Annotated in this window: 106 protein-coding genes, 1 tRNA gene, 1 other RNA gene and 2 pseudogenes (2 of these 110 only partly in view); 39 read left to right on the top strand and 71 right to left on the bottom strand. The window is 72.5% G+C overall.

Annotation, left to right across the window (positions count from 1 at the left end; translation table 11 throughout):
- Positions 1-631, bottom strand: the 5' portion of a protein-coding gene (locus ACFYM6_RS08905; RefSeq protein ID WP_387273650.1) for an MFS transporter. 791 nt of this gene lie to the left of the window's left edge; only the first 631 of its 1,422 coding nucleotides appear in the window; it begins with the start codon at positions 629-631; its stop codon lies off the left edge, out of view.
- A gap of 378 nt (positions 632-1,009) precedes the next feature.
- Between ACFYM6_RS08905 and ACFYM6_RS08900 the strand changes: the two genes are divergently transcribed.
- From ACFYM6_RS08900 to ACFYM6_RS08890, 3 genes are all read left to right on the top strand, one after another.
- Positions 1,010-1,336, top strand: a complete 327-nt coding sequence (locus ACFYM6_RS08900) for a YciI family protein (RefSeq protein WP_387273648.1) — start codon at positions 1,010-1,012, stop codon at positions 1,334-1,336.
- A 5-nt stretch (positions 1,337-1,341) separates the two neighbouring features.
- The gene (locus ACFYM6_RS08895; protein ID WP_387273646.1) at positions 1,342-2,544 is read left to right on the top strand and encodes an RNA polymerase sigma factor; all 1,203 of its coding nucleotides are present in this window, start codon (positions 1,342-1,344) and stop codon (positions 2,542-2,544) included.
- A gap of 108 nt (positions 2,545-2,652) precedes the next feature.
- Positions 2,653-2,802, top strand: coding sequence for a hypothetical protein (locus ACFYM6_RS08890; protein WP_387273644.1), 150 nt, complete (start codon positions 2,653-2,655; stop codon positions 2,800-2,802).
- A 95-nt stretch (positions 2,803-2,897) separates the two neighbouring features.
- Here the strand turns inward: ACFYM6_RS08890 and ACFYM6_RS08885 are convergent, their stop codons facing one another.
- From ACFYM6_RS08885 to ACFYM6_RS08875, 3 genes are all read right to left on the bottom strand, one after another.
- A complete protein-coding gene (locus ACFYM6_RS08885) occupies positions 2,898-3,803 on the bottom strand; it encodes a S1C family serine protease (RefSeq protein ID WP_387273642.1) in 906 nt (301 codons plus the stop codon).
- A gap of 185 nt (positions 3,804-3,988) precedes the next feature.
- A complete protein-coding gene (locus ACFYM6_RS08880; protein ID WP_387273640.1) occupies positions 3,989-5,194 on the bottom strand; it encodes an esterase-like activity of phytase family protein in 1,206 nt (401 codons plus the stop codon).
- Positions 5,195-5,457: 263 nt separating this feature from the next.
- A complete protein-coding gene (locus ACFYM6_RS08875) occupies positions 5,458-6,162 on the bottom strand; it encodes a hypothetical protein (protein ID WP_387273638.1) in 705 nt (234 codons plus the stop codon).
- A gap of 218 nt (positions 6,163-6,380) precedes the next feature.
- On the opposite strand from ACFYM6_RS08875, the gene ACFYM6_RS08870 reads away from it, so the two are divergent.
- From ACFYM6_RS08870 to ACFYM6_RS08860, 3 genes are all read left to right on the top strand, one after another.
- Positions 6,381-7,529 (top strand): sensor histidine kinase, encoded by a 1,149-nt coding sequence (locus ACFYM6_RS08870; RefSeq protein ID WP_387273637.1) that lies wholly within the window; start codon positions 6,381-6,383, stop codon positions 7,527-7,529.
- Positions 7,530-7,538: 9 nt separating this feature from the next.
- A complete protein-coding gene (locus ACFYM6_RS08865) occupies positions 7,539-8,198 on the top strand; it encodes a response regulator (RefSeq protein WP_387273635.1) in 660 nt (219 codons plus the stop codon).
- Between the two features lie 156 nt (positions 8,199-8,354).
- Positions 8,355-9,749 (top strand): hypothetical protein, encoded by a 1,395-nt coding sequence (locus tag ACFYM6_RS08860; protein ID WP_387273633.1) that lies wholly within the window; start codon positions 8,355-8,357, stop codon positions 9,747-9,749.
- A 69-nt stretch (positions 9,750-9,818) separates the two neighbouring features.
- On the opposite strand, the gene ACFYM6_RS08855 is transcribed toward ACFYM6_RS08860, so the two are convergent.
- From ACFYM6_RS08855 to ACFYM6_RS08840, 4 genes are all read right to left on the bottom strand, one after another.
- A complete protein-coding gene (locus ACFYM6_RS08855) occupies positions 9,819-10,679 on the bottom strand; it encodes an SRPBCC family protein (protein WP_387273632.1) in 861 nt (286 codons plus the stop codon).
- The gene (locus ACFYM6_RS08850; RefSeq protein ID WP_357436731.1) at positions 10,672-11,232 is read right to left on the bottom strand and encodes a helix-turn-helix domain-containing protein; all 561 of its coding nucleotides are present in this window, start codon (positions 11,230-11,232) and stop codon (positions 10,672-10,674) included. Before ACFYM6_RS08850 ends, ACFYM6_RS08855 begins: the two co-directional genes overlap by 8 nt.
- 92 nt (positions 11,233-11,324) lie before the next feature.
- On the bottom strand, positions 11,325-12,668 hold the full coding sequence (locus ACFYM6_RS08845) for a class I SAM-dependent methyltransferase (RefSeq protein ID WP_387273630.1): 1,344 nt from the start codon (positions 12,666-12,668) through the stop codon (positions 11,325-11,327).
- Positions 12,665-14,065, bottom strand: a complete 1,401-nt coding sequence (locus ACFYM6_RS08840; protein ID WP_387273628.1) for an FAD-binding oxidoreductase — start codon at positions 14,063-14,065, stop codon at positions 12,665-12,667. Before ACFYM6_RS08840 ends, ACFYM6_RS08845 begins: the two co-directional genes overlap by 4 nt.
- Positions 14,066-14,158: 93 nt before the next feature.
- Here ACFYM6_RS08840 and ACFYM6_RS08835 point away from each other — a divergent pair, with 93 nt between their 5' ends.
- The 3 genes from ACFYM6_RS08835 (at position 14,159) to ACFYM6_RS08825 (ending at position 15,786) form a co-directional block, all read left to right on the top strand.
- Positions 14,159-14,629, top strand: a complete 471-nt coding sequence (locus ACFYM6_RS08835; RefSeq protein ID WP_387273626.1) for an aminoacyl-tRNA deacylase — start codon at positions 14,159-14,161, stop codon at positions 14,627-14,629.
- 97 nt (positions 14,630-14,726) lie between these two features.
- The gene (locus ACFYM6_RS08830) at positions 14,727-15,011 is read left to right on the top strand and encodes a DUF427 domain-containing protein (RefSeq protein ID WP_357436717.1); all 285 of its coding nucleotides are present in this window, start codon (positions 14,727-14,729) and stop codon (positions 15,009-15,011) included.
- A 58-nt stretch (positions 15,012-15,069) separates the two neighbouring features.
- Positions 15,070-15,786, top strand: coding sequence for an RICIN domain-containing protein (locus ACFYM6_RS08825; RefSeq protein WP_387273624.1), 717 nt, complete (start codon positions 15,070-15,072; stop codon positions 15,784-15,786).
- 126 nt (positions 15,787-15,912) lie between these two features.
- Here ACFYM6_RS08825 and ACFYM6_RS08820 read toward each other — a convergent pair whose 3' ends face one another.
- Positions 15,913-17,214, bottom strand: coding sequence for an MFS transporter (locus ACFYM6_RS08820; protein ID WP_387273622.1), 1,302 nt, complete (start codon positions 17,212-17,214; stop codon positions 15,913-15,915).
- Positions 17,215-17,284: 70 nt separating this feature from the next.
- Between ACFYM6_RS08820 and ACFYM6_RS08815 the strand changes: the two genes are divergently transcribed.
- On the top strand, positions 17,285-18,259 hold the full coding sequence (locus ACFYM6_RS08815; RefSeq protein ID WP_387273620.1) for a GlxA family transcriptional regulator: 975 nt from the start codon (positions 17,285-17,287) through the stop codon (positions 18,257-18,259).
- Positions 18,260-18,348: 89 nt separating this feature from the next.
- On the opposite strand, the gene ACFYM6_RS08810 is transcribed toward ACFYM6_RS08815, so the two are convergent.
- Positions 18,349-18,825 carry a hypothetical protein gene (locus ACFYM6_RS08810; protein WP_387273764.1) on the bottom strand — a complete coding sequence of 159 codons (477 nt, stop codon included), beginning with the start codon at positions 18,823-18,825 and terminating at the stop codon, positions 18,349-18,351.
- Positions 18,826-18,969: 144 nt separating this feature from the next.
- On the opposite strand from ACFYM6_RS08810, the gene ACFYM6_RS08805 reads away from it, so the two are divergent.
- Both ACFYM6_RS08805 and ACFYM6_RS08800 read left to right on the top strand, forming a co-directional pair.
- On the top strand, positions 18,970-19,623 hold the full coding sequence (locus ACFYM6_RS08805) for an SRPBCC family protein (protein ID WP_387273618.1): 654 nt from the start codon (positions 18,970-18,972) through the stop codon (positions 19,621-19,623).
- Positions 19,623-20,027, top strand: coding sequence for an ArsR/SmtB family transcription factor (locus tag ACFYM6_RS08800; protein WP_387273616.1), 405 nt, complete (start codon positions 19,623-19,625; stop codon positions 20,025-20,027). The genes ACFYM6_RS08805 and ACFYM6_RS08800 overlap by 1 nt, the downstream gene beginning before the upstream one ends.
- 38 nt (positions 20,028-20,065) lie before the next feature.
- Here the strand turns inward: ACFYM6_RS08800 and ACFYM6_RS08795 are convergent, their stop codons facing one another.
- The 7 genes from ACFYM6_RS08795 to ACFYM6_RS08765 form a co-directional block, all read right to left on the bottom strand.
- Positions 20,066-22,018, bottom strand: a complete 1,953-nt coding sequence (locus ACFYM6_RS08795; protein WP_387273614.1) for a VWA domain-containing protein — start codon at positions 22,016-22,018, stop codon at positions 20,066-20,068.
- Between the two features lie 2 nt (positions 22,019-22,020).
- Positions 22,021-23,499: a magnesium chelatase gene (locus ACFYM6_RS08790; RefSeq protein WP_387273612.1), complete on the bottom strand. Its 1,479-nt coding sequence runs from the start codon at positions 23,497-23,499 to the stop codon at positions 22,021-22,023.
- Positions 23,500-23,605: 106 nt separating this feature from the next.
- A complete protein-coding gene (locus tag ACFYM6_RS08785; protein ID WP_387273610.1) occupies positions 23,606-24,706 on the bottom strand; it encodes a hypothetical protein in 1,101 nt (366 codons plus the stop codon).
- A 78-nt stretch (positions 24,707-24,784) separates the two neighbouring features.
- The gene (locus tag ACFYM6_RS08780) at positions 24,785-25,435 is read right to left on the bottom strand and encodes a response regulator (RefSeq protein ID WP_387273608.1); all 651 of its coding nucleotides are present in this window, start codon (positions 25,433-25,435) and stop codon (positions 24,785-24,787) included.
- Positions 25,432-26,679, bottom strand: coding sequence for a sensor histidine kinase (locus ACFYM6_RS08775; RefSeq protein ID WP_387273606.1), 1,248 nt, complete (start codon positions 26,677-26,679; stop codon positions 25,432-25,434). The genes ACFYM6_RS08780 and ACFYM6_RS08775 overlap by 4 nt, the downstream gene beginning before the upstream one ends.
- Positions 26,680-26,749: 70 nt before the next feature.
- Positions 26,750-27,247 (bottom strand): hemerythrin domain-containing protein, encoded by a 498-nt coding sequence (locus tag ACFYM6_RS08770; protein WP_387273763.1) that lies wholly within the window; start codon positions 27,245-27,247, stop codon positions 26,750-26,752.
- 5 nt (positions 27,248-27,252) lie between these two features.
- Positions 27,253-28,221 (bottom strand): aldo/keto reductase, encoded by a 969-nt coding sequence (locus ACFYM6_RS08765; RefSeq protein ID WP_387273604.1) that lies wholly within the window; start codon positions 28,219-28,221, stop codon positions 27,253-27,255.
- Positions 28,222-28,287: 66 nt separating this feature from the next.
- Between ACFYM6_RS08765 and ACFYM6_RS08760 the strand changes: the two genes are divergently transcribed.
- A complete protein-coding gene (locus ACFYM6_RS08760) occupies positions 28,288-28,740 on the top strand; it encodes a GNAT family N-acetyltransferase (protein ID WP_387273602.1) in 453 nt (150 codons plus the stop codon).
- Between the two features lie 36 nt (positions 28,741-28,776).
- On the top strand, positions 28,777-29,766 hold the full coding sequence (mgrA, locus tag ACFYM6_RS08755) for an L-glyceraldehyde 3-phosphate reductase (protein WP_387273600.1): 990 nt from the start codon (positions 28,777-28,779) through the stop codon (positions 29,764-29,766).
- 76 nt (positions 29,767-29,842) lie between these two features.
- Here the strand turns inward: mgrA and ACFYM6_RS08750 are convergent, their stop codons facing one another.
- Positions 29,843-30,097 carry a Txe/YoeB family addiction module toxin gene (locus ACFYM6_RS08750; RefSeq protein ID WP_387273598.1) on the bottom strand — a complete coding sequence of 85 codons (255 nt, stop codon included), beginning with the start codon at positions 30,095-30,097 and terminating at the stop codon, positions 29,843-29,845.
- Positions 30,094-30,369 carry a type II toxin-antitoxin system Phd/YefM family antitoxin gene (locus ACFYM6_RS08745; protein ID WP_387273596.1) on the bottom strand — a complete coding sequence of 92 codons (276 nt, stop codon included), beginning with the start codon at positions 30,367-30,369 and terminating at the stop codon, positions 30,094-30,096. The genes ACFYM6_RS08750 and ACFYM6_RS08745 overlap by 4 nt, the downstream gene beginning before the upstream one ends.
- Before the next feature lie 197 nt (positions 30,370-30,566).
- Here ACFYM6_RS08745 and ACFYM6_RS08740 point away from each other — a divergent pair, with 197 nt between their 5' ends.
- Entirely contained in the window at positions 30,567-32,831 is a 2,265-nt protein-coding gene (locus ACFYM6_RS08740; RefSeq protein WP_387273594.1) for a DUF4153 domain-containing protein, read from the top strand.
- 46 nt (positions 32,832-32,877) lie between these two features.
- Here ACFYM6_RS08740 and ACFYM6_RS08735 read toward each other — a convergent pair whose 3' ends face one another.
- The 3 genes from ACFYM6_RS08735 to ACFYM6_RS08725 form a co-directional block, all read right to left on the bottom strand.
- On the bottom strand, positions 32,878-33,777 hold the full coding sequence (locus ACFYM6_RS08735; RefSeq protein ID WP_387273592.1) for a carbohydrate ABC transporter permease: 900 nt from the start codon (positions 33,775-33,777) through the stop codon (positions 32,878-32,880).
- Entirely contained in the window at positions 33,774-34,763 is a 990-nt protein-coding gene (locus ACFYM6_RS08730) for a carbohydrate ABC transporter permease (protein WP_387273590.1), read from the bottom strand. The genes ACFYM6_RS08735 and ACFYM6_RS08730 overlap by 4 nt, the downstream gene beginning before the upstream one ends.
- A gap of 66 nt (positions 34,764-34,829) precedes the next feature.
- Entirely contained in the window at positions 34,830-36,113 is a 1,284-nt protein-coding gene (locus ACFYM6_RS08725; protein WP_387273588.1) for an ABC transporter substrate-binding protein, read from the bottom strand.
- 410 nt (positions 36,114-36,523) lie between these two features.
- On the opposite strand from ACFYM6_RS08725, the gene ACFYM6_RS08720 reads away from it, so the two are divergent.
- Together ACFYM6_RS08720 and ACFYM6_RS08715 are read left to right on the top strand one after the other, a co-directional pair.
- The gene (locus ACFYM6_RS08720; RefSeq protein WP_073832775.1) at positions 36,524-37,027 is read left to right on the top strand and encodes a hypothetical protein; all 504 of its coding nucleotides are present in this window, start codon (positions 36,524-36,526) and stop codon (positions 37,025-37,027) included.
- A 143-nt stretch (positions 37,028-37,170) separates the two neighbouring features.
- Positions 37,171-38,745 carry an MFS transporter gene (locus ACFYM6_RS08715; RefSeq protein WP_387273586.1) on the top strand — a complete coding sequence of 525 codons (1,575 nt, stop codon included), beginning with the start codon at positions 37,171-37,173 and terminating at the stop codon, positions 38,743-38,745.
- Positions 38,746-38,830: 85 nt separating this feature from the next.
- Here ACFYM6_RS08715 and ACFYM6_RS08710 read toward each other — a convergent pair whose 3' ends face one another.
- Positions 38,831-39,172: a VOC family protein gene (locus ACFYM6_RS08710; protein WP_387273584.1), complete on the bottom strand. Its 342-nt coding sequence runs from the start codon at positions 39,170-39,172 to the stop codon at positions 38,831-38,833.
- Positions 39,173-39,298: 126 nt separating this feature from the next.
- The gene (locus tag ACFYM6_RS08705; RefSeq protein ID WP_387273582.1) at positions 39,299-39,715 is read right to left on the bottom strand and encodes a hypothetical protein; all 417 of its coding nucleotides are present in this window, start codon (positions 39,713-39,715) and stop codon (positions 39,299-39,301) included.
- 89 nt (positions 39,716-39,804) lie between these two features.
- On the opposite strand from ACFYM6_RS08705, the gene ACFYM6_RS08700 reads away from it, so the two are divergent.
- A complete protein-coding gene (locus ACFYM6_RS08700; RefSeq protein ID WP_387273581.1) occupies positions 39,805-40,452 on the top strand; it encodes a MerR family transcriptional regulator in 648 nt (215 codons plus the stop codon).
- A gap of 241 nt (positions 40,453-40,693) precedes the next feature.
- Entirely contained in the window at positions 40,694-41,134 is a 441-nt protein-coding gene (locus tag ACFYM6_RS08695) for a VOC family protein (RefSeq protein ID WP_387273579.1), read from the top strand.
- Between the two features lie 124 nt (positions 41,135-41,258).
- Here the strand turns inward: ACFYM6_RS08695 and ACFYM6_RS08690 are convergent.
- Positions 41,259-41,331: transfer RNA gene (locus ACFYM6_RS08690), tRNA-Ala, on the bottom strand.
- A gap of 85 nt (positions 41,332-41,416) precedes the next feature.
- The gene (locus ACFYM6_RS08685) at positions 41,417-42,007 is read right to left on the bottom strand and encodes a YqgE/AlgH family protein (protein ID WP_387273577.1); all 591 of its coding nucleotides are present in this window, start codon (positions 42,005-42,007) and stop codon (positions 41,417-41,419) included.
- A gap of 152 nt (positions 42,008-42,159) precedes the next feature.
- On the opposite strand from ACFYM6_RS08685, the gene ACFYM6_RS08680 reads away from it, so the two are divergent.
- Positions 42,160-42,963: an S-methyl-5'-thioadenosine phosphorylase gene (locus ACFYM6_RS08680; RefSeq protein WP_387273575.1), complete on the top strand. Its 804-nt coding sequence runs from the start codon at positions 42,160-42,162 to the stop codon at positions 42,961-42,963.
- A gap of 141 nt (positions 42,964-43,104) precedes the next feature.
- A complete protein-coding gene (gene mdlC / locus ACFYM6_RS08675) occupies positions 43,105-44,700 on the top strand; it encodes a benzoylformate decarboxylase (protein WP_387273573.1) in 1,596 nt (531 codons plus the stop codon).
- A 3-nt stretch (positions 44,701-44,703) separates the two neighbouring features.
- On the opposite strand, the gene ACFYM6_RS08670 is transcribed toward mdlC, so the two are convergent.
- The 10 genes from ACFYM6_RS08670 to pruA form a co-directional block, all read right to left on the bottom strand.
- Positions 44,704-45,708, bottom strand: coding sequence for a hypothetical protein (locus ACFYM6_RS08670; RefSeq protein WP_387273571.1), 1,005 nt, complete (start codon positions 45,706-45,708; stop codon positions 44,704-44,706).
- Positions 45,709-45,747: 39 nt separating this feature from the next.
- On the bottom strand, positions 45,748-46,311 hold the full coding sequence (locus ACFYM6_RS08665) for a hypothetical protein (RefSeq protein ID WP_387273569.1): 564 nt from the start codon (positions 46,309-46,311) through the stop codon (positions 45,748-45,750).
- A gap of 32 nt (positions 46,312-46,343) precedes the next feature.
- A complete protein-coding gene (locus ACFYM6_RS08660) occupies positions 46,344-46,997 on the bottom strand; it encodes a hypothetical protein (protein ID WP_387273567.1) in 654 nt (217 codons plus the stop codon).
- Positions 46,998-47,083: 86 nt separating this feature from the next.
- Positions 47,084-47,459: a transfer-messenger RNA gene (ssrA, locus tag ACFYM6_RS08655) on the bottom strand.
- Between the two features lie 104 nt (positions 47,460-47,563).
- Positions 47,564-48,043, bottom strand: a complete 480-nt coding sequence (gene smpB, locus ACFYM6_RS08650) for an SsrA-binding protein SmpB (protein ID WP_357436629.1) — start codon at positions 48,041-48,043, stop codon at positions 47,564-47,566.
- A 129-nt stretch (positions 48,044-48,172) separates the two neighbouring features.
- Complete coding sequence (gene ftsX, locus ACFYM6_RS08645; protein WP_387273565.1) at positions 48,173-49,048, bottom strand: permease-like cell division protein FtsX; 876 nt, start codon at positions 49,046-49,048, stop codon at positions 48,173-48,175.
- A 73-nt stretch (positions 49,049-49,121) separates the two neighbouring features.
- Positions 49,122-49,802 carry a cell division ATP-binding protein FtsE gene (gene ftsE / locus ACFYM6_RS08640; RefSeq protein ID WP_073832794.1) on the bottom strand — a complete coding sequence of 227 codons (681 nt, stop codon included), beginning with the start codon at positions 49,800-49,802 and terminating at the stop codon, positions 49,122-49,124.
- 118 nt (positions 49,803-49,920) lie between these two features.
- Positions 49,921-51,042 carry a peptide chain release factor 2 gene (gene prfB / locus ACFYM6_RS08635; RefSeq protein ID WP_387273563.1) on the bottom strand — a complete coding sequence of 374 codons (1,122 nt, stop codon included), beginning with the start codon at positions 51,040-51,042 and terminating at the stop codon, positions 49,921-49,923.
- A gap of 62 nt (positions 51,043-51,104) precedes the next feature.
- Complete coding sequence (locus ACFYM6_RS08630; RefSeq protein WP_387273561.1) at positions 51,105-51,623, bottom strand: helix-turn-helix transcriptional regulator; 519 nt, start codon at positions 51,621-51,623, stop codon at positions 51,105-51,107.
- 175 nt (positions 51,624-51,798) lie between these two features.
- Complete coding sequence (gene pruA / locus ACFYM6_RS08625; protein WP_387273559.1) at positions 51,799-53,427, bottom strand: L-glutamate gamma-semialdehyde dehydrogenase; 1,629 nt, start codon at positions 53,425-53,427, stop codon at positions 51,799-51,801.
- A 527-nt stretch (positions 53,428-53,954) separates the two neighbouring features.
- Between pruA and ACFYM6_RS08620 the strand changes: the two genes are divergently transcribed.
- Complete coding sequence (locus tag ACFYM6_RS08620) at positions 53,955-54,989, top strand: hypothetical protein (RefSeq protein ID WP_387273557.1); 1,035 nt, start codon at positions 53,955-53,957, stop codon at positions 54,987-54,989.
- A gap of 14 nt (positions 54,990-55,003) precedes the next feature.
- Here ACFYM6_RS08620 and ACFYM6_RS08615 read toward each other — a convergent pair whose 3' ends face one another.
- Positions 55,004-55,513: a DUF6912 family protein gene (locus tag ACFYM6_RS08615; protein WP_387273555.1), complete on the bottom strand. Its 510-nt coding sequence runs from the start codon at positions 55,511-55,513 to the stop codon at positions 55,004-55,006.
- 205 nt (positions 55,514-55,718) lie between these two features.
- On the opposite strand from ACFYM6_RS08615, the gene ACFYM6_RS08610 reads away from it, so the two are divergent.
- Positions 55,719-55,946, top strand: a complete 228-nt coding sequence (locus ACFYM6_RS08610; RefSeq protein WP_357436609.1) for a helix-turn-helix domain-containing protein — start codon at positions 55,719-55,721, stop codon at positions 55,944-55,946.
- A 102-nt stretch (positions 55,947-56,048) separates the two neighbouring features.
- The gene (locus ACFYM6_RS08605) at positions 56,049-56,639 is read left to right on the top strand and encodes an Rv3235 family protein (RefSeq protein ID WP_387273761.1); all 591 of its coding nucleotides are present in this window, start codon (positions 56,049-56,051) and stop codon (positions 56,637-56,639) included.
- A gap of 314 nt (positions 56,640-56,953) precedes the next feature.
- Here ACFYM6_RS08605 and secA read toward each other — a convergent pair whose 3' ends face one another.
- Entirely contained in the window at positions 56,954-59,872 is a 2,919-nt protein-coding gene (gene secA, locus ACFYM6_RS08600; protein ID WP_387273553.1) for a preprotein translocase subunit SecA, read from the bottom strand.
- A gap of 169 nt (positions 59,873-60,041) precedes the next feature.
- Here secA and ACFYM6_RS08595 point away from each other — a divergent pair, with 169 nt between their 5' ends.
- Positions 60,042-61,199 carry a GNAT family N-acetyltransferase gene (locus ACFYM6_RS08595; RefSeq protein WP_387273551.1) on the top strand — a complete coding sequence of 386 codons (1,158 nt, stop codon included), beginning with the start codon at positions 60,042-60,044 and terminating at the stop codon, positions 61,197-61,199.
- Entirely contained in the window at positions 61,196-62,311 is a 1,116-nt protein-coding gene (locus ACFYM6_RS08590; RefSeq protein ID WP_387273550.1) for a GNAT family N-acetyltransferase, read from the top strand. Before ACFYM6_RS08595 ends, ACFYM6_RS08590 begins: the two co-directional genes overlap by 4 nt.
- Before the next feature lie 79 nt (positions 62,312-62,390).
- Here ACFYM6_RS08590 and hpf read toward each other — a convergent pair whose 3' ends face one another.
- From hpf to mtrA, 5 genes are all read right to left on the bottom strand, one after another.
- Entirely contained in the window at positions 62,391-63,041 is a 651-nt protein-coding gene (gene hpf, locus ACFYM6_RS08585; RefSeq protein WP_387273548.1) for a ribosome hibernation-promoting factor, HPF/YfiA family, read from the bottom strand.
- Between the two features lie 253 nt (positions 63,042-63,294).
- Positions 63,295-63,996, bottom strand: coding sequence for a ComF family protein (locus ACFYM6_RS08580; RefSeq protein WP_387273546.1), 702 nt, complete (start codon positions 63,994-63,996; stop codon positions 63,295-63,297).
- Positions 63,997-64,005: 9 nt separating this feature from the next.
- A complete protein-coding gene (locus ACFYM6_RS08575) occupies positions 64,006-65,787 on the bottom strand; it encodes an LpqB family beta-propeller domain-containing protein (RefSeq protein WP_387273544.1) in 1,782 nt (593 codons plus the stop codon).
- Positions 65,784-67,523 (bottom strand): MtrAB system histidine kinase MtrB, encoded by a 1,740-nt coding sequence (gene mtrB, locus ACFYM6_RS08570; RefSeq protein ID WP_387273542.1) that lies wholly within the window; start codon positions 67,521-67,523, stop codon positions 65,784-65,786. Before mtrB ends, ACFYM6_RS08575 begins: the two co-directional genes overlap by 4 nt.
- Before the next feature lie 13 nt (positions 67,524-67,536).
- The gene (gene mtrA / locus ACFYM6_RS08565) at positions 67,537-68,226 is read right to left on the bottom strand and encodes an MtrAB system response regulator MtrA (RefSeq protein WP_073832804.1); all 690 of its coding nucleotides are present in this window, start codon (positions 68,224-68,226) and stop codon (positions 67,537-67,539) included.
- 215 nt (positions 68,227-68,441) lie between these two features.
- Here mtrA and ACFYM6_RS08560 point away from each other — a divergent pair, with 215 nt between their 5' ends.
- The 5 genes from ACFYM6_RS08560 to ACFYM6_RS08540 are packed head-to-tail and all read left to right on the top strand — an operon-like array spanning position 68,442 to position 73,501.
- Positions 68,442-69,287, top strand: coding sequence for a hypothetical protein (locus ACFYM6_RS08560; RefSeq protein ID WP_387273534.1), 846 nt, complete (start codon positions 68,442-68,444; stop codon positions 69,285-69,287).
- Positions 69,284-69,919, top strand: coding sequence for a DUF4129 domain-containing protein (locus ACFYM6_RS08555; protein WP_387273532.1), 636 nt, complete (start codon positions 69,284-69,286; stop codon positions 69,917-69,919). Before ACFYM6_RS08560 ends, ACFYM6_RS08555 begins: the two co-directional genes overlap by 4 nt.
- Positions 69,916-71,208: a DUF4350 domain-containing protein gene (locus ACFYM6_RS08550; protein WP_387273530.1), complete on the top strand. Its 1,293-nt coding sequence runs from the start codon at positions 69,916-69,918 to the stop codon at positions 71,206-71,208. Before ACFYM6_RS08555 ends, ACFYM6_RS08550 begins: the two co-directional genes overlap by 4 nt.
- Complete coding sequence (locus ACFYM6_RS08545) at positions 71,205-72,194, top strand: AAA family ATPase (protein WP_387273528.1); 990 nt, start codon at positions 71,205-71,207, stop codon at positions 72,192-72,194. Before ACFYM6_RS08550 ends, ACFYM6_RS08545 begins: the two co-directional genes overlap by 4 nt.
- Entirely contained in the window at positions 72,191-73,501 is a 1,311-nt protein-coding gene (locus tag ACFYM6_RS08540) for a DUF58 domain-containing protein (protein WP_387273526.1), read from the top strand. The genes ACFYM6_RS08545 and ACFYM6_RS08540 overlap by 4 nt, the downstream gene beginning before the upstream one ends.
- A 25-nt stretch (positions 73,502-73,526) precedes the next feature.
- On the opposite strand, the gene ACFYM6_RS08535 is transcribed toward ACFYM6_RS08540, so the two are convergent.
- Positions 73,527-74,558 (bottom strand): stage II sporulation protein M, encoded by a 1,032-nt coding sequence (locus ACFYM6_RS08535; RefSeq protein WP_387273524.1) that lies wholly within the window; start codon positions 74,556-74,558, stop codon positions 73,527-73,529.
- A gap of 41 nt (positions 74,559-74,599) precedes the next feature.
- On the opposite strand from ACFYM6_RS08535, the gene ACFYM6_RS08530 reads away from it, so the two are divergent.
- Complete coding sequence (locus tag ACFYM6_RS08530) at positions 74,600-75,631, top strand: RDD family protein (RefSeq protein ID WP_387273522.1); 1,032 nt, start codon at positions 74,600-74,602, stop codon at positions 75,629-75,631.
- Between the two features lie 93 nt (positions 75,632-75,724).
- On the opposite strand, the gene efeB is transcribed toward ACFYM6_RS08530, so the two are convergent.
- From efeB to ACFYM6_RS08455, 15 genes are all read right to left on the bottom strand, one after another.
- Entirely contained in the window at positions 75,725-77,011 is a 1,287-nt protein-coding gene (gene efeB / locus ACFYM6_RS08525) for an iron uptake transporter deferrochelatase/peroxidase subunit (protein ID WP_387273520.1), read from the bottom strand.
- A gap of 94 nt (positions 77,012-77,105) precedes the next feature.
- Positions 77,106-78,239, bottom strand: coding sequence for an iron uptake system protein EfeO (efeO, locus tag ACFYM6_RS08520; RefSeq protein WP_387273518.1), 1,134 nt, complete (start codon positions 78,237-78,239; stop codon positions 77,106-77,108).
- Positions 78,240-78,269: 30 nt separating this feature from the next.
- Positions 78,270-79,151 carry an iron uptake transporter permease EfeU gene (efeU, locus tag ACFYM6_RS08515; RefSeq protein WP_387273516.1) on the bottom strand — a complete coding sequence of 294 codons (882 nt, stop codon included), beginning with the start codon at positions 79,149-79,151 and terminating at the stop codon, positions 78,270-78,272.
- A gap of 297 nt (positions 79,152-79,448) precedes the next feature.
- Complete coding sequence (ahcY, locus tag ACFYM6_RS08510; RefSeq protein ID WP_387273514.1) at positions 79,449-80,948, bottom strand: adenosylhomocysteinase; 1,500 nt, start codon at positions 80,946-80,948, stop codon at positions 79,449-79,451.
- A gap of 296 nt (positions 80,949-81,244) precedes the next feature.
- Positions 81,245-82,396, bottom strand: a complete 1,152-nt coding sequence (gene manA, locus ACFYM6_RS08505; protein ID WP_387273512.1) for a mannose-6-phosphate isomerase, class I — start codon at positions 82,394-82,396, stop codon at positions 81,245-81,247.
- Between the two features lie 2 nt (positions 82,397-82,398).
- On the bottom strand, positions 82,399-83,409 hold the full coding sequence (locus tag ACFYM6_RS08500; protein ID WP_387273510.1) for a cation diffusion facilitator family transporter: 1,011 nt from the start codon (positions 83,407-83,409) through the stop codon (positions 82,399-82,401).
- A 67-nt stretch (positions 83,410-83,476) separates the two neighbouring features.
- Positions 83,477-84,673 carry an SIS domain-containing protein gene (locus ACFYM6_RS08495; RefSeq protein WP_387273508.1) on the bottom strand — a complete coding sequence of 399 codons (1,197 nt, stop codon included), beginning with the start codon at positions 84,671-84,673 and terminating at the stop codon, positions 83,477-83,479.
- On the bottom strand, positions 84,670-84,882 hold the full coding sequence (locus tag ACFYM6_RS08490) for a Trm112 family protein (RefSeq protein ID WP_073832817.1): 213 nt from the start codon (positions 84,880-84,882) through the stop codon (positions 84,670-84,672). Before ACFYM6_RS08490 ends, ACFYM6_RS08495 begins: the two co-directional genes overlap by 4 nt.
- Before the next feature lie 268 nt (positions 84,883-85,150).
- A complete protein-coding gene (locus ACFYM6_RS08485) occupies positions 85,151-86,158 on the bottom strand; it encodes a hypothetical protein (protein ID WP_387273506.1) in 1,008 nt (335 codons plus the stop codon).
- A gap of 239 nt (positions 86,159-86,397) precedes the next feature.
- Positions 86,398-87,084, bottom strand: coding sequence for a deoxyribonuclease V (gene nfi, locus ACFYM6_RS08480; RefSeq protein ID WP_387273504.1), 687 nt, complete (start codon positions 87,082-87,084; stop codon positions 86,398-86,400).
- Complete coding sequence (locus ACFYM6_RS08475; protein ID WP_387273502.1) at positions 87,081-87,248, bottom strand: hypothetical protein; 168 nt, start codon at positions 87,246-87,248, stop codon at positions 87,081-87,083. The genes nfi and ACFYM6_RS08475 overlap by 4 nt, the downstream gene beginning before the upstream one ends.
- A 159-nt stretch (positions 87,249-87,407) precedes the next feature.
- The gene (locus ACFYM6_RS08470) at positions 87,408-87,851 is read right to left on the bottom strand and encodes a hypothetical protein (RefSeq protein ID WP_387273500.1); all 444 of its coding nucleotides are present in this window, start codon (positions 87,849-87,851) and stop codon (positions 87,408-87,410) included.
- Positions 87,848-92,128, bottom strand: coding sequence for a toxin glutamine deamidase domain-containing protein (locus ACFYM6_RS08465; protein ID WP_387273759.1), 4,281 nt, complete (start codon positions 92,126-92,128; stop codon positions 87,848-87,850). The genes ACFYM6_RS08470 and ACFYM6_RS08465 overlap by 4 nt, the downstream gene beginning before the upstream one ends.
- Positions 92,129-92,152: 24 nt before the next feature.
- On the bottom strand, positions 92,153-92,509 hold the full coding sequence (locus tag ACFYM6_RS08460) for a hypothetical protein (protein ID WP_387273498.1): 357 nt from the start codon (positions 92,507-92,509) through the stop codon (positions 92,153-92,155).
- A 1-nt stretch (position 92,510) separates the two neighbouring features.
- Positions 92,511-92,924 (bottom strand): YbaB/EbfC family nucleoid-associated protein, encoded by a 414-nt coding sequence (locus ACFYM6_RS08455; RefSeq protein ID WP_387273496.1) that lies wholly within the window; start codon positions 92,922-92,924, stop codon positions 92,511-92,513.
- An 80-nt stretch (positions 92,925-93,004) separates the two neighbouring features.
- Here ACFYM6_RS08455 and ACFYM6_RS08450 point away from each other — a divergent pair, with 80 nt between their 5' ends.
- Positions 93,005-94,237 (top strand): SUKH-3 domain-containing protein, encoded by a 1,233-nt coding sequence (locus tag ACFYM6_RS08450; RefSeq protein ID WP_387273494.1) that lies wholly within the window; start codon positions 93,005-93,007, stop codon positions 94,235-94,237.
- A gap of 17 nt (positions 94,238-94,254) precedes the next feature.
- Here the strand turns inward: ACFYM6_RS08450 and ACFYM6_RS08445 are convergent, their stop codons facing one another.
- Positions 94,255-95,694 (bottom strand): aldehyde dehydrogenase family protein, encoded by a 1,440-nt coding sequence (locus tag ACFYM6_RS08445; RefSeq protein WP_387273492.1) that lies wholly within the window; start codon positions 95,692-95,694, stop codon positions 94,255-94,257.
- A gap of 140 nt (positions 95,695-95,834) precedes the next feature.
- Between ACFYM6_RS08445 and ACFYM6_RS08440 the strand changes: the two genes are divergently transcribed.
- The 3 genes and pseudogenes from ACFYM6_RS08440 to ACFYM6_RS08430 form a co-directional block, all read left to right on the top strand.
- Positions 95,835-97,271: a gamma-aminobutyraldehyde dehydrogenase gene (locus ACFYM6_RS08440; RefSeq protein ID WP_387273490.1), complete on the top strand. Its 1,437-nt coding sequence runs from the start codon at positions 95,835-95,837 to the stop codon at positions 97,269-97,271.
- Between the two features lie 3 nt (positions 97,272-97,274).
- Positions 97,275-98,546 (top strand): 4-aminobutyrate--2-oxoglutarate transaminase, encoded by a 1,272-nt coding sequence (gene gabT, locus ACFYM6_RS08435; RefSeq protein ID WP_387273488.1) that lies wholly within the window; start codon positions 97,275-97,277, stop codon positions 98,544-98,546.
- 206 nt (positions 98,547-98,752) lie between these two features.
- A pseudogene (locus ACFYM6_RS08430) lies at positions 98,753-99,350 on the top strand (transcriptional regulator); the annotation flags it as partial.
- Positions 99,351-99,352: 2 nt separating this feature from the next.
- Here the strand turns inward: ACFYM6_RS08430 and ACFYM6_RS08425 are convergent.
- Positions 99,353-101,329 carry a zinc ribbon domain-containing protein gene (locus tag ACFYM6_RS08425; protein ID WP_387273486.1) on the bottom strand — a complete coding sequence of 659 codons (1,977 nt, stop codon included), beginning with the start codon at positions 101,327-101,329 and terminating at the stop codon, positions 99,353-99,355.
- Between the two features lie 192 nt (positions 101,330-101,521).
- Between ACFYM6_RS08425 and ACFYM6_RS08420 the strand changes: the two are divergent.
- The 3 genes and pseudogenes from ACFYM6_RS08420 to ACFYM6_RS08410 form a co-directional block, all read left to right on the top strand.
- Positions 101,522-102,215, top strand: a pseudogene (locus ACFYM6_RS08420) (transcriptional regulator); the annotation flags it as partial.
- A 41-nt stretch (positions 102,216-102,256) separates the two neighbouring features.
- Positions 102,257-103,762, top strand: a complete 1,506-nt coding sequence (gene adh, locus ACFYM6_RS08415; RefSeq protein WP_387273484.1) for an aldehyde dehydrogenase — start codon at positions 102,257-102,259, stop codon at positions 103,760-103,762.
- On the top strand, positions 103,762-104,106 hold the full coding sequence (locus ACFYM6_RS08410) for a DUF779 domain-containing protein (RefSeq protein ID WP_387273482.1): 345 nt from the start codon (positions 103,762-103,764) through the stop codon (positions 104,104-104,106). The genes adh and ACFYM6_RS08410 overlap by 1 nt, the downstream gene beginning before the upstream one ends.
- A gap of 35 nt (positions 104,107-104,141) precedes the next feature.
- On the opposite strand, the gene ACFYM6_RS08405 is transcribed toward ACFYM6_RS08410, so the two are convergent.
- The 10 genes from ACFYM6_RS08405 to ACFYM6_RS08360 all read right to left on the bottom strand — a co-directional run.
- The gene (locus ACFYM6_RS08405) at positions 104,142-106,157 is read right to left on the bottom strand and encodes a hypothetical protein (RefSeq protein ID WP_387273480.1); all 2,016 of its coding nucleotides are present in this window, start codon (positions 106,155-106,157) and stop codon (positions 104,142-104,144) included.
- Between the two features lie 75 nt (positions 106,158-106,232).
- Positions 106,233-106,544, bottom strand: a complete 312-nt coding sequence (locus tag ACFYM6_RS08400) for a helix-turn-helix domain-containing protein (protein ID WP_302768334.1) — start codon at positions 106,542-106,544, stop codon at positions 106,233-106,235.
- Positions 106,541-106,933: a type II toxin-antitoxin system RelE/ParE family toxin gene (locus ACFYM6_RS08395; RefSeq protein ID WP_387273478.1), complete on the bottom strand. Its 393-nt coding sequence runs from the start codon at positions 106,931-106,933 to the stop codon at positions 106,541-106,543. The genes ACFYM6_RS08400 and ACFYM6_RS08395 overlap by 4 nt, the downstream gene beginning before the upstream one ends.
- Positions 106,934-106,990: 57 nt before the next feature.
- Positions 106,991-107,875, bottom strand: a complete 885-nt coding sequence (locus ACFYM6_RS08390; protein WP_387273476.1) for an SDR family NAD(P)-dependent oxidoreductase — start codon at positions 107,873-107,875, stop codon at positions 106,991-106,993.
- A 147-nt stretch (positions 107,876-108,022) separates the two neighbouring features.
- Positions 108,023-109,036 (bottom strand): agmatinase, encoded by a 1,014-nt coding sequence (gene speB / locus ACFYM6_RS08385; RefSeq protein ID WP_387273474.1) that lies wholly within the window; start codon positions 109,034-109,036, stop codon positions 108,023-108,025.
- On the bottom strand, positions 109,033-110,235 hold the full coding sequence (locus ACFYM6_RS08380; protein ID WP_387273472.1) for a saccharopine dehydrogenase family protein: 1,203 nt from the start codon (positions 110,233-110,235) through the stop codon (positions 109,033-109,035). Before ACFYM6_RS08380 ends, speB begins: the two co-directional genes overlap by 4 nt.
- Entirely contained in the window at positions 110,235-111,656 is a 1,422-nt protein-coding gene (locus ACFYM6_RS08375; RefSeq protein WP_387273470.1) for an NAD(P)/FAD-dependent oxidoreductase, read from the bottom strand. Before ACFYM6_RS08375 ends, ACFYM6_RS08380 begins: the two co-directional genes overlap by 1 nt.
- Complete coding sequence (locus tag ACFYM6_RS08370) at positions 111,653-112,489, bottom strand: ABC transporter permease (RefSeq protein WP_387273468.1); 837 nt, start codon at positions 112,487-112,489, stop codon at positions 111,653-111,655. Before ACFYM6_RS08370 ends, ACFYM6_RS08375 begins: the two co-directional genes overlap by 4 nt.
- A gap of 58 nt (positions 112,490-112,547) precedes the next feature.
- The gene (locus tag ACFYM6_RS08365; protein ID WP_387273466.1) at positions 112,548-113,456 is read right to left on the bottom strand and encodes an ABC transporter permease; all 909 of its coding nucleotides are present in this window, start codon (positions 113,454-113,456) and stop codon (positions 112,548-112,550) included.
- On the bottom strand, positions 113,453-113,812 hold the 3' end of the coding sequence (locus ACFYM6_RS08360) for an ABC transporter ATP-binding protein (protein WP_387273757.1). Its footprint extends 795 nt past the window's final position; the window shows 360 of its 1,155 coding nt (coding positions 796-1,155); the start codon falls outside the window, past its right edge — the gene reads right to left on this strand; the stop codon is at positions 113,453-113,455. The genes ACFYM6_RS08365 and ACFYM6_RS08360 overlap by 4 nt, the downstream gene beginning before the upstream one ends.

The raw sequence follows: 113,812 nt of genomic DNA, 5'->3' as shown, positions 1-113,812 counted from the left end.
AACCGAAGATGAGCAGCAGCAGCGCGGCGGTGAACGACACGGTGCCGGGCCAGTCGACCCGCCCGGGGTGCGGCTGGCGGGACTCCGGCAGCAGCGGCACCAGCGCGAGCACCGCGCAGGCGGCCAGCGCCGGCGCGGCGAAGACGGCCCGCCAGCCGAAACCCTCGATGAGCAGCCCGGCGATCGACGGGCCGAAGGCGAGGCCGACGCCGATGGTCGTACCGAACACGCCGAAGGCGCGGGCCTGGGCCCGGCCCTGGAACGTCCCGGCGAGCAGAGCGGACGCGCTGGTCGCGGCGGCCGCCGCGCCGACCCCGGCGAGGGCGCGGGCGACGTCGAGCAGCACGATGCTGTCGGCGACCGACGCGAGCAGCCCGCCGGCCGCGAAGACCGCGACGCCGATGGCGTAGACCCGGCGGCGGCCGAACAGGTCGGCGAGCGCGCCGGTGGCGAGCATGAAACTGGCGAACGTGGCGTTGTAGCCGTTCACCACCCACTGGACGCCGGCCAGCCCGGCGTCCAGGTCCCGGCCGATGTCGGGCAGCGCGACGGATGCGCCGGTCAGCGAGACCGGCAGCGCGAGGGTGGACAGCAGGACGGCCACCAGCACGACAGCCGGATGATGGCGCAAGGATTCTCCCCGTTCGGACGACCGCCCCAGCGTATTCGCGCACCTGGGAACAGATCCCGCGACGGGGTGGAAGATCACAGCTCAGCGGCCAGCGGAGCGGTTCGCGGGCGAGCGGGGCGACCGGGCACCGGCGAGCGGCCGGCTGCGGCGCCGGTGCCGGCCGCCGGGCGTGCACGGCGGGCGGGTGACAATGTGGCAGCCGTCCGCGACAACGTCGGACCGGTCAACTCTGGTCTGGGGCGCGAAGATGAAGAACATCGCCCGGCAGTACCCCGGCTCGGCCCGGAAATCACCCACGAATTTCTTCGCCCGCGGCTGTCCGGATGCGCGGCCCGCGTTCGTCACGCTGGGTGGAAGCACGACCGGAGGAGAGAAACGATGAAGTACATGATGCTCGTCTGCACCGACACCGAGCCGGACCAGGACCCCAGCGCCGCGCCCGACATCGAGCAGTGGGTGGCCGAGCGGGACGCCAACGGCCAGCGCGTGACGGGCAGCCGGTTCGCGCCGCCGTCGGCGGCCACCACCGTCCGGGTCCGCGACGGTGAGCTGCTGCTCACCGACGGCCCGTTCGCCGAGACCAAGGAGGTGATCGTCGGCTTCGACCTGCTGGAGTGCGCCGACCTGGACGAGGCGGTCGAGGTGGCCCGCGCCCACCCGATGGCGTACGCGGGCCGGATCGAGCTGCGCCCGCTCGTGGACTGACGCCGGTGACCGACGCGGCCGGGGCGGTCGCCGCAGCGGGTGCCGAGGCGTACCCGCGGATCGTGGCCGCCCTGATCCGCGTGACCGGCGACTGGACCCTCGCCGAGGACTGCGCCCAGGAGGCGCTCGCCGCGGCGCTGGAACGGTGGCCGCGCGACGGCGTACCCGGGAATCCGGGCGGCTGGCTGATGACCACCGCCCGGAACCGGGCCATGGACGTGCTGCGCCGGGCCGCCGTGGAACGCCGCAAGCTGCGCGAGCTGGCGCTGCTCACCGACCCCGAGCCGACGCCACCGGAAGGGGACGTGGTGGACGACCGGTTGCGGCTCATCTTCACCTGCTGCCACCCCGCGCTGGCCCTGCCGGACCGGGTCGCGCTGACCCTGCGCACGATCGCCGGGGTGCCCACCGCCGACATCGCCCGCGCCTTCCTGGTCAGCGAGTCCGCCATGACCCGCCGGCTCACCCGGGCCAAGACCCGGATCGCGACGGCCGGCGTCCCGTACCGGGTGCCGACCGGGCCCGCGCTGGTCGAGCGGCTGCCGGGCGTCCTGGCCGTGCTCTACCTGCTGTTCACCCGGGGGTACGACGCCGACGGCGAACCGGCCTTCGCGGCTGAGGCCATCCGGCTGGCCCGGCTGCTGCACGAGTTGCTGCCGCAGGAGCCTGAGGTGGCCGGGCTGCTCGCCTTGTTCCTGCTGCACCACTCCCGCCGCGCCGCCCGCCGCGACCCGGCCGGCGACCTGCTCACCCTCGACGAGCAGGACCGGTCCCGGTGGGACCGGGACGCCATCGCCGAGGGCGTGGCGCTGCTGGACCGCGCCGGTCACGGCCCGTACGCCCTGCAGGCCCAGATCGCCGCCTGCCACGCCACCGCCCGCACCGCCGCCGACACCGACTGGCCCGCCATCGCCGGCTGGTACGACCACCTGGTCCAGCTCCGCCCCACCCCGGTGGTCCGGCTCAACCGGGCGGTCGCCCACGGCTACGCGTACGGTCCGGCGGCCGGGCTGGCGCTGCTCGCCGAGGCCCGCGCCGGCGGCGTGCTGGACAACTACCCGCCGGCGCTGGCCGCCGAGGCCGAGCTGACCGCCCGGCACGGCGACCGGGACCGCGCCGCGGCGCTGTTCCGAGCGGCAGCCGACGCGGTGCGCTCCGAGCCGGAACAGCGGGCGCTGCTGCGGCGCGCAGCCGACGTGAATCGGTGAGAAACCTCGACGGGTTCCGCCGAACCGGGCACGCCAGGAGGTGGGTGATTTCCGTGCACCCGTCCACCAGCCGGTTTGCGCAGGTCACACGTGGGTACGCAGCGCCCCATGATCGCACTGCTCGTCGCCCTGTTGCTGGTGTGGTTGGTTCTGGTGGTCGTCGGGCTCGTGGTGAAGGGCCTGTTCTGGCTCTTCGTGGTCGGGGTGATCCTGTTCGTCGCGACCGCCATCGTCGGCTGGGTTCGCAAGCGGGTGTGAGCCCACTGCCGGCCCGGGCCGGGCTTGAGCCGCTGACGATTGCATTGTCGGCTCTGTAGGGACAGTTCTGATGGGGCTGGCGGGTGCTGGACGGGTCAGTGCCCGGCGGTGAGCCGATCGACCACGGTGCGGACGGTGTCGATCGGGATGGCGAAGCCGAGCCCGATGCTGCCGGCGTCCTGGCCGGTGGTGGCGATGGCGACGTTGATGCCGACGACCCGCCCGGCGGTGTCGACCAGCGCGCCGCCGGAGTTGCCGTGGTTGATCGCCGCGTCGGTCTGGATGAGGCCGCTCATGTCGTCCACGGACCGGTTCAGCGCGGACACGATCCCCGAGGTCACCGTGTTCTGTAGGCCGAGTGGGCTGCCGAAGGCCAGCACCGGGTCGCCGACGGTCAGCGCGGAGTCGCTGCCGAGCGCCGCCGGGGTCAGCCCGGTGAGGCCGTCGGCCCGCAGCAGCGCGATGTCCGCGCTGGTGTCCTGGCCGACGAGGACAGCCGGGGCGGTACGCCCGTCGGACAGCTCAACGCTCAACTGACCGCCGGAGGCGATCACGTGGGAGTTCGTCAGAATCAGCCCGTCCGCGTCGAGGATGACACCGGAGCCGAGGCTGGTGCCGGTGTTCGCGGCGGCGGTGACGGTGACGATGCTCGGCGACACCGCGGCGACCACCCCGGCGAGGGAGTCGATCGCGGCGCCGGCCGGGGTCACGCGTAACGCGGTGGCGGTCGTGCCGTCGGCCAGCAGCCGGTCGGTGACCAGCGCGCCGGACGCGCCGCCGCCCAGCATGAGCACGAGCGCGACGCCGGTCGCCACGACCCGCCCACGCCGCCGGTACGGACGGGTACCCGTGGACGTGGTGTGCGGCGGTAGGGCCGGGGTTCCGGCGGACCGCGGTGGCTCGGTGGGCGGCCATCCGGAGCCGGGGGCGCCGTCCGAGCCGGGCCGGGTGGCCGTCGCGGGCGCCGGTAGATGGGTGGCGGTGTCGGCGACGCGCTGCATGACTTCTCCTCGGCTTGGTGATGCACCCACCGTCGCTCGGGGATCTGAAGCCGACTTGTGCCCTTCCTGTGCAAACCCGGTGTGCCGTGGCCGGGGGCGAACCGCGTCGGTCGCTTCGGCTCGCCCGTCCGGATCAGCAGAAAGGGTGGGCAGCGAACCGCCCACCCTTTCTCGCGAACGTGCGGTTACCGGACTACCCGCGGGTCGGCGTGCAGGCGGTCGGTCAGTCGGATGGTGATGAACTCGTTGTTGTCGGGCCGGCCGGGGCTACGGCCGGACGAGAACGGGAAGTTGTTGTCGTTGAGGACGGCGAGCGTCCGGTCGTCGAGGATCACCACGTCCTCGATGGTCGTGAACGGGAACCGGAACGTCTCACCGGAGCCGCCCAGCCGGCGCGGGTCGGCGATGTCGAGCAGGTCAGCCACGAGGGTCTTGTCCAGCCGTCCGTCACGGTCGCGGTCGCGCTTGTCGGCCAGGTAGATCTTCTTGACCTTGGCCGCGTCGCCCTCCGCGCCGTCCCGCTCGATGACGAGCAGGCGGTGCTGGTCGACGCTGATCGCGTCGCCGATGGCGTGGCCGGGCGCGTCGAGCTGGTAGATCCACCGCCGGCCGGTGTAGGCACCCGTCGCCAGGTCGAACTCGTTGAGCCGCAGCGCACCCGCCGGGTCACCGGCCACCGTTCCCTCGAGCAGCGGGAACAGCGTCCTGCCGTCGGGCGACAGGGACATGCCCTCGAAGCCCTTGCTGCTGCCGAGGTTGGGCGAGCCGGCGGGGTTCTCCGGGGCCCGCACGCCGGGCAGCGGGATCGGTGCCTGCAGCAGCCGACCGGCCCGATCCACGTGCAGCAGGTACGGCCCGAACTCGTCGCCGATCCAGTAGGACCCGTCGGCGACCCGCACCATCGACTCGATGTCGAAGTCGGCGCCGGTGAGTACCCGGTCGGCGCGGGTCAGCGGGAACGGCACCAGGCCGTCCGGGTCGGTAAGGTTGATCCCGCCGGCCACGTCGACCTTGCCGGTACGGAAGTCGGGCACGATGCGGTGGATGCGCAGGACGAAGTCGCCGCTGTTGGCCTTGTTGCCGTAGCCGTTGTCGGAGAGCGCGTCGAACGTCCCGTCAGCGTTGCGCAGGATTCCGCTGAATCCCTGCACCGGCTGGTCGGCGAAGGGCGGGGTGACCCCGTTGATCGGTGCGGTACCGAGCAGCGAGCCGGACGGCTCGCTGGCCGGAACGAACGTCTCGGCGGGCAGGGCGGCGAACCCGGTGAGGGTCGCCCGGCCGAACTGGTCGCGGGGAGCGGCACTGGCCACGGTGGACGAGGGCGCCACGACCGTGACCGCGAGCGCGCTGGCGGTCAGGCCGATGGCGGCGCGTCGTACGAGGGGTGTCATGGGCGGGACGGTAGGCCCCATCGTTGAACCCGGGTTGAACCCGGGACCAGCGCCAGACCAACCCGCGAATGCGCCGGGCCCCGGACAGACGAGCCACTCGTGGCGTCTGCTCAGGGCCTTCCGCTTTCCGGCTGGCCGCCCGCGTCGCGCCGCTCCTTCCCTGCGCTGAGCAGCAGTCTGGCTTGCCGAACGCGGGCGAGCGCCAGACGTGCCGGCCGTCCGGCGCCCGCTGCGCTCGCCGCCGACGTGCGCCGGGCCCGCGATCAGGCGACAGTCCCCCGTTCGCGTCCGGCGATGCGGACGCCGGCGACCACCAGGGGGAGCAACTGCAGGGAGAACACCGCACCCATGACGAGGGTCAGGTGCACCGGGATGAACATGACGGCTGCGAACGTGCCCACGAACGCGGACGTCAACCACCAGCCCACCACTCCGGCGCGGGCCAGGCCGACGCAGATCAGCAGCAGCCCGAGTTGGGCGAACATGCTCGTTCCGCGCCACAGCGGCATGAGGCTGGCGCCGTCGACGGCATCGGAGATGCGGACGGCGACCTCCAGCGGCAGGCGCTGGCCGATCTCCATCCGCCACCAGTCGTCCTTCACGGCGCCGGAGATGTTGAGCAGGCTGACGGCGGCGAGCAGCGTGCCGACCAGGGTGAATGCCCGTCCTCGCGCGCCGCGGACCAGTCCGGGCACCGCGAGCAGGCCCAGCGCGCTGATCAGCGTGCCGTAGTGCAGCAGGATCGCGGAGAGTTGGGTCTGCCCGCTGTCGTGGGCGAGCGAGGTCACGTAGTCGGCGGTCGATTCGCTGGCCTGCGGCGGGCAGGTGAGCATTCCGGCGAGGAAGAGGACCGGGCCGCCGATGAGCGCGCCCGCGCCGAGGCGGCGCAGTGCCGTCCGGCCGCGGGCATCGCCTCGGGTGTCCGTCGGGTCGGTGGTCAGGCCGGCGCTGTCGATGTTGCTGATCATCGTCACTCCCTGTCGCGGGCCGCCCTCGTGGCGGGCCGTGTCGGGTGATGACGATGCCGGGCAGCGGTGCTCGGGCGCGTCCGCCGCGGCGCACCGGTCGAGGGCGCCCACCAGCGGAGGTACGCCCGCACGGCACGCACCGAACGGTGGACCTGGAGCCGGTCGGGGTCCACCGCACGGCGGACGGCAGCGGCGGATCGGCGACCTACAGTGCCAACATGACGCTCGCCCGGCTGCGCGATCCCGGCCTCATCCCGTTCGTCCTGGGGCCGCTGATCGGCGTGCTCGCGGTCGTGGAGACCACCCTGGATCCGTTCTTCGGGGACGCCGCGGTCGCCACCTGGGTCTCGGGCGTGCTGCTCGGCGGCGGGATCGTCCTGGCGCGGTGGTTCCCGCTCACCGGCACGCTGCTCGCCGCCGGCTGCTACCCGGTCGGAGCGCTGCTCGGCGCGAAGGGCCCGGGCGGTGCGGCCATGATCGGGCTGATCGGTGTGGTCGGCTGGGTCGGCTGGCGGGAGCCGCCACGACGGTCGTCACTCGCCCTCGGCGCCGGGGCCGTCGCGCTCGCCCTCACCTCGGTGGTCACCGGCAAACCGTCCTGGGAGCTGCTGTTCGTCCCGGCGATCCTGCTGCCGGGCTGGTTCCTGGGGCTGCTCGCCCGCGCCAACGCCGCCCGCGCGGCCCAGCTCGCGGACCTGGCCGCGGCGTTGGAGGCCGAACGCGAGGCGAACGCGCAGGCAGCGGTGGTGCAGGAGCGGGCGCGCATCGCGCGGGAGGTCCACGACGCGGTCGCCCACTCGGTCAGCGTGATGACGTTGCAGTTGGGTGGGCTACGCCGGCAGCTCGCGGATCGCCCGGAACAGCAGGAGATCGTGCTGGGGCTCGAACGCCTCGGCCGGCAGTCCGTGGAGGAGATGCGCGGGCTGGTGGGCATCCTGCGCGAGAGCGGTACGGCCGAGGCCGCCGCCCCGCAGCCCACGCTGGAGCGGGCCGACGCCCTGCTGGCCGAGGTGGCGCGGGCGGGCCTGCCGGTGCGGCTGCGGGTGGAGGGCGAGACGGTGCCCCCTGCCCCGCACCCTGGACACCTCGGCCTACCGGGTGCTGCAGGAGGCGATGACGAACGTGCTGCGCCACGCCGGTTCCGTACCGACGGTGGTGACGATCTCCTACGCCCGGGACGGGGTCTCCGTGGCCGTGGTCAACGAGCGCGGCGAGGTTCGGCCGGCTCCGGCTCCCCGTGGCCGGGCGGGCACGGCCTGGTGGGGATGCGCGAGCGGGTGGCGCTGTTCGGCGGGTCGTTCGACGCGGGGCCGCTGCCGGACGGCGGGTACGCGGTGCGGGCCCACTTCGCGGTGCCGGGCCGGTAGGGGTCGATCATGAACATTTCGGTGGTCCTAGTCGACGATGAGGCGATGGTCCGGGTCGGCCTGCGGATGGTGCTCAGCGGCGAGCCCGACATCACGGTGGTGGGCGAGGCGTCCGACGGCGACCAGGCGGTCGACCTGGTCACCCGTACGCGGCCGGACGTGGTGCTGATGGACATCCGGATGCAGCGCGTCGACGGTCTGGAAGCCTCGCGTCGACTGCTCGCCGCGGCACCGGACATGAAGATCATCATCCTGACCACCTTCGACGAGGACGAGCACGTGGCGGCGGCGCTCCGGGCGGGCGTGAGCGGATTCCTGCTCAAAATCTCCCCGCCGGAGCAACTCGTCGACGCGGTCCGGTTGGTGGCGGCCGGGCGCGGGCTGCTCGATCCGGCGGTCACCCTGCGGGTGATCCGCGGCTTCGCCGCGCAGCCGGAACCGGTCCCCCGTTCCCGCGAGCTCGACCAGCTCACCGCTCGCGAGGTCGACGTGCTCCGCCTCGTCGCGGAGGGGCTCACCAACGCCGAGATCGGGGGTCGGCTGTTCCTCGGCGAGGCCACGGTCAAGACCCACCTCTCGCGGGTGCTCTTGAAGCTGAACCTGCGCACCCGGGTGCAGGCCGTGGTCTACGCGTACGAGCGTGGCCTGGTCCGACCGGGAGGGCGGTGAACTGGACAAACAGCCAGCAAGCCGCCCCCTGTTCGGGCGCGGCATCCGCGTTGTTCACCTGGACGTCGGCATTGACCGCCGATCGCTTCACCTCCTCCTCGTAGCGTCGCCGACGCGTCCGCGGATTGCGGACACTCCGCTGGGAGGAATGCAACGATGCCCATCTTTTCCAAGCGCCGGCTGTCGGCCGTCGCCATCGCCGGAGCGGCCGTCATGGCCGTCGGCAGCGCAGCGTCGGCGGCGCCGGGCGGGTCAACCGGCCCGAGCAGCAGCGACGCGCCGTACCTGGTCCGGCACACGCCGGGCGTCACGCTGACGTCGCTGCTGACCACCGGCGACTCGGTCGGCGGCTACCGGATGGCCGGCATCCCCGACGGCCTCGGCGCGTACGACAACGGTGACGGCACCTTCACCGTGCTGATGAACCACGAGCTCGCCAACACCGTCGGGGTCGCCCGGGCGCACGGCGGCAAGGGCGCTTTCGTCTCCAAGTGGGTGATCGACAAGAAGACCCTGCGGGTGCTGTCGGGCAGCGACCTGATCCGCAAGGTCTTCCTGTCCCGCAACGGGCAGTACGTCGACACGCCGGGCGCGGTGTTCAACCGGCTCTGCTCGGCTGACCTCGCCGCCCGGACCGCGTTCTTCAACCCGAGCACTGGCAAGGGTTACGACGGCCGGATCTTCACCAACGGCGAGGAGTCGACCGGCGGCCGCGCCTTCGGCCACGTCGTCGAGACCGGCGAGTCCTACGAGCTGCCCGGTTTCGGCACGGGGAGCTGGGAGAACATCGTCGCCAACCCGGCCAGCGGCGACAAGACCGTGGCGATGGGCACCAGCGACGGCGGGGCGGGCGAGGTCACGCTCTACGTGGGTGACAAGAAGTCCGTCGGGAACCCGGTGGAGAAGGCCGGCTTCACCGGCGGCAAGAGCTACACCATCTCCGTGCCGGGCATGGCGGTGGAGGACAGCACCACGGCGTGGACCAAGGGCGACCTGCCCTTCACGCTGTCGTCCACCGGCGGCACCTCGTTCGACCGGCCCGAGGACGGCGCCTGGGACCCGAACAACCCGAACGACTTCTACTTCGCCACCACGGCCAGCATGACCAAGCACAGCCGGCTGTGGCGGCTGTCGTTCGCCGACGTGACCGACCCGGCCAAGGGCGGCACCCTTACCATGGTGTTCGAGGGCCCGTCGGACCCGGCCAGCGGCCCGAAGATGATGGACAACATCACCATCAACGATCGCGGTCAGGTGCTCATGCAGGAGGACCCGGGCAACCAGGGCTACCTGGCCGGCGTCTACCAGTTCGACATCGCCTCGGGCGCGGTGCGCCGGATCGTCGACCACGACCCGCAGCGCTTCCTGCCCGGCGGCGCGTACTTCGACACCACTGACGAGGAGTCGTCGGGCATCATCCCGGCCCCGTTCCTCGGTGCGGGCAAGTACCTGCTGGACGTGCAGAACCACACCAAGTCCGCGGACCCGGAGCTGGTCGAGAAGGGCCAGCTGTTGGTCCTGAACGTGGCTCCGGGCCAGCCGGTCCGGTAGTAACCGCACCGGGGACCCGGGCAGACGTCCTCTGCCCGGGTCCCCGCGTTTTGCGGAGCTGGCCGGTGGTCAGCTGGCCGCGCTGCCCGCCGGCTGTTCCTCGCCGAGCCAGATCGGCTGCCAGTCCGGCACCTCGTGGAAGCGGCGCAGCTCCGACAGCCCGGACACCGACCCGCTCCACGCCGCGTACGGGGGGTTGCTCTCGTCGAAGCCGCTCTGCACGAAGGTCAGCTTGGTCTTCCCGCCGGACTCGGCCAGCTCCCAGGTGCTGACGCCGGTCGGTCCCCAGTCGACGGACATCTTGCGGCCCGGCGTCAGGTCGACCACCTTGGCCGCGTATCCGGCCTCGAAGCCGCCCATGGCGTAGCGGCCGCCGACCCAGGGCTCGATGCCGATCGGGAACCCGAACCAGGCGCTGGCCTGCTCGGAGTCGGTCAGCGAGGTCCACACCCGGTCCATCGGGGCGTCGATCATCAGTTCGCCGCGCAGGTCGGCCGAGGTGAAGTCGGTGCGGGGCAGCAGCGGCCGCCCCTCCAGGTGGGCGTTGAGGTTGGCCAGGGCCAGGCTCCACCAGGTCTGCAGCACGCCCCGGATGGTGCTGCCGTCGAGCGCCTCGCTGAAGACGAAGTGGCTCTGCCGCAGGGTCAGCTCGGTGTGCTCGCCCTGCGGCGCCAGCTCGATCTCGCTGGTGGTCTCGACGCCGCCGAGCAGCCAGGCGAAGCGCAGGCTGTGGTCGTCGGCGTGCAGCAGCCGCTGCTGCGGGGCGTCGCCTTCCGGCGTGAAGCGGCCCCAGAACGCGTACCGCTGCGGCAGCTCGACCTCGGCGTGCTCGGCGAACCAGACGCGCAGCTCGGCGGGGTCGGTCAGCGCGCGCCACACGCGCTCCGCCGGTGCGGCGAGCCGGACTCGGATGGTCAGCAGATCAGTCATTGTTGTCGCCCTTCGGGTAGCAGGCCACGGCGAGCTTGAAGGCATCTCCCTCGGTGCCGCCGTAACGAGTGAACAGGTCCTGCAGCGTCGACTGCAGGTCGTGCAGGAACTCCTGGCGCCGCTCGGCCGGCACCCGGATCTCGCCGGAGACGCCGATCGACGGCAGCTCGGGCGCGGTGCGGTCGAGGGCGGCGATGTCCGCCTGGACCTCCTCCATCAGGTCGAGCAGGTAGCCCAGGCTCAGCTCGTCCTGCGCCCGGCGCGTCCCACCGATGCGTCCGACGAGGCGAGGTGACAGCCAGTACGACCGGGCCACGGCCTGGTAGATGCCCTCGGTGATGCCGCGCACCCGGCGCTCGGACACCTGCTCGGCCAGCCCGGCCGCGACCAGTTGCTTGACGTGGTAGTAGACGCGCTGCGGCGTCTGGCCCAGCAGGCCCGCGACCTCGGTGCAGGTGCGGGGCTCGGCGAGGTGCCGCAGCACCTCGATGCGCTGCGGCTTGAGCAGGGCCTCGGCCTGCTCACGCTCTTCCAGGTACAGGACGTCTCTCATGGCAAAATCAGTTTGTACGTACAAAACTTCTTTGTCAATAGGTTCGACGAAAGGCCGCGCGAACCGCGCGGCCTTTCGCTGAACCGATGAGGTCAGGGCGTCCAGTCGGGGCGCAGCGGGTAGCCGTTCACGCCCTGCGGGCCGTTCTGGGTGGCCAGCACCTGGTGCAACTGGATCTCGTTCCGCTCGAAGGCCAGCCGGGAGCCGGCCATGTACAACCCCCACACCCGCGCGGTGCCCAGACCCACCTCCCCGACGCAGAAGTCCCAGTGCTCGACCAGATTGCGGCACCAGCCGGCCAGCGTCAGCGCGTAGTGCTGCCGCAGGTTCTCCTCGTGGTGCACCTCCAGCCCGGCGTCGTGGATCTCGCTGACCAACCGACCCGGCCCGGCCAGCTCACCGTCCGGGAAGACGTACCGGTCGATGAAGGCGCCGGAGCGGTGCGGGGCGCGGTTGTCCGCGCGGGTGATGCAGTGGTTGAGCAGCCGGCCCCCCGGCTTCAACCGGTCCTTGAGCGCCCCGAAGTACGCCGGGTAGTTGCGCACCCCGATGTGCTCGGTCAGCCCGATCGAGGAGACGGCGTCGAACTGCTCCCGCGGCGCGTCCCGGTAGTCCAGGTGCCGCACCTCGGCCAGCTCACCCAGCCCCTCCCGCTCGATCGCCGCCTGCGCCCAATCAGCCTGGGCCCTCGACAGGGTCACCCCGAGCGCCTTGACGCCGTACTCCCGGGCCGCGTGCCGGACCATGCCGCCCCAGCCGCACCCGACGTCGAGCAGCCGCATCCCCGGCTTGAGCGCCAGCTTCCCGGCGACTAGGTCGTACTTGGCGCGCTGCGCCTCCTCCAGCGTGTCGCCCGGGCTGCGGAAGACCGCGCAGGTGTACGTCATCGACGGGCCGAGCACCTTCTCATAGAAGGCGTTCGAGACGTCGTAGTGGTGCGAGATCGCATCGCTGTCCCGGCCGCGCGAGTGCCGCAGCCCGGACATCACCCGCTTCCAGCGCGGCGCGGCCTCCTGCGGCGGGGGCGGCGGCGGCATCAGCCGCTCCCAGCCCAGCCCCTTCACCAGGGCCAGCCCCTCGCCCACCGCCGGCAACCGCAGGCGCACCTCGTCCTTGAGCACCTTGAACGCCTCGTACGGGTCGCCCGGGTGCACACCCTCCAGCCCCAGGTCACCGCTCACGTACGCCCGGGCCATGCCCAGGTCACCGGGTGCGGTGAGCAGGTAGGACAACCCGCGCGGGGTGCGGATCGTCACGGTGATCCCGGCATCGGCCGGGCCGACGGCGCTGCCGTCGTAGCCGGTGATGCGGATCGGCAGGTCGCCGGTGGTGACCGTGCGGATCACGTCCGCCACGGTCGGTGCGCCGCGGCGGCCACCCGCCGGCGGGTTGCCCGGGGTGCTCGCCGCCCCCTGTTCACGGTCGGTCAGGCTCATTGTCTCGCTACCGCCTTCTCGTACAGTCCGGTCAGCCGGTGTTCCGGGTCGTAGCGGTCCTTCGCGGCGCGCCAGGTCTCCCCGCCGTAGAGCCGGTGGAACGCCTCCCGGTCGTAGTACGCGTCGGAGTAGAGCGACTTGTGCCCGCCCACCTCCGACACCTTGCTCTCGATCTCCCGGTTGACGTCGCCGTCGGCCGCGCCCTCGGCGATCGGCACGCTGCCCCAGAAGCCGATGTTCACGTAGGTCTCGCCCGGTTGAAGGGGATACAGCGGCCAGGCCCGGGCGGAGCCGGGGCCGGCCGGCTCGCGCAGCCGCAGCGGGCAGAGCCAGACCGGCGTCATCCTGACCGTCCCGGCGAACCAGCGCAGGAATTCGGCGGTGCGGTCGAGCGGGATCTCCACGTCCTGTACCACCCGCTCCCGGGCCGGGTTGCCCCGCCAGCGGTCGACCCGGGCGGCCACCTGGTAACGGTGCTCCAACCTCACGATCCGGTGATAGAAGTCGCTGCGGCGGTAACGCTGCGGCCACAGCCGACGGACCACCGGATGCTGCACCCCGAACGCCGCCGAACACCAGAACCAGTCGGTGTCCCAGCGCCACAGATAGTCGTACATGGTCAGCATGTCCCGGGTGCGCCGCTGCAACGACCGGTAGTAGATCTCCTGGCCGGTGTAGTCGCTGGGCCGTCCCCCCGGCTCGTCGGTGAACGTGGCGAGCACCAGGTACGCCTCGCCGGGGCTGAACATCACCGCATCCATCCCGTCGACCGGGTCGCCCTCCCAGGATCCCTTGGCGATCACCTCGCCGATCGCGTCGGTCAACTCCTCCAGCCGGGTGAACCGGATGTTGCGCAGGGCCACCCACCGGCGTACCGGCTGCAGCTCGATGCGCAGCCGGGTGGCGTAGCCGAGGCTGCCGAGCGAGTTGGGAAAGGCCCGGAACAGCTCGGCGTGCTCCCCCTCGGGCCGGGCGGTGACGATGTCGCCCGCGCCCGTGAGGATGTCCATCTCGTACACCGACTCGTGCGGCAGCCCGTTGCGGAACGAGGTGGACTCGATGCCCAGCCCGGTCACCGCCCCACCCAGGGTGATGGTGCGCAACTGCGGCACCACCAGCGGCATCAGCCTGTACGGAAGGGTGGCGTCGACCAGGTCCTCATAGGTGCACATGCCCTGCACGTCGGCCGTCCGGGCGGCCGGGTCGACGGCGATCACCCCGGTCAGGCCGCTCACGTCCAGGCCCGGAGCGCCGGGCGCCGATCTCGGCCGGAACAGGTTCGATGTGCGTTTGGCCAGCCGCACGGTCTCGCCGGGGGGCACCGCGGCGTACGACCGCCGCAGCGTGTCCACCGCTTGATCATGGTCAACCGGATGATCCACACGCTGAGCACGCATGAGATCACATTACGCCTGCTCCGCCAGCTTGGCGGGCTGTCCACCATGGCCTTTTCGCATCCACCGGTCGGCCGGCGGGTTACCGTGGCGGGCATGCCGTCCCCCGCGATCGCCGCCCTCGACGCCGCCGGACTGCCGTACCGGGTGATCCGGCACGGCCCGGTCCGCAGCCTCGCCGAGGCCGCCCAGGCGCGCGGCGTCGCGGTCCCCGACGTGGTCAAGACCATCGTGGTACGCCGGGGCGAGGACGACCATTTGTTCGTGCTCACCCCCGGCGACCGGGTCGTCTCCTGGCCCAAGCTGCGCGCCCTGCTCGGGGTGAGCCGGATGTCCATGCCTGACGCCGAGGCGGCCCGGGCGGCCACCGGCTACGAGCGCGGCACCATCACGCCGTTCGGCTCTACCACCGCCTGGCCGGTGGTCGCCGACGAGCGGCTGCGCGGCCGGGAGATCACCCTCGGTGCGGGCGAGCACGGGATGGCCGTGGCTGTCGACGCCGATGCCGCCCTCGCCACGCTCGACGCGACGGTCGCCGACGTGACCGACCCGGAACCGGCCCGCTGACCGGCAGCGTCAGGGCCTGCCGCGCAGCCGGGCCAGCCGCCCCGACTTCGCCTGCCTCGAAGTCGTCAAGGTCCGCCCGACGGCCTACGGTGGACACATGCCGAAAGCTGTCTGGAACGACCTCGTCATCGCGGAGAGCGACGACACCGTGGTGGTCGAAGGCAACCACTACTTTCCCCGCGCCGCGCTGCGCGAGGACCTGATCCGCGACTCGGCCACCCACACGTTCTGCCCGTGGAAGGGCACCGCGTCGTACTACACCCTCGAACACGCGGGCCGGACCAGCGCGGACGCCGTCTGGTACTACCCCGACCCGAAGCCGGAGGCGGAGATGGTGCGCGACCGGGTCGCATTCTGGAAGGACGTCCAGGTCGTCGACTGAGTCACGCCCGCACCGGGGCGGCTCGCCATCGACGCTCGCCGTGGGTCAGGATGCCCCCATGTCCGCGCCCCGCACCGACCCGCCCGGCACCGTCTACGGCGCCCGCCGCCTGGCCCGTCTCCGCCTGCCGCAGGACCCGCTGATGCGGATCGCGCTGGGCGTCGCCGTGGTCGGCGTACTCCTGGGGGCGTTCCTCGCCACCGGCGTGCTCGGCGGCGGCGACCAGCCGGTGTCCACGGCGGCCGTGCCGACGCCCACGGCGAGCGAGTCGAGTCCGGCCGCGCCCACCACGGAGGCCACGCCCACCACGGCCGCGCCCACCACGGCCGCCCCGCCGTCGCCGACGGCCGCACCGGCGCCCTCGGCCCCCGCGGCCGGACCGAAGGTGTTCCGTGGCGTCCCCTCCGGGCGCTGCGTCGGCGTGACCGGTGACGAACCGGAGGGTGCGCAGGCGGCGCTGGCCGACTGTACCGGCGGCCCGGAGCAGCAGTGGGTGGCGACTCCGGTCGCCGCCGACGTGTTCGCCCTGGTCAACGCGGCCAGCGGCAAGTGTCTGGACGTCTACGGGCAGAGCGCCGACGACGGCGCGAAGGTGGTGCAGTGGTCCTGCAACGGGCAGGCCAACCAGCAGTGGCGGCTCGCCCCGGCCGCCAGCGGCGCCGTGCTGCTGGTAGCCGTGCACAGCGGCAAGTGCGCGCAGGTCCACGACGCGGGCAACGCGCTGGAACAGGCGCCGTGCGGCGGCGTGCCCGAGCAGCAGTGGGCGATCGGGTAGGCCCGGGGGCGGGTCGCCGATGTGGCGGTGTCCGGCCGCCGCGGACACCGTCAGGTCGCCGATGACACGGGCCGGCCTCGGCGGCCCGGCCGGCGGCCGGATGTCCGCCCCGGGACACCGCCAGGTTCAGCCCCGGTAGCTCCACGCGCGGGGCGCGGCGGCCACCGGCACCGCGACCGGCACGGGCACCGGCTGCCGGCGGCGCAGCAGCAACGACAGCCCGGCCGCCCCGATCGACAGCGCGCCGGCCGCGTACCAGGCGAGGGCGTAGTCGCCGAGCTGGTCGCGGACCAGTCCGGCGCCGGTCGCCGCCACCGCGGCGCCGATCTGGTGGGCGGCGAACACCCAGCCGAACACGACCGCGCCGGACGCGCCGAAGTATTCCCGGCACAGCGCCACGGTCGGCGGCACGGTGGCCACCCAGTCCAGCCCGTAGAAGACGATGAAGACCAGCATGCTGGGCTGCGCGGTGTCGGCGAAGAGGCCCGGAAGCACCAGCAGCGACGCGCCGCGCAGCGCGTAGTAGGCGCCGAGCAGCAGCCGGCTGTCCATCCGGTCGGTGAGCCAGCCGGAGGCCACCGTGCCGGCGATGTCGAAGATCCCGACCAGGGCGAGCAGGCCGGCGGCGGTGGTCTCCGGCATGCCGTGGTCGTGCGCCGCCGGCACGAAGTGGGTGCCGACCAGGCCGTTGGTGGTCGCGCCGCAGATCGCGAAGCCGCCGGCGAGCAGCCAGAACGGCCGGGTCCGCGCGGCGGCGGTGAGCGCGCCGATCGCCCGGGCCGCCGCCCCGCGGGCCGGCGGGGCGGGCGGCAGCACCTCGGTGGCGCCGTAGGCGGGCAGGCCGAGATCCGCCGGGTGTTCGCGCAGCAGCCACACCACCAGGGGTACGACCGCCAGCGCCGCCCCGGCGACGACCAGCGCGGCCACCCGCCAGCCGTGGTCGCGGACCAGCACGGCGATCAGCGGGAGGAAGACCAGTTGCCCGGTCGCCCCGCCCGCGGTGAGTACGCCGGTGACCAGCCCTCGCCGGTGGACGAACCAGCGCCCGGTGACCGTGGCCACGAAGGCCAGCGCCATCGATCCGGTGCCCAGCCCGACCAGGACGCCCCAGCAGAGGATGAGCTGCCAGCTCGCACTCATCATGACGGTCAGCCCGCTGCCGAGGGCCACCAGCGCCAGCGCGCCGGCCACCACCCGGCGGATGCCGAACCGGTCCATCAGCGCGGCGGCGAACGGGGCGGTGAGCCCGTAGAGCATCAGGTTGACCGAGACGGCGGCGGAGATCGTCGCGAGGGGCCAGCCGAACTCGGCGTGCAGCGGGTGCAGCAGCACCCCGGGCGTGGCGCGGAAACCGGCCGCGCCGACCAGCGCCACGAAGACGACGGCGGCGACGGCCCAGGCCGGGTGGAGACGGCGGGAACGGGTCACGCTCCGAGTTTCGGGGCGGGCGGGCCGCACGACGAGTGGCCGGAAAGCCATCGTGCGCAATAATCGGGCCATGGTTGTCGTCCCGCACCGGATCGCCGTGCTCGCCCTCGACCAGGTGGTCGGCCTGGACCTGGGCACCCCGTCCCAGGTCTTCGGCACCGCCCGTACCGACGACTTCCAGCAGCTCTACACCGTCGACGCCTGCGCTCCCGGCGGTGGCCCGGTCCGCAGCACCGCCGGGTTCCAGGTCGTCCCCGATCACGGGCTGGAGCTGCTCGACGCCGCCGACACGGTGATCGTCCCCGGCATCCACGGCGGCCCGCCGCTGGCGGACGGGACGCTGGCCCCCGAGGTGACGGCGGCGCTGCGGGCCGCCCACGAGCGTGGCGCGCGCATCATGTCGATCTGCACCGGCGCGTTCGTGCTGGCCGCCACCGGCCTGCTCGACGGCCTCCGGGCCACCACCCACTGGGCGTACGCGGACCGCTTCCGCCGGCTGCACCCGGCCGTGGACCTCGACCCGGACGTGCTGTTCATCGACTCCGGCCGGGTGCTCACCTCGGCCGGGGTGGCCGCCGGCCTCGACCTGTGCCTGCACGTGATCCGCACCGACCACGGCAGCGAGGTGGCCAACCGGTCCGCCCGGCGCTGTGTGGTGCCGCCGTGGCGGGACGGCGGCCAGGCCCAGTACATCGAGCGTCCGGTCCCCCGGGCGGCGGAGACCGGCACCGCGGCCACCCGGGAGTGGGCCCGGCAACGGCTGCACGAGCCGGTGGCGCTGCGGGACCTGGCCGCGCACGCGCGGATGAGCGTACGCACGTTCACCCGGCACTTCCGCTCGGAGACCGGACTCAGCCCGGCGCAGTGGCTGCTCCAGCAGCGCACCGAGCACGCCCGGCTGCTGCTGGAGACCACCGAGCTGAGCGTCGACCAGATCGCCCGGCACGCCGGCTTCGGCACCACCGCCGCCCTGCGCCAGCACTTCCACCAGCGGGTCGGCGTCGCCCCCACGGCCTACCGCCGCACCTTCCACCGCGTCTCCTGATCCCCGCTGCCGGAGTGGCAGGGCTTCGGGGAGCGCGTCTCACCCAGGAGCTTCGCAGGGCATTGCCCACGCCACCGGCTCGTCTTCGCTCAGGCCAGGTGCGGTTGGCGGCGCAGGGCGCGGAGCTGGGCCAGGTGCATCGGCAGGTGGACGCGGGTGTGCAGGTCCAGGGTGCGGCCCCAGGGCAGCGAGTCGGCCACGTCCAGGTCGAAGCCCTCCCGCAGCACCGTCTCCACCGGGGTCTCCGTGGCCGGGCCGAGGCGTTCGGCGAGGGTGCACAACTTCTGGCTGGTCGCCCGGAGCAGCGCGGCCAGTCCGTCCAGCCCGCCGCACTCGGAGACCAGCGCGTCGAGCTGCGGGCGGTGGATGGTCTCCAGGTCGTAGTACGCGAACGGCGACCCGGCCAGCACCGCCTCGGTCGCCTCGCTCATCAGCTCGTCGTTGGCGGCCAGGTGGGCGACGATCTGCTCGGCGCTCAGCTCCCCGTCCTCGGGCGGCCCGAACCCGCCGGCGTCCACCTCCGCGAGCACCGTCTCGTACGCGCGCCGCAGCTCCGCGGCGTCCACGTCGTCCATGCCCGCATCCAACCCCGCCTACGGACGGCAGCGCCGCGGCTACCCCGCCGGGTTCACCCGGACGAGGCGGCGTGGCGGGGTTTACCCACCCGATCGACCGGGCTATTATAAGCCACAACTTATGAAGGAGGAGTCTTGACGCTCACCAGTGACCCTGTCCGCGCCGCCGGTCTGGTGGCCCGCGAGATCCGCGGCGGCACCCGCGGCGGCCGACCCACCAAGATCGCGATAGCCCGCCGCCGGTACGCCGCCGAACGCCCCGACGTGTGGGACGCGCTCACCAACGCCGAGCGGATCCCGCGCTGGTTCCTTCCGATCAGCGGCGACCTGGTCGTCGGCGGCCGCTACCAGCTCGAGGGCAACGCCAGCGGCGTGGTGGAGAGCTGCACCGAGCCGGAGAGCTTCGCGGTGACCTGGGAGTTCAACGGTCAGGTCTCGTGGGTGCAGGTCCACCTCGGCGAGGCCGACGGCGGCACGACGCTGGAACTGGTCCACGAGGCGCACGTCGACCCCGACCTGTGGGCGCAGTTCGGTCCGGGGGCGGTCGGCATCGGCTGGGACCTCGCGCTGCTGGGCCTCGGCCAGCACCTGGCCGGCGCCGCCCTCGACCCGGCCGAGGGGGCCGCCTGGCCGCTCAGCCCCGACGGCACCCGATTCGTCCGGCTCGCCGGCGACGGCTGGGCCCAGGCCGCGATCGGCGACGGCGACGACCCGGAGCAGGCCAGCGCCGCCGCGGCGCGTACCGTCGCGTTCTACACGACCGCGCCGGAGGAGGCACCGGAGGGCTGATGGCGGGTGCCGTCTTCGACGCGCTCGGCGATCCCGTGCGCCGCCGGATCCTCGAGCTGCTGAGCCTCGGCGAGCGGCCGGCGGGCGCGATCGCGGACGCGCTGCACGCACAGTTCGGGATCTCCCAGCCGGCCGCCTCCCAGCACCTCCGCGTCCTGCGCGAGGCCGGGCTGGTCACCGTACGCGCCGAGGGCACCCGCCGCATCTACGGCGTCGACAGCGCCGGAGTCGCCGTGGCCCAGGAGTGGCTCGCGCGCTTCGCGGACCCCTTCGCCCAGCCCCTCGACGCCCTGGAGACCGAGCTCGCCCGCGGTCGCCGGGCACGGCGACGGGCCGGCAACCCGGACCAGACCCGGGAGCCGGGCCCCACTACCGAGCGTCGACCACCCCGAGCCACCGCCTGAGGGGCCCGACGGCCGGCCCGACGGAAGCCGGCGACCGGTCAGCGGCGGCCGTGGCGGGCGCGCAGGTAGTCGGCGACCACGTACTCGCCGAGATCGTCGAGATCGGGGGTGAACATCCGGCCCCGGGACCGGCGGGCCACCGCGTCGACGAACCGGCGCAGACCCGGATCGCCGCCGAGCATGAACAGATTCAGCGTCGCGCCGTACCGGGTGAGCCGGTCCACCTCCCGGATGGTCGCCTCGATCGTCTCCGGCAGCGGCGGCCAGTGGAAGTACGCCTCCCCGTCGTCCGGATCGAGGTGGGCAGTCGGCTCACCGTCGGTCACCACCAGCACCACCGGCTCGGCACCGGGGTGCCGGCGCAGGTGCCGGGCGGCCAGCCGCAGCGCGTGCTGCAGGTTGGTGCCCTGCTGCAGATCCGGCTCCACCGCCGCCAGCTCCTGCTGGGTCAGCGGCAGCGCCTCCCGCCCGAACCCGATGATCTGCAGCGCGTCCTGCGGGAACCGGGTCGCCACCAGATGCGACAGCGCCAACGCCGTCTGCTTCATCGGCCCCCAACGCCCCTGGGAGATCATCGAGTACGACAGGTCGACGCAGAGCGCCACCGCCGCCGACGCCCGCCGCTCGGTCTCCACCACCTCGAAATCCTCGACCGCGAGCTGCACCGGCACGCCCGGACCGGCCCGGCGTACCGCACGGGTCAGCGTGCGCACCACGTCGAGGGGCTGCTCGTCGCCGTACTCCCAGAGCCGGGAGGCGCCGCTGACCTCGCCGGCCGCGCCCGCCGAGCGCAGGTCGTGCTGGCCGCGCGGCCCGGCCGTCAGATCGGCGAAGACCCGCCGCAGCGCGGTGCCGGCCAGCCGGCGCAACGCCTTCGGGCTCAGCGTCAACCCCTCCGCGTCCCGAGTCACCCAGCCCTGCCGACGCAGCTCCCGCTCCAGCTCCCCCAGCCGGCGTACGTCGTCGGCCGCGTCCCGGCCCAGCGTCCGGGCCACCGCGTCGACGTCGACGTCGTCCAGCGTGGCGCCCGGCTGGTCCTGGTCGAGGTGTTCCAGCAGCTCGTCCAGCTGGGCGAGCTCACCGAGCGCCCCGGTCGCCTCGCCGTAGCCGAGCGGCCGGTCGCCCCGGATCCGCTCGCCGCGCTGCCAGTTCAGGTCCGGGCGCAGCGCCCGCAGCTGCGCGTCCAGCTGCGCCAGCTCCCCGGCCAGCTGCCCGCCGAGGGACTGGCGCATCAGCCCGGCCAGCTCCTCCCGCTGCCGATCCGACAGCGACCGCATCAGCCGCTCCCCGGCCGCCGCCCGGCGGGCCAGCACGTCGATCAGCTCGTCGACGTCCTTCGGCCGTTCCGGGAAGAACTCGCCGTGCCGGCGCATGAACTCGGCGAACGCGTCGGTGGTGTCCTCGGACCGGGCGTGCCGGGCGAGCAGGTCGTTGAGGTCGCGCATCATCTCGGCGAGCTGCCGCTGGGCGGCCGGGTCCGCGGCGGCTCGCGCCGCGTCCCGCAGCCCGGCGAAGCGCTGCTCCAGCACCTCGCCGCGCAACCCGTCCAGGATCCGCTGGTACGTGGCCCGCGCCTCGTCGCTGGCCCAGTCGTACCCGGACAGCTCCTCCACGGCGCGGGCGGTCGAGCGGGGCAGGTTGTCCAGCACCGCCTCGGCGAAGCGGGCGTCGTCGCCGTCCCGGCCGCGCAGCTCCTCCCGCTCGGCTGCCAGGGCCTGGTCGAGCAGCGCCCGCGCCCGGGTCACCGCGCCGTCCAGGTCGCCCCGGCGCAGCGCCTCGCGGCGCAGCCGCCGGGCCCGGGCGGCCAGCTCGTCCAGGCCGCCGCGCCCCTGCGGGCCGCGCCGCAGCAGGTCCCGCAGCGCCTCCCGCAGGCTGCCGCCGCCCAGCACCTCCGCGCCGACCGCGTCCACCGCGGCCCGCACGTCGTACGGCGGGGCGAGCGGGTCGGGCCCGCCGCGCCACTGCCCGTACCGGAACCGGTTGCCGGCCATGCTCAGTCCCGGCCGCCGTAGACGGTGCGCCCGGAGTCGGTGACGTCCTTGCCCAGCCGGCGGGTCAGGTGCAGGCCTTCCAGCACGAACTCGATCCCGGCGGCCGCCTCCTCCGGGCTGGGCGCGTCGCCCAGGCCCAGCCGGTCGAGCACCTTGGCCAGCCCCGGCACGGTGCCGACCTGGCGCAGCAGCTCGGCGGAGGAGACCAGCTCGCCGGTCTCGATCACCTCGCCCTCGGCGACCAGCGCGGTGAACCCGGACAGGTCCAACCCGGCCAGGCGGCCCCGGAACGTCTCGGCGGTGGCGGTGCGCAGCAGGTGGGCCAGGATCTCGATCTCCCGCCCTTCTTCGCCGCTCTCGAACTCGACCTTGCCGCGCAGGGTGGAGGTCACCGAGACCGCGTCGCCGACCCGGGCCACCGGCGCTTCGGGGCGTACCACGGGGTCGCCGGCTCCGGGCGCGGCGCCGCCGGCCGCCGGTGCGGCGAGCAGGCTGGCGCGGCGCAGCGCGGCCGCCGCGACGGTCTCCGCGGCGGCGATGGCGAACCGCGCGGACACCCCGGAGCGCGGGTCCACCGACGGCGACTCCCGGACCGCGCGGGCGAACCGGGCGAGCACCTCCAGCACGTGCTCCGGCACCTCGGCGACCAGGTCGGCCTCCTGCCGGATCAGCGCCAGCTCCAGCTCCAGGTCGGCCGGGTAGTGGGTACGGATCTCCGCGCCGAACCGGTCCTTCAGCGGGGTGATGATCCGGCCCCGGTTGGTGTAATCCTCCGGGTTGGCGCTGGCCACCAGCAGCAGGTCGAGCGGCAGGCGCAGCTGGTAGCCGCGTACCTGGATGTCCCGCTCCTCCAGCACGTTCAGCAGCGCCACCTGGATCCGTTCGCCCAGGTCGGGCAGCTCGTTGACGGCGAAGATGCCCCGGTTGGTGCGCGGCACCAGTCCGAAGTGGATGGTCTCCGGGTCGCCGAGCGTACGTCCCTGGGCGATCCGGATCGGGTCGACGTCGCCGATCAGGTCGCCGACGCTGGTGTCCGGCGTGGCCAGCTTCTCGCCGTACCGCATCGAGCGGTGCAGCCAGCCGATCGGCAGCTCGTCGCCGCGCTGCGCGACGAGGGCGCGGGCGGCGGGGGTGAGCGGGTGCATCGGGTGCTCGTTGAGCACCGAGCCGGGGATGACCGGGGTCCACTCGTCGAGCAGGGCGCCGAGCGACCGGATCAGCCGGGTCTTGCCCTGGCCCCGCTCGCCGAGCAGCACCATGTCGTGGCCGGCGAGCAGGGCCCGCTCGACCTCCGGCAGCACCGTGTCCTGGTAGCCCACGATGCCCGGGAAGCGCTCCTCCCCGGAGCGCATCCGGGCAAGGAGGTTGTCGCGGATCTCCTGCTTGACCGTGCGGTAGTGGTGCCCGGCCGCCCGCAACGCGCCGAGCGTGCCGGGCAGGTCGGCGGGCGGGACCGGGGAAACCTGAGTTGGCGCAGTCACCCGCCCAACGCTAGCGCGGCCGGGTGACGATTCGCCCCTCTTCGCCGGTGCCGATGACCCGGACCCGGTCACCGACTGATCCCGAACCGCCACCGACCCGGCAGGGTCAGCGGCGGCGGGGGACCGGACCGGGCCACGGCCGTCGGCAGCGGCCACACGCGCCCCGCCGGCGCAGGTGGTACGCCACGGTCGCCGCCCCGAGCGCCATCCCCCACAGCGGCCAGAGCAGCATCGGCGCGGTGGTGAGGCTGAACCCGCCGCTCAGCTCCCAGAACTTGGGGAGGCTGATCAGCCCGAGGGTGGCAGCGGTCACCGAGATCGCGACCAGCGCCGCCGGTACGACCGCCAACGTGATCGGCACCCGCCGGCCTGCCAGCCCCACCATCCACCGGGGGAACCGCTCACCCCAGGGCCGTACCAGGCCGAGGGTGAGGATCGCGCCGATCGTGGCGAACGCGGCCAGGCCAGCACCCGCCCAGACCAACCCGGTCTCCCGCATCTCCCGCAGGAAGTCCGCGGAGATGCCGAACGGGATGCCGGCCGCCCAGGCGAACCGGACCACCGCGTAGGAGAGCGGGATGACCGCGGCCGTGTACGCGGCCCACCGCCCCCAGCGGGCGGCCGCCGCGGGCGAGGTCCAGCCCCGCTCGTCGTCGTCGCGACCGCAGGCCGGGCAGGCCCCGGCGGTACGCCGCTGCCAGACCAACAGCGCCCCGGCCAGCAGAACAGCGCCGACCAACGCGCAGCACCTCGCCAGCAGCGGCCAGTCGAAGACGTCGGCGTAGTCGACCGGCGGCCAGCCGAACGGCGCGCCGATGATCAGCATCGGCAGGTAGCCGAGGATGACCAGCACCCGGCCGTCCGGCACCACCACCGCCAGCCCGAAGGCGACCGCCCATCCGTAGCCGAGCAACAGCGCCCGGGGCAGACCGCGTACCGTGCCGGTGCGGCTCATCAGCAGCGCCGCGACCGCCGCGAGCAGCAGCACCCCGGCGAACAGCGGGGCGCCCAGGTGGACCGGGACCAGCCGGAGCAGGCTGGCCTCGCCGTGCGGATCGTTGGCGCCGAACGGGTAGCCGGACCCGGTCAGCGAGGAGACTCCGGCGAGCAGGCCCCAACCGCCGAGCCAGGCGGCGGCGAGCGGGGCGGCCAGGCGAAGCCGCGTCCCGGCGGCCCGGCGGGGTGGGGAATCGGTGATCGTCGTCATGGCTCCAGCCTCGGCCCGCCGGACCCCCCGCCCATCCCGTACGACGGTGAACCCGCTCCCCCGCCCGAGGGACCGGACTCAACCGGTCGGCACCACGAAGCCCGACTCGTACGCGGCGATCACCGCCTGCGTGCGGTCACGTACGCGCAGCTTGGTCAGCACGTTGCCGACGTGCGTCTTCACCGTCTCCACCCCGACCACCAGCCGCTCGGCGATCTCGGTGTTGGACAGCCCGGTGGCCATCAGCCGCAGCACCTCGGCCTCCCGGTCGGTGAGCCGCGCCGACCGCAGCCCGTCCCCGCCCCGGCTCCCGTACGCCCCGACGAGCTGCCGGATCGCCGCCGGGAAGAGCAGCGACTCACCGGCCGCCACCACCCGGATCGCCTCCACCACCTCGCTCGGTCGGGCCCGCTTGAGCAGGAAGCCGCTCGCCCCGGCGCGCAGCGCGTCGTAGACGTACTCGTCGTTGGCGAACGTGGTGATCACCAGGATGCGCGGCGGGTCGGCGGAGGTGGCGAGCAGCCGCCGGGTCGCCTGGATGCCGTCGATGGCGGGCATCCGGACGTCCATCAGCACCACCCGGGGGCGCAGCTTCGCCACTAGCGGCGGCACCTCCGCGCCGTCCGTCGCCTCACCGACCACCCGCAGGTCTGGCTGGGCGTCCACGATGGCCCGCAGCCCCACCCGGACCAGCTCGTCGTCGTCGACGATCAGCACGTCGATGCTCACCCGGTCTCCCCCCTCGGCACCGGCAGCGAGGCCCGGACCCGCCACCGGTCGTCCTCCGGGCCGGCGGTGAGCCGCCCGCCGAGCAGCAGCACCCGCTCCCGCATGCCGGCCAGCCCGCGTCCGCCGCGCCCCGCCCGCGCCGCGCCACGCAGGCCGTTGACCAGCTCGATCTCCAAACCACCGTTCGGTACGTCCACCCGCAGCGTCACCGGGCCTCGCCCGTGCCGGGCCGCGTTGGTCAGCCCCTCCTGCACGATCCGGTAGCCCTCCCGGGACACCGCCGCGGGCAGCTCCCCGACCGCCCCGCTGACCCGGGACTCCACCGCCAGGCCGGCGGCCCGGGTGTCGGCGACGAGCCGGTCCAGCCGGGCCAGGGTGGGCTGCGGTGCGGTGGCGGCGCGCCTCGGCCCGCCGTCGCTCTCCCGCAGCAGCCCGAGCACGTGGTCCAGGTCGTCCATCGCGTGCCGGCTGGTCTCCTCGATGGCCCGCAACGCCCGCCGGGTGAACTCCGGGTCGGCGTCGAGCAGCTCGCGGGCGGCACCGGCTTGGAGGGTGGCCACGGTCAGCGCGTGCCCGACCGAGTCGTGCAGTTCCCGGGCCAGCCGGTTCCGCTCGGCCAGCCGGGCGGCTCGGGCCTCCAGCGCGGCGATCCGCTCGCCCTGTGAGGGGCCGAGCAGCACCGGCGCCATCGACGCGGCGAGCGCGCCCAGCCCGGCCACCGCGTAGCCGAGCCCGACCAGCAGCACCACCCCGGTCAGCGTGGCGCCGACCGGGTTCGCGATCAGCGGCCCGAACCCGTTGGCCTGGCTCACGCCCGGGTCGAGGCCGATCGGCCCGGCCAGGAAGACCAGCGCCATCGGGAGGGCGCTGATCGCCGCGAACAGCACGAGACCGCCGGTGAGCAGGTGCAGGGCGATCCAGAGGGCGGCCCGTACCCGGGTCTCGCGGTCGATCCGGTGCTCCGCCGCCGGCTCAGGCAGGTCGACCGCGAGCAGCGCCCGGGCGGCGGCGATCTCCAGGGCCCGGCTGCCGGCGAGGAACACCGGCACCGCCGCGAGCAGCACGGCCACCAGCAGCAGCCCGAAGACCACCGGCCGGGGTGCGTCGTCGTTGGCCAGCATCTGGGCGAAGGCCGCCGCGAGCAGCGCGTACGGCAGCGCGAGCACCCCGCCGAGCAGCAGGAACACGGCCCGCCGCCAGGTGCTCCCGCGCACCAGCGGCCCCAGCACCCCCCGGAGACTCACCCACCCATTCTCGCGCCGCCCAGCACCCGGTCGACTCCCCCACGATGGGGAGATCCGCGCCGCCGGGGCGTCAGCGGTGCTCCTGGACGTACTTCTCGGGGTCCTTGTCCAGGAACGGCAGGTTCCGGCCGTTCTTGTGCTCGCCGTAGAACCGCAGCCAGCGCGCCCCCAGCTCGGCGCGCAGCTCCACGCCGGCGTGCCGGCGGAAGTCGGGCAGCGCCTCGTCCTCCTCCTCCGCGAGGTGCTCGCTGTTCTCCCGGCGGGCCTTCCACACCGCCGCCCACCAGGGGTCCGAGCCGACCTCGTGGCGCTTCGACTCGGCGATGGCGTCGCGGATCTTGTTGTGGTCGCCGATGGCGTCCTCGGTCTCCTCCTCGCCGTCGTCGCCGTGCTTGACCAGGTGCGGGTAGAGGATGGCCTCCTCCGCCTCGGCGTGGATGTCCAGGTGCAGGGCGAGCGCTTCCCAGATGGCCAGCAGCTCGGTCGGGTCGCGGGTGTCGTCGAGCCGGGCGAAGCCGCGGCGGAAGGCGGCGTGGTCGTCGAGGATGAGTGCGGTGATGTCGTCCATGGTGGTCACTTCCCGGTCCGGGCGCGGATCAGCTTGGGCACGGCGGCCAGGCCGGTGACCGGCCGGAACTGCCGGGCGGCGGTGGCCAGGGCGGCGTACTCGTCGTCGGCCAGGTCGATCTCGGCGGCGGCCGCGTTGCGTTCCATCTGCTCGACGCCGGAGGCGCCGGGGATGGCCACCACGTTCGGGGAGCGCAGCACGTACGCCAGGGCGATCTGGCTGGGCGTGGCGTCGTGCGCGGCGGCCACCTCGCGCAGCGTGGCGATCAGCGGGGTGCCGCGTTGCAGGTTCTCCGGCAGGAAGTACGCGTTGGCCCGGCGGACCGCCCCGCCGGGCAGGTTCCGCGCGTCATATCGGCCGGAGAGGAACCCCTGCGCGAGCGGGCTGTACGCGATGACGATCCGGCCGGCCTGCTCCGCGTACGGAATCAGGTCCTCCTCGGGGCCACGGTCGACCATGCTGTAGCGGACCTGGTTGCTCAGCACCCGGCGGCCGAGTGCGGCCTCGGCCGCCTGCCAGCGGCGCAGGCGGTAGTTGCTGACCCCGACCTCGCCGACCAGCCCGACGTCCTGCAGGCCGCGCATGCCCCGCATGGTGGTGGTGTCGGCGACCAACGGGTTGGGCTGGTGCACCTGGTAGAGGTCGATGCAGCTGACGCCGAGCCGGGCGGCGGAGGCGACCGCGCGCTGGTGCACCACCGGGGCGACCGGCAGCACCGGGAAGATCTTGCTGGCCACCACGACCTTGGCCCGGTCGGCGCCGAGCGCCGCGCCGAGGATGCGCTCGCTTCGGCCGAAGCCGTAGAGCTCGGCGGTGTCGAAAAGGGTGACGCCGAGGTCGAGCGCCCGCCGGACGATGTCCGCCGCCCGACGCTCGTAGTCGGCACCGTAGCCCCACTCCTTCGAGCCGAACTGCCACGTGCCGAGGCCGATCTTCGAGATCGGCTTGGGGGTGTCGAGCTGGACGAAACGCATGGCACCGAAGCTACCCGGACAAGCGGGACCCCACGCCTGTTCCGGCACCGGCGGCACAATAGGCGGGTGAATCTCCGCATCCGGGCCGCCCGCCCCGCCGAGGCGGCCGAGCTGACCGAGCTGGCGCTGCGTTCCAAGGGTCACTGGGGCTACGACGCCGAGTTCCTGGCCCGCTGCCGCAGCGAGCTGACGCTGACCCCGGCGGACGTGGCCACGCGGCAGGTGGCGGTAGCCGAACGGGACGGCGCGGCGGTCGGGCTGTTGGTGCTCGGCGGCACCCCGCCTGAGCTGGAGCTGGACATGCTCTTCGTGGACCCGCCGGCGATCGGCACCGGCGTCGGCCGGGCGCTGTTCGACCACGCCGTGGCCACGGCCCGCGCCGCCGGCGCCCATGCGCTGTGGCTCGACGCGGACCCGGGCGCGGAGCCGTTCTACCGGCACGTCGGCGCGGTCCCGGCCGGCACCGCCGTCTCCCCCTCCACCGGCCGCACCCTCCCCCGCCTGCGCTACGACCTCTGATCGCGGTCCCGTCACCGCCAGGGCTAGGGTCGCGTGGTGACCTACCTCGCCGCTGATCAGCGTTACGACTCGATGACCTACCGGCGCAGCGGACGCAGCGGGCTGCGCCTGCCCGCCATCTCCCTCGGGCTGTGGCACAACTTCGGGCCGGACCGGCCGTACGAGCGGCAGCGGGACATCGTCCGGCGCGCCTTCGACCTCGGCATCACCCACTTCGACCTGGCCAACAACTACGGCCCGCCGCCGGGCACCGCCGAGGAGAACTTCGGCCGGCTGCTCGCCACCGACCTCAAGCCCTACCGGGACGAGCTGGTCGTCTCCAGCAAGGCCGGCTACCTGATGTGGCCCGGCCCGTACGGCGAATGGGGCTCCCGCAAGTACCTGATCTCGTCGCTGGACCAGTCGCTGCGCCGGCTGGGGCTCGACTACGTGGACATCTTCTACTCGCACCGGTTCGACCCGGACACGCCGCTGGAGGAGACGATGGGCGCGCTGGACGCCATCGTCCGCTCCGGCAAGGCGCTGTACGTCGGCATCTCCAACTACAACTCCGAGCAGAGCGCCCGGGCCGCCGCGATCCTGCGTGACCTCGGTACGCCGCTGCTGATCAACCAGCCGGCGTACTCGATGTTCAACCGCTGGACCGAGACGGACGGCCTGCTGGACACGCTGGAGAAGGTCGGCGCGGGCTGCATCGCGTACAGCCCGCTGGCGCAGGGCCTGCTCACCGACCGCTACCTGGGCGGGATCCCGGCGGACTCCCGGGTGCGCACCAGCATGTTTCTCAACGAGAGCGACCTGACCGAGGAGCGGATGGCGACCATCCGGGCGCTCGGCGCGATCGCCGAGCGGCGCGGCCAGACCCTGGCCCAGCTCGCCCTGGCCTGGGCGCTGCGCGACCCGCGGATGACCAGCCTGATCATCGGGGCGAGCAGCGTGGCCCAGTTGGAGGGGAACGTGGCCGCGCTGGACAACCTCGACTTCACCGCGGAGGAACTGGCCGAGATCGAGCGGGCCCTGGGCTGATCCCTGGGTCTCGGACCGCGCCGCCAGGTTCCTTCGCCAGAGGGCCGCGGTGCGGTCCGAGACGAAGCGAGGGCGATCAGTCGCGGTAGTGGTAGCGGCAGGCCACAATCTGCAGGTCGTCCTTGCTGATCCGATACACGAGCCGGTGCTCCCGGTCGATCCGCCTCGACCAGAAGCCCGATAGCTCACCGCGCAGTGGCTCTGGCTTACCGATGCCCTCATAGCCATTACGCAGGCAATCCGCGATCAGGTCATTGATCCGCTTCACGAGCTTGCGATCGGTGTGACTTAGGTACTGCGACCACGCGGTCGGCGTGAAGACGATCCTCACGCCACATCCCCGAGGTCGGCCGGATCGACCAGCTCCCGCTCCCCGCCCTCACCCCGGTCCAGCTCCTCGATCGAGCGACGCAGGGCGGCAGCGTTCGCCGGGTTGCGGAGCAGGTATTCCGTCTCCCTCATCGACTGGTATTCGGCAAGAGGAATGATCACAACAGGTTCGTGACCCGAGCGGGTCACCACCAACTCCTCCGCGTCCTCGATCACGCTGTCCAGCTCAGCGGCGAGATTCTGCCGAAGCTGAGTGAAGTTGACCGTCCGCATGGCACCTCCTCGACGCGGCCTGTACTGAAAACTGTACATCCCATCCCGGTTCCGACGGCAAGGCAGCCCAGCGGCACGGGCGGTTCACCGGGCCGGCCCGGGTGTGCTGACCGAACAGGCCGTCGGGGCGGCGCGGGGCGGCGGCGGACCGGGGTCGGGCCCTACAGTGTCGGGACCAAGCGATCAAGGAGCGTGTCGTGTCCGAGTCGCCATCGGCGCCAGATTCCCCCCGGACCGCCCCGGCGACCGGACCGAGCGGTGGTGACGTCCCCGCCGACGTCACGCCGTACCTGCTCGTCATGCCCACGGTGGACGGCGCGCCGCCCGGCATGGTGTGGCCCGGCCAGGAGGGCCAGCCGGCCTGGGCGATCCCGGTGACCGTGCCGCCCGGCACTCGCGGCTACGCGCTGTTCGTACCGCTGGTGTCGCCCGGCGTGGACCAGCCGATGCCCACGCAGGCGGCGGCGTCGCGGGTCATGGTGCCCGCGCCGGGCGTGCCGGCCCAGGCGAACCCGCCGGCCGTCGAGGCCACGGCGAGCGCGCCGGCCCCGGCCGGCACCGGAACCACGAGCGGCACCGCACCGGCGTCGAGGCCGACCACCTCGGCCGAAGCGGTCCCTGCGGCACCCCCGTCAACCGAGGTGGGCGCAGCGGAGCGCCCGCCCACCGGCCCGGACCCGGCCGCCACGACGACCAGCGAAACGGCGGCCGGGGGAACGCCGGCCGACCGGAGCGCCACCGGCGGACCGGCGGCTGACGAGGACGCAGCCGACGCACCGGAGCCCCAGGGCACCCTGGCAGCGGGCACGACGCCGTCGCCGACCGGTATCGCCCCGCAGTCCTCGGCCACGCCGGCGGCGGCTCCTCCGCCCCCGGGCTATCCACCGCCGTACGTCGTGGCGCAGCCTGTGCTGCACCCCGGGGGCGGCTGGGCGCCGCGCCCGCCCGTGCCCCGGACATCGTTGCTCGGCGCGCGCTGGCCCGGGCCGAAGCCGGCCACCGGGCGGGCCGTCCCGCTCGCGGTGCTGGCCGGCGCGCTCGGCACCGCGTTCTTCGTGCCGCTGAGCCGGGTCGGCATCGGCTGGTTCCTCGGCTGGCTCACGCTGACCGTGGGGGTGCTGCTGGCCGTACGGCGGCGTACGGCCGGCCTGCCCCGCACCGAGCGGCTGATCCGGGGCGGCTGGGCGGCGGCCGCCCTGGTCCTGCTGGCCGTGCTCGCCTTCCGCAACGCCTGGTGGCTGGTGACGTTCTGTGTCCTCGGCGCGCTGGGCTGCGCGACCCTGGCCATCGTCGGCGGGCGGTTGGTCCGGTCGATCCTGTTCGGCCTGCTCGCGGCGCCGTTCGCGGCGTTCCGCGGCCTGCCCTGGGTACGGCGGCACATCACCGCCTCCCCGGACGCCGGGAAGGTCCGCAAGGTCGCCGGGTCGCTGATCGCCACGGTGCTGGTGCTGCTGGTGTTCGGGAGTCTGCTCGCCTCGGCCGACGCGGCGTTCTCCGAACTCATCGGCGCGACCGTCCCGAACACCGACGTCGGGGCGATGTTCCGCGGGATCTTCCTGGCCGTCGTCGGCGGGCTGATCGCGGTCGCGGCGGTCTATACCCTGGCCGCCCCGCCCGACCTGTCCACGGTGGACAAGCCAAGCAACCGCCGGCTCGGCCTGCTGGAGTGGGCCCCGGCCATCGGGGCGCTGACGCTACTCTTCGTCGGTTTCGTGGTCGTGCAGTTCACCGTGCTCTTCGGTGGGCAGCGGCACGTGCAGAAGGTCGCCGGGCTGAGCTACTCCGAGTACGCCCGTAGCGGCTTCTGGCAGCTGCTCTTCGTCACCCTGCTGACCCTGGCCGTGCTGGGCGGGGTGAGCCGCTGGGCCAGCCGGGAGCGTCCGGCCGAACGGACCGCGCTGCGGGTCCTGCTGGGCCTGCTCAGCGTGCTCAGCGTGGTGATCGTGGTGTCCGCGCTGTCCCGGATGTGGGCGTACCAGAAGGTCTACAGCTTCACCGGCGAGCGGATCTTCGTGATGGCGTTCGAGCTGCTGCTTGGGGCGGTCTTCCTGATGATCCTGGCGGCGGGCGTCCGGTGGCAGGGTCGCTGGATTCCCGGCACGACCGTGGCGCTGGCCGTGGCGATGCTGCTCGGCCTGGCGGTGCTCAACCCGGAGGACTACGCCGCACGGCGCAACATTCTGCGGTACGAGCAGACCGGGAAGATCGACGCGTGGTATCTGCGGGCGCTCTCCGCGGACGCCACCCCCGCGCTGGCCAAGCTCCCCGATCCGGTACGCCGCTGCACGCTGAGCTGGGTCGCCGACGACCTGGCCGGTCCCGACCCCTGGTACGCGTGGAACCTGGGCCGGTACCGGGCCCGGCAGGAGCTCGACCGGCTGGGCCCGAACGCGATCGGCGGGCCGAAGGACTGCCGCAAGGCCGACCAGTTCGACCTGCCCAAGAGGCGCGGCACCCGCTGACGCCCGGGCGGGGCCGGAGTCGAGTTCGGCCCCGGCCCCGCCCGGGTCAGCCCTTGACCGCGCCGCCCACGATGCCGCGGACGAAGTAGCGCTGCAGGCCGAAGAAGACCGCCAATGGCAGGGCCATCGACACGAACGCCGCCGCGCCGAGGAGGTACCAGCCGCCGCCGAGGGAGTTGACCAGGTTCGCGATCGCCGCGGTCATCGGCAGGTTGTCCGAGTTCGCGAGCCCGATGTAGATCAGCGCGACGAGCAGGTCGTTCCACACGAACAGGAACTGGAAGATCGCTAGTGCGGCGAAGGCCGGCACGCTCATCGGCACCGCGATTCGGAAGAACGCCGTCACGTGGGAGGCGCCGTCCATGTAGGCCGACTCGAACACCGCCCGCGGCAGGGACCCCATGAAGTTGCGCAGCAGGTAGACCGCGAACGGCAGGCCGTAGCCGGTGTGGGCCAGCCACACGGCCAGGAACTGGCCGGTGAGCTCCCACTCGGCGAACAGCTTCAGCACGGGAATGAGGGTGGTCTGCAGCGGGACGACCAGCAGCCCGACGATCACCACGAAGAGCACGTCACGGCCGGGGAACTGCATCCAACTGAACGCGTACGCGGCGAACGCCGCGACGAAGAGCGGGATGATGGTGGCCGGGATGGCGATGAACAGGCTGTTGACGAACGCGTCCCCGATGCCGCTCTGCTGGAAGACGTCGCGGTAGTTCTCCATGGTGAACTGGTACGGCGGGGCGAACGCCGTCCACCAGCCGGCGGTGGACAGCTCCGACTGCGGACGAAACGAGCTCACCAGCAGCCCGACCGTCGGCACCGCCCAGACGACCATCAGGGCGACGACCGCCAGGTGCAGCACCAGGCGGCGGCGAGGCCGGGCGGGCTTGCGGGTGGCTGCGGCCCGGGTGCCGGGCGCCTTGGGCGTTGCGACCGTGGTCATCTGATCGACTCCTGGGCACGGAACTTACGGATGTTGAAGCCCATGATCGGGACGATCGCCAGCAGGAGGACGACCGCGACGGCGCTGGCTCGGCCGAAGTCGCCGAACACGAACATCTCCTTGATCATGAGGTTGGCGATGACCTCGGTGTCGTAGTTGCCGTTCGTCAGCGTGTAGACGATGTCGAACGTCTTCAACGAGGTGATGATCATCGTGGTGGAGACGACCGCCAAGGTCGGGCCCAGCAGCGGGAGGGTCACCCGCCGGAAGACCTGCCACTCGTTGGCGCCGTCGATTCGGGCCGCCTCCAGCAGCTCGGGGTCGATCCCCTTGAGCGCGGCAGAGATGATGACCATCGCGAAGCCGGTCCACATCCAGACCATGATGGCGATGAGCGCGAACGTGCTGAGCCGGAAACCGGGCGACTGCAACCAGCCGACAGGTCCCAACCCGACCGCCCCGAGCAACGCGTTCAACGTGCCGGTCTGGGCGCTCCCCGCCGGCTTGTAGTCGTACATGAACTTCCAGATGACACCGGCCGCGACCATGCTGATGGCCAGTGGCAGGAAGATGATGCTCTTGGCCAGCGCCTCATACCGGACCCGGTCCACCAGCACGGCGATGACCAGGCCCATCCCGACCGTGAAGCCGGCGAAGAACAGCAGCCACAGGACATTGTTGAGGAGCGTGCCGATGGCGTCACTGTTGGTGAAGAACCACGTGTAGTTGTCCAGCCCGACGAACGTCGGCGTGAGCTCATTCTTGCCGTAGAAACTCCGGATGATCGTCCGGATCGTCGGATAGATCAGGAAGAAGGCGAGGAACCCGAGCGCCGGCGCGATCCAGAGCCACGGCCGGATGCGCTGCTGCCACTGGTTGTTGCGCGCGGCGACGGCGAGCACGCGCTCGGTTCCCCAGACGTACAGGATCAGGATGGCCGGAATGCCGACAACCACCTGGAGTGCCGTGGCCAGGCGTGAATCCACTGTTGCCTCCGGGAATCGCACCACGGGATGAGGCGGGGGAGCGGCCAGGCCACTCCCCCGCCCGGACTAGGACTGGTACGCGTCCTTCTGCGCCGCATCAAGGTCGGCGAGGACCTGGTCGAGGGACGTGGTGCCGTTGGTCAGCGCCACCATCCCCTTCCAGAACGCGTCGTTCATGGCGGTCGGCATCAGGTCCGACGCGTCGAAGGCGAAGGACTTCGCGTTGGCCAGGATCTCCGCGGAACGCTTGCTGACGTCATCCGGGTAGCTCTTGGCGTTCTTGTTCGCCGACAGGGCCCCGCCAGCCTTGACCCAGATGTCCTGCGCCTCGGCCGTGACCAGGTACTTCATCAGCGACTTGGCGGCCGGCGTGTCCTTGAACATGCCGAACAGGTCGCCCGCGCCCTCGACCGCGCCCGCGTACTGGGCCTCGATGTCCGGGAACGGCAGGAAGTTGTAGTCGGTGCCCGCCTTGGCCTGCTTGAACTTCCCCAACCCGGTGATGAAGCTCCCCTGGTGGTGCAGCTGGCAGCCGGGCGGGGTCGCGAACAGCGGGTCGCCACCGGCCTCGAAGTTCGTCGCCACGGCGGCCTTGCCGCCGCCGTAGGTGTTGGCGACGACGTCCTTGACGTAGATCTCGAACGCCTTCCTGATGGCCGCGTCGGACCACTTGACCTTGCCCTGATACCACTGGCTGTAGACACCCGGGCCCGCGGTCCGCAGCACCAGGTCCTCGATCCAGTCGGTGCCCGGCCAACCGGACGCCGCGCCGGACTCCAGGCCGACGCACCAGATCGCCTTCGCCTTGCTCTGGTTCGCCTTCGCCTGGGTCATCAGGTCGTTCCACGTCTTGGGCGGGTTCGCCCCGTAGTCGTTGACCTTCGGGTCGTACCAGATGAGGCCCTTGACGGCGGCCTTGATGAAGACGCCGTGCACCTTGCCGTCGACCTTGCCCAACTCGACCAGCGCCGGGGCGGTCTCGCTCTCGTACGTTTTGATGTCCAGCACGTCGTCCAGTGGCAGCAGCTTGCCCGCCTTGGCGTACTCGGCCATCTGCCCGGGGCCGGGCAGTCCGGCCACGTCCGGCAGCACGCCGGAGGCGACACCGGTGGTCAGGACAGTGTTGATGTCCCGGGTGCCGGTGTACTTCACCTTGGCGCCGGTCTGCTTCTCCCAGGGCTCGACCATCTTGAGGAACGCGGCCTGTTCGTCACCGCCCCAGGTGCCGATCACGTTGACGGTCTTGCCCTTGAGATCATTCTCGTTCGAGGACGAGCCGTCGGTGGAGCAGGCGGTCGTCGCGAGCGCGAGCACGGCCAGCGGGACCATCCGCCGCAGCCACCGGTTCATGGGCACTCCTTCTCAGTCACTCGGTACGTCGACTCCGCACAGCCCGCCGGACACCCGATGCGCCTGCTGTCCGCGTCACCGCGGAGCGCGCGGTCGTCGGTCACCGTCCGCTCCGCCCGCAGGCCAGCGGGTCGACTCTTCCACAGGCGACGGTCGATGCCGGTGGCTTGACGCCGCATGCGGCGTCGAGCGTCCTGAACGCCGCTCGAGACCCGGTCGAGGGCAACTCGAGCCGGTCGACCGGCACGGGATTTGAGGGGAAGTTTCCGCTGGTCCGATCGAGTTGGACGACCTCGCGTGAGGTGCCCGACGACTCACACATCTATTCATAGAGGTCGATGCATGGTAGAAATTTCACGGGCCGGCCTCCACTTCGCAAATATCTTCCCTACCGCGATTCAGGAGATGCCATGTCAACGACCCGTCGTGTAGTGCGCCGCCGCATGCTCACCCTGCTCCTCGCAGGCGTCGCGGCCATCGGCACCGCCCTCGGCTTCAGCACCCCCGCCTTCGCGATCAGCCACGCCAGCGCCACCTCCCAGCTGCGCGCCGCCGGCATCAGCTGGGTCTCCAGCGGCAACTGCAGCGACCGCAACAACCCGACCTGCACCTCGTTCGAGGGCATCCGGCAGGCCACGATCGACGGCATCATCACGTTCAAGCGGGCCAGTGGCTGCGCCATCACCATCACCGGCGGCACCGAGACCGGGCACGCCGGCGGCACCTACAGCCACTGGAACGGCTACAAGGTCGACATCGCCAAGACGACCTGCGTCTACAACTACATCTCCCGCTCCTACACATACGTGGGCTACATATCGGGCTGGGGTTACCAGTGGCGAGCCCCGTCGGGCAACCTCTACACCGACGAGGGCAACCACTGGGACATCCTGTACTACACCTGTGGCTGCTGACGCCTGAGAAGTGACAGACACCCTGGTGGGGGCCTTGTCCCGCACCAGGGTGTCTCGCTTGGCCCGGCGTCGGGAGGCAACCCCACCAGCACATATGCCCCAAACGTGAATTTGGGTACGAAGCCGTCGGTAGCATCCGGGCTATGACCGAGCCGAGCCGGCCCGGCACCGCCAGCTCAGGTGCCCACGGGGCCTCTCCGTCAAGGGCCGACCCGAAATGGTGGGCCCTCACCGCCGTCTGTCTGGGCACGTTCATGCTGCTGCTCGACCTGACGATCGTGAACGTCGCGCTGCCCGACATCCAGGCGTCGCTGGGGGCGTCCTTCTCCGACGTGCAGTGGGTCGTCGACGCCTACGCGCTGACCCTGGCCGCACTCCTGCTGACCGCGGGGTCGCTGGCAGACCTGTTCGGCCGCCGCCGGCTCTACGTGATCGGCCTGGTCGTCTTCACCGCCGCATCGGCGCTGTGCGGCGTCGCGCAGTCCCCGCTCATGCTCGAACTGTCCCGCGGCCTGCAGGGCATCGGCGGGGCCATCATGTTCTCCGTCTCGCTGGCCCTGCTGGCCAACGCGTTCCGCGGCGCCGAACGCGGCACGGCCTTCGGTATCTGGGGTGCCCTGGCTGGCGTCGCCGTCGCCGTCGGGCCCATCGTGGGTGGCGCGCTGGTGTCGGGCCTGTCCTGGCGGTGGATCTTCTTCGTCAACGTGCCCATCGGTGTCGTCGCGCTGGTCCTGACCCTGCGCAAGGTGGTCGAGTCGCGCGACGAGCAGGGCGCGCGGCCGGACTGGCCGGGCTTCGTGATCTTCTCCGCGGCACTCGCCTGCCTGGTCTACGCCCTCATCGAAGCGGGACGCAGCAGTTTCACCGCGACACCGGTGATCGCCTGCTTCGCCGTGGCCGCCGTGCTGCTCGTGGCCTTCCTGCTGATCGAGGCCCGCACCGCGGACCCGATGTTCGATCTACGGCTGTTCCGGGTGCCCACCTTCGTCGGTGGCGACATCGCCGCGTTCGGCCTCTCCTTCAGCATCTTCTCGATGCTGCTCTACCTGGTCCTCTACCTGCAGAACGTGCTCGGCTACACCGCCCTGCAGACCGGCCTGCGGCTGCTCATCCTCTCCATCGGCGTACTGGTCGCCAGCGGCGCGGCGGGACGGCTGAGCGCGAAGATGCCGATCCGCGCCCTCGTCGGCCCGGGACTGGTGCTGGTCGGCATCGGGTTGCTGCTCATGCGCGGCCTCACCGCCACCTCGTCGTGGACCCACCTGATCCCGGGACTGATCGCGACGGGCATCGGCATCGGGTTCGTCAACCCGCCGCTGGCCTCCACGGCGGTCGGGGTCGTGCCGCCACGCCGGTCGGGGATGGCGTCCGGGATCAACCTGACGTTCCGGCAGGTCGGCATCGCCACCGGCGTCGCACTGCTGGGCACCCTGCTCGCCAACCGACTGACCGCCATGGTGCAGACCCGAGCTGCCGACACCCCGTTGGCCCCGCACAGCGCCGAGATCGCGACAGCACTACGCAACGGCAGCGTGAGCCGACTGTTCGCGACCGTCCCGCCGCAGCAGCGCGACCTGCTCGTCGAGATCGCCCGCGGCAGCTTCGCCAGCGCGCTGAACGAGGTCCTGCTGTTCGCGGCGATCGTCAGCATCGTCGCCGGGATCCTGTCCTTCGTCCTGATCCGCGCAAAGGACTTCGTCTCACCCCCGCAGGGGTGAGGCGCCCCGGACACCGGCCCGGGCGGTAGGGGATCAACGGTCGCGCCCGGATCAGCACGGACTTCCCGGCCAGGTCGGCCCACACTCAGGCCGGCGCGCCGCCGAAGCCGATCTCGTTGCCGTCCGGGTCGCGGAAGATCGCCTTGCGGACGCCGTTGGCGTAGGTCTCACGCTCGGCCGGCTCCAGACCGCGCTCGGCGATCTGGGCGATGCGGGCGTCGAAGTCGCCGACGAAGACCGTGTGCATGGCGTGCCCGGCACGCTCGGGCCGCACCTCGATGAACACGTACCGGTGGTCGGCGAGCTCCCACACCGCCTCGGTGTCGTTGGGCAGGAACGACGGCGGGGCGCCGAGGAGCCGCTCGTACCAGGCCGCCGCCGTGGTGTACTCGCGGACCGGGATGCCTGCGAAAAGATCTACGGTCATCAGCTCATGCTAGGGCTCTCTGACAGCGGCCGAGCAATCAGAAAGTTAGTGCTGACCTTGAAGGCGCGTGTCGTCTCCTCGTAGTCCGGCCGGCACCGGGTGGGTGCCGGCCGGCTCCGCAGCGGTTCAGGCGGTCAGCAGCCCGACGCCGAGGCTCACCACCCCCGTCGCAAGACTGAGTGCACCTACCCACAGCACCCAGACGAACCGGTTCGGTGCCGTGACGTTCCTGCCGGCGGACGACGCGAAGAATCCCGCCGACATCAGAATCGCGGCGACCGGCACTCCGAGCCGGGCGGTCCACAGGAAGGCTCCGCTGAGACCGGTGGCGTCCACATAGAGCAGTGCGACCAGGCTCAGCAGAACCAGCACGCCGGCGTGACCATGGCCGGCGCGCGCGAAGGACTTCTGGAAGTCGGTCATCGGCACCTCGCCGCGGGCGATGCGGGTCATGAACCAGCCGCCCACCTGGATGGTGACGATCGTGAGCAGCACCGCTCCGGCGATGATCCGCGACTCGGTGCTGAGGGCCAGGGTCTGCACGAGGTCTCCTTCGGGTCGGGTAGTGACGGATAGCGACGCTGTCCGGTTACGGATACTGATACTATCCATGAAGACGAAGGGGACGGCAAATGCGTATCGCGGAACTGAGTCGCCGGTCGGGGGTGGCCGTGCCGACGATCAAGTACTACCTACGGGAAGGCCTACTCCCGCCGGGCGAGCTGACCAGCCCCAACCAGGCCAGGTACGGGGAGCGGCACCTGCGCCGGCTGCGCCTGATTCGCGCCCTGATCGAGTTGGCCCAGGTCCCCGTGGCCAGCGTGAAGGTCGTCCTGCAGGCGTTCGACTCCGAAACCATGTCGCTGCACGAACGGATCGGGACGGTGCACCGCGCCATCACGCCCCACCGTCAGGTGACCGCCGACGACGACGAACGCGCCGCAGCCACCGCACAGGTGCGGGAACTCGTAGCGCGGCGCGACTGGGCCGTCGAGCCGGACGCGCCCGCCATCGCAACACTCGTCGAGACCATCACCGCCCTGCGCGCGCTCGGCCAGGACAGCCTCACCGGTCACCTCGACGCGTACGCGGAAGCCGTGGAACGGTTCACCGAGCTCGAACTCGCGGCGGTCACGTCGCACGCCGACCCTGACCAGATCGCCGAGAGCGTCGTGATCGGCACCGTCCTCGGCGAGACACTCGTCGCGGCGCTGCGCCTACTGGCCCAGGAAAGCATCTCCGCCCGCCTGCTGGGCCCGGCGTCCGCGTCCGGTCGATAGCGAGCGGGCCGGCCATGAACATTCGCCGAGCCACCAGTCGCCACCCCGGATCACAATCAGGCCATCGCCGCCGGCCGGGCGGCGCGCCCCCCGAGGAGGCAGAGCAGATACGCGGCCAGGTCGCGGCCGCGCCGACACGTTCCCGACGAAGATGTTGCAAAGGATGTCGAGAACGGCCTGGCGGCTCCGTCACCGGGGCGGACGCGGCCACCGTGGCCGTACCACATCGAGGAGACCCAGCATGACGATCCAGCGGATGGACAACGTCCTCATCGTTGTCGACGACCTTGACGCTGTTATTTCGTTCTTCGTCGAACTTGGCATGGAGCTGGAGGGCAAGGCGCCAGTCGAGGGACGCTGGGTGGAGCGGGTCATCGGGATCGACGACGTCCGACAGGACATCGCGATGCTGCGGACCCCGGACGGCCACGGCCGAATCGAGCTCGCGATGTTCCACACGCCGAAGGCGATCAGCGCCGATCCGAAGGACGCGCCGGCGAACACGCTGGGCATTCGTCGCATCATGTTCGCCGTCGACGACATCGAGGACGTCGTTGCCCGCCTGCGCACCCACGGCGCCGAACTCGTCGGCGAGGTGGTGCAGTACGAGGACATCTATCGGCTCTGCTACGTCCGCGGCCCCGAGGGCATCGTCGTCGGGCTGGCCGAACAGCTCAGCTGAAGCCAGCGAAGGGACCCTGCACCCGAGGAACCCGGGCACGCCGGGCGCGCACGCACCGAGAGCAGCAGAAACGAGAAAAGCCCTGGTGAGGGATTGTGTCCCCCACCAGGGCTTTTTGCTTGGGTGGAGCCGAGGGGACTCGAACCCCTGACCCCCACACTGCCAGTGTGGTGCGCTACCAGCTGCGCCACGGCCCCTTGCGGTCGTCCCCGGTCGCCCGGGCACGCAGAGAACTATACACACGCCGGCCGGCATGGTCATCTCGCGGGGTACCCCCGCCGCTCAGTTCAGCGCCACGTCCGGCGGGAAGTGGGCCACCGCCGCCATCATGCCGCCCTGCCGGCGCAGCACCATGGGCCAGAGGTCGTCGGGCCGGTCGACGAACGCGTCCCCGGGCAGGGCGTCGAGGACGAACCAGGACCCCTCCTCGATCTCACGCTCGAGCTGGCCGGCGCCCCAGCCGGCGTACCCGGCGAAGACCCGGATCCCGCCGATGGCCTCGCGCAGCCGCTCGGGGTCGACGGAGAGGTCGATGGTGCCCACCGCGCCGGACACCCGGTGGAAGCCCTTCACCGGCTTGACCGGGTGGCGCATCCGGGCCAGGCAGATGGCCGAGTCGGGCTGCACCGGGCCGCCCTCGAAGAGCACCGCCGGGTCCCGGGCCAGGTCGCTCCAGTCGCCGAGGACATCGGCGACCGGCACCTCGGTGGCCCGGTTCAGCACCACGCCGAGGGCGCCGCCGGCCTCGTGAGCGACCAGCAGCACTACGGTACGGTCGAAGTTCGGGTCCTTCAGCGCCGGAGTCGCGACCAGCAGCCGCCCGGTCATGGACTCCATGGCTCGGCCACCGATCGCCTGTCCCTCACCCTGCATGTCCGACACCCGTCAGCCGTACGCCCGTGTGGCGCATCCGACGTCGTCGACCATCCACCCGGTCAACACCATGCCACGCACATTAGCCTGCAGCTCGCCCGCTGACTAAGGTCTGACGGGCGGGTGATCGCGACAGGATCGAGGGAGCACCGATGGGTCCAACGGCCGAGCTGGCGGTGATCGGTGGGTCGGGCCTCTACGCCCTGCTCGACGGCGCCACCGAACACGTCCTGCAGACGCCGTACGGAGCACCGTCGGACGCGGTCACCATCGCCGAGGTGGGCGGGCGCCGGGTGGCGTTCCTGCCCCGGCACGGACGCGACCACCGCTACCCGCCACACCTGATCCCGTACCGGGCGAACCTCTGGGCGCTGCGCTCCCTCGGCGTACGCCAGGTCCTCGCCCCCTGCGCGGTCGGCGGGCTGCGCCCCGAGCTGGGCCCGGGCACCTTCGTGGTGCCGGACCAGCTCGTCGACCGCACCAGCGGGCGCTCCCAGACCTACTACGACCAGGGCGCCGTGCACGTCTCGTTCGCCGACCCCTACTGCCCGGTGGGCCGGCGGACGCTGCTCGACGCGGCGGCCGGGCGGGACGTGCCGGCGGTGGACGGCGGGACGGTGGTGGTGGTCGAGGGGCCACGCTTCTCCACCCGGGCCGAGTCGCGCTGGTTCGCCTCGATCGGCGGCACGGTCGTCAACATGACCGGCCACCCGGAGGCCGTGCTCGCCCGCGAGCTGGCCCTCTGCTACACGTCGATCGCGCTGGTCACCGACCTGGACGCGGGCGTGACGGCCGGTGAGTCGGTCACCCAGGAGGAGGTGTTCCGGGTCTTCGCCGAGAACACCGACCGGCTGCGCGGAGTGCTGCTGGACGCGGTCGCCGCGTTGCCGTCCGAGCGGGACTGCCCGTGCGGGGACGCCCTCGACGGGATCAAACTGCCGTTCCCGCTGCCCTGACCGGTGGCCGGGCCGGCCACCGCCGCCACGAGACTCGGGAAGCGCCCGAAAAGCAGGCAACCGCCGGATAGATTCGGTTCGTCGGGGAACTGATCATCGAGCCGTCTCCCCGCACCGTTGGGGGACGGGGGGCAGTCGGCGATGGCAACGGTCCGCGACACCACGTACGACCTGCTGCGCGCCCTGGGGCTGACCACCGTCTTCGGCAACCCCGGCTCCACCGAGGAGCCCTTCCTCCGCGACTTCCCCGCCGACTTCCGCTACGTGCACGCGCTGCAGGAGGCGGCGGCGGTGGCCATGGCCGACGGGTACGCCCAGGCCACCGGCCGGCCCGCGCACGTCAACCTGCACACCGCCCCGGGCACCGGCAACGGGATGGGCAACCTGGTCACCGCCTGGCACAACAAGACCCCGTTGATCGTCAGCGCCGGCCAGCAGACCCGGGAGATGCTACTGCTCGAACCCCGGCTGGCCAGTCGGCGGGCGGCGGAGCTGACCCAGCCGTACGTCAAGTGGGCCCACGAGCCGGCCCGCGCGCAGGACGTCCCAGCGGCCTTCATGCGCGCGTACGCCACGGCGCTGCAGCCCCCCGCCGGGCCGGTGTTCCTCTCCGTGCCGATGGACGACTGGAACCAGCCCACCGATCCGCCCCCGCAGGTCCGGACGGTGGCCACCCGGACCGCCCCGGACCCGGACCGGCTGCGCGGCTTCGCCGCCACCCTCGCGGCCAGCCGCGCCCCGGTGCTCGTGCTCGGCGCGGCGGTGGACCGGGCCGACGCCTGGCCGGCGGCCGTGGCGCTCGCCGAGCGGCTGGCCGCCCCGGTCTGGGCCGCCCCGGCCCCGGAGCGGGCCGTCTTCCCCGAGGACCACCCGCACTTTCGGGGGGTCCTGCCGTACGCGATCGGCCCACTCGCCGGGGCACTGCGCGGACACGACACGGTGCTGGTGGTCGGCGCGCCGGTGTTCCGCTACTACCCGCACGTGCCGGGCGACTACCTGCCCGACGACGCCCGGCTGCTGCACGTCACCGACGACCCGGACGAGTCGGCCCGCGCCCCGGTCGGGGAGAGCCTGCTCGGCGACGCCGGGCTGGCCCTGGCGGGCCTGCTGGAGCTGCTGCCGCCGACCGACCGGCCAGCCCCAACGGTCCGGTCGGAGCCGGAGACGCCCGAGGCGACCAGCCCGCCGAGCGCCGACGCGCTCTTCGCCGCGCTGGCCCGGCACTGGCCGGCCGACGGGGTGCTGGTGCAGGAGTCACCGTCCAACCTGGCCGCGCTGCGCCGCCGGCTGCGGATCAACCGGCCCCGGTCGTACTTCACCATGGCCAGCGGCGGCCTCGGGTTCGGGCTGCCGGCAGCGGTCGGGATCGCCCTGGCCGAGCGGGACACCGGCCGCGGCCGGCCGGTCGTGGCCGTGGTCGGCGACGGCTCCTTCCACTACTCGGTGCAGGCGCTGTGGACCGCCGCGCAGCTGCGCCTGCCGCTCGCCGTCGTGGTCCCGGTCAACCACCAGTACGCCATCCTCAAGGCGTTCGCCGAGCTGAAGCACACCCCCGGGGTGCCCGCGCTGGACCTGCCCGGGCTGGACGTCGCCGCGATCGCCCACGGCTACGGCTGCGCGTCCGCCGTGGTGGACCCGCTGGACCGGCTCGGGGAGGCGCTCGACGCGGCGCTGGCCGCCGACCGGCCGACGGTGCTGCCGGCGCCGATCAGCACCGAGCTGCCCCGGATCCTGTGAGCGTCACCGCCGTACCAGGGTGAGGGCGGTGCCGCTGCCCACGTCGAGCACCGTCCGGGCACCCAGCGGCGCCTTCAGGGTGACGCTCACCGGTTTCAGCTCCAGCTGCGCCGTGCAGATCCCGGTCGACCGGACCACCCCGGCGCCGAGCACCACCACGTCGTCCCGCTCCAGCACCAGCGGGGTGACGCCGCTGTCGCACGCGCCCACCCCGACCCGGTAGTCCAGCCGGGCACCGTCCACGGCGTCGAGGGTCTGCACGGCCACCACCCCGTCGGGCAGCGGCCGGGTGGACGCCACAGCCTCCGGCTTGGCGCCGACCGCGCGCGGCGCGACCGCCAGCCGGGCCACCGGCACCCGCAGTTCCGCCACGGTGAACAGCCAGGCCGGCACCTCGGCCACGCCCCGGCTGGTCCGCACCGAGGCGCTGCCCAGCTTCACCCCGGTGACCGTCAGCGGAATGCAGGGGGTGTCCACGTGGGTGGCGACCGGGCTGTCCGGCCCCGGGCGGGTGGGCAGCAGGCCGTCCGGTCCCGGCTCGATGGTCGGCCCGCCGTCCTTGAGCTGCCCCGGCCCGGCGGTGGGCGGCGCCATCGGCCGCCCGTCGCACGTCGGCGGGTCCCCCTGGTGGAGCTGTGCGTACGCGTCGGCGGCGCTGATCAGCGGCGCCCGCAGGGTGCCGTCGGGGAACCGGATCGTCCCGTCGGCCGGCGTGGCGGTGGGCAGGGCGATCTGGTCCCGGTACCAGCCGAGGAGGAACGCCTGCTTGGTGTCGCCGGTGAAGCCCGGCTCGCCGGTCAGCACGGTGGCGTCCTCGAGCGGCACGTAGCCGCTGCGCCACACCTCGCCCGGTCGCCAGGCGTCGGCCACCTCCCCGGCGCGCTGGTGGAACGGCTCCCAGCGGTGGTCGGGGGGATCGACCGACGGCCCGGCAGGAGCGGAGCCGGGCGCGGCGCAGCCGGCGAGGAGCAGAAGCGGCAACCCCAGCAGAGCGATCGTGCGACGCATGCCGGTTGGACGGCGCGCCCCTGCCCGCGGTTCCGCTGGTCAGGTCTCCCCGCCCAGGTCCGTCTGGTACGCCTCCCAGAGCAGGTCCGCGCCCCGCTGCCGGTGCCGGTCGAGGGCCCGCAGCAGGTGCCCGACCCGTTCCCGCAGCTCCTCGGCGGGCACGCCAGGCAACTCGACGGCGCGTTGGAGGGCGAGAAGCGCCGCGGCGATGGCGGCGTGCTCGTGGGTCAGCCGGCGTACCCCCCGGTCCAGCCGGGGCGCCTGGAGGAGCAGTTCGGCGTAGAGGCCGCTGGGGCCCTCGGTGAGCCGGACGTGCTCGGCGAAACCGCGCCGGACCGGGCCGAGCTGGACGACGAGGTGCTCCCGCCAGCGCGGCTTCTCGGCCGGCCCGGCGAGCACCCGGGCGAGGGCGTGCAGGTCGCCGGGGAGCGCGGGTCCCGGCTGGCGCGCGGCGGGCGGTCGGCCCGCCGCGGCGACGGTGGGCGGCTGCTGGATCGGACCGGTGACCATGGGCACCTCCCGCTGCTGCGCTTCCGGCGTACAGCGATGGTGGACCTGGTCGGGCGGGCTGTCCAGGGCCATCCGGTGCCTCATCTGTCCCATTCGCCCCACCGGCCCCAGCTGTCCCAAAAGCCTCACCGACCCAGCGGATTGCCCGCCATGCTGCGGAGCTGACCGGCCAGGACGTGCGCGTCGGCGTCCCGGCCCTGGTCGGGCCGGCCGGCGGTGATCGCGTCGGCGAGCGCCCGCAGCTCGTACGGCGGCAGGGTGGCCAGCCCCATACCCTGCAACGGGATGGTGACCTGTCGGCCGGTCTCCCGGTCGCGGGCGATCACGGTCGGCACCCGCAGCACCGCGTCGTTGCCGCCCCGGTAGGCGACCGCCCCGCCCCCCACCTCGGCGGTGGCCAGGTCGACGGTGCGGGTGGCGAGCGCGCCGCGTACGGAGGCCCGGGTCCCCTCCAGCCAGGCGGCGGTACGCAGCACCCGCAGCAGCAGGTAGAGGCCGAGCAGCACGATCGGCAGGCCGCAGAGCCCGACGAACCGGACCGGCCCTGCCGGAGCGCTGTCGTTCAGCGCCGGTGGGAGCATGTCGGGCGGCAGGTCCCGCGCCTCGTCGTACGACGGGAACGGGTCGCCGACGCCGGTCAGCCGGCTCAGCAGGCGGTCGGCGAAGACCGGCAGCAGCACGAACACCGCCCCGAAGGCGGTGCACAGGACACCCACCACCGCCGCGAAGGCGCGCTGGCCGGGCGCGGCGCCCACGGAGAGCCGGACCTTCTCGTTCATCACAGGCGCAGCCTAGATGCTGGTGGCAACGGGGCCGGAGACGACTGTGCGCCCCGGTCCGGGTGGACCGGGGCGCACAGGTCAGGTGGTGGAGGTGCCGGGAATCGAACCCGGGTCCTTCGCCGCCTTGTCAGGGCTTCTCCGAGCGCAGCTCGCTGTGCCTCTACTCGGCCCCTCCGATCACGCGAGCGAGTCGGTGTGACGGGCCCAGTCGCTGATTGATCTCGCCGCACGGACCCCGCGACCGGGTCCGATTGGCCAGCCTTCTAGCTGATGCCGGCTAACTGGGTCGAAGGCGCTCCCAGGCCGACAGACTTGCTACTCGCCTCAGGCGGCGAGAGCGAAGTCAGCGCGATTGTTCTTGGCGCTTATTGGTTTCCGACGACCGATTCACGAGACGACGTCGGCTTCCTCGGCTCGCTTCCCCTGCCGCAACGCACGAAGTCGAAACCAGTCACCCCCTCGAAGGGCTGCCCCTGTCGGCAGCACCACCAAGCCTAACGCCTGCCGCAACCGGATTCATCCCGAGGCCCGCCCGATCATGGATCGGGACATCGGGGGAGGAATCAGTCGTCCATGCCCTTGCCGCGCCGGCCGACCACCCGGGCGATCTCCCGGTCGGCGTCCCGCTTGGCAAGGTCCTGGCGCTTGTCGTACGACTTCTTACCCCGGGCCAGGCCGATCTCCACCTTCGCCCAGCCGTCGGAGAAGTAGACCTGCAACGGCACCATGGTGAGACCGCTCTCCCGGGTCTTGCCGATCAGCCGGTCGATCTCCAGCCGCTTGAGCAGCAGCTTCCGGGTACGCCGGGGCTCGTGGTTGGTCCAGGTGCCCTGGGTGTACTCCGGGATGTGCATGCCGTGCAGGTAGAGCTCGCCGTCACGCTCCTGGGCGAACGCGTCGACCAGCGACGCCCGGCCGGCCCGCAGCGACTTGACCTCGGTGCCGGTCAGCGCCATGCCCGCCTCGTACGTGTCGAGGATGGCGTAGTCGTGCCGCGCCTTCTTGTTGGAGGCGACCACCTTGCGGCCCTTTTCCCGTGGCATCGGCGCCACCTCCCTTCCACTCGTCCGCGACCACCGGCCGCGGAGCGGGATCATGCTACCCGAATGACAAGGACCCTCCCGCGCCGTTTATTCCGGCGCGGGAGGGCCCTCGGAGAGCCGTCGCGCTGACTAGACCCGCAGGTAGAAGCGGAGCGTGACCCAGGCGGTGACCGCGCTGACCAGGCCGCCGACGCCGGCCATCAGCGGGAACATCAGGAAGATCTCGGACCAGGAGACCGGCGTGATCAGGCCCTCCACGGCCGCCATCGACCCGCCGGCGGCCACGACCTTCAGGCCGATCAGGGCCAGCAGGCCGAGGACCGAACCGATCAGGCCGGCGACGATGGCCTCCAGCACGAACGGGGCCTGGATGAACCAGTTGGAGGCACCGACCAGTTTCATGACCGCGACCTCGCGCCGCTTGCTGTACGCGGCGACCTGGATGGTGTTCGCGACCAGCAGCAACGCGGCGACCGCCATCACCACCGCGATGGCCAGCGCGAAGTTCTGGATGCCGCTGAGGACGTTGAAGACCTTGTCGAGGAGCTTGCTCTGGTCGACGATCGTGTCGATCCCCTCGGCGGTCTTGTACTCGTCGTAGATGCTCTTGTACTGCTCCGGGTTGTTCAGCTTGATCCGGAACGACGGCGGGAGGCTGTCCTCCTTGACCGCGCTGATCAGGTCGGGCGCGTCCTGGAACATCTCCTGGAAGCGCTTGTACGCCTCCGTCTTGTCGACGTAGGTGACCTCCTTGACCAGCGGGTCGGACTTCAGCTTGGCCTCGAGGTCGCCTCGCTGCTGGTCGTTGACGTCGGTCTTCAGGAAGATCGAGACCTGGACGTTCTCGTAGTAGAGGTCCTTCATGTCGCCGACCTTCTGGTAGAGAAGGCCGCTACCGCCCAGCATGAACAGCGACACACCCATCGTGATGATCATCGCGATGGTCATGGTGACGTTGCGCCACAGTCCGACCAGTACCTCGGAAAGGACGTATTTCATCCGCATCGGGAAATTCCTCCGGCTCTCCGGCGTGAGGTGTTCGTCGTCAGGATCTACGGATCGTCAGCGGGGCGACGGCTCAGCCGTAGACGCCGCGAGCCTGGTCGCGCACGATGCGGCCGCTCTCGATCTCGATGACGCGACGGCGCATCTGGTTCACGATGTTGGAGTCGTGCGTGACCATCACGACGGTCGTGCCGGTGCGGTTGATCCGGTCCAGCAGGCGCATGATCTCGATCGACGTGTCCGGGTCCAGGTTTCCGGTAGGCTCGTCCGCCAGCAGGATCAGCGGCCGGTTCACGAACGCTCGGGCCACCGCGACCCGCTGCTGCTCACCACCGGAGAGCTCGTGGGGGTAGCGGTGCTCCTTCCCACCGAGGCCGACCAGCTCCAGCACCTCCGGAACGACCCGGCGGGCGACCGCCTTGGTCTTGCCGATCACCTCCAGCGCGAACGCCACGTTCTCGTAGGCGGTGCGGTTCGGCAGCAGGCGGAAGTCCTGGAAGACGCAGCCGATGGAGCGCCGGAAGTGGGGTCGCTTCCAGGAGCGCATCGACGTGACGTCCTTGCCGTTGACGACGACCCGCCCCTTGTTGGGGGTGACCTCGTGCAGCAGCATCTTGATGATCGTGGACTTGCCGGAGCCGGATGGACCGATGAAGAAGACGAACTCGCCCTTCTCGATCGAGACGGACACGTTGTCGAGCGAAGGCCGGGACGCCTTCGGGTACGTCTTCGTCACTTGCTCAAGCTGAATCACGGGTCGAGAGTCTACGCGGTGTAACCGGAGAGCCAAGCCCCACGCCCCGCCGAAGCGAGTCGCGTCATCGATTCAGCCGGTCACCCAGAGATCGACGACGCGTTCCGTCGGAGCGGGATCACGCACCGTCAGCGCTGAGCTGCTGCTGCTTACGCCACCGGATGCCGGCCTCGATGAAGCTGTCCAGCTCACCGTCGAACACCGAGGACGGATTGCCCGTCTCCTGCTCGGTACGCAGATCCTTCACCATCTGATACGGGTGCAGGACGTACGAGCGCATCTGGTCGCCCCACGAGCCGGCGGCGTCGGTCTTCAGGCCCTGGAGCTTGGCCTGCTCCTCCTGGCGCTTGCGCTCCAGCAGCCGGGCCTGGAGCACCCGCAGCGCGGACGCCTTGTTCTGCAGCTGCGACTTCTCGTTCTGGCAGGTGACCACGATGCCGGTCGGGATGTGCGTGATCCGCACCGCCGAGTCGGTGGTGTTGACGCTCTGCCCGCCCGGGCCGGAGGAACGGTAGACGTCGATCCGCATCTCGTTCTCGGGGATCTCGATGTGGTCGGTCTGCTCGACGACCGGCAGCACCTCGACGCCGGCGAAGCTGGTCTGCCGCCGCCCCTGATTGTCGAACGGGCTGATCCGGACCAGCCTGTGGGTGCCGGACTCGACGCTCAGCGTGCCGTACGCGTAGGGCACCTTGACCGTGAAGGTGGCCGACTTGAGACCCGCCTCCTCGGCGTACGAGGTCTCGTAGACCTCGGTCGGGTAGCCGTGCCGCTCGGCCCAGCGCAGGTACATCCGCAGCAGCATCTCGGCGAAGTCCGCGGCGTCCACACCACCCGCGCCGGCCCGGATGGCGACCAGCGCCTCCCGGGAGTCGTACTCCCCGGAGAGCAGGGTGCGGACCTCCATCTCCTGGATGGCCTTGGTCAGCCCGGTGATCTCCGTCTCGACCTCGGCGAGCGTGCCCGGGTCGGACTCAGCCTGGGCCAGCTCCAGCAGCACGCCGGCGTCGTCCAGCCGGGCGCGGAGGTCGGAGAGCTTGTTGATCTCGCCGTTGACGTACGACAGCTGCGACGTCACCTGCTGCGCCTTGGCCTGGTCGTCCCAGAGGTCGGGCGCGGAGGCCTCCTGCTCCAGGCGGCCCTTCCGCTCGCGCAGCTTGTCGAGATCGAGGACGGCCTCGATGTTGCGCAGGGTGGCGTCGAGTTCCTTGAGCTGTTCGGCGTAGTCGGCAGCAGTCACGACAGACAAGCGTACTTGGCCGCTCGGCGTCCGCTCACCTCAGATGCCTCTACCCGCGCTGGTCATCCGCCGACCGGGGCGGACTTGAGCCAGGACAGCGCCGCCTTGTGGTACGCGACGGCGAACTCCAGCGCGCTGGCGTCGTACGCCTCGCCTTCCTTCTTGGCGTTCTTGGCCTGCTCACGCGCTGCCGCAAGGGCCTCGGAGTGGTACTCGTTCGCCGAGGCGTAGAGGTTCTTGAGCTGACTCGGCGAGTGAAGGTCGCCGAACGCGATCCGCAACGCGGTCGGGTTACGGATCGTGTCCCGCCCGGGGTCCTCCGCCAGCCAGCGGGAGAACGTCCGCTTCCCGGCCGCCGTGAGCGCGTACGGCTGGCTCATCCGCGGCCCGGGCTTGCCGAGCCGCACCAGCCCCTTCTCAGCCAGCACCGGAAGCTCCCGGTAGACCTGGCTGCGGGTCATCGACCAGTACGGCGCCAGCCGCCGCTCGGCGGCGGCCATCAGCTGGCCGCCTGTCATCGGTCCTTCGTGCAGCAGACCCAGCAGGGCTGCGGCCGTCGGGTTGACTCCGGATTCCGCCATGCCCTCTAAGCTGCCACTTCGCCCGACCCGGCGTCCAGGATTTCCGGTTTTCGCCACCCGTTGGGTCGTCCGATGTGCACTGTCGGCCGACGACAGTCCGCCGGGGATGTCCACGCCCTCCCCGGCCGGCCGGCCGCCGGTGACGCTCCGTGCGTCACCGGCGACCATCAGCAGGTCAGGCCATGTGCGGGTACCCATGGTCGGTCGGCGGGACGAAGGTCTCCTTGATCGTCCGCGGCGACATCCAGCGGACCAGGTTGTGCCAGGAGCCCGCCTTGTCGTTGGTGCCGCTGGCCCGGGCGCCGCCGAACGGCTGCTGCCCGACCACCGCCCCGGTCGGCTTGTCGTTGATGTAGAAGTTGCCGGCCGCGTACCGCATCTTCTCCGCCACCTGGTCGACCACCCGACGGTCGGTCGCGAAGATCGACCCGGTCAGCGCGTACGGGGCGATCGCCTCGGCCTGGGCCACCACCTCGTCGAAGCGGGCGTCCTCGAAGACGTGCACGCCCAGGATCGGCCCGAAGTATTCGGTGGTGAAGGTCTCGTGTGCGGGGTCGGAGCACTCGAACAGCGTCGGCCGGACAAAGTAGCCGACCGAGTCGTCGGCGGTGCCGCCGGCCAGGACCCGGCAGGTGTCGTCGCCGCTGATCAGCTCCAGCGCGGCCTGGTGCCGGCCGAACGCCTTGTCGTCGATGACCGCGCCGCCGAAGTTGCGGAAGTCGGTGACGTCGCCGTACGCCAGCGAGTCGGCGGTGGCGGCGAGCCGGTCCCGCAGCCCGCCCTCCCACATAGACCGGGGGATGTACGCCCGCGACGCGGCCGAGCACTTCTGGCCCTGGTACTCGTAGGCGCCCCGGATCAGCGCGGTGTGCAGGGCGTCCACGTCCGCGCTGGCGTGCGCGACCACGAAGTCCTTGCCGCCGGTCTCGCCGACCAGCCGCGGGTAGCCCCGGTAGCGGGCGATGTTCTCGCCGACCGTCCGCCACAGGTGCTGGAACACCTTGGTCGACCCGGTGAAGTGGATGCCGGCCAGGTCCGGGTCGGCGAGCACCACATCGGAGACCTCCTCGCCGCGCCCGGTGACCATGTTGATCACGCCGGGCGGCAGCCCGGCCGCCTCGAACAGCCGCATGGTGAAGTGCGCGGCGAACTGCTGGGTCGGGCCCGGCTTCCAGACCACCGTGTTGCCGAGCAGGGCCGGCGCCGACGGCAGGTTGCCGGCGATCGCGGTGAAGTTGAACGGGGTGACCGCGTAGACGAAGCCCTCCAGCGGCCGGTGGTCGAAGCGGTTCCACACCCCCGGCGAGGACATCGGCTGCTCCGCCAGCAGCTTCCGGGCGAAGTGCACGTTGAACCGGAGGAAGTCGATGAACTCGCAGGCCGAGTCGATCTCGGCCTGGACCACCGTCTTGGACTGGCCGAGCATGGTGGCCGCGTTGAGCGTGTCCCGCCACGGGCCGGAGAGCAGGTCGGCGGCGCGCAGGAAGATCGCGGCCCGCTCCTCGAACGGCAGCGCCCGCCACATCGGGGCCGCGTCCTTGGCGGCCTTGACCGCGGCGCGGGCGTCGTCGTGGGTGGCGTGCCCGGTGATGCCGAGCACGTGGGCGTGCTTGTGCGGCTGGACCACCTTGATCGGGTCACCGCCGGCCATCCGCTGCTCACCGGCGATGGTCATCGGCAGCTCGATCTGCGCGGCGGCCAGCTCGGTCAGCCGCCGCTGGAGCCGCTCCCGGTCGGCGCTGCCGGCCTCGTAGGTGTGGACCGGCTCGTTGCGCGGCTCGGGTACGGAGAACACGGCGTCCATCACGGCTCCTGTGCGATCTCGACGGCGGTGGCGAAATCGGACCCGCGGGCACCGACCGGGCGGCCGGGTGCCGAGCACCGCGCGGCGGACCGGTGCGGCGGCGGGACCTCGGCCAATTCTTCCATGCGGCACCCCCCGCCCCACCCCCGCCGCCCCCGGCGAACCCCGCCCGCAGCCGACACCCGGACGCACCGGCACACACCGGACCGTAGGCAGCAACCGCCTCCGCCCCGACGATCCCTCAGCCCGCAACCACTCTCGCCTACGATCCGTCACCAGCGATCCGCATCGTCGGCCGGGTGGTGGGGAGGCTGCGGATCCCGTCGGCACCGCCCCGGCGCCAGGCCCACCCGCCCGTCTCAGGCGCCGTCGAGCGTCCGGCCGCCACCCGCTGGCGGGCGCCGGCCCGGGTCGGCACCGACCGGCGGGCGGGTCCCGAAGGGCGCACGGGACGCCGCGTACCCTGGATGACCGGTGACCTGCCCGGCCCGTCGCGGCCGATCCGGCGTCCGTCGAAGGGGAACACGATGAGCAACCAGCCCGGCAGCTCCACGGCTGCGGAGCCGGACCAGCCCGTGGTCGACCCGGCCGACGAGCCGGAGCAGTCGAGCGCCGACCCGGCCGACGAGCCGGCCACCCTGGAGGGCACCGGACGACCGGCGTACGCCCCCGGCGCGGTGGTGCTGGCGCTGCTGGCGGTCGGCTGGCTCGCCGCGATGCTCTGGTCCACCCGGGCCGCGATCAGCTCGGCCGCGGCCGGCGTCACCGCGATCAGCCTCTCCGCGTACGCACTGCCCGGCGTGATCTGCGCCGCGCTGGTCGCCGGCGCGGCGGTCGCCCTGGCGGTGACCAACCCGCTCGGCCGGGCCACCCTGCGCTTCCTCGCCGCCGTCGGCACCGGCCTGTTGGTCGGATTCGCCGCCGCGGTCGCGATCAACCTCACCTACGCCGACAACGCGACCACCAACACCATCGCCGGCACCACCGCGGCGGCGGCGATCATCGGCGGCGCGCTGGCCGGCGCCCGCAACGCCCGGGTGGTGGGCGGGCTCGCCAGCGCCACGCTGGCCGCGCAGGTCTTCGTGGTGCTGTTCAGCCGCGCCCGGGACCCGCTGTCCGACCTGTTCGGTGCCGGCGACACCCAGCAGTCGATGCTCGACGCCGCGAAGTGGGTGTCCCGCACCGAGTCGCTGCTCGCCGGGCTGATCGCCGGCCTGGTGGCGTTCGGCTACCTCACCTGGGCCCGCCGCCGCGCCGCCCGCCGGGACGAATCCGTGCAGCTGCGCTGGCCCGCGTACCTGGTCGCCGGGGCCGGGCCGGGCCTCCTCCTGCTGCTCACCGAGGTGATCATCCGGATCGGCGGGCGCGACCTGCTCAACCTGGCCGCCGCGCTCAGCGAGGCGGACCAGGTGGCCCAGACCTCCCTCGGCACCTCCCGCCTCGACAACGGCATCTGGGTGCTCTTCGTCGGGGCACTCACCACGCTCATCGCGTTCGGCCGCACCCTCGGCCCACGGACCGTCGAGGAGGACGAGCCGGCCGACGAGCAGGTCGCCGCCTGACCCTCGGGTGCGGGTCAGGAGACCGCGCGCAGCAGCAGGTCCAGCTCGGTCACGTCGTACCACTCCAGCTCGTGGTCCTCGGCGCCGTCGACGGTGAACTGGGCGTCCGGGTCACCGGCCTGCGCCTCGGCCACCACCTCGGCGGCGGCCGCCACGTCGTCGACCGCCTCCGCGCCGTCCACGTGGATCGCGGCGACCGCCTTGACGGGCACCGGCCCGACGAGCCGGACCAGGCTGGACCCCAGCTCACCGCCGACCCGGCCGACCGCGCGGGCCGGCAGGTCCACTGAGACCACCACCCGCCGGCGGGGCGCGCCCGGGTCGGCCCGGAGCAGCAGCAGCGCGTCCTGGGCGGCCCGGGTGAAGGCGACGTACTCCAACTCCTCCTCGTCGCCCTCGGCGTACCACTCGCGCAGCTCCGGGGTGACCGCGTGCGCCTCACCGACCGCGAGCCCCTGCTCACGCAGTTGCGCCAGCAGCGGGACGGTCGCCGGCACGTACACCCGGACAAGCTCGTCGGTCACCGGTCTCTCCCCTGCTCAGGCCTGGCCGGCGGACGCCGACCCCGGGCGCCGATCATGCCGTACGCCGTGACCGTCATACACCCCGCACCCGCCCGGGAGAAGTTCCTCGCCGGTGTGTCCGCCGACCGGATCGCCGCACCGCGCTGGGGCGGAACGGCTGCTGGTGGCAAACTGAGGCAAACGAAAGCCAACCCCGGGAGTCACCGTGGAGCCCAGGTTCCTGCTGCTGTCCGACGTGGCCGCCGAACTCAACGTCTCGGACTCGCAGGTCTACCACATGGTGCGCAGCGGCGAGCTGCCCGCCATCAAGATCGGCGGCCGCGGGCAGTGGCGGGTGGAACGCGCCCGGCTGGAGGAGTACATCCAGCACAAGTACGCCGAGACCGCCGAGTGGGTACGCGGCAACCCGCTCGTCGAACGCGACCCCGAGTGACCGCGCGACCCCGTAGCGGCATTGACGGGCGACGCTGCCCTGTCCGACAATGAAGCCCTGTCGGAGGCAAACGGAAGCAAACGCAAGGAACAGGGGTTGAGGATGGTCGACACCCGCCGCCCGTTGGCACCGCGTCCCCCGGTCCGGCTCCGACCCGCCCCACCGATCGACCCGCCCTGCACCGACGAGGGCTTGCCCTGGGCCGACGTCGACCAACTCACCCTCGACCTGTTCGACCCGCGCCGCCGGGATCCCGACCGGCCCGACGGGCGCGCCCCCGACGTCCGACCGGTGCCCACCGGCCCGGGCCGCCGCACCGGGGGGCCACCCGCCGCCGCGCTGGCCACCGCCACCCCCGAGGCCACCCGGGCGGCGCACCGGTTCGTCCGCACCTTCCTGGAGATCGTCAACGGCTACCGGCCACCCGGTCAGCTCCGGCCGCTCTGCCTGCCCGACGCCACGACCCGGGTGGCCACGGAGCTGACCCGGGCGGCCCGACGCGTGGGCCCGGTACGCCGCCGCGCCACCCGGCCGGCCCTCCAGCTCCGCCGGCTGCGGGTCTGCGAGCCGCGGGCCGGGGCCGCCGAGGCCGCCGCCGTGCTCGCCGGAGCCGGCGGCGCCAGCTGGGCGATCGCCCTGCGCGTCGAGCACCGACGCGGCACCTGGCTCTGCACCACCCTCGAGGTGCTCTGACCCGCCGCCGCCGGCTGCGCCCCGGCCTGCGCGAATCCGCTCGGGACGACGTCCGCCCGACAGGCGCGATCGACTCGAGATGCCGCACATCGCGTGGTCCAGCAGCGCGAACACCGCCACCCGCCGCAAGGCGCGTCGATCAACTCGGCCCGGCCCCCGGACGTCCGTGACCGACTTGGGATGCCGCACATCGCGCGGTCCAGCAGCGCGGATAGCACGACCTGCCGCAAGGCGAGTCGATCAGCTGGGCCTCGGACAGGGACGGGCCCCGGCCGTGTTCGGCCGGGGCCCGTCGTCGCTGGTTGCGGGCGGGCTCAGTTGCCGCCGTTGGGGGCGCCGTGGCACCGCTTGTACTTGCGGCCGGAGCCGCACGGGCAGGGCGCGTTGCGGGACGGACCCTCGCCGGCATCCACCTGGCCGGGGGCGGCCCGGCGGGCGGTGCTGGCGGCGACCCCCTGGCCGTTCATCCCCGCGGCCGCCGGGCGCCGGGGCTTGCCCGAGGCGGACGGCGCGGCGGGCCGGGCGGTGCTGTCCGGGTTGCCGATGCCCAGGGCCGGCGCCTGCTCGTCGGCCCGCTCGATGGCCGGCGCGCCGCGGCCGGCCTCGCCGTCGATGGCGGGCGCGGAGTATTGCAGGCCCTGCTGCTGCGGCGCGCGGTTGAGGCCCTTGGCGCGGATCTCGACCGGCTTCTCCAGCAGCTGCACCTCCTCGGCCTCCGGCTCGGGCTCCTCGACCTGCACCTCCAGGTTGTAGAGGAAGCCGACCGTCTCCTCCTTGATGCCGTCCATCATGGTGGCGAACATGTCGAAGCCCTCGCGCTGGTACTCGATGACCGGGTCGCGCTGGGCGTACGCCCGCAGGCTGATGCCCTCCTGCAGGTAGTCCATCTCGTAGAGGTGCTCGCGCCACTTGCGGTCGATCACCTGGAGCAGGACCATCCGCTCGAGCTGGCGTACCGCGTCCTCGCCGAGCTGCTCCTCGCGCCGGTCGTACGCGCCGTGGGCGTCCTCCTTGAGGCGGGCGAGCAGGAAGTCCTGGTCGAGGCCTGCCCGGGAGCCCACCTCCTCCTCCAGCTCGTCGACGGTGACGCCCACCGGGTAGAGCTGCTTGAGGCTGGCCCAGAGCTGGTCGAGGTCCCAGTCCTCGGCATAGCCCTCGCTGGTGGCGCCCGTGACGTACGCGCTGACCACGTCGTCGATCATGTTGCGGACCTGGTCGGAGAGGTCCTCGCCGTTGAGCACCCGCAGCCGCTCGGCGTAGACCACCTGGCGCTGCTTGTTCATCACCTCGTCGTACTTGAGGACGTTCTTCCGGATCTCGGCGTTCTGGCCCTCGATCTGGGCCTGCGCGCTCTTGATCTGGCGGGTGACCATCTTCGACTCGATGGGCACGTCCTCAGGGATGTTGAAGCGCTCCATCACCGCCTCGACGGCACCGGCCCGGAATCGCTTCATCAGCTCGTCCTGCAGCGAGAGGTAGAAGCGGGACTCGCCCGGGTCGCCCTGCCGGCCGGCCCGACCGCGCAGCTGGTTGTCGATCCGGCGGGACTCGTGCCGCTCGGTGCCCAGCACGTAGAGGCCGCCGGCGGCAGCCACCTCCTCGGCCTCGGCGTCGCAGGCCTGCTTCCACTCGGGCAGGACCTCCTCCATCGCCTTGGCGTACTCCTCCGGCTGCTCGACCGGGTCGAGGCCGCGCTGGCGCAGCTCGTTGGCGGCGAGGAACTCGGCGTTGCCGCCGAGCAGGATGTCCGTACCGCGGCCGGCCATGTTGGTGGCCACGGTGACCGCGCCCTTGCGCCCGGCCTGGGCGACGATCTCCGCCTCCTTGGCGTGGAACTTGGCGTTCAGCACGGAGTGCGGGATGCCCCGGCGGCGCAGCAGCTGGGAGATGATCTCGGAATTCTCCACCGAGACCGTGCCGACGAGCACCGGCTGGCCCTGCTCGTGCCGCTCGGCGATGTCCTCGACCACGGCGTTGAACTTGGCCTTCTCGGTCTTGTAGATGACGTCCGGCCGGTCCTGCCGGACCATCGGCCGGTGCGTCGGGATGGTCACGACGCCGACCTTGTAGACCTTGTTGAACTCACCCGCCTCGGTCTGGGCGGTACCGGTCATGCCGGAGAGCTTCTCGTAGAGGCGGAAGTAGTTCTGGAGGGTGATGGTGGCCAGGGTCTGGTTCTCCTGCTTGATCTCCACCCCCTCCTTGGCCTCGATCGCCTGGTGCATGCCCTCGTTGTAGCGACGGCCGTGCAGGATGCGCCCGGTGAACTCGTCGACGATCAGGACCTCGCCCTCGCTGACGATGTAGTCCTTGTCGCGCTTGTAGAGCTCCTTGGCCTTGATCGCGTTGTTGAGGTAGCCGACCAGCGGAGTGTTGACCGACTCGTAGAGGTTGTCGATGCCGAGCCGGTCCTCGACCTTGGCCACGCCCCGCTCGGTGATGGCGATGGTGCGCTTGGCGTAATCGACCTCGTAGTCGCCCTCGCCGTCGGTGCCCGGCTGCAGGCGGGCCACCACGGTGGCGAACTCCTGGTACCAGCGGGCGGAGTGCTCGGCCGGACCGGAGATGATCAGCGGGGTCCGGGCCTCGTCGATGAGGATCGAGTCGACCTCGTCGACCACCGAGAAGAAGTGGCCGCGCTGCACCAGCTCATCCCTCGACCAGGCCATGTTGTCGCGCAGGTAGTCGAAGCCGAACTCGTTGTTGGTGCCGTAGGTGATGTCGCACTCGTAGGCGGCCCGGTGCTCGCTGGCCGGCCGGTTGGGCAGCACCACGCCGACGGTGAGGCCGAGGAACTCGTGCACCCGGCCCATCCAGGCGGCGTCGCGCTGGGCCAGGTAGTCGTTCACCGTGACCACGTGCACGCCCTTGCCGGCCAGCGCGTTCAGGTAGACCGGCATGACCGAGGTCAGGGTCTTGCCCTCACCGGTCTTCATCTCGGCGATGTTGCCGAAGTGCAGCGCCGCGCCGCCCATCACCTGGACGTCGTAGGGCCGCTGGCCGAGCACCCGGGCGGCCGCCTCGCGGCACACCGCGAACGCCTCGGGCAGCAGGTCGTCGAGGGTCTCCCCGTCGTCGAGCCGCTCCTTGAACTGGTCGGTCATCGCGCGCAGCTCGTCGTCGGTGAGGTTGACGTAGTCGTCCTCGATCGAGTTGACGGCGGCCGCGATCGCCTTGAGTCGACGCACCATGCGGCCCTCGCCCGCGCGAAGGACCTTTTCCAGAATCGACACGGATCAACGCTCCCCTTGACAGTCTCGAACCATCGTAGGCGCTCCATCGCGGCGATGGTCACTGGTGGCGACGGTCCAGGGCCGCGAACCGGACATACCGCCTGGCCGGCACGCTGACCCGGCGCAAATCGGGTTACGCCGAACGCGAACGATCCGGCACGATGGCCCGGTGGAGCCCGTGGAGATCGTCGAGGACGGCCTGCTGCTGCGACCCTGGCGGGCGGAGGACGCCGATGCGGTGTACCGCGCCTGCCAGGATTCGGACATCCAGCGCTGGACCACCGTACCTCGCCCGTACCGGCCCGAACACGCGCTCGATTTCGTCGCCCGGCGCAGCGCGGCGGCCTGGGCCGACGGCAGCGGTGCCGAGTTCGCGGTGTGCGACGCCGCCACCGGCGAGTTGCTCGCCTCCTGCGGCCTGGTCTCGATCGACCGTGGCCTGGGCAGCGCCGAGGTCGGCTACTGGACCGCGCCGTGGGCGCGGGGCCGGGGCGTCGCGGTCCGGGCCACCCGGGCGGTCGCCCACTGGGCCTTCGACGCAGGCAAGCTGCGCCGGCTGATCTGGCAGGCCGAGATCGGCAACCACGCCTCCCGACTGGTGGCGCTGCGGGCCGGCTTCCGGATCGAGGGCGAGTTGCGGCTCGCCCAGCCGGCGGTGGACGGGCGCCCGGAGGGCTGGCTCGGCTCGCTGCTCCCCGGCGAGGTGCCCGCCCCGGGCGAGCCCGGCCCGGCCGGCCCGGACACTCTCGCGGCCCGACGGGCCGCCGTCTTCGGCCGCCCGCAGCCGGTCCTGTTCGCCACCGCGGGCGCCACCGAGCTGCGGCTGCGCCCGCTGGAGGAACGCGATCTGGAGGCGGTCACGGCGACCTGCCAGGACGCGGAGACCGTCCGCTGGACCAGCGTCCCGCACCCCTACCAGCGAGAGCACGCCGACGGCTACCTGCGCGACGTCGCCCGGGCGGCGTGGGCCCGCGGCACCGGGGCCAACTACGCCGTCGCCGACGCCGAGGACCGGTACGCCGGCTCGATCGACCTGCGGATCTCCCCCGCCGACCCGCTCGTCGCCGACGTCGGCTTCATGGCCGCCCCGCACGCCCGCGGCCGGGGATACCTGCCCGCCGCGCTGGCCGCACTGTGTGCCTGGGGATTCACCACGCTCGGCCTGGCCCGGATCGAGTGGCGGGCCAACGTGGGCAACACCGCCTCCCGTCGGGTCGCCGAGAAGGCGGGCTTCGCCTTCGAGGGCACCGCCCGCAGCGGCATCCAGCAGCGAGGCGAACGGCCGGATGTCTGGGTGGCCGCGCTGCTCCCGCAGGACCTGGCGTGACGCCGGAGACGATCGAGGCGAACGGGGTACGACTGCGACCGTCCCGCCTCGACGACGTGGCGGACACCGTTGCCGGCTGCGCCGATCCGGTCACCCAGCGAGGCATCTCCGGGCTCCCGGACCCGTACACGGAGGAGAGCGCCCGGTGGTGGATCACCGAGGGCGCGCCCGCGGCCTGGGCCACCGGCGGCGCCGCGTACGCGATCGCCGACCCGGCCACCGACCGGCTGCTCGGCAGCATCGGCCTGAGCCAACCGGTGCCGACCCGCGGCCAGTGGGAGATCGGCTACTGGGTCGCGCCCTGGGCCCGCGGGCGCGGCGTCGCCACGGCCGCCACCCGAGCGCTGGCCGAGTCGGCCTTCGCCGCCGGCTGCGCCCGCCTGGAACTGCTCACCAGCGAGGAGAACACCGCCAGCCAGCGGGTCGCGCTGGCCGCCGGATTCCGCCACGAGGGGGTACGCCGGGCGGCGAACCCGAGCCGAGGGGGAGGCCGACACGACCTGCTCGCCTGGGTACGCCTCGCCGACGACCCGCCCGGTCCGGCCGCCCGGCTCCTGCCCGACCTGCCCGACGGTCGGCTCACCGACGGCCTGGTGACCCTGCGCCGACTCGGCCCCGACGACGCCGACGTGATGTTCCGGCTGCACACGCGGCCGGAGGTGGTGGCCAACCAGGCACCGCCGGTGCCGCCGACCCGGGCCGCGATCGAACGGCGCTGCCGGCTGGCGGAGAGCGCCTGGCTCACCGGCAGCCTGGCCCGGCTGCTGATCCTCGACGCGGCCACCGGCGAACCGGCGGGCAGCTGCGGGCTGTCCTACAGCGACCGGGCGGCTGGCGAGGCGAGCGTCGGCTACGCGCTGCTGCCCGCCTGGCGTGGGCGTGGCTACGCCACCCGGGCGGTACGCCTGCTGGCCGGCTGGGCGTTCGGCGTCCCCGGGATCGCCCGGCTCACCGCGGGGACCCTGCCCGAGAACACCGCGTCGCACCGGGTGCTGGAGAAGGTGGGCTTCCGCCGGGAGGGGCTGTTGCGCGGCCGGCTGCCCGGACTGGACGGCGGCCGGACCGACGACCTGGTCTTCGGCATGCTCGCGTCGGACCGCCCGACGCACTGAGCGTCACGGCCGACGCAGGGACGCGAGGAGCCGCGATGGCTGTCCACCGCGGCTCCTCGGCCGGTGTCACAGGGGGTGGTCAGAGTCCGGTGTCGAGGGAGATGATCCCGTAGTCGTAGGCGTGCCGACGGTAGACGACGCTGGGGCGCCCGGACTCCTTGTCCTGGAACAGGTAGAAGTCGTGGCCGACCAGTTCCATCTGGAACAGGGCGTCGTCGACGGTCATCGGTTCGGCGGGATGCACCTTCTCCCGCGCGATGTGCCACGGCTGGTTGTCATACTCCCCGTAGCCGTCCTCGTCGGGCCGTTCGGCGACCGCGGTGGCGGTCCCGGTACCGTTCAGCGCCGCCAGCCCCGGCCCGTTGAGGTCGGCGACCGGCAGGTCCGCGGTGGCGGCGGCGACGGAGAGCGGCGCGTGCCGCCCCCGGTGCACCCGGCGCCGGTCGGCCGCCCGGCGGAACCGGGTGTCCAACTTGGCGATGGCCGCGTCCAGCGCGCTGTAGAAGTCATTCGTGCAGGCCTCGGCCCGGATCACCGGGCCCCGCGTGACGCAGGTGATCTCCACCCGTTGGCAGTGATCGGCCTGGCGCGGATTGCGCTCGTGGAACAACTCGACGTCCACGCGAATGAGCTTGTGGTCGTAGCGTTCGATCTTCGCGAGCTTTTCGGCTACGTGTACCCGGTAATGGTCCGGCACTTCGACGTTACGGCCCTTGACCACGATGTCCACGTGACCTCCCTTGTTCGGACGGTCGTTCGGTCCGGTTTTCCCGGTCAACGCGCCCTGGGAGGGTCCCCGCTCGGCGTCGACCGGTCGCGTACGGCTACGCCTCCTTTCACCGCCGGGGGCGGATGGGAAGACCTCCTACCCCCGACACGAAAACGCTAACCCGTGTTCGCGTGGCAGTCACCCCTCGCTGTCAAAAGCTGCCTGGGAATTCTCACAGCTCATACACCAAGGGGTGAAAAGGAAACACGAAGCGTCACCCGCGGCGTCGCTTTTGCGTTGCGGCGAGCACCGCGGCCGCCTTTGGCGTCATTCCCGCCCTGTGCAAGATCCGGCTCACCGCCGCCAGCGTGGACCCGGTGGTGACGATGTCGTCGAGCAGCACCACCGGACCGTCGACCCGGACCCCGCCGGCCCGGCGCAGCCGGAACGCCGCCTCGGCCGCGGCGGCCCGTCCGGCGCTGTCCAGGGCGACCGAGTCCGGCCGGGGCAGCGCCCGCACCGGCCGGAGCACGCGTACCGGCCAGCCGGCGGCGCGCAGCCGATCCGCCGCGTGGCGGGTCAACCGGTCCAGATGGTCGCCGTAGCGGGCCCGGGCCGCCCCCGCGGTGTCCGGCACCGGCACCAGGGTCACCGGCCCGGCGGGGCCCACCGCCGCGGCCACCACCTCGGCGAGCAGCGCGCCCAGCGGGCGGGCCAGCCCATGCCGGCCCCGCTCCTTGTACGCCAGCAACCCCTCCCGCAGCGCGCCCGCGTACGGACCCAGGGCGACGCACGGCGGCAGGTCGGGCGGCGCCGGATCGGGGCGGGTCGGCGCCGGGCGCAGCGCCGTCAACTCGCCGACACAGCGGGGGCAGAACCCCTGCCGCAGGCCGGGGATCCGCTCGCCGCAACCGGCGCACCCGGCCGGCAGCACCAGGTCGGTCAGGTCCGCCCAGAGCCCGCCCAGGTCCCGCACCGGCACCTCTCAGTAGAGGAAGAAGGGGGCGGTCGGATCCGACGCCTTGGCGTTGGCCGCCACCTCCCGCACCTGCTCCCGCTCGATCTTTTCGAACGGGTTGTTCCGGTAGGCCAGGGTGGCCTGGTACATGAAGGACATGGCCGGCAGCGGACCGACCGCGCCGCCCGGGAAGGCGGCGAGGTGGGACACCGGCGCGCCGGTGTCCCGCTTGAGCGCGTACTCCACGGCCCCGTCCACCGTGGTCTGGTAGATCGCCGGCTGGCGCCCGTCGCTGCCGGCGAAGACCAGCTGGTTCTCCGCGTACCAGTCGACGGCGGTGATGTTTGTGAGCCGGGTGACCAGTTGGCGGGGCTGACCCACGCTGACCAGGCCGCCATCGACGCTCACCGGCACGACGTAGAGCGCGCCATTGATGATCAGTGCGATCCGGTGACCGTCGAGCGACGCGGCCACCGCCGTGACCGGGCCGGGAACGAGGATTTCACTCATCCCGGCGCCGCTGTCGAACCGGTAGAGCTTGCCGTCGGCCACCACCAGGCCGAACGGGTGGTCCGCGTCGAGGGAACGCAGCCAGATCGGGCGGCCGATCGACCGGAACGGCTTCGCGCTGCTGTGGAACTCGGTCACCGGGGCAGGGCCGGTACCGACCATGAGCAGCTGCTTCCGATCCGGCCGGGTCACCACCAGCGCCGCCAGCACCCTGTCACCGGCGCGGCTGAGTCCCGCCGACACCACGTTCCGGTTGGCGGCGGGCGCCACCGGCACCGAGCCGACGGGCTCGCTGCCGATGGCGAGCGGATGGATCGCCGCATCGTAGACACAGAACCGCTCCGGGGCCCGCAGGGGCGGGTAGACGGGGTTCGCCGCCCGCTCCTGCCTCAGGTCGACCGTGAGCCGCTTCTGGTTCTGGATCTTCAGGTCGAGCTGGCCGGTCAATTTCTCCAGCGACCAGGCGAGCTGGATGGCCAGGCGGGACAGCCGGTCGTCGTTCGCGGCCGGCATGGTCAGGTTGACCTCCCAGCGCCCGTCGGACCCGGTGGCGTTGTTGATCGGGGCGGTGCCGGGGGGAACCTTGTTCACCCCCGGGGCGAGCCATTCGGACGGGCCGCTGGTCAGCCACTTCACGACCTCGGTGACCCGCCGCTCGGCCGGCAACGTCGAGGGCAGGTACCGCCAGTCGGGCACCAACCGGCTCTGGTCGGTGTTCCAGAAGTAGATGGTGTGCGTGCTGTAGTAGCGCCCCAGGGCCGAGTCGCTGAGCAGCAGTACGTCCGGCAGCTCGGTGATCCACAGCCCCTGATCGGCCGGCTCCGCGGGGCCAAGCTTGAACACGTACTGGGTCTGCTCGGCCACCGGGGCCGCGAGCGTGCCGTCGGCCCGCAGCACGCCGACCTGCTGCACCCGAACCGTGACCTGTTTGACGTCCTCGGCCAGCACCATGGTGTCCAGGGGCTGCAGGGGCCGGACCACCGTCAGCTCCATATCGCTGCTCAGCTGCTTCTTCTTCAGCTGGCTCTGCGCCTCGGGCGCGATGAACTTCCTGACCCGGTCGTACGCCCCGTCCCGCTCCCCTGCGGCGGCGGCGAGGTAGTCGTTGATGAATTCCCTGGCGTCGGTGGTCGTGCTGCGGGTGGGCGGTTGGCTGCCGCTGCCGTTGACCGAGCCGGCTCCGGCCGCCGGGCCCCGGCCGTCGACCAGGACCTCGGTCCGGTCCGGTATGCCGCAGCCGACCAGCCCGGCGGGCAGCAGCATGCCGGCCAGCAGCACGGTCAGCAGCCGCCGCCTCACGAGGTCACCTGGGCCCGGTCACCGCTCTCGGCCGGCCCGATCGCCAGCGCCCCGTCGCTGCCTGGGCCGATGGCCAGCAGGCCGCCGTCGCGGGGGCCGCCGAACGGCAGCGGGGCGTCGGCCGGCACCAGCCGCAGCGGGGACGTGGTCAGCCGGTCGCCGGCGCGGGCGGGCAGCGTCAGCCGGAACTGGGCGCCCTTACCGGGCGCGCCCCACGCCTCCAACCAACCGCCGTGCAGCCGGGCGTCCTCCAGGCTGATGGACAGGCCGAGGCCGGTGCCGCCGGTCTGCCGGGCCCGGGACGGGTCGGCCCGCCAGAAGCGGTTGAAGACCAGCTTCTCCTCACCCGGCTTGAGCCCCACGCCGTGGTCCCGCACGGTGATCGCCACCGCGTTCTGGTCCACGCCGAGGGTGATCAGGACCGGTTTGGCCTCGCCGTGCTCGACCGCGTTGCCGACCAGGTTGCGCAGCACCCGTTCGACCCGGCGCGGGTCCACCTCGGCGATCACCGGCGGGTCCGGCAGGTCCAGCTCGATGGTCACCCCGACCCGCTCGGCCAGCCCGGCCAGCCGCTCGGTCACCCGGTGCACCACCGGCACCAGGTCGGTCGGCTCGGCGTCCAGCATGGCGAAGCCGGCGTCGAAGCGGCTGATCTCCAGCAGGTCGGTGAGCAGTTCCTCGAACCGGTCCAGCTCGGCCTGGAGCAGCTCGGCGCTGCGGGCCACCGCCGGGTCGAACCCGTCCCGCTCGGCGAAGATCAGGTCGGCGGCCATCCGGACCGTGGTCAGCGGCGTACGCAGCTCGTGTGAGACGTCCGAGGTGAAGCGGCGCTGCAACCGGGACATCTCCTCCAGCCGGAGAATCTGCCGCTGGAGGTTCGTCGCCATCTGGTTGAACGAGGCGGCGAGCAGGGCCAGGTCGTCCTCGCCGTTGACCACCATGCGCTGGTCTAGCAGGCCGGCGGAGAGCCGCTGGGCGGTCCGGGCGGCCACCCGTACCGGGGTCACCACGAGCCGGGTGACCAGGGCGGCGAGCAGGCCGAGCAGGAGCACCAGCGCCACGCCTGTGGCGACCACGGTGGCCCGGGCGTCTCGGGCCGCGGCGTCCTGCCGGTCCAGCGGTACGACGTAGTAGAGCTCCACCTGCCCGAAGTTGGTCGGCACCGGCGAGCCGTACACGAGGTACTTGGTGCGCCGACCGCCGAGCGTCCCGGTGTCGATCTGGTGGGCGACGTTGCCGGCGGCGACGGAGGCCCGCAACTGCGGGCTGATCAGGGGCCCGACGTCGGTAGCCGGGGACGTCCGGGCGATGATGCCCGTCCCGGTGATGGCCACCACCACGCCGTTGGTCTGCGTCGGGTCACCCCCGGCAAGGTAGTTGACCGTGCCGTCCAGGGTGTCCTGGAACTGGGCCTCCTGCGGCTGGTTAAAGGTCCGGAACTGCTTGCCCGCGTAGTCGCTGCCGTGTTGCAGTCGCAGCCGGACGTCGGTCTCTGCGCTCTCCAGCAGAATACTGGTGATCTTGTCGGCGATCAGGTAGGCGAACCCGCCGACCAGCAGGCTGGAGGCGACCAGGGTGATGGTCACCACGCGCAGCTGCAACGACCGCCGCCAGGTCTGGTGGGCGCTGGCGGCCAGCCGGCCCGCCCGGGCGGCGAGGACACGCCAGAGCGCCCGCGCGGCGTGGAGCCGGCGGGACGCGACGGTCGGCGAGTCGGGGGGCAGGGCGGTCACCACAGTGATGACCAGGCTATCCGGTACCCGCCTTGTAGCCCACGCCCCGCACTGTGAGGATGATTTCCGGCCGCTCCGGATCCGGCTCGATCTTGGCCCGCAGCCGCTGGACGTGCACGTTGACCAGGCGGGTGTCGGCGGCGTGCCGGTAGCCCCAGACCTGCTCCAGCAGCACCTCGCGGGTGAAGACCTGACGCGGTTTGCGGGCGAGCGCGACCAGCAGGTCAAACTCCAGCGGCGTCAGCTTCACCTCCTCGCCGTCCCGGGTGACCGTGTGCGCCGGCACGTCGATGGTGATCTGGTTGCCGGGCGGGCCGATGGTGAGCAGCTCTGGTGCGACGTCCTCGCCCCGGCGCAGCCGGGCCCGCATCCGGGCCACCAGCTCCTTGGGCTTGAACGGCTTGACCACGTAGTCGTCGGCCCCGGACTCCAGCCCGAGCACCACGTCCACGGTGTCGCTCTTGGCGGTCAGCATGACGATCGGCACGCCCGACTCGGCCCGGATCGCCCGGGCCACGTCGATACCGCTCATACCGGGCAGCATCAGGTCGAGCAGGACGATATCGGGCCGACTGTCGCGGAATGCGGCCAATGCCCGTTCCCCGTCCGCGACGAAGGAGGGCACGAAACCCTCGCTGCGCAGGACGATGCCGAGCATCTCGGCGAGCGCGGGGTCGTCGTCGACCACCAGTACCCGGGCTCTCATGGGGTTTATCGTTCCATCCCCGTTCGGTTAGGAGGGTTCGGCGTCATCACGGCACGGTACTGCCGGGAACGGCCCGACACCACCGCTGACCGCGCGGATGCCCAGCGTGGCGCGCCCGCGGTGGACGGGTCCACCGGAATCGGACCTGCCGTGCAACCATGATCCCTCGGGCGTGTCGCCGCCCGCCACCCGTCGCCCGTCCGCCAGGAGTACGCGTGCCCGACGTCGGCCCGACCGCGGTGCTCCCGCGCCGCCCGCTGACGGTGGGTGAACTGCTGGACTCGGCCGTCCTGCTGCTGCGCGGCCAGGCCCGGCTGCTGGTCCCGCTCGCCGTCCTGCTGGCCCTCGCCGAGCAGGCCCTGCTGCACCCGCTGCGGGTGCTGGCCGACGCGCGCCCGCCGGCGTACTGGCTCGATCCCGACCGGCTCGGCTGGTTCTGGCTGCTGCTCGCGCTCGGCGCCGGGACCGAGGCGCTGATCATCGCGCTGCTCGGCAACCCGGCCGCCCGGGGCGCCGGGGCCGCGCTGCTCGGCCGCCGGGCCGGCCCGCGGGAGCTGCTGCGCCCTGGCGGCGCCCGGTGGGGCGCCACCCTGCTCGCCGCCGCGGGGGTCGGCCTCGGCGTCGGCCTCGCCGGGCTGACCGGGCCGGCCTGGTTCGTCGCGTACGGGCTGCTCGGCGCGGTCGTCCCGGCGCTGGTGGTGGACCGGCTGCCCGCGTACCGGGCGCCAGGGCGGGCGCTCACGCTCGCGTTCCGCGCCGGCGGGCGGGCCGCCGGCATCCGGCTCCTCGGCTACCTGGGCTGGTGGCTGATCCGGCTCGGCATCGGCCTCGGCGTCTACCACGGCCTCGGGCTGCTGGGCCTGTTCGACCTCGACGCGTACGCGCTGCCGGTCGCCACGGCCGCCTGGGTCGCCGTCAACGCGCTCGCGTACCCCGCACTGGCCTGCCTCGACGCGGTCCTGCACCTGGAGACCCGGATGCGCACCGAGGGTCTGGACATCCGCCTCTCCCGCGCCCCGGCCGGCACCCCGGAACCCGTCCTGCTGGCGGTCCAGCGGTGAGCCGGTGGTGGACCGAGGCCGTCGCCGCGCTCGGGGACGTCGTACCGCTGCCGCTGGCCGCCCTGCTCCTGCTGCTCGCCGCGCTGCTGGCCGCCCTGGCCTGGTACTTCTTCCCGGCCTGGGTGCCACGCCGGCTCCCCCGGCCGCGGCTGCGCCGGCCGCGGCTGCGGATCCCCCGGCTACGCCGACCGCGGCTGCGACTACCCAGATTGCGGCTGCCCCGGCTCCGGCTGCCGCGCCGACGGCGGGCGACCCGACCGGCGGACCCGGCCGTCCCGGTGCCCGCGCCCCGCGCCCCCGAGCCGGCGGCGCCCGGACTCGCCAGCCTCGCCGACCGGCTCGCCGCCGAGGGCCGGTACGCCGAAGCCGTCCGGGAGCGGCTGCGCGACATGGTCCGCGCACTGGTCGACCGGCGGGTCGTGGAACCGCGCCCCGGGATGACCGTCACCGAGCTGACCACGGCTGCCGCCCACGTCCGGCCCGGGGTGCGGCCCACCCTGCACGCCGCCGGCACGATCTTCTCCGACCTCTGGTACGCGCAACTCCCGGCCACGCCCGAGCACGACCACCGAATGCGCGACCTCGCCACCGACCTGCACCGCGAGCTGGCCCGGGACGGTGAGCCCCGGTGACCACCACCCTCGACCCGACCCACCCGGTCGCCCCGCCGCGACCCCGACGACCCCGGCACCGGCTACTGATCCCGCTCGGGCTGGCGGTGCTGCTGATCGTGGCCACCCTGGTGTTCCACGCCGTCGACCAGCCCGACCCGACCGACCAGGGTTTCCTCTCCCCGGTCACCACCGCCGACGACGGCGGCAGCCGGCTGGCCGAGGCGCTGCGCGAGCAGGGCGTGACCGTACGCCGGGAGACCGACACCAGCCAGGCGCTGCTGGCCACCAGGCCGGGCCCGGCCACGCTCTTCGTACCGGCCCCGGAACTGGTGCACCCGGCCACCGTCGCCGCCCTGGCCGACCTGCCCACCGGCAGCCGGCTGGTGCTGGTCGACCCGCCCCGCCGGATGCTGGAACAGCTGGACCTGCCGCTGCGGCCCACCGACGGCCGCTGGGCCACCCGGGCCACCTCCCCGGACGCCGACGGCCACCCCTGCCGGCTGGCCGAGGCCGCCCGCGCCGGCACCGCCGCCGCCGACCGCCAGCGGTACGCCGCCCGCAGCGCCGCGCCGGTCGACCGCTGCTACTCCGGCGGGCTGGTCCGGGTGCCGGGGCGTACCGAGGTGGTGGTGATCGGGGCCAGCGACCCGTTTCGCAACGACCGCATCGACGAGTGGGGCAACCGGACTCTCGCCACCGGCCTGCTCGGCGGCCCCCGACCGCTGATCTGGCTCGACCTGCCCGGCCCGGCGCCCACGCCCAGCGGATCCGGCTGGTCGCCGAGCCCCACCGCCGGCGACGGCGTCCCACCCCGCCGCGGGGACTTCGACGACGACCACGCGGACCGCCCACCGGCGCGGCAGAACCCGCTCTGGGACGCCTTCCCGGCCTGGTTCTGGGCACTGCTGGTGCAGCTCTCGCTGGCCGGGTTGCTGGTGGTGCTCTGGCGCGCCCGACGGCTCGGCCCGCCCGTGCCCGAGCCACTGCCGGTGACCGTCCACTCCGCCGAGACGGTGCTCGGCCGGGCCCGGCTCTACCGCCGGGCCGGTGCCCGGGGCCCGGCCGCCGAGACCCTGCGCGCCGCCGCGCTGGACCGGCTGCTGCCCCGGCTCAACCTGCCGCCCGACACGCCACCGGCCGAGGTGGCCGCCCGGGTCGCCGCGTACGCCGGGGCCGATCCCGAGCGGGTGGCGGAGCTGCTGCACGGCGCCGAGCCGACCACCGACCAGGAACTGCTGGACCTGGCCCGCGACCTGGACACCCTGACCCGTACCGTCGCCCACCCGACCGAAGGAGACCCCCGGTGACCGGACCTGTCATCGCCGCCGCACCGGCCGCCCCGCAGCCCGACGCCCGGGCCGCCCTGCACCGGCTGCGGGCCGAGGTGGCCAAGGCCGTCGTCGGCCAGGACGCGGTGGTCACCGGGCTGGTGATCGCGCTGCTCTGCCGGGGGCACGTGCTGCTGGAGGGCGTACCCGGGGTGGCCAAGACCCTGCTGATCCGGACCGTGGCCACCGCCCTCGACCTGGACTCCAAGCGGGTGCAGTTCACCCCGGACCTGATGCCCGGCGACGTCACCGGGTCGCTGATCTTCGACCCGCACACCGCCGCGTTCACCTTCCGGGAGGGGCCGGTCTTCACCAACCTGCTCCTCGCCGACGAGATCAACCGGACGCCGCCGAAGACCCAGTCGGCACTGCTGGAGGTGATGGAGGAACGGCAGGTCTCCGTCGAGGGCGAGCGGCGGGCGCTGCCCGACCCGTTCATCGTCGCCGCCACCCAGAACCCCGTCGAGTACGAGGGCACCTACCCGCTGCCCGAGGCGCAGCTCGACCGGTTCCTGCTCAAGCTGACCGTGCCGCTGCCCAGCCGCGACGAGGAACTGGGCGTGCTCCGCGCGCACCACGCCGGCTTCGACCCGCGCGACCTGGCCGCGGCCGGCGTACGCCCGGTGGCCACCGCGGCCGACCTGGCCGCCGCCCGGGAGGCGGTCGGTCGCGTACACGTGGCCGAGCCGCTCTTCGGGTACCTCGTGGACCTGTGCCGGGCCACCCGGGCCACCCCGGCGCTGGAGCTGGGCGCCTCGCCCCGGGGCGCCACCGCGCTGCTCAACACCGCCAAGGCGTGGTCCTGGCTGGCCGGACGCGGCCACGTCACCCCGGACGACGTGAAGGCGGTGGCCCGGCCGACCCTGCGGCACCGGCTCCGGCTGCGCCCCGAGGTGGAGCTGGAGGGCGTGACGGTCGACGCGGTGCTGGACACGGTGCTGGCCACCGTGCCGACCCCACGATGACCTGGCGAGCGGGGCTGCTGCTCGCCATCGGCGCGGCGACCCTGCCGGCCTGGCCGGCGCCGTTCCTCGGCGTCGCCGTGATGACCGGTGCCGTGCTGCTGCTCGTCGCGATCGACTGGGCCCTCGCGGCGCCGCTGCACGCGCTCACCGCCACCCGCACCGGGGACCGGGCGATCCGGCTGGGCGGCACCGCCACGGTCACCCTGCACCTGGCCAACGCCGCCGACCGTACGCTGCGTGCCCAGGTGCGCGATGCCTGGCTGCCGTCGGCGGGGGCCCGGCCGGACGTACCGCCGGGACGGGTGCTGACCGTCGAGCCGGGCGGGACGAGCGCGCTGCCCGTCCGCCTCACCCCGGCCCGGCGTGGCGACCGGCCCGCCGCGACGCTGACCGTACGCTCGCTCGGGCCGCTGCGGCTGGCGTTCCGGCAGCGCGCCGGCCACCCGGCCACGCCACCGTGGACGCTGCGCGTGCTGCCCCGCTTCGACTCGCGGCGGCACCTGCCCGAGAAACTGGCGAAGCTGCGGGTCATCGACGGCGTCCAGGTGACCCGGGGACGCGGCCACGGCACCGAGTTCGACACCCTGCGCGAATACGTCGTCGGCGACGACGTGCGCTCGATCGACTGGCGGGCCAGCGCGCGCCGCTCCGACGTGCTGGTGCGTACCTGGCGGCCGGAGCGGGACCGTCGGCTGGTCTGCGTCCTGGACACCGGCCGCACCTCGGCGGTACGCATCGGCGACGAGCCCCGGCTGGACACCGCGATCGATGCGGCGCTGCTGCTCACCGCGCTGGCCGCCCGGGCCGGTGACCGGGTCGACCTGCTCGCCGCCGACGCCTCCGTCCGCGCCACGGTCACCGGCAGCGGCCGGCCCGCGCTGCTGGCCCGCCTGGTGGACGCGGTCGCCTCGCTCCAGCCGGCGCTGGTGGAGACCGACTTCGAACTGATCGCCGGTGAGGTGCTGCGCCGGGAGCGGCAGCGCAGCCTGGTGGTGCTCTTCACCGCGTTGGAGGCGGGCGCGCTCGGCGAAGGGCTGCTGCCGGTGCTGCCCCGGCTGGCCGCCCGGCACCGGGTGGTGATCGCGGCGACCCACGACCCGGTGCTGACCGGGCTCACCGTCGCCCCGCCGACCGGCCCGGACGACGCGTACGCGGCGGCGGCGGCCTGGCGGGCGCTGGCCGAACGGGACCGGGTGCGGGCCGCCCTGGGCGGGCACGGGGTGACCGTGGTGGACGCTCCCGCCGACCGGCTCGCCCCGGCGGTCGCTGACACCTACCTCCGCCTCAAATCCCTCGGCCAACTCTGACCGTCCGCTCAAGGCCCGGCCAGGTTCACGGAACGCGCGGCTGTTCCGCGCCGGATGGCCACTCATTCTCGGAAAGCCGGGCCGCCGGGGCAGCGCCGCCGGGGACGCGGGGTGCCCGGCGAGTGGCGGCGTGGCGGCCGAGCAGCAGGGCGTACGCCAGGAAGGCCAGCCAGACGGTGGCGCCGACGGCCACCCGGACGGCGACCGGCAGCGGCGCCGGGGTCACGAACGCTTCCAGCAGCGCGGAGACCGCGAAGAGCCCGACCAGCCCGGCGGCCACTACGATCGCCGAGCGGCCGGCCTCGGCGACCGCCCGGCCGCGGCTCAGGTGCGCGGGCGGCGCGATCCACGCCCAGCCGGTACGCAGCCCGACCCCGGCCGCCACGAAGATCCCGGTCAGTTCGAGCAGCCCGTGCGGGGTGATCAGCCCGAAGAAGACGTCGCCCCGGCCGTACGAGATCATCACGCCGCCGACCACGCCGATGTTCAGCGCGTTCTGCCACAGCAGGTAGAACACCGGCACCACCAGCACCCCGGCGGCGAGGCACTGCGCGGCGAGCCAGGCGTTGTGCGTCCAGAGCTGGAATGCGAAGGTCGGCGCGGCGAACTCGGTGTAGTAGCCGGCGAAGCCCGAGTCGACCAGCTGCCCGGCGGCCTCCTCGCCGATGAACGCGGCGGCGGTGTCCGGGTGGCCGGCGACGAACCAGATGAGGAAGAAGCTGAGCGCGCTGAACCCGGTCGCCACCCCGCACCACCAGGGCCAGGCCCGGTAGAGGGCGGCCGGCAGGTCGGCGAGGAGGAAGCGGCGGACCGCCGCCCAGGACGGCCGGGGCCGGCCGGTGATCCGCGCCCGGGCCGCCAGCACCAGCTGGGAGAGGCGGTTGACCAGCAACGGGTCGGGGGCGCGGCTGCGCAGCGCGGACAGGTGGGTGGCGGCCCGCTGGTAGAGCACGACCAGCTCGTCGACCTCGGCCGCGTCGAGCCGGCGCCGCCCGGTCAACTGCTCCAGCCGCCGCCACTCGGCGCCGTGCGCCGCCACGTACGCGTCGACGTCCACTCTGCCTCCCCCGTCCGGCGCTCATAGTGTTCACTGTCCGGGTGAGAGCGCAACCTTCCTCCCCGGCGCGCTCGACCGACGCCGGTCTGGTCAGCGGCGAGGCGGTGGAGCTGGACGTCCGGGCGGCCCGGCTGGGCTCCCGGGTGCTGGCCCTGCTGATCGACCTGCTGGCCCAGCTGGCGGTGGCGCTGCTGCTGGCCGTCGGGCTGTCGGTGGTGCTGTTCAGCCTGCCGTGGGACATCGTGGACGCCGCGCTGTCCGGCGCGTTGCAGACGGTGCTGGTGGTCGTTGTGCTGGTCGGCTACCCGGTGCTGATGGAACGCTTCGTCGGCGGCCGGACGCTCGGCAAGCTGGCCGTGGGGCTGCGGGTGGTCCGCGCCGACGGCGGCCCGGTGGGGATCGGCCAGTCGCTGACCCGGGCCTTGGTGGGCGTCGCGGTGGAGTGGCCGGGCCTGGTGCTGCCGCTGCTGAGCTGGGTGGCGAGCGTGACGGTGATGCTGACCGACCCGCGTGGGCGACGGCTGGGCGACCTGGTGGCCGGCACGCTGGTGGTGCACACCCGGGGCGCGGGCAGCTGGCGCCCGGCTCCGCCGGCCGTGCTGCCGCTGCTCGGCTGGGCGCGGAGCCTCGACCTGACCCGGTTGGACGACGGGTTGGCCCTGGCCGTGCGGCAGTATCTCGGCCGGGTGCACCAGCTCGCCGAGCCGGACCGCAGCCGGCTGGGCCGGCAGCTCTGGGCCGAGGTCGCCGCGGTCATCTCGCCGCCTCCGCCGTGGGCCGCGCCCGAGCCGGCGTACCTGGCCGCCGTGCTGGCCGAGCGTGGCCGGCGCGCCGCCTACCGGCTGGGGCGTACCCGAATGGTCACCGCCGCCCTCTGGCCGGAGCTGGCCCCGCCGTCGGCAGCCGCGGCCCCGCCCGCAAGCCCGCCGCCCGCGGCCCCGCTACGGCCCGCCGCGCCGGCACGCGCCGTCCCCACCCAGCCCGATCCGGTACGCGGACAGCCCACCCCGGTCGAGGCGGAGCGCTCACCCACCTGGTCCCGGCCGGCCGGGACGGATCTCGTTGATCGCTGACGGGTGACCGGCCTGACCCGCCGCCGGGCGGGTGGCTGAGGCGTCAGCGATCGACCGGTCGGGTCAGGCCGCGCCGTGCCCCGGGTGCGGCGGTCAGGAGAAGAGGGCGCGACCCCACCAGTCGGCGGCGTCGCGGACGCCCGGCGGGCAGGCGAAGAGCCCGCTGGAGACGTGCCGCAGGTACTCGTTCATCGCGTCGTTCCGGGCGAGCCGGGTCTGGATCGGCACGAACTGCCGGCGCGGGTCCCGCTGGTACGCCATGAAGAAGAGCCCGGCGTCGAGCCGGCCCAGACCGTCCGAGCCGTCCACAAAGTTGTAGCCGCGACGCAGCAGGTGCGCCCCGTTGTTCAGCGAGGGGTGGGCGAGCCGGACGTGCGCGGTCTCGGCGATCACCGGCTGCCCGTCGTCGCCCTTGGCGGCGAGGTCCGGCTCGTCGAACTCGCCGGCCCGGCCCAGCGGGGCGCCGCTGCCCTTGGTCCGGCCGACGATCTGCTCCTGCTCGGTCAGCGAGCTGCGGTCCCACGTCTCGATCAGCATCCGGATCTTGCGGGTGACCAGGTACGACCCGCCGGTCATCCAGTCCGGCCCGTCGCCGGGCTGCGCCCAGAGCTGCTCCCGAAGCAGGGTGGCGTCCTCGGCCTTCAGGTTGGCGGTGCCGTCCTTGAAACCGAACAGATTGCGCGGGGTGGCCTGGTCCCGCGAGGTCGACGAGGTACGCCCGAAGCCGAGCTGGGACCAGCGGACGCTGACCACACCCATGCCGATCCGGGCCAGGTTGCGGATGGCGTGCACCGCCACCTGCGGGTCGCTGGCGCAGGCCTGGACGCAGATGTCCCCGCCGGAGATCTCCGGCCGGAGCGCGTCCCCGGCGAAGTGCGGCAGGTCGGCGAGGGCGGCCGGACGCTTGTCGGCGATGCCGAACCGGTCCTTGCCCTGGGCGTCGCGGAACAGCGTCGGGCCGAAGCCCACGGTGAGGGTGAGCTGCGACGGGGGCAGGCCGAGCGCCTCGCCGGTGTCGTCCGGCGGAGCCTCCGGGACGCCGCCGACCGCACCGACCAGGCCGGCGTCCTTGCCCGCGGTCATCCGGGCCGCGGCGGCGGTCCACTCCTGCAGGAGCGCGACGAGCTTCGCCCGGTCCTTGGTGATCACGTCGAACGCGACGAAGTGCAGCCGGTCCTGGGCCGGGGTGGTGATGCCGGCCTGGTGCTCGCCGTGGAACGGCACCGCCCCGGCGGCCTTGTCGGTGGCCGCCGCGTGGTCGCCGCCGCCGAGCAGCGCGCCCGCTCCGCCCGCGACTCCGGCCACGCCGGCCACGCCGACCCCGGCCAGGGTGATGGCCCGCCGCCGCGACAGGGTGGTCCCGGTGCTCTGCTCGCTCATGCCGTCGCCTCCCGCCGGTCGGCGTCGCCATGGGGCCGATCCGCACTGCGCCCGATGATTCGCTTGCTCATGGCGTCACCTCCGGACCCGGTCGTCATCGGGCGACGACTGCGGCCACCTTGCTGACCGGCTCGGCCAGCGCGTTGATGCTGTCGGAGAGTTCCTTCAGCTCGGCCTTGCTGAGCTGGGTGTGGAGCTTCCAGCCGTCACCGGCGCGGTGCTTGCCGAGGGTCGACTCCACGTTGGCGAACTCGGTGTCGAGCTGCTTGACCAGGTCGGGCGAGCGCTGCTCCAGCGCCGGGCGCAGCGCGGAGATCGCTGCCTTGGAGCCCTCGAGGTTGGCGCTGAAGTCCCAGAGGTCGGTGTGCGAGTACCGCTCCTCCTCGCCGGTGATCTTGCCGCTGGCCACCTCGTCGAGCAACCCCTTGGCGCCGTTGGCGAGCTGGAGCGGGGTGAGCTTCTCGGCGTTGGCCTTCGCCACCAGCGCCTTGACGTCGGTGACCAGCTGGTCGGCGATCGGACCGTCCTTGCTGATGTCGCCGCGGGTCCAGAGGTCCTTCTCGAGCCGGTGGTAGCCGGTCCACGCCATGCCGTCCTCGATGACCTCCTCCCGGCCGTCGATCTTCGGGTCGAGGTCGCCGAAGCTCTCCGCGACCGGCTCGATCCGCTCGAAGTAGGTGCGAGCCACCGGGTACAGCGCCTTGGCCTTCGCCACGTCGTTGGCCTTGACCGCGGCCGCGAACTCCTCGGTCTTTGCCAGCAGCGCGGCGGTCTGGCTGTTGACGTAGCGCTGGTAGCTGGCGGTGGCCTCGCTCAGCGCGGCGTCGGGGGCGACGGAATCGGCGGTGCCGCTGACCTTCAGCGCGCCCCGGATGCCCCGGCCGCTCATCCCCGGCTTGCAGGCGGTCTCGTACGTCCCGGCGGGCAGCTCGACCCGCAGCTCGCGGCTCAGGCCGGGAGCGATGTTCTCCACCTCGCCCATCACCCGGTCACCGGTGGCGTACACGTAGAACTCGTTGACCTTGGACCCGGAGTTGGTCACCTTGAAGGTCACCTGACCAGCCTCGATCTCGGTGGCGCCCACCTCACAGGCGCTGTCGGTGGCCTTGACCGCGATCGGCCCGCCGGACTTCGCGTCCGACTTGTCGTCGCCACCACTGCAGCCGGCCAGGCCGGCGACGGCGAGCATCCCGGCGGCGGCGGGCACGACGAATCGAGTGGTACGCATCGGTGGTGTGTCTCCTCAGGAAACGGGCGATCAGGCGGGCTGCACGGGGCTGGCGGACGCTTCGGTGGCGGGCTTCGCCGCCTCGGCCGGCTTGGCGACCGGCTTGGCCGGCTTGCGCAGGAAGAGGACGAGCACCGGCACCGCGTACGCCACCCAGGCGACCATCTCGAGCACGCTCGGGGCGGCGGTGATGTTGAACATGCCGCTGAGCAGGGTCGCGTACCAGGTGCTCGGGTCGAGCACCGAGGAGATGTCGAAGGCGTGGTTGTTGAGGCCGGGCAGCACACCGGCTTCCTGGAAGTCGTGCACGCCGTACTTGAAGATGCCGGCGGCGACCAGGATCAGCAGCGCACCGGTCCAGGTGAAGAACTTGCTCAGGTTGAGCTTGAGGGCGCTGCGGTAGAGCAGGAAGCCGATCAGCACGGCGGTGGCGATGCCCCCGACCAGCGCGACCATGGCATCCCGGCCGGCACCGCCGACGGTGCTCTTCGCGGCGGAGTAGAAGATCAGTGCGGTCTCCAGGCCTTCCCGGATGACCGCGAGGAACGCCATGCCCATCACCGCGAAGGCGCCGACGGCGAGCGCCTCAGTGAGCTTGCCGCGCAGCTCACCGGCGATACTCCGGGCGGCCTTGCGCATCCAGAAGATCATCCAGGTGACGAAGACGACGGCGGCGACGGAGGTGATCGCGTCGAAGAGTTCCCGCGACTCCGAGGTCCGCAGCAGCGCGGTCGAGGTGTACTCGATCAGCCAGCCGAAGAGCACCGACAGGGCCACGGCCGCGCCGACACCGAGCCACACGTGCGGCAGCCGGTTGCGGCGGTTCGACTTGACCAGGAACGCGACCAGGATGCTGACCACGAGGGTCGCCTCCAGGCCTTCCCGCAGGCCGATCAGGTACGTGGCGAACATCGGTACTCCGTGATTGGTTAGGCACGCCTCAGTTAACTTAGGGCAGCCATACCTTCCTCCTGATCCGGGCCGCCGTCAAGTCGTTCAAGAGAACGTCACCCGGATCGACGGCAACCGGACAAGCGCTGGTCAGCCCACCTTTCCCTGACGGTGGCGAAGGTCACCAGCGCCATCCGGCGGCCCCACCTGACCACCGGGAGCCGGCGCGGCGCGCCGGGGCCGGCGGAATTGTCCGCGTACCAGAAAGGGACCGGGACGACCGCGCGGCGGTCGACCCCGGTCCCTTTCGGGTGTGGCTCAGTAGCGGTAGTGCTCCGGCTTGAACGGCCCCTCCTGCGGCACGCCGAGGTAGGCGGCCTGCTCCTTGGAGAGGGTGGTCAGCTTGGCGCCGAGCGCGGCCAGGTGCAGCCGGGCGACCTTCTCGTCCAGGTGCTTGGGAAGCACGTACACGCCGATCGGGTATTCGGCGGTCTTGGTGAAGAGCTCGATCTGGGCGATGGTCTGGTTGGCGAACGAGTTCGACATGACGAAGCTCGGGTGCCCGGTGGCGTTGCCCAGGTTCAGCAGGCGGCCCTCGGAGAGCACGATGATCGCGTGGCCGTCCTCGAACCGCCAGACGTCGACCTGCGGCTTGATGTTCTCCCGGGTCACGTCCGAGCGCTTCGCCAGGCCGGCCATGTCGATCTCGTTGTCGAAGTGGCCGATGTTGCCGACGATGGCCTGGTGCTTCATCCGGGCCATGTGCTCATTGGTGATGACACTGAAGCAGCCGGTGGCGGTGATGAAGATGTCGGCCTGCTCGACCACGTCGTCCAGGGTGGCGACCTGGTAGCCGTCCATCGCCGCCTGGAGCGCGCAGATCGGGTCGACCTCGGTCACCACGACCCGGGCACCCTGGCCGCGCAGCGACTCGGCGCAGCCCTTGCCCACGTCGCCGTAGCCGAGCACGACCGCCATCTTGCCGCCGATCAGCACGTCGGTGGCCCGGTTGATGCCGTCGATGAGCGAGTGCCGGCAGCCGTACTTGTTGTCGAACTTGCTCTTGGTCACCGAGTCGTTGACGTTGATGGCCGGGAAGAGCAGGGTGCCGTTGCGGTGCATCTCGTAGAGCCGGTGCACGCCCGTGGTGGTCTCCTCGGTCACGCCCTTGATGCCGCCGGCGATCCGGGTCCAGCGCTGGCCGTCCTCGGCGAGCGAGCGGTGCAGCAGCTTGAGGATGACCGCGTACTCCTCGGAGTCGGCGGACTCGACCGGCGGCACGACGCCGGCCTTCTCGAACTCGAAGCCCTTGTGCACGAGCAGGGTGGCGTCGCCGCCGTCGTCCAGGATCATGTTGGGACCCTGCCCGTCCGGCCAGGTGAGCACCTGCTCGGTGCACCACCAGTACTCCTCCAGGCTCTCGCCCTTCCAGGCGTAGACCGGGACGCCGGCGGGGGCCTCGGGAGTGCCGTTCGGGCCGACGACGATCGCGGCAGCGGCGTGGTCCTGGGTGGAGAAGATGTTGCAGGACGCCCAGCGGACCTGCGCGCCGAGCGCCACCAGGGTCTCGATCAGGACGGCGGTCTGGATGGTCATGTGGAGCGAGCCGGTGATACGCGCGCCGGCGAGCGGCTGGGCGTCGGCGTACTCCCGCCGGATCGCCATCAGGCCGGGCATCTCGTGCTCGGCGAGCCGGATCTCCTTGCGCCCGAACGCGGCGAGCGACAGATCCGCCACCTTGTAGTCGCCCTCGGCGAGGGTGGTCGGCCGGGCCTCGGACGACGCGCCGCTGGGGGTCGCCGGGAGGGTGCTGGTCATGGAAGCTCCTGTCGAACGAAGTGCTGCGCAGCTTTACCTTACGCGCGTGGCCTTCTTCACCCGTGCCCGGTTGTCCGATGACGTCCGATCCGCTCGGCGGACAGCGCACGGGGCGGTCGGTCGTGAACGGACTCTCCGCCCACGGTCCGGCCGCCCCGTGCATCCCCCCGGTTTGGTTCCCCGCGCGTTACCGGACCTTTCGTCGCGACAACGCTGCGTACTCATAGAGTCACATTGAGCGACTGTCGCGTCAAGCCATTTCGGGAAAGTCGGACTCGCCCCAGGTGGCTCTGCGGTCAGCGCAGCCCACAGGTGGCCACGAACGCCTCGCCCTCGCCGCCGATCACCAGCGGCCCACCAGCCGCGGTGCCCACCGCCGCCAGGCCCGGCCCCAGCACCACCGTGCCGACCCCGTCGTCCACCACGAGCTTGCCGACGCGGCAGAGCACCACCCGCGGGCCGGGCAGCGTCAACCGCACCCCCGGACCGCGGGCCGCCACCTCGACCCGATGCAGCGCGAAATCCTCGACCGGGACCGGCCAGGTCACCACCCCGGGCGCCACCGCGACCGGCGCGACCACCGGCTCGTCGAGCACCTCGAACCGCAGCACCCGCAACAACTCGTCCACGTCCACCCGCTTCGGGGTGAGGCCGCCGCGCAGCACGTTGTCGCTGGCCGCCATGATCTCCACGCCGGTGCCCCGCAGATAGGCGTGCAGGTTGCCGGCGGGCATCCAGATCGCCTCGCCCGGGACCAGCCGGACGTGGTGCAGCAGCAGCGCCACCAGCACCCCCGGGTCGGCCGGGTAGTCGACCGCCAGGCTCCGGGCCAGCACCGCATCCGGCCCGGCGACGTCCGCCGTCAGCACGGCCGCCACCAGCCCGGCCCGCTCCGCCTCCGGCCAGCTCAGCAGCAGGCGGACGGCCTCCCGCAGCCCCGCCGGCCCGGTGCGCAGCGCCGCCACCACCGGCTCCAGCACCGGTACGCCGAACGCCGCGAGCGCCGCCGCCGACTCGGCCGGATCCCGGAACCCGCAGAGCGCCTCGAACTCGGAGAGCGCCACCAGCAGCTCCGGCTTGTGGTACGGGTCGACGTAGTTGACCCGGTCGGTGTCGGCCGCGTGCCCGGCCCGGGCCTGCTCGGCATCCGGATGGGCCTGGAGGCTGAGCGGGGCGTCCGCGGCCAGCACCTTCAGCAGGAACGGCAGCCGGGTGCCGAACCGGCCGACCACCCGCTCGCCCAGCCAGTGCGCCGGCTCGGCCAGCAGCAGCTCAGTGAGGCTGACCTGGCTGCCGTCCCGGTCCACCGTGGCCGGGGCGCCCGGATGGGCACCCAGCCACAGCTCGGCCTCCGGCCCGTCGCTCGGCACCGGTCGCCCCTGCAACTCGGCGATCGCGGTACGCGAGCCCCAGGCGTAGTCCCGGATCCGGCCCTGCAACAGCTCCACGGTCAGCTCCCGGCCGGCCCGGCCGCCTCACCCGGTCCGGCCTCGTCGGGCTGCGGGACCGCGGTGTGCGAGGCCGAACCGGTGCCGGCCCGGTCCGCCGCCGCACTGTAGATGTCGGGCTCCAGATAGATGACCCGGGCGATCGGCACGGCGGAGCGGATCCGCGCCTCCACGGCGTTGATGCCCCGGGCCAGTTCCTCGGCCGTCTCGCAGGCCGGCACGGCGATCTTCGCGGCCACCATCAGCTCCTCCGGCCCCAGGTAGAGGGTCTTCATGTGGATGATCCGCTCCACCTCCGGGCCGGCGGTGACAGCCCGCTCGATCGCGGCGAGGTCCTTCGGCTCGGCGCCCTCACCCAGCAGCAGGCTCTTCGTCTCGACGGCCAGGATGATCGCGATGGCCACCAGCAGCACGCCGATCATCGCGGTGCCGAGAGCGTCCCACCGGCCGTTGCCGGTGGCCAGCGTCATGCCGACGCCGAAGAGCGCGAAGACCAGACCCACCAGCGCGCCGAAGTCCTCCAGCAGCACCACCGGCAGCTCCGGGGCCTTGGCCCGGCGGATGAAGTGCACCCAGGACTGACGGCCCCGGATCTGGTTGGACTCCTTGATGGCCGTACGGAAGGAGAAACCCTCCAACACGATCGCGACCACCAGCACGATCACCGGCACCGCCTGCCATTTGGTGATCGCCTCCGGGTGCGACCACTTGTGGTACGCCTCGTACAGCGCGAACAGACCACCGAGGCTGAACAGCACGATCGACACGATGAACGCGTAGATGTAGCGCTCCCGGCCGTAGCCGAACGGGTGCTGCGGAGTGGCCTCCCGCTGGGCCCGCCGGCCGCCGAGCAGCAGCAGCCCCTGGTTGCCGGAGTCGGCGACCGAGTGGATCGACTCGGCCAGCATCGACGACGAGCCGGTCAGCAGGAACGCGACGAACTTCGTGACGGCGATGCCGATGTTGGCCAGCAGGGCGGCGACGATCGCCCTCGTGCCCCCGTTCGCGCTCACGCCGCCGCCTCGCTTCGCTCGCCGGCGACGCGAGGCGCCGCGCCACTGAGCCTGATGGTTCGCTCGCTCACGGGTTTGCCAGCTCCTTCATCTCCGTGACGGCCGGTACGGCCATCGGGTCCAGCCCGTGGGCCAGGGCGAGGTAGACCGAGGCGAAGTCCGGGACCGCGATCAGCGAGGCGAGCCGCTCCAGCGCCGACCCGCCCTCGGCGGTGACCACGTCGCAGCGCACCCCGCGCCGCTCGGCGAGGGTCTGCACCGCGTCAGCCCGGCGTTCCTCCACGGCGAGCGGCTCGTCGGTGTCGTCCTCGGCGTTCAGGCCGCCGTCGCGCAGCAGCACCAGCCGCAGCCGGGTGGCATCGCCGCCCGCCTCCTCCGGGTCGGCGAAGATGTCCCGCTCCCCCTCGGCCAGCCCGCCGAAGACGCCGTCGAGCAGGCCGACCCGGCCCCGGCCCGCCTCGCCCAGCGCCCCGGTGGTCACCGGGTAGCGGGCGTTGGCCGAGAGCGTGTCACCGAACCGGCGGGCAGCCACCGTGGCCAGCGGCGACGAACCCCACACGATCGGGATCGACCCGGCCAGGCCCAGGGCCAGCGACTTCGCCGGGTTGACGAAGGACTCGGCGGTAGGCCGGGACCGGTCGGCGTCCGCGTCCAGCCGGGCCGCCGTCTCGGCCAGGTCCGCCTCGTTGACCTTCACCAGCCCGAGCGTACGGGCGGCGAGCAGGACCGGAACGGTGAGCGCCCAGAGACTGGCCCGCGCCGGGGCGCGCCGGGGCACCGGGATGAACGGCGCCCGAGCCCGCTCGGCCACCGACTGCAACTGGGAGTCCGGAGCGCCGACGGCGACCAGCCGGGCCCCCCGCCGGTGCGCGGCCTCGGCGGCACCCAGCGCCTCGGGGCTGCGGCCGGAGGCGCTGACCGCGATCACCACGTCCGCCGCGCCCACCCAGCCCGGGACACCGGCGCTGCGATGCGGGATGACGGGCACCGGGCAGCGCGGCCCGGCGACCGTGGCCAGCACGTCCCCGGTCCGCCCAGCGGTGCCGATGCCCGCGATGACCACGGCCCGCGGCCGCCCCTCGTCGGCGAGCACGCTCAGGTTCGCCTCGGCAGCCAGCGCCGCCGACTCGCGCACCTGGGCGCCAGCCGAGGCGGTGAACCGGAGCATGCCGCCGGGATCCTGCTCGGCGAGCAGATCCGGGTTGTCCAGCAGCGACTCGTCCGCGTGCCGATGCCCGCTGACCCCGGCCGTACCCTCCATCACCGCTGCGACCCCGAACCGCCACGCGCGTCGTCGCCCGCGGGCCCGCCGCGCGCCTCGTCCAGCAGCAGCACCGGCACGTCGTCGCGGACCTCGAAGATCCGACCGCACTCCGTACAGGTCAGCGTCTGCGCCTGCGGGTCGTAGTCGAGCGGGGCGTGGTGTGTGTCCGGGCAGGCGAGGATCTCGAGCAACTGCGGGTCCAGGGCCACGGCGCGGCTCCTTCCACGTATGCGGTCTCACCGGTCGGCGGTGCCGTCCGGCGCACGCGATCTTATCGGCGAAGCTGTGCCGGCACCGCGCCACCGAGCGAGATCATCTCGACCTCCTCGAACGCCCACCGGCCGCCGTGGCGGCGACACCACTCATGTCGCCACCACACACCGTCACCGTAACCCCCGGCGGGCGGCCGGGCCCGGGCTCAGCGGGGCGGGCGGGGCAGCACCGTGGTGGCATCGCCGCCGGCAGCCGGGTCCGGGCTCAGCGGGGCGGGCGGGGCAGCAGCGTGGTGGCGTCGCTGCCGGCAGACGCCGGCGGTTCGCCAACTGGGCGGTCTCCCGCGGCGGGAGCGCCGTACACGTTGCCGGTGGGGCGGGGCGCCGCGGCCCCGCCGTAGACGGTGGGGGTGGCCGGCTGCTGCCCGTACACCTGGCCCGCCGGGGCCCCCGAGCGGTACGTGGTGCCAGCGCTGCGCGGCAGCGGGACCGGCGGGTAGCCGGTGCCCCCATGGGCGGCCTTCTCCGCCCGGTTGCGGCGCACCAGCAGCACGATGAGGGCGGCGCCGACGAGCACCAGGGCGATACCGACCCACATGATCGGGGAACCTCCGGAGGATGTCTCGGCCGCCGCGGCGCTGACCCCGGCGCTCGGGGCGAACGCGGCCGCCACGGCGGTCCCGCTGTCGGCCTCGCCCGCCGGCGTCGTCGCGGCGCTCGGGCTGGGGGTCTGGGACGGCTTCCGGGTCGGCGTCGGGGACGGCGTCACGGCCTTCGCCCCGCCCACCACGCGGGCCTCATCGGCTGCCCGGCCGATTTCCCGGCCGACCGCGGTGGTCGCCTCGCCGACGACGATCACCCGCCCGCCGGGCGCGCCGTTCAGGAAGGCGACCCGGTAGCGGACCGTGATCTCCTTGCCTTCGCACAGGTTCGGCTTGGCCGGGGACGTGGACGATGTGCGCACCGTGCCACCGCCACCGGAGACCGGCACCGGCCACCAGCGCCCGTCATAGTTGACGTGCACTTCGACCTGGTTGGCCGCAAGGCCGTCGAGCCGCAGGCCCAACACGGTCCGCAGCAGCACACAGCCGTCGGTACGCTTGCGCACCTCGACCGCCACCGTGCCGGGCGATCCGCCGACCTTGAAGCTGTCCCCGACGCGCACCGACACCCGGTCGTCCTCGGCGAACGCCGGAGACGCACCGACGGCCACCAGGCCGCCCAGCATCACGCCGACCATGGCCAGTCGCGCCATGTGCCGCCTCACCGACATCTCCACCTCACCGTTTCCACCCCGTCCGGGTCCGCCGGTCAGGGTACTACCGGGTCTGGCCGGTACCCGCCCATCGAGCGCTCCACATGTGCGCCGCGACACCTCCTCCGGCCCCGACAGCCTCGGCGCCCGCTGATCAGGGCAGCCCGCCGACAGCCGCCCGCGAGCACGCCGGTGGACGCCCGGCGACGGACGATCGGGGCCCTGCGGATAGCCGCCCGGCGAGCGATGGCGGACCGTCAGGCGAGCGCGGCCGCGAGCGCCTGCCGGCACAGCCGGTCGGCCGTCCGGGTGGTCTCCGGCAGCCGGTAGCGCGGCGTCAACGCGAGCACCCGGTCGACCGCGTTGTCCAGGCTCATCCGATGGCCGACGCTCACGAACACCGGCTTCACCCCGTCCCGGGTACGCAGCACCCGGCCGACCACCTCACCGCTGTCGCGCAGCGGCGTCCAGGCGCCCCGCGCCGGGCCCGGCTCGTCCCACTCACCGACCAGCGGAGTCTTGCCCACGCCGATCGCGGGCAGCCCGGTGACCAGGCCGAGATGGCAGGCCAGCCCGAACCGGCGCGGGTGCGCCAACCCGTGCCCGTCGCAGACCAGCAGGTCGGGACGGACGGTCAGCCGGTCCAGGGCCTCCAGCAACGCGGGCAGCTCGCGGAAGGCGAACAGCCCCGGCACGTACCCGAAGGCAGGCCGGCCCACGCTGACCGCCTCGTCGACCACGGCCAGGGTGCTCGCGTCCAGCACGGTGACGGCCGCCGCGAGCCGGTCACCGCCCTCCGCGTACGCGACGTCGAGGCCGGCCACCGTCGTGGGCGCGGTCGGTCCCGGCCCCACCAGATCCACCCGCGACCGCAACTCCTCCTGTACGCGCAGCGCCTCCGCAGCGTCGGCCGGCGGCAGGTACGGGATTCCCCCAGCCGTCACGACCGATCGGACTTCCGGCCGACGCCGGTGAACGCGATCCCGAACGCCACTCCGATCCCGATACCCATGGCGATGCCTCCGGCGCCACCGATGGTGAGCAGCCCGATCACCAGGCCCAGCATGATCCCCGTCGCCCAGAGAGCGGCCTTCCGCGTACCCGTCACCACCTCACGGTAGCCAGCGGATCAGTCCCGGGCCGGGAAGAGGTAGGCACGGGCCTCTTTCCGCCCACCACTCGCGCAGCAGATCGGCGTGCCCGGTGCCCAGGTCCGGCGTCGCGGCCACCAGGTCGCCGAGCCATCCGCAGCGCAGTTACCCGCTGCTCAAGAGGCGGTGGTGGCGATGGTCGGGTCAGCGCCCGGGTCACCGGCCCGCTGCAGCTGCTCCTCGAACATCACGAACGTCCGCCGCCGGATGCCCTTGATCAGCGCCTGCTCATGCGGCGTCGGATAGCGGCGCTCCTGGCGTAGGGTCTCCTCGATTGCCCGTACCGTCTCGTAGAGCGCGTAGACCGGCCCCTCGCCCCGCAGATAGTGGCCACGGTCCTGCTCGGTGTGCCAGACAAACTCGTCGCGGGATACTTCGTGGATCTCGTCACCACCGACGAAGAGCACCTTGTCAATGAGGTTGTTTGCAGGTCGCCAGCCGCCGGTATCAGGCGACAGCCGCCACCCGGCAACGCCACCGTCCGACGTTTCCACCAACTTGACGGGTGAGTCGTAGTAGGTGAAAAACCTCGGCAGTGCCAGGCCTCTCAGCTGGGTCATTGCTGCGGCACCTCTCGGAATCCTTCAATTGCCCTCCAGTAGATGTCCTGCACACGCACTAGTAGGCCATCCCGGATCGCCCTCTCCACCTTCGTCAGCGGCCGTCCATCAGACTCGGTCAGCGCATCGAGATCCCGTCGGACCTCGTACAGCGCATGCTCCCACTCCGCCACATGCTCGACCGGGGCCAGCTGCAGTCGAAGCTCAGCGACGTGCCCGTTGGACAAGCGCAGGTTCAGAAGTATGTCTCGGTATCCGCTGCCCTGCGGGGACACGAAGCGGTCCTTGATGTCGAGCATGACGACTTGCGGGTCGACAGCAAGGCGGCTGAGCGCCCGATAAATATCGTCGAGCTGGTCAAACTCCACCTTGGCAGCGGCCAGATCCTTCAACCGCGATACATCGTTTTCATACTCCACAAGCTTGTCCAGCACCCGCTCGCGGTCCTTCGGTCGGCTCCGCCAATCGGGCCGGCCGCGATTCCCGGCAACAGTGCTGGCGATGTCGTTCAACTCCGGCTGTGCCACCGCAGCCTCGACGTAAAGCTTCTCCACATACGCAAGGCGATAGCCCTCATCCTCCTGTCGCGCACGGTCGAAGCCAGGTTGCCGAGTGTCTTGCCTGCGGGCGGCCACCTCGCCGCTCAGCTGGCGCTGCTCGTCGGTCACGGGCGTTGGACGCGGGATGGGCTCGTCCACCGCGATGAGCGCGTCCGGGCCATGCTGGGCCAGGTCGTTGACCACCTCGCCGAGGACGTCGATCGCCTCTTGATGACTGGCAAGGTGGTGGAGAGTCAGCGGCCGCGCGGTGAGCGAGTTGGCCAGTTCGGGCGTGGCCAGGATCATCCGGACCAGCTCGGGATGCTGCGTCAACTGCCGCACCATCGTTTCGGCCAGCAGCGGCTCGCCGCGCGGCGGCGCCTCCCAGGTCTGGTCGAGCATTCGCTGGACCCGTGGATCGGCGAGCAGCCGCGCCACGTCCCGGGCCGCCGCGTCGTCCAACTCTGGAGCCAGCCGCCGCAGGGCCGGCGCGTCCAGGTGGTGCGCCAGCTCGACCGGGGTCACCCCGGCGGCGAAGACCTGATCGAGGTTCGCGCTCGCAGCGATCGCGTCCCGGACGAAGAGTCCGGCGGAGATCCGCTCGGTGTGCGCATCAAGGTGCGCCCGCCGCACGTCGTCCGCGTCGGGAGCTGGCGCGTTGCCGGGGTACGACGGGCCGTCCGCCCGGTGGAACGTGGTGGACTCGCCGAGCAGGTGGACATGGTTGAAATCCGGCGGGTCGCCCCCACCGTCGTACGGTGCCGGTGGGTCGGGCGGCCGGGGCGGGTCGGGTCGCTCCAGCGGATCGGGCAGGCAACTGAAGTCGCCGGGTGGGCGGCCGGTGAGCGGCATCGGCCGGCCGTCCGGGCCAAGCACTAGGGCGTCGATCCCCACCACGTTGGTCTCCTGGGACACGCCGCTGTGGGTGTAGAGCGGGCGATCCCAGACCGAACCCCATTGCGGGTCGAGGTAGAGGACGGTCCCGTTCTGGTTCAGCGCCACCCAGGCGTGCGACCCGCCGCCCTGCCAGCTGGTGATGACGAACGCGTAGCTGCCGTGGCCGCCCGCGAGCAACTGCCCGTGCAGGTGGTGGTAGCCGGTCTCGACCATCTGCCGCAGGCCGAGGTCGGTCGGGGGTTCGTCCACGCACAGCTTCTGGAACCGCCCCCCGGTGACCTCCTCCACCCGCAGCGGTCCGTCCTCCTCGCCGCCGATCGGGCTGCGGACGTCCCCCATCAGGTAGCCGTCGAAGGTACGCGGGGCGGAGACCCGCGGTCGGCCGTGCAGCCAGGTGTCGTAGAGCGACAGGGTGCAGTCGAGGCAGTTGATGCTGCGCGTCGCATCCGCCTGTGGGCCGCCGTCGTTCGCGAGCTTGAACCAGCCGCCGTACCGGGGATCGGCGGTCCGCACCACGCTGCCGTCCGGGTAACGCGGCATCTGCCGTTCCAGGTCGGTCTGGTGCAGCGCAAGCGGCGGACGCAGCCCACCCCGCACGCCGTAGCGGCGGGAACGGTCGATTGGCAGGGGGTGCCCGTCACCGGTGAGGGCGGAGGCGTCGGATGTCTCCACGGCGCCGGGCGCGAGGTCGGCGACGTCGTCGTTGATCCGGTAGAAGTCCGCGTCGTCCTCGATTAGCACCGCGTCCGGCACGAGCGACCCGGCGAGGACCAGCTGGGCCTCGTCGCGCAGCACGTTGGCTTCGTTGCTGGACTCGCGCGCCTCGCGGTACCACCGCTGCGCGGCCAACTCTCGACCGGCTCGACGGAGTTCCGTGGCCTGAGCTGCCCAGTCGCTGGCCCGTTCGTCGTGGTAATCGGCCTGCTCGCGAAGCCAAGCCGCCCTCTGCTGGCGCCGATTCTCCTCGTACCACTGCCGCTGGTCCTGTAGGTATGCCTGGTAGCGGCGTCGGTCGAGGGCTTCCCGCTCGGCGGCTCGCCGCGCCGCCAGTTCCTCGGGTGTCGGCCGGCGGGGCGGGAGCGGATCGAAGGGGCCAGGCAGGGCCGGCGACGGGTCGCGGGCGGGCCCGGGTGCCGGCGCCAGCGTCTCCAGCAGCGGGAATCTCGGGTTCGGCGTCGGCCGGTTGTCCGGGCCGGTGACCGCAGGCCCGGCTGCGGGATCGACCGGGGGGCGGGCGGTGTGGTGAGCCGGTGGAGCGGTGAGCGCCCCGGCCTGCGGGGAGCCGCCGGCAAGGCGGTCCGCGGCGGTGGGGGACGCCCCGTTCGGCTGCGGCAGGCTGGGCGACGGGCCGCTCACCACCGTCGGTGCCGCGCTCGCCTGCACCGGAGCCGCCTGGTTCGGCGTGGTCAGGTCGGTCGAGGTGATGGCGGGCATCGGAGCCGGCCTCGGCTCGGCGGCCACCGGATGGGTGGCCACGACCGGCGCTTCGACCGCCACCGAGGAGAGCGTCGGGGTGGCCGGCACGTGCGACGGCCGAGCAGCGGAGTCTGCGGGCAGCGCGGCGACACCCGCCGACGGCTGCTCCGGGTGAACGGCTGACGAGAGCTGCCCCGCCGCCGGAACCGCCTCGGCGAGCCGGGTGGGATTAGGCGTTGCGCCCCGACTGTCCGTCGCGCCGGGATGAGGAACGTCCGGCTGGGCTGCGGAACCGGCAGCGGTGCTGCCGAGCGGGCCGGTGAGCGGCCCGACCGAGTCGGGCATCCGCTGGGTCGGGATGTGGCCCGACTCGCCGGTTGGAAGCGGAACGGCCAGGTCCACCGGCGGCGCGGAGAGGCCGGCGAGCTTTCCGTCGAGGCGGTGGTGCATCGCGGTCTCGGCCTGGCTGGTGGCCGAGCCGCTGACGCCGGAGACGGCGGCGCGAGCCAGGTCCTCCAGCGACACGCCCTGCCCGGTGGCCAGCCCGGCCGCACCCTCGGCGAGCGTTTCGCCGGCCATCTCCCGCCCGAAGCGCTCCCCCACCTGGGCGAACGTTCCGTGCGCGTGCCGGCCCAGCCCGGCCAGCGGCGCCACCGCACCACCGGCGAAGCCACCGAGCCCCGACATGCCCACGTCGGTCAGGTCCAGGCCGTCCCGGCGTCCCGTCGAGTTCTGGTACGCCTGGGTCGCCAGGCTGGTGCCCGCCTCCTGCCCGGCCTCCACCAGGCCACCGATTGCGGCACGCCGGGCGAGGCTGCGGGCGCCGCTCTTGACGACCTCCTTCGCGGCCCGCTCGCTGGCCTCCTTCAGCCCTTCCTTGAGGGCCTTGCGGGCAAGTTGTGCCACGAGCCGCTTGAAGATCTGCTGCACGACGACTCGACTGGCGGTGATGGCCGCGCCGGCGGCCGGTGACGCCGCGCCGAGCGTCAGCACGGTCACGACTGCCAACGAGAGCAGCTCGACGACCAGGATGCCCAGCTCGATCCAGGCCTCCAGCTTGGCGCCCTCGATGTCGCAGCCGCAGGACTCGACCAGCTTTCCCAGTTCGCCGGTGACCGCGAGCAGGACCGGCAGGGGGGCTTCCGCCCCTTCGGCGACCCTGTGCCAGGCGGTGTCGAACGCCTCCGCCACCAGCCCGACGCCGCCGTATCCGCTGCGGATCTCGCCCGCCGCGTCGGTCGCGTCGGTCCGCGGGCCGGCGAGAATACCGGCGACGCCGTACCACTGGTCGGCGAGGTCCCAGACGGCACGCTCGTTGCCGTCCGGCCACTCCACGCCGACGACCCAGTCCAGGGCCTCGTAGATCCAGCCGGGCACGTCCCAGGGGCAGTAGTCGAGCGGGTGCGGGATCGGGCTGGGCAGCATGCTCACGCGCGGATCCTCCGAAGGTCAGCGCCAGTGCCGGTGCGGGGTGTGCTGCTGGTGCGGGATGTCGCCGAGTTGGCGGGCGTTGGACAGGTCGGTTGCCACGGTGGCTGTCACGGACCGGACCACGTCGCTGCCCAGCCCTTCGAGGGATCGGCCCAGCATTTCCCAGACGCGCAGCAGCGTCTCCTCGTAGCCGCGGTAGTGCTTTTCGAAGGCGGCACCGATGTCGTCCCGACCCCACGGTCGCTGCGCGCTGGCCTCCGCGATCGCCCCGCCGGCGCCCCGCCGCGTGGCGCTGACCGCCTCTGCGGCGAGGGTCAGGTCGGCACCGCCGCGGCGGGCCCGGTCCGGGTCCAGCCAGATCTGCCCCTCCGCCACGTCAGTCTCCGCGGGAGAGGACGACGTCCGCCCGGCCGAGCAGCGCGCCGAAATCGTTGGTACGCAGGTATTCCACCGACGGTGAGCCGGGCGGCAGGTAGCCGGCGACCAGCTCCTGGGTCGCGGTGACCGCGGCGGCCGACGCCCGAAGCACCGTCGTGGTGATCTTCCGGCTCAGCGCCTTGGCATCCCGGTCGTGGAAGACCGATGGCGCAAGCTCAACGCTGATCAGCTCGCCCCGGGCTCCGACCAACGCGGTCACCTGGCCGTCGTCGGAGCGCTCGGTCACCCGCAGCTCGGCGAGCCTGGTCTGGAGTTCGTCCAATCCGGACCGAAGTCGCTGGTACTGGCCGTACACCTCGTCGAAGCGCGCACGCAGCGCGCGGTTCGCGTCCCGGTCCGCGCTCTCGGCCACCGCCACCCCTCTCCGTCACCGTCAGTAGGCCAGACCATACCGGGCGCCACAGAATCCGTGGGGTCCGGTAACTTCGGGCTGTGATCGAGCGACAGCAGGCCGAGCAACTCGCCGCCATCTGGGCGGAGCGGGATTCCGAGCGGCTGGGATTCCCGTGCACGCCAGTGGTCGAGGAGTTCGAGCTCGGCTACCTGATCATGTCCGCCGTGTCGCCCGACGCCCGCGCCCTCCCCGGCGACCTGCCGACCACTGTGGTCGACAAGGAGACCGGTGAGCTGTCAACCTGGCCTCGGCTGCCGTTCGACGCCGTCGCACAGATGTTCCGGCAGCGCCGGCCGCCGGAGCCGCGCCCGCCCCGTACGGTCGACCCGGCGAGCCAGTTGCTCCGCGAGATCACCCGGCTTCCCACGCCCGGCGGGGTTGGGCATCTCACCCTCGACGGCCGCGTCCACGTGGCCCGCGGAGCGAAGGGCGACATCGACCTTCACCACCACCCGCTGGTGCGGTCCTATCTGGATGGGCTGCCGCCCGGCCACCTGGTCCGGGGCGGCGAGCGGCACGCCGAGATGATCGTCGTCTCCGACGTGCTGCACGAGCACGACCATCGCCGTGCCGCGGATGGTCGCTCTCCTATAAACCTCGAAGAAGCGAGGACGGTGCTCGGCAGCGCGAAGATCGAGTTCTTCCGTGTCCGCGAGCCGGGTGATCCTGCGGCTGGGACGGCCGAACTCCGCTGTGCCTCCTGCATCAGATTCCTGGTGCATTTCAACGTGCTGCCGTGGTCCGAGCTGGCCTATGCCGAGGAATGGCAGGCTGAACCCCAGACCGACCCGGACCCGGGCCGGTTTCCTCCAGATGTCGCAAACGCTCTTGTTGTCGCGGGCTGGCGTCCCCACTTCGGCGACGAGGTCCTCGCCGCCGCCTCGATCCGCAAGATCACCGAGGTCAGCGGTCGACGCCATGCGCACGCAAACTTTCCGGCCGCTCTGGCGACCATCACCGCGTTTCCTGGTCTCGTCGGCGCGCGGCAAGGCCCGGGAGAACAAGTTTGGATCTCCCGGTTCAACATTCGTCCGCGCCATGTAGCGCATACCGCCGACACGCTCGCGGATTTCGGGGCGGTGCTGGGCGTACGGCTCTTTCCACTCGGGACGGAGCGCCAGGAGAGCATCATCGCCGTCGACGAGCAGGGGCGGATCTTCGCGCTCGACCAGGCCGGCGAGTGGTTTCTCGGCCCGGACATCGACGCCGCCCTGACCACCCTGCTGCTCGGCCGCGCCCCCGCCCGGGTACGCGACGACGGCACCTGGTGACCGGGCGGGCCAGGAAGCTACAGCGCCAGCCCGGTCAGGACCATCACGCGCGGCTCCGTGTAGTCCTCCATCGCGCTGCGCAGCCCTTCCCGCCCGACGCCGGAGCCCTTCACCCCGCCGTACGGCATCTGGTCGGCCCGGTACGACGGCACGTCTCCCACGATCACCCCGCCGACGTCGAGCGTCCGGGACGCCAGGAACGCGGTCTGCAGGTTGTGCGTGAAGACGCCGGCCTGCAGACCGTACGCCGAGTCGTTGACGGCGGCGAACGCGGCCTGGTCGCTCTCGACCCGGGCGACCACCAGCACCGGCCCGAACACCTCTTCCGCACTGACCTTGGCCGACGAAGGCACCCCGGTCAGCACGGTCGGCGGGTAGGTCGCGCCCTCCCGCCGGCCGCCGACCTCGATGGTGGCGCCGGCGACGACCGCCTCGTCCACCCACGCCTCGACCCGCTCGGCCGCCGCGACGGAGACCAGCGGGCCGACGTCGGTCAGCTCGGAGGTCGGGTCTCCGGTCCGCAGCGCCTCCACGGCCGCGACCAGCCGGGGCAGGAAGCCGTCGTAGAGCCATTCGTGCACGTACACCCGCTGCACGGCGATGCACGACTGCCCGGCTTGGTAGTTGGAGAAGGTGGCGATCCGGTGCGCGGCGAAGGTCAGGTCCTCGTCGGAATTCCAGTCCTCGCAGATCACCGCCGCCGCGTTGCCGCCAAGTTCGAGGGTCACGTGCTTGTCGGGGACGGCCCGGCGGATGGCCGCGCCGACCGGACCGGAGCCGGTGAACGACACCACCGGCAGCCGGGGGTCGGCGACGAGTTCGGCGGCGCGCTCGTTGGGCAGCGGCAGCACCGAGAACATCCCCTCGGGCAGCTCGGTCTCGGCGAGGATCTCGCCGAGCAGCAGCGCGGACAGGGGGGTGGCCGGGGCCGGCTTGACGACGATCGGCGCGCCGACGGCGATGGCCGGGGCGACCTTGTGCGCGACCAGGTTCAGCGGGAAGTTGAACGGCGCGATGCCCAGCACGGGCCCCTTCGGCACCCGCCGGACCAGCGCGATCCGCCCGGTCGCCGCGGGGTCGGTGTCCAGGCGTTGCAGTTCTCCGGAGAAGCGTCGGGCCTCCTCGGCCGCCCACCGGAACGTGGAGACCGCCCGGCCCACCTCGGCCTTCGCCCACTTGACCGGTTTGCCGTTCTCGGCGGTGATCAGCGTGGCGACCTCGTCGGCGCGTTCGGCGAGCCGCCGGGAGACGTGGTCCAGGGCCGCCGCGCGGGCGTGCGCGGGCAGAGCCGCAGCCGCCGCGGCCACGCCGGCGGCTGCCGCGACGGCGGCCTCGACCTGGTCGGGCGTGGCGAGGGTGGTACGCCCGACCGTCCGGCCGTCGTACGGGTGGGTGACGGTCAGCTCGCCCTCGCCGTGAACGGGGCGGCCGGCGACGAAGAAGGCTCTCGGCTCCACGACCGGCAGCGTAGACGACGCCACCCTCACGCGGAAACAGTTGCCTTAACCCTTGTCTGTTGCGAATTCAGTAGCCAAGATGGCAGTCAGATTGCGATAACCTCCGCTGACCTTCCCCCGGCCACCCTCGGAGACTTCTGATGAGTGATCAGCAGCAGCTGCGCAACTTCGTCAACGGCGAGTACGTCGACCCGGTGGACGGCGGCTACGCCGACCTGATCGACCCGTGCACCGGGGAGGTCTTCGCCCAGGCGCCGGTCTCGGGAGCCGCGGACGTGGACACGGCGATGAAGGCCGCCGCCGCGGCGTTCGAGACGTGGCGGGACACCACCCCGGCCGAGCGGCAGAAGGCCCTGCTCAAGCTCGCCGACGCGGTGGAGGCCCGCGCCGCCGACCTGGTCGACGCCGAGGTACGCAACACCGGCAAGCCGCGCCAGCTCACCGCGGACGAGGAGTTGCCGCCGGCAGTCGACGAGTTCCGCTTCTTCGCCGGCGCCGCCCGCCTGCTGGAGGGCCGCTCGGCCGGCGAGTACCTGGCGGGCCACACCTCGTACGTGCGGCGCGAGCCGCTCGGCGTCTGCGCCCAGGTCACCCCGTGGAACTACCCGCTGATGATGGCGGTCTGGAAGATCGCCCCGGCGCTGGCCGCCGGCAACACCGTGGTGCTCAAGCCGTCCGACACCACCCCGGTGTCGACGCTGCTGCTGGCCGAGATCGCGTCCGAGTTCTTCCCGCCGGGCGTGTTCAACGTGATCTGCGGCAACCGGGACACCGGTCGGGCCCTCGTCGCCCACCCGACGCCGCAGCTGGTGTCGATCACCGGCTCGACCCGGGCCGGCATGGAGGTCGCCGCCGCGGCGGCACCGGACCTCAAGCGGACCCACCTGGAGTTGGGCGGCAAGGCCCCGGTGGTGATCTTCGACGACGCGGACATCGCGGCGGCGGCCGAGGCGATCGCGGTGGGCGGCTACTTCAACGCCGGCCAGGACTGCACCGCCGCGACCCGGGTGCTCGCCGGTCCCGGCGTCTACGACGACTTCGTCGCCGCCCTCGCCGAGCAGGCCCGCAACACGAAGACCGGCGCGCCCGACGACGAGGACGTGCTCTACGGCCCGCTGAACAACGCCAACCAGCTCGCCCGGGTACGCGGCTTCCTGGACCGGTTGCCCGGCCACGCGAAGGTCGAGACCGGCGGCTCGCAGGTCGGCGAGCGCGGCTACTTCTACGCCCCGACGGTGGTGTCCGGGGTACAGCAGGCCGACGAGATCATCCAGGACGAGGTGTTCGGCCCGGTCATCACCGTGCAGCGTTTCTCGGACGAGGACGAGGCGGTGCGCTGGGCCAACGGCGTCGAGTACGGCCTGTCCGCCTCGGTCTGGACCAAGGATCACGGCCGGGCGATGCGGATGACCCGTCGGCTCGACTTCGGCTGCGTCTGGGTGAACACCCACATCCCGTTCATCTCCGAGATGCCGCACGGCGGCTTCAAGCACTCCGGGCACGGCAAGGACCTCTCGGTCTACAGCCTGGAGGACTACACCCGGATCAAGCACGTCATGCACAACATCGAAGGCTGAGCCATGACGTCGAGCGAGGAACTGCACAAGCGGCGGGGTGCGGCGGTTGCCCGTGGGGTCGGGAGCGTCATCCCGGCGTACGTGGACCGGGCCGGCGGCGGCACGATCACCGACGTCGACGGTCGGGAGTGGATCGACTTCGCCGCCGGCATCGCGGTCACCAATGTCGGCAACTCCGCCCCACGGGTGGTCGAGGCGGTCAAGGCGCAGGTCGAGCGCTTCACCCACACCTGCTTCATGGTCGCCCCCTACGAGTCGTACGTGGCGGTGTGCGAGCAGCTCAACGCGCTGACGCCGGGGGGCTTCGAGAAGCGCTCGGCGCTGTTCAACTCGGGCGCCGAGGCGGTGGAGAACGCCGTGAAGATCGCCCGGCACGCCACCGGGCGGCCGGCGGTGGTGGTCTTCGACCACGCGTACCACGGCCGAACCAACCTGACCATGGCGCTGACCGCGAAGAACATGCCGTACAAGCACCGGTTCGGGCCGTTCGCCGGGGAGATCTACCGGGTGCCGATGTCGTACCCGCTGCGCGACGGTGGGCTCGACGGGGCGACCGCCGCGGCCCGGGCGATCGAGCTGGTGGAGAAGCAGGTCGGTGCGGAGAACGTGGCCGCCCTGCTGATCGAGCCGATCCAGGGCGAGGGCGGCTTCGTCGTACCCGCGGAGGGGTTCCTGCCGGCGCTGCGCGAGTGGGCGACAGCCACCGGGGTGGTCTTCGTGGCCGACGAGATCCAGACCGGGTTCTGCCGGACCGGGGACTGGTTCGCCTGCCAGCACGAGGGCGTCGAGCCGGACCTGGTCACCCTGGCCAAGGGCATCGCCGGCGGCCTGCCGCTGGCCGCCGTGACCGGGCGGGCGGAGCTGATGGACGCGGTGCACGTCGGCGGCCTCGGCGGCACGTACGGCGGCAACCCGATCGCCTGTGCCGCCGCGCTGGCGGCCATCGAGACCATGCACGAGCTGGACCTGGCCGCAGCCGCCCGGCGGATCGGCGCGACCATGGTCGACCGGCTGCGGGCGATCGCCGCCCGCGACCCGCGCGTCGCCGAGGTACGCGGGCGCGGCGCGATGCTCGCCGTGGAGATCGTGCAGCCGGGCAGCCTGACCCCGGACCCGGCCGCCACGGCGGCGATCTCGGCGGCCTGCCACGCGGCCGGCCTGCTCACCCTCACCTGCGGCACGTACGGCAACGTGCTGCGTTTCCTGCCCCCGCTCGTCATCGCCGACGAGGAGTTGACCCGGGGCCTGGACATCCTGGACGCGGCGTTCGGCTGACCGACGGTCAGCACCTGTTCGTGGCACACCATGGGTGCCATGCCATCCCCCAGGCCGCCCATGGTGTGCCACCCACGGCCGGCAGCGGGCGGAAGCGCCCGCCCGCGGCCGGGTCACGGGCCGAGGCGGCGACTGTCAATGACAAGATGGCGACGGCTTGGCGATCCGTGGTGAGGTGGGTCACGATGGGCGCGAGGAGGTCGCCGATGGCTGACCCGTGGCTTGCCCTGGAATTCGGTGCCGATCCGGCGGAGCGGATCGCGCAGGTCGGCGCCGCCCACGAAGCGTTCCTCACCGGTCGGACGCCGGACCGCGTCCGCGAGGTGGTCCGGCGCTCGTGGGAGCGGTCGGCACTGCTGGACCCGGAGACCACCGCCCCGGTCGACCTCACCGACGACGCGCTGGCGAGCTACCGCGCCGCCCACCCGCTGAACCGCGTGCTGCCCCTCTTCCGTGACCTGCTCGGCGGCATCGCCCTCGACGGCGCGCACCTCATGGCGGTCTGTGACGCGGACGGGCGGCTGCTCTGGGTGGAGGGGCATCCGGGGGTGCTCCGGCACGCCGAGCGAATGAACTTCGTGCCCGGCGCCCGCTGGGACGAGACACACGCCGGCACCAACGCCCCCGGCACGGCCCTCGCCGTCGACCACAGTGTGCAGATCTTCGCCACCGAGCACTTCGTCCGGCCGGTGCAGCGCTGGACCTGCGCCGCCGCCCCGATCCACGACCCGGCCACCGGCCGGCTACTCGGCGCGGTCGACATCACCGGCGGGGACCAACCTGGCCAACCCGCAGAGCGTCTCTGATCAGCTTTGCGATCCTGGGTCGGATTGAGTTTCCGGGATCGTTTCCCACCGTGGTGGAGATGCGTGGGCGTGGAGATGGAATCCTGCGCCCAGTGCGGCTCCTCGTGGCCGGTGGCCGGTGGTGGTGGGTGTGCTGATCGTGTTCACGCCCTGGTGTCGGTGGGCTGCGCGGGGCAGCTTCCGGTCCGTTGGTGCGTGTCCCTCCGGACGCTTGCCCGCTCGGTTGTGGGGCCGGGTGGGGGAGGGTGCCCTGCGTCGCCTGGGCGCGGGGCGTGGTGGCTTGTGCCGGGTGGGGCCGGTCTTCGACCGATCCCTCCGACTGGTCTTGGAAGTGCTTGGGGTGACGACGGCTGCGGCTTCGAGCGTGTCCACGACCGAGCGGATCACCATCTGCCCGCTGGTCTTGTCGATGACGGTCTTGCCCTGATGGGTGAGGCCGCGGGCGGCGATCCGGCGCCAGGCGCCGTGGTCGCGGTCGCCCTGCCAACCGCACCCGGTGTTGGGGCAGATGGCCCACTTCCATCCCGGTGTGGTGGGCCGGTCGGGGGCTTTACGGTGCTGTAGCGGGGTCAAACATTGCGGGCAGTGCTTGGACGTGTTGCGGGCGGGGACGGTGACCACGGCGATACCGTGCTCGGCGGCGAGGTGCCGCATCCGGTCGCTGATCTTTCCGCGGACCTGCTGGGACAGGCGCGTGTTCAGGCTGTGCCCCATGCCCTTGGCTTCCATCGACCGCAGGTCTTCCAGGTAGATGACGGTCGCCCGGGCGGCGATCGCTTGGTCGACGGTCCAGCGGGCGGCGGCCCAGGCGAGCGCGTCGTTCAGGTTTTGGCGGCGGGCGGACACGTGGCGGATCTCGCCGGCCAGCACCTCACGTTTCGCTCTCAGCTGCTCGTCGGGGCGGCCGGCGAGCAGCCGCGCGTACTGGTCGGCCTTCGCATGCAGCCGCTCGCTGTGGCGGCGCAGGCGGTGCTGCTTGGCCAGGACCCCGGCGGCCCGGAACTGTCCACCCGCCCCCAACGCCGTGATCCGCCCGCTGTCGTGCAGTCGCAGGGCACCGGCGCTGAGGAGAGTGTTGAGGCCCCAGTCCACACCAAGCGCCACCGAGTGACCGGCAGCCCGGGCCTTCGGCACGACGTGCGTGTACGCCATGTCGGCACGCACCGCCCCGTCGCTGACGCGCAGGGTCGGCAGGTGCAACACCGCCGACGCGGGAACCGTGGACGGCAGCCTGATCGAACACGCCACCCACGTCCAGTCCCGATACGTCTGCGGATCCGGACGTGACGGCAACTGCAGCCGCAGCAGCGCCCTGCCCGGGTCGGTGTCGCTGCGCTCGATGATGGCCTGCTGCCGATCACACGCGGCCAACAGCAACATCCGCGGAATCCTCGGGACGCCTTCCAACTCGAACACATCCACCGGCAGGCGACCATTGGCCTTGGCGAACGTGACGACCTGCCGGGTACGGCCATTGATGACATTCGACGGCAGATACTCGCCGCCGGGGATCGAGGCCCGCACCTGATCCCACTCCGCGGGCGTGCGCTGGCGCGGATCGGCCGGCCACGTCGACAGGACCCCGCCGGTCACGTCAGCGCGCCACTTCACCGAACGAAGAGCACGCCCCGCCTGCTCCTGCGCCATCCGCACGGCCCGGTCATTAACCCGCACACCCTCCGGCGCGGTCACCGCCCAGCCCAGCCGCCGCAGCGCCATCCACGCGTGCGACGGCAACCGCCGCCCACCCGCATCCACCCCGGCCGCCAGTACCCCCACATCCACGCGGTTCCAATGCTCACCGACCAGCGCGGCCACCATGCCCGCCACCAGATCAGCACACCAACCCACCCGCTGCGCCAACACCGCCCGAGACAGCACCTCACCGGTTGCCTCGTCCACACCGGTGCGCAGCAAGGCGCGGGCGCACACGGTCCGGGAGGCCTCGCCCTCGGCCAGCCGCAGCTTCCCGCTCACCGACTCAACGCCTCAACACCGATCCACAAAAACCGGCCCTCACGACCGGCCCACGCCACCGGAACCCTCACCGAGCCAACCAAAACGTGATGCGCCACAGGGTGAACGCCGACACGCTTCCCGGCCTTGAAAAGCCGAAACGTTCCACACAGGCCAACCTATGATCACTGATCATCGATAATCAAATCGGTTAGCCTCGCCCTGGTCCGGGCCACCGCGCGGGCCGCCGAGGCGTTCCTGGCCAACGCCGCGCCGCCCGAACCCGACGTGGTGCACGTCGCCGCGCTCGGCCGCGACGAGGCGGAGCTGCGGGCCGGCGGCCGGCGTATCCGGCTCGGCCGGCGGCACAGCGAACTGCTGGTCCTGCTGCTCGACCACCCCGAGGGCCGCACCGGCGAACAGCTTGGGCTCGACCTCTACGGCGACGACCGGTTGCACCCGGGTCACCCTGCGCGCCGAACTGTCCCGGCTGCGCCGGGCGCTCGGCGAGGAACTGCTCGACTCCCGCCCGTACCGGCTGCGGCCGGCCGTGCGCGCGGACTTCCGTACCGTCACGGAGCTGCTGGAACGCGGCGACCCGGCGGGGGCACTGCAGGCGTACCCCGGGCCGCTGCTGCCCGGGTCGGACGCGCCCGGAGTGGCGCGACTGCGCCGGCTGATCGACGGGCAGCTCCGCGCGGCCGTGCTGGCCGGCACGGACCCGGCGCTGCTCGCGGCCTGGACCGCGACGCCCACCGGCGCCGACGACCTCACCGCCTGGCAGGCCCTGGCGCAGGCGTTGCCGCCGGGCGCGCCCCGCCGGCCGCTCGCCGTCGCGCGGGCCCGCCAACTCGCCGAGGAGTACGACCTGCCGCGCGCAACGTCCCTGCAACGTCGCGGAAACTAACGTCCCCCGCCATCCACCCCTGACGGACGGCGGAGGTACCCATGACGCGCTACGACGCGCCCACCCACTGGCAGTCCCGCTACGACCACTTCATCGGCGGCGAATACGTGAAGCCGCACAGCGGCCGGTACTTCGAAAACCCCAGCCCGGTGACCGGGCAGACCTTCTGCGAGGTGGCCCGGGGCACCGCCGAGGACGTCGAGAAGGCCCTCGACGCCGCGCACGGCGCGGCCGACGCCTGGGGCCGCACCTCGGTCGCCGAGCGATCCGTCATCCTCAACAAGATCGCCGATCGGATGCAGGAGCACCTCGAATCCCTCGCCGTCGCCGAGACCTGGGAGAACGGCAAGCCGGTACGGGAGACCCTGGCCGCCGACATCCCCCTCGCGATCGACCACTTCCGCTACTTCGCCGGGGCGATCCGGGCCCAGGAGGGCTCCCTCGGCGAGCTCGACGACGACACCGTGGCGTACCACTTCCACGAGCCGCTCGGCGTGGTCGGACAGATCATCCCGTGGAACTTCCCGCTGCTCATGGCGACCTGGAAGCTGGCCCCGGCCCTGGCGGCCGGCAACGCGGTGGTGCTCAAGCCCGCCGAGCAGACCCCGGCGTCGATCCACTACCTGCTCTCGCTCGTCGCCGACCTGCTGCCGCCCGGCGTGGTCAACGTGGTCAACGGCTTCGGCGTCGAGGCGGGCAAGCCGCTGGCCTCCTCACCCCGGGTGGCGAAGGTGGCGTTCACCGGCGAGACCACCACCGGGCGGCTGATCATGCAGTACGCCAGCGAGAACATCAAGCCGGTCACCCTGGAACTGGGCGGCAAGAGCCCGAACATCTTCTTCGACGACGTCAGCGCCGCCCGCGACGACTTCTTCGACAAGGCCCTCGAGGGCTTCACCATGTTCGCCCTCAACCAGGGCGAGGTGTGCACCTGCCCGTCCCGGGCGCTGATCCAGCAGGGCCACTATTCGGACTTCCTCGCCGCGGCGGTCGAGCGGACGAAGGCCGTGCGCCAGGGCCACCCCCTGGACACCGAGACGATGATCGGGGCGCAGGCGTCGAACGACCAACTGGAGAAGATCCTGTCCTACCTGGACATCGGCCGGCAGGAGGGCGCGAAGGTGCTCACCGGCGGCGAGCGGGCCGACCTGGGCGGCGAACTGTCCGGCGGGTACTACGTGCAGCCGACCGTCTTCGAGGGTGACAACTCGATGCGGATCTTCCAGGAGGAGATCTTCGGCCCGGTGGTCTCGGTGACCTCCTTCGCCGACCTGGACGACGCCGTGAAGATCGCCAACGACACCCTGTACGGCCTCGGCGCGGGCGTCTGGACCCGGGACATCAACACCGCGTACCGGGCCGGGCGGTCGATCCAGGCCGGCCGGGTCTGGACCAACTGCTACCACGCCTACCCGGCGCACGCCGCGTTCGGCGGATACAAGCAGTCCGGCATCGGCCGGGAGAACCACAAGATGATGCTGGAGCACTACCAGCAGACCAAGAACCTGCTGGTCAGCTACTCCCCGAAGAAGCTGGGCTTCTTCTGATGGCCGACCCGGTCACCCTGACCCCCGCAGCGGCCGACCTGATCCGGTCGCTGCGGGGGCAGCACGGCGCGATCATGTTCCACCAGTCCGGCGGCTGCTGCGACGGCAGCGCTCCGATGTGCTACCCGGCCGGCGAGTTCCGCACCGGCGGTTCGGACGTCCTGCTGGCGTCGCTCGACGTCGACGGCGTGCCCGAGCCCGTCGAGTTCTGGATGTCCGCCGCCCAGTGGGAACTGTGGAAGCACACCCGGCTCATCGTCGACGTGGTCCCCGGCCGGGGCAGCGGCTTCTCCCTGGAGGCCCCGGAGGGGGTCCGCTTCGTCATCCGCTCCCGACTCGCCTGACCGGCCGGGACCTCCCGACCACGGGGAGGCCCCGGCTACCGGTCGAGGACAGCCACTGCCTCGCGCAGCTCGCGCCGAAGCTGCTCGTCCTGCCAGGCGGTGTTCGCGTAGGCCCCGCCGGTGATCACCCGCGGGTCCCGCTCGGCGAGGTCCCGCAGCGCCGGCAGCACACTCCGCGCATTCATCTCCACTAGCAGCGGGAGCACATCGCGCGTCCATCCCTCCTCGATGAGGCGGACCAGGACCGGCGCGAGGTCGTCCGGGGATCCGCCGAGCCGCCACAGCGCCCGTACCGGCGCCACCGGGCCCACCCGCTCGCCGAGCAGCTTCCACAGGGCCGGTTCGTAGGCCGGATCGGGGAACCGGGCCACCAGATCGGCGGCGGCGGACGCGGCCCACCAGCCGGTCCCGAGCACCGCCTGGACGGTGGACAGCACCGCGTCACCGTCGCCGGTCAGCTCCAGCACTGCCCGGGCCGCCAGCAGCTGCGCGTACCGCTCCGCCTCCGTCTCCATGGCGCTCCCGGTCAGGTACTCCCGCAGCCGCGGCAGCAGCGCGCCCAGCGCCGGGACCGCGTCGAAGGCATGCCGGAGCCGCCAGTCGTCGCCGTTCGGCCCCGCGTCGAACTGCCGGGCGACAGCGATCTCCACCGGCTCGACCTCACCCGTGGCCCGCCACAGCGCCACCCCGGCACAAACGTCGCCCTGGGAGGCCGTCCCCCGCAGCTCCGGCACCGCCGGCTCGGGCGCCGCCCCGATCGCGGCGAGCGCGGCCGCCACCCGGGCCGGGGCGACCGGCAGGGCGGCCACCAGCTCCGGCACGGCGGCGGAGGCGGCCGGCCCCCATCGTTCGAGCAGGGTGGCCAGCCCGGTGACCAGCGCCGGGTCGTCGGCACCGAACAGGTGACCCCGGGCCGCGGCGAGCACGGCCTCGCCGACGGGAGGCTCGTCGACCGGCAGCCGTACCTCGTGCCCGCCGGCCCAGACTGCACAGATCGCGTCGACCCAGCGCGGGTCGGCCAGCATGGCGAGGGTCTCCACCGCCCGCTGCTGGGGGGTGTATCCGGTGGCGTCCGCCACCGCCGGCCATCCGGCGGCGACCTGTGCCAGGTCATCGGCGTACGCCGCCGAGGCGGGACCGGCGGCACGAAGCACCCCGACCGTCTCGGCCCGGACACTCTCGTCCGGGTCGTGCAGCGCCGGACCCAGCAGGGGCAGCAGCAGGGCCGGGGCGGAACGCAGTTGCCGACAGCGCTCACCGATCGCGTACGCGGCGGCCTTGCGGGCCTGCGGTGCGGCGGTGAGCAGGCGACCGAGCAGGTCCACCACGAACCGCTCGTCGGCCTCGCTCACCAACTCGTCCAGGGCCTCACCCTCGCGCTGCCAGTTGTAGTCGAGCTCCACCTCCGGGTCGACCGCCGCGGCGAACGCCTCTGCGGCACTCGCCGGCCAGGGCAGCCCGGCCCGGTGGATCGCGACCACTGCGGCGACGCGTACCGGTGGCTCCTCCTGCTGCAGCGCGGCGGCCAGCAGGTCGGCGGCGCCGGCCGGGTCACGCAGCCCGAGTGCCAGCGCCAGCGCGGCCCGGACGCTCGGCACCTCCTCGACGGCCCAGCGGTCCCGCAACAGGGCGGCCGGAAGCCGGTCTCCGCACTGCGCCACCGTGTACGCCGCATCCGCACGGATCTGCGGGTCGGGGTCGGCGAGCAGCGGCGCCAGCCGGTCCGCCTGCGCCCGCACCGCCTCGCGGACCTCCTCCGCCTCGTCGCCGTACGCGTGGTGCGGGTCGGCGAGCATGCCCACGGTGGCCAGGATCTCGGATCGCTGGTGGCTGGCCGCCGACGCCAACTCCACGAGGACCGGCACGGCCGGCACCGTGGCGGAGTAGACGGTGCCCTGGTGGAAGATGCTGCCGATGATCTCGCCGAGGGCCTCCTCGACCTCGTCCTCGTCGTCCGAGGCGAGGGCCCGCAACAGGTCGGGGACGTCTTCCGCCGTCCCGTAGGCGTGGGTGAGCTGCGTCCAGTCGATCTCGTCCAGCCGGTTCAGCACCCGCCGCACTCTACGCCGCGTCACTCCTCGCCGGGTTACCCGTCGCCGTCGCAGCCCACGTCCTACCGGTGCTACTCATGCGATCTGACGAAGATCGTCTCCGTAGTCGAAGATGATCCTCAGCCTGGCCCCGAGAGCATTCGCATACCGGCTCAGCGTGGCCACCTCATTCACGTCGAGGTCGCCGTTCTCGATCTGGCTCACCCGGCCCGGCGTGACACCCATGAGATCGGCGACCTGCCGCTGGGTGAGCCCCAGCCGCTTCCGCTCCTCGGCGAGGTGGAAGGCACTCACCCACGCCTCGGTCCGAGTCCGCTCCTCCTCGTACGCCGCGTCGTCACCGCCGAGTTCGGCGCGAACCTCATCCCAGTCGTAGAACTCCGTCACGGCTCCCCCCTTCGCTCGCGCTCATTGTCGAGCCAAGTCTTGTACGCGACCTCCGCCGCTGGGATGTTCTGCTGATACCACCGCGTCCAGTTCCCGGCCTTGTTGCCCGCGACGAGGAGCACGGCCTGCGACCAGGGATCGAAGACGAACAGCACGCGGATCGCGACGTCCCGCCCCGACCGGGGCCGGAGTTCCTTCAGGTTGCGGATACTGCTGCCGCGCAACGTGTCCACGAGAGGGCGCCCCAGTCCCGGCCCGACCTCCGCCAGCTTGTCCACGGCGACCCGAACACTCTCATACGATGCTGGATCCCTCTGCCGCAGGTCGCGGAGCCACAGACGGACCTCACCTGTAACCCGGACCGACCAGCGATCCCCGGCGGCGCGCATGCCTCAACTATAGCTCTAACTAAACACGCAGGAGTGGTGCAGGATTCCGGCGCCGCGTCACGCCGGGTCGGGCGTACGGCTCTCGTCGAGCATGCCGCGCATGACCACGCTCATCATCCGGACCCGCACCGGGCGCGGCAGCGGCCGCAGGGACCAGGTGAGCAGCTTCGCCAGGCCGCCGGGCAGCACTGTGCCTCGGCGGCCGAGCGCGTTGAGGACGGGAGCCGCCACGTCGGCGGGGCGGGCGGCCAGTGCCATCCGCATCCCCGCCCGGGCGGCGAAGCCGCTGTGCACCGGGCCGGGCGCCGCCGCCAGCACGTCGATGCCGAGCGGCTTCCACTCCACGTGCAGCGCCTCGGCGAGCGCCTGCACGTACGCCTTGGTGGCCGCGTACGAGGCGGCGTGCGGGGTGCCCTGGAAGCCGACCAGCGAGGCCAGCAGCACCACGCCCCCACGCCCGCGCACGGCGAGTCGCCGCCCGAACCGCTGGGTCAGCGTCAGCACCGCCCGGCAGTTGACGTCCAGCATCTCCGCCTCGACCGAGGGGTCCGCGTCCAGGAACGACCCGGAGGTGCCGAACCCGGCGGCGGCCACCAGCAGCCCGACGTCGAGGTCCGTGCTGCCGGCGACGGCCGCGTCCACCCCGGCCGGCGTGGCGAGGTCGGCGTCGACCACCCGGGCCTGGACGTCGTACCGGTCGGTGAGCTCGTCGGCCAGGGTGAGCAGCACGTCCCGCCGTCGGGCGACGAGGACGAGGTGCAACCCGGCGGCGGCGAGCACCTCGGCGATCTCCCGCCCGATGCCCGACGACGCGCCGGTGACGAGCGCCCAGGGACCGTACCGGGCGCGGAACCGGTCCGGGTGGCGCAGCCGGCGCGGGGTACGCGGCACGGCAGCGGAGGCCGGCCCGTCGATCCGCGTGGCGGTCTCCTCCGGCGGCATAACGGACCACCCCTTCCCCGGCTGACGCTCCCTGCTCGCCACGATTCCCGGGTCAGCCGGTGGCGGTCCACCGCCATCGTGCGCAGCCAGGTGTCCGGCCCTGCCTGGCACCCGCCGTGGCGGACCGGACGGGGATCAGCCGGCCCGTCAGCGGCCGTCGAGAAGGGGTTGGCGCGGGTCCCAGGGCTGGCTGCCGGCGGCGTCCCGGCGGCGGCGGGCGATCGCCGACAACGCCTCCAGGACCACCCGGTTCCCCAGGTACGCGGTGATGTCGGCGTGGTCGTACGGCGGCGCGACTTCGACCACGTCCACCCCGACCACGGGCAGCTCGTAGCAGCAGCGCCGGACGGCGTCGAGCAGTTGCCGCGAGGTCAGCCCGCCAGGCTCCGGGGTGCCGGTGCCGGGGGCCATGCCCGGGTCGACCACGTCCACGTCGACGGAGAGGAAGACCCCCTCGCACTCGTCGGTGGCGATCCGGAACGCCTCGGTCAGGCACTCGTCGAGCCCGCGGGCCACCACCTCGGTCATCTCGTACGACCGCATCCGCTGGTCGGCCATCCAGGAGAGCGTCTCCGGGCCGGGCCAGTAGCCGCGCAGGCCGATCTGGAGGAACCGGTCACCGCGTACCGCGCCGGACTCGATGAGCCGGCGCATCGGCTGGCCGTGCCCGTGCAGCGAGCCGAATTCGATGTCCCCGGTGTCGGCGTGCGCGTCGAAGTGCACCAGCGACACCCGGCCGAGCCCGTGGTGGCGGGCGACCCCGGTGGCGTCGGGCAGCGCGATGGAGTGGTCGCCGCCGAGCACGATCGGGATCGCCCCGGCGGACGCGACCGCGTGGACGGCGGATTCCAGCGCGGACAGCGACCGTTCGATGTCGCCGGAGAACATCTCCACGTCGCCCGCGTCGTAGACGCGGAGGTCCTGCAGGCCGTCCACCCGCAGCGCCAGCGACGGGCGGGAGCCGTCGTGCGGCAGGTAGCAGGCCTGGCGGATGGCGGACGGGCCGAACCGGGTGCCGGGCCGGTGCGAGGTGCCGCCGTCGAAGGGCGCGCCCACGATCACCACGTCCGCGTCCGCGTAGCTGACCGGCTCGTCCAGGGTGCACGGGGGCACCCCGAGGAACGTCACGTCGGGGCCGAACATCGGGCCGTAGCGGGTCACCGCTCCTCCATTCCCCACGGCGAGCCGTAGCCGGTCAGCAGGTCGAGGAAGGGCCGCGGGGGCAGCGCCTCCGGGCCGAGCACCCCGGTGCCGGACCAGGCGCCGGTGGCCAGCAGTTCCAGCGCGACCACCGGGTTGATCGCGGTCTGCCAGACCACCGCCTGGTGGCCGTACTCCTTCATGGACCACTCGTTGTCGACCACGTGGTAGAGGTAGACCCGCCGTGGCCGGCCGTCGACCCCGGTGCCGGTGACGTACGTCCCGGCGCACGTCTTGCCGCGCATCCGGTCGCCGAGGGTGGCCGGGTCGGGCAGGCAGGCGGCCACCACGTCGCGCGGGGCGACCTCGACGCCGCGCACCGACACCGGGCGGGTCGAGTCGAGGCCCAGCTTGTGCAGGGTCTTGAGCACCTCGATGAACTCGTCGCCCAGGCCGTACTTGAAGGTGACCCGCTTGGCCTTCACCCAGCGCGGGATCAGCAGTACCTCCTCGTGCTCCACGTTGACGCACTCCACCGGGCCGATCCCCGCCGGGAACTCGAACACCTCCGGCTCCGAGAACGGCGGGGTGGTGTACCAGCCCCGGTCGGCGTCCCAGATCACCGGCGGGTTGAGGCACTCCTCGATGGTGGTCCAGATGGAGAACGACGGGGCGAAGTCGTAGCCGTCGACGGTGAGGTTGGCGCCGTCGCGTACCCCGATCTCGTCGATCTCGGTGAAGAGTTCATCGGCGGCGTAACGGGCGAAGACGTCGGACAGGCCCGGCTCGACGCCGATGCCGCAGAGCGCGAGCCGACCGGCCCCGGACCACTGCTCAGCGAGAGCGAACTGGTCGTCGCCGAGCTTCACCCCGGTCTCCGCGTACGGATGCGCGGGGTGCGGGCGGGACAGCGACATCGCCATGTCCAGGTAGTCGGCCCCGGCGGCGAACGCGCCCTCGAAGATCGGCATGACGAAGCGCGGGTCGACCGCGTTGAGCACGTGGGTGATCCGGTGCTCGCGGCAGAGCGCGGCGACCGCCTCCGCCGACGAGGCGTCGAGCGGGGCGGCGACGAACCGGGTGTCGTAATCCGCGATGGCCCGGCTGGCCCGGCCGAGGTCGTAGTCGGCGACCACCATCGTCTCGAAGAAGGAGCGGCGGGCGGCGATGGCGACGGCGGCGGAGCCGACGCCGCCGGCGCCGACGAGCAGGATGCGCATCAGGAATCGAACCCCAGTCCAAGACGATCGAGCGTACGGAGCCACCCGTTGCGCCGCCCCTGGCGCGCGTCGGCGCGGGCGAGCGACCAACGGGTGAGGTTGATGCCGGCGGCGCGGAACGGCTCCGGCGGGAACGGCAGCGGCTTGCTGCGCACCAGGTCAAGCCGGGTCAGCGGAGTCTCCTCCCCGCCGAGCAGGTCGAGCATCACCCGGGCGCCGAACCGGGTCGCCCCGACGCCGAGCCCGGTGAACCCGGCCGCGTACGCCAGCCGGCCCTCGTACGCGGTGCCGAAGAACGCGCAGAACCGGGTGCAGGTGTCGATCACCCCGCCCCAGCGGTGGCTGAACCGGAGACCCGCCAACTGGGGAAAGGTGGTGAAGAAGTGCTCGGCTAGGGCGGTGAAGGTGGCCGGCCGCTGCGCCAGCTCCGGGGCCATCCGGTTGCCGTAGTGGTAGACCGCGTCGTACCCGCCGAAGAGGATCCGGCCGTCGGCGGTGATCCGGTAGTAGTGGAACTGGTTGCCGACATCGGCCAGGCCCTGCCGGTTCGCCCAGCCGATCGCCTTCTGCTGGACGGGCGTCAGCGGCTCGGTCATCAGCGCGTAGTCGTATACCGGGACCAGCCAGGCGCGCAGCCGGCGCAGCAGTGGCGGGAACGCGTTGGTGGCGAGCACGACCTGCCGGGCCCGGACCACCGCGGGCGCCCCGTCCGGGCCACCGGCTGTCGTCGCGCGCAGCGCGCCGCCGTCCCTGTGCAGGCCGGTGACCCGGGTGTGCTCGTGCAGGCGTACGCCCAGGTCGAGGGCGGCGCGGCGGAGCCCCCAGGCGAGCTTCGCCGGGTCGAGCAGGGCCACCCGGTCCCGGTCCCACATCCCGCCGAGGTACGTCGGCGAGTCCACCTCGGCGCGTACCTCGTCGCGGTCGAGCAGCCGGACGTCGTGGCCGTACCGGCGGGCCAGCTCGGCGTCCTCGGCGAGCCCGGCGAGCTGGTACGGCTCGACGGCGACCGCCAGCTCGCCGGTCCGCTCGAAGTCGCAGTCGATGTCGTGCCGGGCCACCGTGGCGGCGATGGCTGCCAGGTTCTCCCGGCCGAGCCGCTCCAACTCGTCGATCTCGCCGGGGAACCGGTCGACGCCGTTGGCCAGGCCGTGGGTGAGCGAGGCGGCGCAGAACCCGCCGTTGCGCCCCGACGCCGCCCAGCCGCAGGTGCCCGCCTCGACCAGCAGCACGTCCCGGTCCGGGTCGGCCTCCTTGGCCAGCAGGGCGGTCCAGAGCCCCGAGTACCCGCCACCGACCACCAGCAGGTCAGCGTCGTGCGGACCGGCCAGCGGCGGCAGCGGGTCGGGGCGTTCCGATCGGTCGAGCCAGTACGGGACGGGCGCGGCGTCGGCCAACGCCCGGCCGGTATGCGGGAGTTTCATGATCCGCTCATCGCCGATGGGCGGGGCGCGACGGGGGTCGCGAGGGCCGCCCGCCGGGCTCGCCGGCCGCGCAGCGAGCTGGCCCCGACGAGCAGCAACGCGATCACGAACATCGCCGTGCCGATGACGTTGACCTGCGGCGGGATGCCCCGCTGGGCGGCGCCCCAGACGTACATCGGGAAGGTGACCGTGGTGCCGGCGTTGAAGTTCGTGATGATGAAGTCGTCGAAGCTCAGCGAGAACGCGAGCAGCGCGGCGGCCACGATGCCGGGCAGCACCAGCGGCAGCGTGATCCGCCGGAAGGTCTGCCACTCGCTGGCGTACAGGTCCATGGCGGCCTCCTCCAGCCGCCGGTCCATGCCGGCGAGCCGGGCCTTCACGGTGACCACCACGAACGACACGCAGAACATCACGTGCGCGATGACGATGGTCCAGAAGCCCTGCGGCACCCCGGCGGCCACGAAGAGGGCGAGCAGCGAGGTGCCCATCACCAGTTCGGGGGTGGCCATCGGCAGGAAGATCAGCCCGTTGATCCCGGCGCGCCCCCGGAAGCCGTGCCGGACCAGGGCGAACGCCATCAGGGTGCCGAGGATGGTGGAGACCACCGTGGCGATCAGCCCGATCTCCATGCTGCGGATCACCGCGTCGCACATGTCGGAGGTGGCGCAGGGCTGCGTCCAGTTGTCCAGGGTGAACTCGTTGAAGTCGTAGGACAGCCGGCTGGACGGCCGGTTGAAGGAGAGGCCGGCGACCACCAGGATGGGCAGCGAGAGGTAGCCGAGGACGAGCAGGGCGGCACCCATCACCCACCGGTCGGCCAGCCAACGGCGCATCAGAACTCACCTTCATTCGCGACTGCGGTGCCCGGCTGCGCTGCGCTCCTCGCGCGCATCACAGCACCTCCTCGGTGCCGGCCTTGCGCAGGTAGACGAAGACGATCGCGAGGATCGCCGCCATCAGCAGGAACGACAGGGCCGCACCCTGCGGGTAGTCCAGCCGGACCAGGAACGCCGAGTCGATGACGTTGCCGATCATGTATTGGTTCGGGGTGCCGAGCAGTTCGGCGTTGATGTAGTCACCGGTCGCCGGGATGAAGAAGAGCAGCGTGCCGGCGATCAGCCCGGGCATGGACAGCGGCAGGGTGACCTTCTGGAAGGCCCGCAGCGGGCTCGCGTACAGGTCACTGGCCGCCTCCAGCAGGCGCGGGTCCAGCCGCTCCAGGCTCGCGTACAGCGGCAGCACCAGGAAGGGCAGGAAGTTGTACGTCAGGCCGAGCACCACCGCCACCGGCGTGGCCAGCAGCCGGCCGTCCGGCCCGAGCAGGTGCACGTCCCGCAGCAGCCCCACCACCCAGCCGTTGTCCGACAGGATCGTCTTCCAGGCCAGCGTACGGACCAGGAAGCTGGTGAACATCGGCGCGACCACCGCGACCAGCAGCAGGTTCTTCCAGCGGCCGGCCTTCTGGGCGATCCCGTACGCCAGCGGGTAGCCCATCAGCAGGGCCAGCACCAGCGCGATCGCCGAATAGAGGAACGACCGGACGAACTGCGGCCAGTACGCCTGCAACGCCTCCGGGTAGTTGCCGACGGCCCAGGTCATCGCGTACCCGGTGGAGAGGGATCCGCCCGGGTCGTAGAGGCTGGCCGCGGCGAGCTGGAGCAGCGGCAGGGCGAAGAAGACCAGCAGCCAGGCCGCGCCCGGCAGCAGCAACAGGTACGGCAGCGCCGTGTGACGTCCCCGCCGGGGTGGCGGCGCTGCCCCCTGCCCCGACGAGGTCGGTACGTGGGCCAACGCGCTCACGAGAGCACACCCACCGGCGGCTGGTCGAGCAGCGGGGTGGTCTGGTCGTCCGCACCGGATTCGCGCGGCAGCAGGAACGCGTGCCGCGGGTCCCAGTGCGCCACCACCGCGGCGCCGAGCGGCAGCTGGCCGCCGACCCCGCTGTTGGCCGAGAACGCGGACAGCTCGCTACCCCACGCCGTCCGCACCAGATACTGGGTGCTCACGCCGACGTAGGACGCGTCGGTCACCACGCCGCCGACGTGCTGGTGGCCGGTGGGCACCTGCTCGGGGCGCTCGACCAGGTGCAGCTTCTCGGGGCGTACCCCGAGGAAGACCGACCCCCGGTCGACCCGGGCCCGCTCGGCGGGCACCGA

This window comes from Micromonospora sp. NPDC006431, from assembly GCF_042870725.1.
Lineage (GTDB): Bacteria > Actinomycetota > Actinomycetes > Mycobacteriales > Micromonosporaceae > Micromonospora.
This window is presented reverse-complemented; position numbering and strand designations above follow the sequence as displayed.

Coding starts and splice junctions, on each gene's coding strand:
- ACFYM6_RS08900 (WP_387273648.1), top strand. CDS start 1,010: ATGAAGTACATGATGCTCGTCTGCACCGACACCGAGCCGGACCAGGAC.
- ACFYM6_RS08890 (WP_387273644.1), top strand. CDS start 2,653: ATGATCGCACTGCTCGTCGCCCTGTTGCTGGTGTGGTTGGTTCTGGTG.
- ACFYM6_RS08885 (WP_387273642.1), bottom strand. CDS start 3,803: ATGCAGCGCGTCGCCGACACCGCCACCCATCTACCGGCGCCCGCGACG.
- ACFYM6_RS08880 (WP_387273640.1), bottom strand. CDS start 5,194: ATGACACCCCTCGTACGACGCGCCGCCATCGGCCTGACCGCCAGCGCG.
- ACFYM6_RS08875 (WP_387273638.1), bottom strand. CDS start 6,162: ATGATCAGCAACATCGACAGCGCCGGCCTGACCACCGACCCGACGGAC.
- ACFYM6_RS08870 (WP_387273637.1), top strand. CDS start 6,381: ATGACGCTCGCCCGGCTGCGCGATCCCGGCCTCATCCCGTTCGTCCTG.
- ACFYM6_RS08865 (WP_387273635.1), top strand. CDS start 7,539: ATGAACATTTCGGTGGTCCTAGTCGACGATGAGGCGATGGTCCGGGTC.
- ACFYM6_RS08860 (WP_387273633.1), top strand. CDS start 8,355: ATGCCCATCTTTTCCAAGCGCCGGCTGTCGGCCGTCGCCATCGCCGGA.
- ACFYM6_RS08855 (WP_387273632.1), bottom strand. CDS start 10,679: ATGACTGATCTGCTGACCATCCGAGTCCGGCTCGCCGCACCGGCGGAG.
- ACFYM6_RS08850 (WP_357436731.1), bottom strand. CDS start 11,232: ATGAGAGACGTCCTGTACCTGGAAGAGCGTGAGCAGGCCGAGGCCCTG.
- ACFYM6_RS08845 (WP_387273630.1), bottom strand. CDS start 12,668: ATGAGCCTGACCGACCGTGAACAGGGGGCGGCGAGCACCCCGGGCAAC.
- ACFYM6_RS08840 (WP_387273628.1), bottom strand. CDS start 14,065: ATGCGTGCTCAGCGTGTGGATCATCCGGTTGACCATGATCAAGCGGTG.
- ACFYM6_RS08835 (WP_387273626.1), top strand. CDS start 14,159: ATGCCGTCCCCCGCGATCGCCGCCCTCGACGCCGCCGGACTGCCGTAC.
- ACFYM6_RS08830 (WP_357436717.1), top strand. CDS start 14,727: ATGCCGAAAGCTGTCTGGAACGACCTCGTCATCGCGGAGAGCGACGAC.
- ACFYM6_RS08825 (WP_387273624.1), top strand. CDS start 15,070: ATGTCCGCGCCCCGCACCGACCCGCCCGGCACCGTCTACGGCGCCCGC.
- ACFYM6_RS08815 (WP_387273620.1), top strand. CDS start 17,285: ATGGTTGTCGTCCCGCACCGGATCGCCGTGCTCGCCCTCGACCAGGTG.
- ACFYM6_RS08800 (WP_387273616.1), top strand. CDS start 19,623: ATGGCGGGTGCCGTCTTCGACGCGCTCGGCGATCCCGTGCGCCGCCGG.
- ACFYM6_RS08795 (WP_387273614.1), bottom strand. CDS start 22,018: ATGGCCGGCAACCGGTTCCGGTACGGGCAGTGGCGCGGCGGGCCCGAC.
- ACFYM6_RS08785 (WP_387273610.1), bottom strand. CDS start 24,706: ATGACGACGATCACCGATTCCCCACCCCGCCGGGCCGCCGGGACGCGG.
- ACFYM6_RS08770 (WP_387273763.1), bottom strand. CDS start 27,247: ATGGACGACATCACCGCACTCATCCTCGACGACCACGCCGCCTTCCGC.
- ACFYM6_RS08765 (WP_387273604.1), bottom strand. CDS start 28,221: ATGCGTTTCGTCCAGCTCGACACCCCCAAGCCGATCTCGAAGATCGGC.
- ACFYM6_RS08745 (WP_387273596.1), bottom strand. CDS start 30,369: ATGCGGACGGTCAACTTCACTCAGCTTCGGCAGAATCTCGCCGCTGAG.
- ACFYM6_RS08735 (WP_387273592.1), bottom strand. CDS start 33,777: ATGACCACGGTCGCAACGCCCAAGGCGCCCGGCACCCGGGCCGCAGCC.
- ACFYM6_RS08725 (WP_387273588.1), bottom strand. CDS start 36,113: ATGAACCGGTGGCTGCGGCGGATGGTCCCGCTGGCCGTGCTCGCGCTC.
- ACFYM6_RS08720 (WP_073832775.1), top strand. CDS start 36,524: ATGTCAACGACCCGTCGTGTAGTGCGCCGCCGCATGCTCACCCTGCTC.
- ACFYM6_RS08715 (WP_387273586.1), top strand. CDS start 37,171: ATGACCGAGCCGAGCCGGCCCGGCACCGCCAGCTCAGGTGCCCACGGG.
- ACFYM6_RS08710 (WP_387273584.1), bottom strand. CDS start 39,172: ATGACCGTAGATCTTTTCGCAGGCATCCCGGTCCGCGAGTACACCACG.
- ACFYM6_RS08700 (WP_387273581.1), top strand. CDS start 39,805: ATGCGTATCGCGGAACTGAGTCGCCGGTCGGGGGTGGCCGTGCCGACG.
- ACFYM6_RS08695 (WP_387273579.1), top strand. CDS start 40,694: ATGACGATCCAGCGGATGGACAACGTCCTCATCGTTGTCGACGACCTT.
- ACFYM6_RS08685 (WP_387273577.1), bottom strand. CDS start 42,007: ATGCAGGGTGAGGGACAGGCGATCGGTGGCCGAGCCATGGAGTCCATG.
- ACFYM6_RS08680 (WP_387273575.1), top strand. CDS start 42,160: ATGGGTCCAACGGCCGAGCTGGCGGTGATCGGTGGGTCGGGCCTCTAC.
- mdlC (WP_387273573.1), top strand. CDS start 43,105: ATGGCAACGGTCCGCGACACCACGTACGACCTGCTGCGCGCCCTGGGG.
- ACFYM6_RS08670 (WP_387273571.1), bottom strand. CDS start 45,708: ATGCGTCGCACGATCGCTCTGCTGGGGTTGCCGCTTCTGCTCCTCGCC.
- ACFYM6_RS08665 (WP_387273569.1), bottom strand. CDS start 46,311: ATGGGACAGATGAGGCACCGGATGGCCCTGGACAGCCCGCCCGACCAG.
- ACFYM6_RS08660 (WP_387273567.1), bottom strand. CDS start 46,997: ATGAACGAGAAGGTCCGGCTCTCCGTGGGCGCCGCGCCCGGCCAGCGC.
- smpB (WP_357436629.1), bottom strand. CDS start 48,043: ATGCCACGGGAAAAGGGCCGCAAGGTGGTCGCCTCCAACAAGAAGGCG.
- ftsX (WP_387273565.1), bottom strand. CDS start 49,048: ATGCGGATGAAATACGTCCTTTCCGAGGTACTGGTCGGACTGTGGCGC.
- ACFYM6_RS08630 (WP_387273561.1), bottom strand. CDS start 51,623: ATGGCGGAATCCGGAGTCAACCCGACGGCCGCAGCCCTGCTGGGTCTG.
- pruA (WP_387273559.1), bottom strand. CDS start 53,427: ATGGACGCCGTGTTCTCCGTACCCGAGCCGCGCAACGAGCCGGTCCAC.
- ACFYM6_RS08620 (WP_387273557.1), top strand. CDS start 53,955: ATGAGCAACCAGCCCGGCAGCTCCACGGCTGCGGAGCCGGACCAGCCC.
- ACFYM6_RS08605 (WP_387273761.1), top strand. CDS start 56,049: ATGGTCGACACCCGCCGCCCGTTGGCACCGCGTCCCCCGGTCCGGCTC.
- mtrA (WP_073832804.1), bottom strand. CDS start 68,226: ATGAGAGCCCGGGTACTGGTGGTCGACGACGACCCCGCGCTCGCCGAG.
- ACFYM6_RS08540 (WP_387273526.1), top strand. CDS start 72,191: ATGACCTGGCGAGCGGGGCTGCTGCTCGCCATCGGCGCGGCGACCCTG.
- efeB (WP_387273520.1), bottom strand. CDS start 77,011: ATGAGCGAGCAGAGCACCGGGACCACCCTGTCGCGGCGGCGGGCCATC.
- efeO (WP_387273518.1), bottom strand. CDS start 78,239: ATGCGTACCACTCGATTCGTCGTGCCCGCCGCCGCCGGGATGCTCGCC.
- efeU (WP_387273516.1), bottom strand. CDS start 79,151: ATGTTCGCCACGTACCTGATCGGCCTGCGGGAAGGCCTGGAGGCGACC.
- ahcY (WP_387273514.1), bottom strand. CDS start 80,948: ATGACCAGCACCCTCCCGGCGACCCCCAGCGGCGCGTCGTCCGAGGCC.
- ACFYM6_RS08485 (WP_387273506.1), bottom strand. CDS start 86,158: ATGTCGGTGAGGCGGCACATGGCGCGACTGGCCATGGTCGGCGTGATG.
- ACFYM6_RS08470 (WP_387273500.1), bottom strand. CDS start 87,851: ATGACCCAGCTGAGAGGCCTGGCACTGCCGAGGTTTTTCACCTACTAC.
- ACFYM6_RS08465 (WP_387273759.1), bottom strand. CDS start 92,128: ATGCTGCCCAGCCCGATCCCGCACCCGCTCGACTACTGCCCCTGGGAC.
- ACFYM6_RS08440 (WP_387273490.1), top strand. CDS start 95,835: ATGAGTGATCAGCAGCAGCTGCGCAACTTCGTCAACGGCGAGTACGTC.
- gabT (WP_387273488.1), top strand. CDS start 97,275: ATGACGTCGAGCGAGGAACTGCACAAGCGGCGGGGTGCGGCGGTTGCC.
- adh (WP_387273484.1), top strand. CDS start 102,257: ATGACGCGCTACGACGCGCCCACCCACTGGCAGTCCCGCTACGACCAC.
- ACFYM6_RS08410 (WP_387273482.1), top strand. CDS start 103,762: ATGGCCGACCCGGTCACCCTGACCCCCGCAGCGGCCGACCTGATCCGG.
- ACFYM6_RS08395 (WP_387273478.1), bottom strand. CDS start 106,933: ATGCGCGCCGCCGGGGATCGCTGGTCGGTCCGGGTTACAGGTGAGGTC.
- ACFYM6_RS08390 (WP_387273476.1), bottom strand. CDS start 107,875: ATGCCGCCGGAGGAGACCGCCACGCGGATCGACGGGCCGGCCTCCGCT.
- ACFYM6_RS08380 (WP_387273472.1), bottom strand. CDS start 110,235: ATGCGCATCCTGCTCGTCGGCGCCGGCGGCGTCGGCTCCGCCGCCGTC.
- ACFYM6_RS08375 (WP_387273470.1), bottom strand. CDS start 111,656: ATGAAACTCCCGCATACCGGCCGGGCGTTGGCCGACGCCGCGCCCGTC.
- ACFYM6_RS08370 (WP_387273468.1), bottom strand. CDS start 112,489: ATGCGCCGTTGGCTGGCCGACCGGTGGGTGATGGGTGCCGCCCTGCTC.